A 113,979-nucleotide genomic window follows, 5' to 3' on the forward strand; every position below is an offset into this window, starting at 1 on the left:
TCCACAGGACTTTTCTACGCGCCGCAAAGTTTCGCCACGACCGCCGAAGTCGTGGCTGTCGCGCGCGAGGCGGCGATCCGCGGCGGGATCTACGACACTCACCAGCGCGATGAATCGAGCTACAGCATCGGCTTACTCGGATCGGTGAATGAAGCGATCGATATCGGCAAGCAGGCAGAAATGCCGGTGCATTTCGCACATCTGAAAGCTCTCGGGGTCGATGTCCACGGCCAGGCGGCCGCAGTAATCGCCGCAATCGATGCGGCGCGGGCCGCGGGCGTCGAGGTGACTGCCGACCAATATCCCTGGCTGGCGTCGGGATCGAACCTCGACGCATCGCTGTTGCCGCGCTGGGCGGTCGATGGCGGCGGCGAGGCATTGCTGAAACGGCTGGACGAACCCGCCACGCTGGCACGGATCCGTGCCGAGATGCAGGACAATATGCGGCGGCGCGGCGGCGCGGGCGCGTTGTTGCTGATCGCACAGGGCTTTCCGTGGACCGGCAAGACGCTGGCGCAAGTCGCGGACGAATGGAAACTGGATAGCCGCGACGCGGCGCTGCGCATCATCCGCCATAGCCTCGAGGCAAAAAGCCGCGGACAGAAAGGCGGCGGTACCGCGGTCGCGTCGTTCAACATGGCGCAGGCCGACGTCGACCTGTTGATGCAGCAGCCGTGGATGGTGACATCATCCGACGGGTCTGACGGCCATCCGCGCATGTTCGCGACCTTCCCCGAAAAATATCTGCGCTATGTCCGCGAACGCAAGGTCATCAGCCTGCGGACGTTCATTCGCCAATCCACCGGCCGCACCGCCGACATCTACAAACTCGACCGGCGCGGCTATTTGCGTCCAGGTTACTTCGCCGACGTGGTCGTTCTTGATCCAACTGGATATGCGCCGCGCGCCGATTATGTGCGCCCGCGCGAACTCAGCGTCGGGGTCCAGAGCCTGTTCATCAACGGAGCTCTCGCGCTCGATGACGGCCAAGCAACAGGTGTCATCGCAGGCCGCGCGCTATTGCGGCCGCGACCGGTAGGCTGTGCTGGAAAAGATTGACCTGGCTACGCATGCGAAGGCGCTCGTGGATTTACCAGCGCCGGCCGCCATCGCCACAAACAGCGCTACCGATCTGCCCAACTTCGGAGGAGGTGTGGACCTTTCGCTAACGACCGGTCGCTGGTTTCGTTTTCCTGAAACACCGGAAATCGACGACGATCGCTCGAAATCTGCAAACACTACGCCATCGCAGCCAAAATCTCCGAGATCGCGACGAAGGCAAAACACACCGAACTGTCGGCGACGCCATATGGCAGGAAGATATCGTCGCCGACCCTGATCGCGCCGCAAGTATACACAACATTGGGGACGTAACCTTCGCGGTCCTCGTCGGCCGCCGACAGGATCGGGTTGGCCGTGCGACCGAGCACCTTCGAGGGGTTGTCCTTGTCGAGCAAAGCCGCGCCGATCGCATATTTGCGCATCGCGCCGACCCCGTGGGTCAGTACCAGCCAGCCCTCATCAAGTTCGATCGGCGCGCCGCAATTTCCGATCTGGATCAGCTCCCAGGGAAACTGCGGCTCCAGCAGCAAGTCGCCGCCCGACCAGTGGTCGATGGTATCGGAGCGCAGCAGATAAAGATTCTTGCCGTCTTGGCGCCCGATCATGTGAAACTGACCGTCGATTTTGCGCGGGAACAGCGCCATGCCCTTGTTGCGCCCTGCGCCGCCCTTGATCGGCGTCAGCGTGAAATCCTTGAAATCACGCGTACGTAGCAATTCTGATTGGATGTCGCGGCCGCTGTAGGCGGTATAGGTTCCGATCCATTCGCTCTTGCCGCTGTCGCGCTTGAACTCGACGAGCCGCAAGTCCTCCAGCCCGTTGCGCTGTGCCTCGGTGATCGGAAAGATGACGGTGCCCGACAGGCTGCTGTCGGTCTGACGATAAAGCGAGACGACGTCGTCGGGCTTGTCTTCGGGTCCTGGCCCCGGCATCGCAGCAGTGGCAAAGGCGGGCTGCGGCAACAGCGTCATTTCGCGATTGTGGGTGATGATCCCTTCGCGAAACGCAATCGTCGAAATATGCCCCTCGCCGACCGCGCGCAGCGACAGCAGGATACGAATGCTGCCGTCAAGCATCCCGCTCTGGTCGGGGTGGCGCACGACGCTGGGGTTCATCAGCGCCGCGGCGGCATAGCTATATTCGTGGCAGAAGTACGCGCCTATTAACAGCCGCATTTCGCGCTTGAGCGGAACGCCGTCCAACCCGAGCTTGTTCTCGATCTCGTCGAACCGGTCCTCGAACACCTTCTCGATTTGCCAGTGACGGTCCGCGAAATCGCGCAACACGACGCCGAGTTCGGCGCGCACCGTGCGAGGGTTGAGCGCAACAATTTCGCGCGCCAGTCGGTGCACGCGTTCAAGATCTGGCCCCGACGCCTGCCACGCCAGATGAAACGGCCGCACAACGACGCGGGTCGGGTCGGCATGAAGCCGCAGTTCGTGCTGGACAAGGTGAGCCATGGACGTTCCTACTCGACTTTGGCGGCAAAGTCCCGGATTGCGTAAGTGGCGTGCTGATACGCCAGCACAGATTCGGCGCCCTCGTTGAGGTTGACCCCGCGGGGATTGATCCCGTCGCGGCTGGTACCGCTAACCGGATCGGCGACCGCGACGCTGCGGTCGTTGCCGCCAGCGAACCAGTCATAAGTGCGCCGGGCGTGGGCCAGCCAGATCGTGTCGCCGGTCACGTCGTAGGCCGCCGATGCGGCATCAATCATCGCCCAGATTTCGACCGGCTGCTGATCGAACGGCCGCGGCGATGCATAGGCCTGTCCAAAGCTGTCGGAACCCACCGGACGAAAATGGCCGCGCGGCGCGGTCTGGAGGTCATTGATCCAGCGAAGGGTGTCGATGCCGCACGCGGTGACATCGGCGCGTCCCAGCCGTACGCCCGCGCGCAACATCGCTTCGGGCAGTCGACCATTGTCATAAGCGAGGACATCTTCGAACCAGCACCAGTCGGGCCGCGCAATGGTGGCATAAAAAGCGAGCAACCGGTCGGCGCCGTGCACGACAATCTGCATCGCAAGCTCATGCTCCGCATCCGCGCCCAGCACATAATCGGCGCCCAGGACGGCAAAGGCAATCGCGCGCGGCGATTGAAACGCGAGCGTTGGAGGCGCGGTACGTTCGAACAATTCTCGCGCCCAAACACGCAATCCAATGTTCTGTGCGTCGCGTGCCGTCGCGCCAATAGCCCATAGCGCCCGGCCGCAGCTGTCTTCGGATCCAGCATCTTCGAGCCAGTTGCGCTCGAAACTCATGAAGTTGCGGAACGCTCCAGTGGCGGGATTCCAGGCATGCTGGACGAAGGACGAGAATATGGCGGGCAATCGCCTGCACTTGCTCAGAGCCTCGCCCTCAAGGCGGTTCATGAGCATCAGCGCGCGAGCATTATCGTCGATACAATAGCCGTGCGCGCGGTCGGGAATGCTGTGGATGCTGTGCTGCAATATGCCGGTATCGTCACAGATGCGCAGCAATCCTTCGATGCCGATCGCCGTGGGCACGCGGGCGAACACGGTTTTCAAACGGCTCTCCTCGATCAGGCGATGACTCCGTGCGGCGAAAACCGGCCAGATCATGTCGCGGCCGCGCGCATAGGCCCGCTGCTGCAGTGTCCTTTGCCGTTGGGGATCGCTCAGCAGATCGGCAACTGCGACACCTAGCGCCGCGCTATCGTGGAACGGTACCAGTACGCCATGATCGTCAGCGAGCAACTCGACCGCATGCACATAGGGCGTCGAAACCACCGCTTTGCCAAGCGCCATCGCATAGGACAGCGTCCCCGACGTCGACTGCTGGGCGCCGGTATAGGGCGTGACATAGACATCGGCTGCTCCGAGCAGGTCCAGCAGTTCGTCGGTTTCCATGAAGGCGTTGATCCAGCGGACATGGGCGGCCACGCCCAACGATTCCGCCTGCGCCTGGAGCCGCTCGCGATAGGCCTCGCCCTCACGCGCCAGAAGGTTGGGATGCGTCGCGCCAGCGATGCAATACAGCACGTCGGGATGCGCCGCGACGATCGCGGGCAGCGCGTCGATCACCGCGTCGATTCCCTTGCCGGGCGACAGCAAGCCGAAGGTCAGCACGACTTGCTTATCTACGAACCCGAATTGGGCTTTGAAAGGCGCCGACCGGCCGAACGGGCGGTCGGGTACGCCATGTGCGATCAGCGCAACCTGGTCAGCATCGGCCCCATATACGGTGTGCAACAAATGGCGCGAACGCTCGGACATTACCACCAATTTGCTGGCCCTTGCGATCAGCCGGGCCATCACGCGCCGCTGATCGGCGTCGGGCGCCGCCAGCACGGTATGCAGGGTGACGAACAACGGTGCGGCGATGCGATCGGTCAGCTCGAACAACATATCGCCCGCCACGCCGCCGAACAGCCCGAATTCATGTTGGAGCCACACAACATCTGCGCAGCTCGCCTCTATCTGTTCCGCGGCATGGATAAAACTGCTCGCGTCGCCCTCTTTCACGAAAGCGCGCACCAGCGGATTGGACTGATTGGGGGCGTTCGCTGGCGACATCGCGTAGACATCGATCGCAAGCTCGGGATAGGCTTCTTTCAGCGAATTATGGACATCGGTTGTGAACGTGGCGATCCCGCAACGTCGCGGCAGAAATCCGCCAACGAGCGCCAGCCGCATTGGCTCTTCGACATTGGGAAGTAGCACTTGGCCAGCTTCGATGCCTTCATCGAACAACATGCGGCGGGGGGCTTCATACACAAGCAGACACCTTCCAAAATGACGCAGTAGAAGGCCTCACCCAACGGAAATTCAATCATTGTTGGACGCAAATCGCGCTGTGCGGCGTCGGAAATAGAACCAGCCGGATGCCTTTTGGTTGCATATGCGGCGGCGCGGGCAGTTCTTACGCGCGCCTATTGCTTGCCATTGTCATCGATCAAAGGGCCGATAGCGTTCGAACTGTGGAGCCCCATCCCTTGAGCGGGTGTGGCCGATATTCCTCCATGGCTGCCGCATTGCATTCATAGGCGGGTGCGGCGAGCGTTCCTGACGACGCATGCAACCACGGATGGCGGGCCGTGGCCGGTGCCCGCCACTTGCTTTTGCGGCTGACGCTGGGAAGCGGCGAACCCAAGGCGCGGCTCTCCGCCGACAGGCTGTGGGCATCGACGGCCGCCAGAATACCCCATGTGGTGTCCAGCCGACCGATCTTCCTCTCGCCCGCACCAAGCAAACTTACGCAGCAAGCCGGTCATTTTTCGACGAATTTGATACGCTCGATCATCATGCGTTCGATCAATCTTATTCTTGGCCGCACCGAATATGCGGTTCGCGACGGCTCCAAATTGTAAAACCCTTGCTTCTAGTGAATTATTTACAGGTTCGAGGTGGCCGCTGTGATTTGCCGATCGTCGGCGCCACGACTTTCAAATCTTGCCAATTGGGCCTAGGCTCGAAGCCGGTGGGGAGGAAACGACATGTCGGGTCCGAGATATTGGGCGGCATTGTTGGCCATAGGGCTGGCGTCAATGTCCGGTCGTTCAGCCACTCCCCGATCGATCGCACAACCGGTCGCGGCGCTGGGAGAACCAGCTGCAAGCGAACAACCTACCATCAATCCCGACGGACTCCCCGTCTTCGGCCTGACCAGCAGGGAGACTTCTTCACCGCCGCAGCCCATCATTGATTTCGTTGCCTCGACGACGAACCGACCAAGCAAAAGCGAACAGCGCGCGCGGTTCGAGGAATTCTCCTTTCAGGTCAATCAGGACGAAGAGAATGCCGCACGGGTCGCGGCAGGTGAGTTTCCGGTTGTGCCGGTGGGGAACGGCGAGCCGATGCGGATCGAGCAGGTGCCGTTTCAGGTGCAGATCCGTTACGCCGACCGGGTCACCAACGCCCAGGCGCCGGGTATCGACAATGTGGCAGTGCCGCGCTGGCAGACGCGCCACATTTGCGGCGGGACGCTGATCGATCGCGAGTGGGTGCTGACCGCTGCACATTGCGTCGGTCCGACGCACGTCAAGGTGGGCATTGTCGCCCAAATTGGGGTCGCCGATATTTCCGGCGGCGACGGCGTGGCAGTGCCCATCGACCGCGTTGTCCGTCACGCGCGCTATGACCCGCGCAACATCTACGACCATGACATCGCCTTGCTCCACCTAGCGCAGCCCGGCCAGGTGCGCCGGAGCAAGACGGTCGCACTTGCCAGCCTCGGCGCGATGCCCGCCGATCCCTATGCTGGCGGTTTCCAGACGACCGGGTGGGGGGTGACGCAGGGGCGCGGCAATTTGCCAGTCGCCTATTTGCGGCGCGGCGAGATGACCCTGGTTCCGGCTGAAAAATGCGCTGCGTTGCCCGATTTTGGGCCAGCGCAACTGGCGAACGGAACTGCAACGCCGCGGGTTCATCGACGGATTTTTTGTGCCGGTGCGCGCGGCGTCCGCACCTGTCCCGGCGATAGCGGCGGGCCCGTCTTTTACCGCGCATTCGGCAAGCCCGTCAGCGTCGTCGGTGTGGTGTCATGGGCCAAACGCGACTGCGGCGTGCTGAGCGACAGCCGGCCTGCGGTCTATACGCGCGTCGACCAATATCTCGATTGGATCGCTCGGGCGAAAAAGGCACGGGGGACGACTGCGGAATAGTGGGGCAAGGAGGGAAAGGCGTGTGTCGGTTCACATGACGCTTATCTTGGCGGCTGCGATCGGTCCGATCGCGCCGGATGCTGCGACGTCGCAGCTTTCTTCTCCCGTGCAGGCATCGAACGACGCCTTGGACCCGCCGGAGGAGGAGGCCAGCGACGCGGAGAGGGAGCCCATGATCAATCCCGACGCGCTCGAGATTGTCGAGGTCGACGCCCGCGTGCCGATCATCGTCCATAATTCGGGGCGATTTCCTGCCGAAAGCGAGCGTGGCAGGCGCGAGGCATTCGAGCAGTTTTCGCGCGGAGTGAACGAGGCGATGACGGTCGAGCCGGGCGCGCCGAGTGTCATCGGCGGCGGCGGCTATCGCGTCGGGATCCAGCAGGCCCCGTTCCAGGTACAGATCCGCTATGCTGACTCGGTCACGAACGCCACGCTGCCGGGGATCGACGACCCCGCGATCCCACGTTGGCGGCTGCGTCATATCTGCGGCGGGACGCTGATCGATCATGACTGGGTTCTGACCGCCGCCCATTGCGTAAACCAGAGCTATGTCCGTGTCGGCATCGTCGCGCAGCTGGGGGTTGCCGACATCGCCGGCAATGAAGGAATGACTGTGCACATCGATCGCCTCGTCCGCCACGCCCGCTACAATCCGACGAACAAATATGATTACGACATCGCGCTGCTGCATCTTCGGCGTGACCCACGGCGACGCGATCCCGCCCGGATCAGCGTCGCAAAGCTCGCCGCTCTGCCGACGGCAGACCTTAACGGTCCGATCGGTGCGACGGGGTGGGGGGTGACCCAGGGTCTTGGGGGATTGCCGGTCGCGTTCTTGCGCAAGTTCGACCTCAAACTTTGGGATCAGTCCCGATGCGCCGCCGAGCCCGACTACAGGCCGATCCGCGCGGCCAACGGTGCGCTGATTGCGCGCATTCACGCGCGTGTTTTTTGCGCCGGGGCGCCGGGGATCAAGACCTGTCCCGGCGATAGCGGCGGTCCCGTCGCCTACGCACCACGCGGCAAACGCCCGATCGTAGTGGGCATTATTTCGTGGGCGAAGAAAGGGTGCGGCGACAAAAATGACGACCGTCCCGGGGTTTACACCCGAATTTCAGCATATAGCGACTGGATTGCGCGCGCCAAGACGTCGGCGGGCCCTACCGCCGACTGAATTGATAGGAAGCGTTACTTGCCAGAATCGACCGGCTTGATACCGCCGCCGCCGGTTTCGGTGTCGTCGCTGCCGTCGGTTGCTTCTGCTGCTGGCGCAGCCGCCGCGTCTGTGGCCGCTGCGTCGGCGGTCGCCGCGTCGGGGGCGGCCATCGCTTCGGGCGCAGCGGTTTCGGTTGCCGCAGGCTCAGCCGGCGCCTCTTCCTTCGGCGCCGAATTGCAGCCGGCAAGCAGTATCGATGCCGAAGTGAACGCCGTCAAAACTAGAAGTTTCTTCATGATTGGCCCCCTCATTCAAGAACCCCCTCAAGTTAATCGAAGCCCAGACCCTTTAGCAAATGAATAAAATCGGGGCGCTTTCGCAGCGGGTCGAACATTGGGTCGACCGCCAGCAAGGTCATGCCGCTATCGCCGATTGCGCGCGCCTGCTGCAACAAATCCATCGCAAGGTGTGCATCGCCCCATTGTGCCGCGATTTGAGCCTGTTGGTACGTCGCAGCGGCGCCGAGCGCCGTCTGCAATTTGGCCTGGGCTTCGCGCGCCGCCGCGACATCGCCCATCCGTTGCGACGCGACGGCCAACCCGGTTAGCCCAAGCAGCGCGCCGGGCTCTTTTTGATAAGCGGCGAGCGCCTCGGCAAACTTGCCCTGCTGGTACAGCGAGTCGCCGGTAATGCCATGGGCATCGTCGACATCGGCGTTAATCGCGATCGACTGCTGGCAGGCATCGATCGCGGACTCGAAATCGCGGCCGAAATACTGGACCCACCCGACCCCGCGATGCACGCCGGCATTCAGCGGGTCGAGCGATGCTGCGCGCTTAATCGCAGTCAATGCGTCTGCGGCACGGCCCATCTGCGTCTGGTAACCGGCGTAGAGCGTCAAGACCGTCGCGTCACCCTGACCGAGACGATTGGCCAGTTCGAACGGCCGCCGCGCCCCGCTCAGGTCGAAACGTGCCTGCACTAGCGAATAACCCAGTATCGCCTGGGCCATCGCGAGCCCGGGCGCCAGTTCGACGGCGCGCCGCGCCGATACGATGACATCGTCATATTGCGTCCTGAGTTCACCAGCTTTCGCGTAGCTGCTCGTCAGGATGAGGAGCACCAGCGCGCGTGCAGCATGCGCGCGGGCGAAACGGGGATCGGCGGCGATAGCGGCGCTATATTGGGTGAGCGCGGCGCGATAGGCCGCTTCGCCCGACCGCAATGCGTAATAGGCCTGACCACGCAGGAAGGCGTCATAGGCGGCGCCATTGCGTGTGCCGCCGACCTTGGCGGCATCGGCGAGTTTCGATCGCGCATCGCCGTCAGCGGCCTGCGCCGACATCGCGCCAGCGACTTTCCCCGCAATTTCGCTCTGGAGCGCAAAAATGTCCGCCAATTTGCGATCGAACACGTCGGCCCACAGGTTGGTCCCCAACCGTCCGTCGGTCAGCTCGGCGGTAATTCTGAGCGCTTCGCCCGACCGCCGCACGCTGCCGCCGAGCAGATAGGCAACCCCCAGCTTTTGGGCAATTTCCGACGGCCCCAGCTTGCTATCGCGAACACTGTTCGTCGACGTCGGCGCCAGCACCCGCAGCCTTGCGTTGCGCGACAGCGCCAGCCGGATTTCGTCGGTCAAACCCTCACTGAAATAATCCTGCCCGGGATCCTCGCTGAGGTTCTGGAGTGGTCGCACCGCGATGCTGTCGTCAGGTGTCGCCGGCCCCGACAGCCACCCGCTGCGCCAGACCGCGAGGCCGGTTCCGGCGGCGACAAGCAGCGCGCCGCCGCCGATCAAGGCGCGGCGATCGATCATTGCGTTCCGCCCGACCGGACGATCCGGCGCGCGCCCGACAAGGGCAGCTACCGCGTCGAGAACCGGCTGGAATTCGGGCGCGTCGGCCCGGCCGCGCCATCTGCTGACGTCGATAAGCTGAAATTGGCGGAACCCGAGCGGTGCCTGGCTGCCGTCGATCGCCAGCGGCACCAGGCAACCGCGCTCGCGCCCGCGCTGCGCTTCGTCGCGCACCCAATGGGAATCGACCGATGTCTTCGACCACAGCACGACCACGGCACGCGCCTGTTCGAGCGCCGCTTCGGTGGTCGGCAGGAAATTCTCGCCGCCGCGAAGCATGCCGTCCCACCATACCGTGAAGCCCGAAGTGATCAGTGCGTCGATGACCGGCCGCGCGCGCGCCTGATCGGCCCGGCTATAGCTCAGGAATACGGCGGGCGCGCCATCTTGGCCACTTGCGCCGCTCCTTGCTGTTTCAGCCGCTTGGTTCGACGCAGTCATGCGCGTTTGCCCCCGGCGGATCGCGCGGCGCCCCACGCGCCGCCTCTCCGCAACTTGCAAGACTTTACCATCAATCTGCAGCGATCAACAAGCGGCGCGCATCGGATTTGACGCAGTGGACCGGCTCAGTTACCCCGCCTGCTATGGCGGGTGGCAACAACAGAACACGCGGAGGAATTGCTTCCGGCTGCTGGCGTATCGACGGCTTCCGCTGGACCACGCGATTGCGATGAGCGCGCCGGATTCGCCCTGCTGCCCGTCGCCCCCCGAACGGAGGCTGCATCTCGGAGTGACCGGGCATCGCTTCAGCCATCCGGGGTTCGAAAACCATGTGGGCCGTATCGCGGCGACGCTGGACACCATCTTCGATCTCATCGATCAAGGGGTACGCGACTTGCCGCCGCAATCCGGTGCTGGCCCCATCGCAACGGCGCGCCTGCATAGCATGCTGGCCGACGGCACCGATGTTATCGCGGCGGAAATGGCGCTGGTACGCGGTTACGAGCTTGTCGCGCCGCTGCCTTTCGGTCGGCGGCTCAACAAGACGATTAACGCGCTGCCGCAAAACGCCGCCGATGTCCGTGCGCTGCTGGCTGGCGACGAGGCGCAGGATCCGGAAACGCAAGGCCATGCTGGTGCGATCCGTGCGATCAGCGATCGGGCACGGTTATTCTGTCTCGCCGATCAGGATGCGGCGATAGTCGACCTGCTGCTCGCGAAGTTCGACGATCCGGACGATAGCGCCAAGGCCCAGTTGCTCGCGGCCGAAGTATCGCGCCGGGTGGCGCTGGCAGGACGAATCCTCATCGAACAATCGGACATCTTGATTGGGGTGTGGGACGGCGTTTCGACAGCACATATCGGCGGCACCGGGCACACGATCGCGACCGCGCTGCAATATGGTACGCCAGTGATCTGGATCGACACGCGCACACCCGAGCAGTGGCGTGTTCTTATTGGTCCCGAAGCTTTGCTGGACGATCGCACCGCGAGTGGCGATCGCGAGGCCGAGTTGCAGCATCTCGTTCATGGCCTTCTCGTCGCCGACAGCAAGGCGGGGCACCCGGGCCTCGCAACCCTTTTTCACGAGCGCTGGCGGCCGCGCAGCAGTCGTTTCGCGCATATGTATCGGCGTGTCGAGGCGCTGTTCGGTGGCCGCTCCGAACAGCCGCGACTGCGCGGATTGACCGAACATTATTCCTTGCCGGACGACATGGATGCGATGGCCGCCGATCCGATGTTGGCTGCCGTGCGCGACCTGCCCGACGCCGGAGCCTCAATGGCGATCGCCATTATGGAGCAGGTCACTCGGCGTTTCCGCTGGCTTGACGGAATATCGTCTCGCCTGTCTGACGCATATCGCGGCGGGATGATCGTCAGCTTCATTCTCTCCAGCCTCGCGATCGTCGGCGGCACCGCCTATCTGCCGCTGGTCCCGCCCGCCGAAAAATGGGGCTTCGCCCTGTTCGAGCTGGTCTTGCTGTGTATCATTTTGGCGATCACATTTTTCGGGCAACGCAAACGGTGGCATGGTCGCTGGTTCGAGACGCGGCGCGCGGCAGAATATTTGCGACACGGGGCGATCCTTTTGGCGCTCGGTGGCGCTCGAGCAACCGGGCGATGGCCAAAGGGCACCGAGACCGACTGGCCCGAATTTTATGCGCGGCAGACGTTGCGCAGCGTTGGCTTGCCGCAGGCTTCGATCTCACAGGCCTATCTGCGCGGTGTGCTGGAGGGCTTGCTCGATCATCACGTCGTCGCGCAGCGTGATTATCATTTCGACAAGGCGCGCCGCCTGACCAACGTCCACCACAATCTGGACCATCTCTCAGAGCGGCTGTTCCAATGCGCGGTCGCGTCGGTGGCGCTGTATCTGCTGCTCGTTGCCGCCGGAGAATTGGGATTTGTCCCGATGGAGCCGGTCACCCATCTCGCAAAGCTCTTTACTGTGTTGGGCGTTCTGTTCCCGACATTCGGTGCCGGCATTGCCGGCATCCGCTATTTCGGGGACTTCGAGCGCTTTGCCTCGATTTCGGAAGTGACGGGCGAAAAGCTGGAAGCCATCCACGCCCGGATCCAACGTCTGGCTCGCGTACCCGATGCCGCTCTCGATTACGGAAGCATTTCCGAACTGGCGCATGCCGCCGACGAGGTCGTATTTGCAGAAATCGAGAATTGGCAGGCCGTGTTCGGCAGCAAGCAAGTCACCGTTCCGGTTTAGACGAAGCGGGTTCGCGGCGTCAGCGAATATCGGCCGCTCTTGATGATCGCTCCAACAGATCATTATCGACGTATGGCCGGGATCATCATGCTCTTCCGATTTGCTTATGGGCTGCCTTCCTCCTCAAATCCTCTCGAAAAGCGGCTTGGCGGCTATCGGCCAGAAGTTGTCGACCAGGCGTGACAATTAAAGCGCATCCAGCCGTGAAAAATTGATGGCTCGCCAAGAGCGTAAAATCAAATCCCTGCATGCCGAGTTGCCGCGACTCTTCCAGAAAGCGCGGCGAAATTTGGCAATCCAAGTGAAGGCAGAGACGCGCAAGCCTCTGCGAAAAGCGCGCGATTGCGCCCCTTAAGGCGCAACAGGGGCGCACCTGTCGGTTTATCGAAGATAGTGGAGGCCCGAGCCGGAATCGAACCGGCGTGCGCGGATTTGCAGTCCGCTGCGTCACCACTCCGCCATCGGGCCTCATGCCAAATTACCGCATCCGTGGGGGATGGGCCGGGTGTTGGACGGCGCCGCTAGTGAGGGGGTTTCGCTGCCTTGTCAAGGATTCGCCCGAACGTCCGCCTACGGGGTTGGCGGCACCGGTCTTGCCAGCTATGCGCGTCTATGCGGACAGAGGCTGTATTACTATTGCAATACAGTGTGAGTTGGGCTAGAGCTGCCCCGCAAAGGCTCAGGCCCCAGGGAATCGGAAAAGGCTGATGGCGACCAAGTTTAGCGAAATCTCTGCGGCGGACATGCGTTCTGCCATGATCGACAGCCAGCTTCGGACCAACGACGTCATCGACGCAGCGGTGGTCGGCGCGATGGCGGCGGTGCCGCGCGAGGCGCATGCGCCCGCTCACCTCGCGAGCGTCGCTTACATGGACCGCGCGATCCCGCTGGGGCATGGCCGCGCGCTCAACGCGCCGCTGGTCACCGGCCGCATGCTCGTCGCTGCCGCGATCCGTCCCGGCCAGCGGGTCCTGCTGATCGGCAGTGCGACCGGCTATACAGCGGCGGTGCTGTCGCGGCTCGGCGCCGAAGTCCATGCGGTCGAGGAACAGGCTGAGCTGATGGCGATCGCGCAGACCGCGACCGCCGACGCGAACATCCAATGGGTCACCGGATCGCTGATCTCCGGCGCTCCGGACGCCGCGCCTTTCGACCGCATCATCATTGAAGGCGCGATCGAAACGCTGCCCGACGCGCTCACCGCTCAACTGGCCGAGGGCGGTCGCTTGGTCGCGGCACGGCGCGAGGACGCAGTCACGCGGCTCGTCCAGGGGGTAAAGGCAGGCGGCGCGGTCGCACTGCGCAGCTTTGCCGACATGGACGTCGCGCCGCTGCCCGGCTTTGCAACCCCGGCAGGCTTCACATTCTAAAAGCCACATCCCTCCTTGTTTCAGGCTGACATGACGATGCTCGATACCGATAAGAAACGGCCTTTCTCCCGCGCCCGCTGGCTTGCCGGTCTTGCCCTCGGCGCCTTGATGCTGTCGTCGGCGGCGCACGCCGAAACGCTGCAGGAGGCGCTGGCGAAAGCCTATGAAAATAACCCTACGCTGACCGCGGCGCGTGCCGGACAGCGCGCCAATGACGAAAATGTCCCGATCCAGAAATCGGGCGGGCTGCCGAATGTCGGCGTCGGCGTCGATTATCAGGAAAATCTGGTGCTGCCCGGCAACAGTTTTTTCTCGCCCAAACGTTTCGTCAGCGTCGGCGGGCAAGTATCGGTGCCGATCTATCAGGGCGGCGCGGTACGCAACGCGGTGAAGGCCGCCAAATTTCGCGTCGAGGCGGGCCAAGCCGATCTTCGTGCGACCGAGGCGAGCATTTTTTCGCAGACCGTCGGCGCCTATATGGACGTCATCCGCGATCAGGCGATCGTCCAGCTGAACCAGAAAAACGTCGCCGTGCTGCGTACCAACTTGCAGGCGACGAGCGACCGTTTCGAAATCGGCGACCTCACCCGTACTGACGTTGCCCAGTCGGAGGCGCGGCTCGCGCTCGCCGAGGGCGATCTGCGCACCGCCGAAGCCAACCTGATCGCCAGCCGCGAATCTTATACCCGCCTGGTCGGCGAAGCGCCGGTCGATCTTGAGCAGCCGCCGCAACTGCCGAACCTGCCCGCCTCCCCCGACGACGCGGTCGCGATCGCGCTAACCAGCAATCCCGATATCGAGTCGGCGAACCAGATCGTCAACGCCAGCCGCGCGGACATCGGCGTCGCACGTGCGGGACGCCTGCCCAAGCTGTCGGCGGCGACCAGCGGCGGGTACAACAACAATCTGAGCTCGGTAAACGATCCCACTTCAGAAAATACCACGCGAAGCGCATCGGCCGGACTGTCGCTGACGATCCCGATCTTTCAAGGTGGACGCCCGTCAGCGCAGGTCCGCCAAGCACAATCGCGCACCAGCCAGGCGATCGAAAATTACGTCGAAGTCGAACGCAGCGTCGTCGCCCAGACCCGCGGCGCCTATGCCGCATGGCGCGCGAACGAACAGATCATCACCGCGACGCAGCAAGCGGTGAGCGCCAACGCCCTGTCGCTCGAAGGCGTGCGCGCCGAAAACAGCGTCGGGACGCGCTCGATCCTCGACATTTTGAACGCCGAGCAGGAATTTCTGAACACCCAGGTTCAGCTCGTGTCGGCGCAGCGCAACAGCTACGTCGCCGCCTTCTCGGTGCTCGCCGCGATGGGCAAGGCCGAAGCACGCGATCTGGGGATCGAGGGCGGCGCGCTCTATGATCCAGAGGTCAATTACCAGCGCGTCAAAGGCCAGATCTGGGACTGGGCCGACGATCCCGCGCCACAGCAACAGGCGACCGACACCCGCGCGGTCCCCGCAGCAACCGCCAGCGTTCCAATTGGGCCGCCCGCGTTGCCACGACAATAAGGCTTGGCAAAACACGCCCAAAATCGGTAAGAGTACAGTTAACCGTCCGGTAATCGGGGTGGTTTAGGGGGTTGGTTATGGGCGATATGTCGCGGGAACCGTCGATGGAAGATATCTTGTCGTCGATCAGGCGCGTCATTGCACGCGATGAAGCTCCCGGGGCGACGCGCGGCGCCAGCGCCCCCACAGCTGACGATATTCTCGACCTGAACGACGAAGAAGATGACGCTGTCGCCGAAGCTGCGCCTGCGGCTGAAGAGCTGGTCTCCGAAGCCAGCGCCGATGCGGCACGCCAATCGCTCGAGGCGTTAACCGCCGCTATCGCACCCGCAGTTGCCGCCGCAACCGTTGCGGCGCCTGCCGCTGCGGGCCGCACGATGGAGGACGTCGTCCTCGACGCCTTGCGCCCGATGCTGAAAGACTGGCTCGATACCCATTTGCCGTCGCTGGTCGAAGCGATGGTCGCCAAGGAAATCAGCCGCATCACCGGCAAACGCTTCTAGCCGCTGAGCTACGCACATCCTCGTTTGGCAATGCGAAGTGCGAACCGCCAGAACCCGATGAATGCGACGATCTGATAGCCAAAAACAATCCGGCTATCAGAAAATAGGATTGTCGGCAAAATGAGAAACAGCGCGGCAACTGAGCAATAGGCGACAAGGAAGAGCCAGCCCTTCAGGCAGCATGGTTTGTAAGAAAACCCAGCTTCTTCGAACCAATCTCTCGTCGCGTTTCGATCATCAACCCGCCCAATCCTCGAGCAAATAACGCGCGATCGCCAGTGTCGGCGGCGCCAAAAACGGCGCCCCCATGTCGCCCGCGAGCGCGGCGCGAACCTCGGCCTTATTGACCCACATCGCCGCCTCGATTTCGGTCGTATCGAGCGTCAGCGCCGGATCGGTCGCGACGGCGCGGCAGCCGATCATCAACGACGAAGGGAAAGGCCAGGGCTGGCTGGCCACATAGGTTACGTCCGAAACGCGAATCCCCGCTTCCTCGAACAATTCGCGCGCCACCGCTTCCTCAAGCGATTCGCCGGGCTCGACGAACCCTGCCAGCGCCGAGAAGAAGCCCGGTGGGAAACCGCCCTGCCGCCCAACCAGCACCCGCCCCTCGCATTCGGCGAGCATGATGACCACCGGATCAACGCGCGGGAAATGTTCGGCGTTACAACTGCCACAGCGGCGTCCCCAGCCACCGCGAAACACGTCGGTCGACGACCCGCACACTGCGCAGAAGCGATGCCGGGCGTGCCAGTCGACCAGGCTTCGCGCACCGCCGTACAGCGCCGCTTCCGGCCCCGACAGCAGCGGCAGCAAGCGCATGACGGTGCGCGAGCGCGCATCGATGCGCACCCCGGCGGGCGCTTCGCGGACAAAATGGGGGATACCAGCATCGTCGAGGCCGAGCAGGAGCAGCGCGCGCTCGTCGGCAGGGTCCAGCGCCTCCCAGCAAAGCCCCCCGCCCTCGCCTGGCACACAATCGATCCCGTCGAGCAGAAGGCAGCGTGCGCGCGGATCGGCAACCGCGGCGGCGAAGCCTTCGGCATTCGTCCGCAACTGATCGGCGCGGTCGAGCCACGCGCCGGTAAATCCGAGCGGCAACGGCATCAGGTCATCACATCCTTGAAAAAGGTCTCGCCGAACTTCTCCTGAAAAGGCAGCGCGCCCGAGGGCATATATTGCGCATAAGCCGCGGCGCGATAGCCTAGCCCGCGGTGGACGAAACCGATCGTGCCCGCGGCACCTGCCCAGCCAAAAATGCCCTCTCCCCCCGGCGAGGTTGGCAGCGATACACGCCCCCCCGCGCCAAAGCCCTGGCCATCGATGAACGTCCCTTTCCGGTTGACGCTATCGCTGATCAGGTTGGACATGGCGAGCCGCGCAGTCGCCGCGTTCATCACCCGTTGCCCGCCCGTCGCGCCTTCGCCGAGCAGCATCGCCAGGAAGCGGTCATAGTCGCGCGCGCTCGACACCAGCCCGCCGCCGCCGAACGGATAGGGTGGCGGGTCGAGATAGATCGAGCTGGTCGCGGGATCGAAAGGGATCAGCGCGCCGCCATAGGGTGCATAGTTGCTGGTAAAGCGCCCAACGTCCTTGGCACCGACCTGGAAACTCGTACTGGTCATGCCCAGTGGATCGAATAGCCGCGCTTTCAGGAAGGCATCGAATGGCTGCCCCGACGCGACCTCGATCACCCGCCCGAGCAGGTCGAGGCTGATCGAATAGCTCCACTGAGTGCCGGGCTCATAGATCAGCGGCAGCGCCGCGAGCCGGTCGGCCATCGCCGCCAGACTAGGTGCCGGCGTGACAGGCGCCATGCCGGGGATCGGCAAACGGCTCGCCGAGCCGCCGACGATACCGGCATCGTCATAGGCCTTTTTGATCGGCCCCTTCTGGATGATATTATAACCGAGTCCTGCGGTGTGGGTGAGCAGGTGGCGCACGGAGATCGCGGTTTTCACCGGACGCAGATCGGTGATCGACCCGTCAGGGATGTTTTGCACGCGCATCTTCGCAAATGCTGGCAGGAAGTCGGCAATCGGCTGGTCAAGCTTCATCTTGCCGTCTTCGACCAGCAGCATCGCGGCGATGCCGGTGACCGGCTTGGTCATGGAATAAAGCCGCCACAAGGTGTCGGGACCAACCGGAACGGCATCACCCAGCGACTGCACCCCGGCACCGAAAAATTCGGCCGCCTCCTGCCCCTTGCCGATCGCAGCGAGCGTACCGGCGAGTTCGCGGCGGTCCACGAAGCCTTTAATGAAGGCGTGGGTGGCTGGATAAAGCTGTGCCCCGCCTTCCTTCCACGCGAAAGCGGCGCGCGGCAGCAGCGCGGCACTGCCCCCCAGCGCCAGGCCACCGAGTAGCGCGCGGCGCGAAACCATCATGTTCATCCGTCTCTCTCCAGCATCTTGCTTATCAGCTTGCGATAGAGCGTCGGCAGCCCCGCCGCGTCAAGGTCCGAGATCGGCCACCATTCGCCTTCCGCTGCGGCATCGCGGGATTCGCGGTGCACGAGTTTCAGGGTCAGGTCGAAATGTGTGAAGCCATGATCGACCTCGGCGATGCCCGACTCGGTCGGACGCGCATCGGTCCAGTCGCCGCCCGGCAGCGCGCGCATCCCACCGAGCATGCCTTTGCCGGGACGCCGGACGAGCCATATCCGCGCGTCGCGCTCGATCCAGTGCGCCAGCCCGTGGCGGCGCGGTTTCGCCTTCTTCGGCGGCTTGAGCGGCAACCGCTCTATATCCGGTCGCCCCTGCGCACGGCAATCGGTCATCAGCGGGCATGTCGCACAGGCGGGGCCGCGCGGGCGACAGATGGTCGCGCCGAGATCCATCAGTGCCTGCGCAAAATCGCCCGGTCGGTCCTCCGGCACCAGCGGCGCCAATGCGGCGCGAATTTCGCGCTTGGCGAGTGGCAGCGGGGTTTCAATCAGCCGATAGCGTGCAATCACGCGCTCGATATTGGCGTCGATAACGACGGCGGAACGACCAAAGGCGATCGCCGCAACCGACGCCGCAGTGTAGTCGCCGATCCCTGGCAGCGCGCGAAGCTCGCCTTCGCTTTCGGGAAAGCGCCCGCCATGCTGCGCAACCACCACCCGCGCGCAGGCCAGTAAATTGCGGGCGCGGGCGTAATAGCCCAGCCCGCCCACGCCGCCATGACATCGGCATCCTCGGCCGCTGCCAGATCGACGACCGTCGGCCATCGCTCAGTAAAGCGCTCGAAATAGCCCGCCACCGCGGCGACGGTGGTCTGCTGCAACATGACCTCGGCCATCCAGATGCGATAGGGATCTGGAGCCGACGCGCTGCCCGGGGCGTTCCGCCATGGCAGAACCCGCGCCGCGCGATCATACCACGTCAGCAGGCGCGCCGCGAAGTCGCTGGCAATGTCCTCATCGATGTCGGAAGTCTGGACGCTCACCCCCTGCCTATGGCATGGCACCCACGATGACGAAAGATAGCGGCGATGGCCCGCCCGCCAATAAGGCGAAGGTGACGGCAGCGGTGAAAAAGCCCAAAGCGCCGGTGCGCGTCTATGAACGCCAGCGCGGCGGCGAGGCGCGCATGATTTCCGACCTTGTCCCCGAAATCGGCCGCGCCGCCTTTCGCAAATTCGGCTTCATCCAGAGTTCGGTGGTGAGCCGCTGGCGCGAGATCGTCGGTGACCGGCTCGCCGATGTCACCCAGCCCGCGATGATCCGTTTTCCCGTCGGTGCGAAAGCAGGCGGCACGCTCCACCTGACGATCAGCGGCGCGCATGCCCCGATGTTGCAGCATGTCGCGCCCGACATCGTCGCCGCGGTCAACCGCTTCTTTGGTTATGCCGCGGTCGCGCAGGTCCGCATGACGCATGGCCAGGTGACGCCCGCCGCGCCCGTTCAGCCACCGGCAATGCTCAAACCCGTACCCGCCGAGCTGGGGGATAGCCTGCGCGACATCGGCGATCCGGAACTGCGCACCGTGCTGGAACGCATGGCGTCGGGGCTGGCCGCCGCGCCCAAACTTCCTCGGATCAGTTGAAGAAAGACCCGCCGAAGATGGCCACATTTGACGATTTACCGCTCGATCGCCGCACCGCCGTGCTCGCGCTGTCGGGCGCTGCATTGACCCTGATCGCGGCAACACCGGCGAAACCCGCGCTCTGGTCGTCGAAGGTGACGACAAGTTCGATCGGCGCGCATGTCGTCGGCAACCCTGCGGCCAAGGTTAGGCTGGTCGAGTATTTCAGCTACACCTGCCACGTCTGCGCCGATTTTGCGAAGCTCGGCTCGACGCCGCTCAAGGCCCAATATATCGACCCTGGGCTGGTCCAGTTCGAATATCGCAACCTGGTGCGCGACCCGGTCGACATGACCGCGGCCCTGCTCGCACGCTGCGGCGGCCCGGCGGCGTTCGCGCGCAATCATCAGGCGATTTTTGCTGCTTTCGAAACCTGGATGGCCAAGGTGACAAAGGCCACCGACGCGCAGAAGACCAGCTGGTTCGAAGGCACCACTGCGCAGCGCGCGCGCAAGATCGCCGCCGACACCGGTCTCGCGGCGCTGATGCGCGCGCGCGGCTATCCGCAGACGCAGCTCGACGCCGCGCTCGACAGCGAAGTCGCGCAGGCCGAACTCACCGGGATGACCAATATCGGGCGCGGCGCCGACCGCGTCGGCGGCACCCCAACCTTTTTCGTCAACGGCCGCATCGCCGAAGTCACCGCCTGGCCCGCGCTCAAATCGAAACTCGACCAGGCGATCAAGGGATCGTAAAAGCCCCCCAATTTGTTTCCGGAGAACAGCACATCATGACCGCATCGCTTCGTATCGCCCTTCTCTCTTCGCTCGGCGCATTCGCGCTTGCCGGTTGCGGCGGCGGCGCCAGCGACCCCGCCAAGGAACAGGATGTCGTCGCCAAGGTTGCGGCGCCCGCGGGTAAAAGCTGGTCGCAGGTCGTCAGCTTCGACGGCGACGGGGTGGTGATGGGCAACCCCGCCGCGCCAATCAAACTTGAGGAATTCGGCGCCTTCACCTGCGGCCATTGCGCGCAATTCGCCAAAGATTCGCATGAAGAGCTGAAGCGCGACTTCGTAGATACCGGCCGCGTGTCGTACAAGCTGACCCCGTTCATGCTGCATCCGGTCGATGCGATCGCTGGCGCGATCGTCAAATGCACCGGCCCGGACCGCTTCTTCCCGCTCGCCGACGCGACCTTCCTTGAACACGAAGCCTTCATCGCCGGTGCGCAAAAGCCGCAGCCGGGGATCGAGGCGGCAATGCAGCTTCCCCCCGAACAGCGCTTCACCGCGCTCGCCAAGGGCTGGGGCATCGATCAATTTTACCAACAGCGCGGCGTTCCCGCCGCGACAATCCAGCAGTGCCTGAGCAAGGTCGACAATGTCTCGGCTATCGAAAAGGGCACCAACGCGGGGGTCGAAAAATATCAGATCACCGGCACCCCGACATTCGTGCTCAACGGCCAGGTCGTCGAAGGCATCAATACCTGGGGACTGCTGCGCGACCGCCTGCGCACGATGGGCGCGCGCTGATCCAATCAAGTTCCTCCCTGTCGCGCAGCGATGGGGAGGGGGGACCGTTCACGAACGAGTGGTGGAGGGGCGCGTCATTGCCCCTCCGTCAGCGCTTTGCGCTGCCACTTCCCCATGGCTTCGCCACAGGGAGGAACAATATCTGCCCCTTGCGACTCCCCCGTCTGCGCGGCATGACGGCTGCTTGGGGGGATATGTGACACCAAGGTTGCAACATCCGCGATTCGATCAACTGCACTGGACCATTCCGTGCAGATAAAACGCCTGCGCCTTACCGGTTTCAAATCCTTCGTCGAACCCACCGAGCTGCGCATCGAACCCGGGCTGACCGGCGTTGTCGGCCCCAATGGCTGCGGCAAATCGAACCTGCTCGAGGCGATCCGCTGGGTGATGGGCGAATCCAGCCCCAAATCGATGCGCGGCGGCGGCATGGAAGACGTTATCTTCGCGGGTACCGCGTCGCGCCCGGCGCGCGATTTCGCCGAGGTCGCGCTGCACTGCGACACCGAAGGCGCACTCGTTGCTGGCCTGTCGGATGGCGGCGACGGCGACGACCTGGAAGTCATCCGCCGCATCGAACGGGGTACAGGATCAGCCTATCGCGCCAATGGACGCGATGTGCGTGCCAAGGACGTCGCGCTGATCTTTGCCGATGCCGCAACCGGCGCGCATAGTCCGGCGCTGGTCAGCCAAGGCAAGATCGCGAATGTCATCGCGGCCAAACCGACCGAGCGCCGCGCCATGCTAGAGGAAGCCGCCGGGATCGCGGGGCTGCATGTGCGCCGCAAGGACGCCGAACAGAAATTGCGGGCGACCGAAACCAACCTCACGCGCCTGTCCGAAATTACCGCCGACATGGAAGTGCGCGCCAATGCGCTGCGGCGGCAAGCGCGCGCGGCGGAGAAATACAAGAAGCTGAGCGACGAGATCCGTATTGCCGAGGGGCGGCTGATCTATGCGCGCTGGCGCGATGCCGCCGCCGCCGCCGATCAGGCGCGCCGCGACAGTGATGCCGCCGAGGCCGCGGTCAAGACCGCGCAGCACGAGCTGGAAACCGTCTCTGCCGCGCAGACCGAGGTCGCGACGCGCGTCGCGGCGGCGCGTGGCGATGCCCAGGTGCAGCGCGATGCGCTTGCCGTGGCGACTGCGACCCAACTTCGCTTGCAGGGCGAAGAACGCGCCGCACGCCAGCGTCTTGAAGATCTTGCGGAGCAGCAGACGCGGATCGCCGACGACCGTGCGCGCGAAAGCGAATTTGCCCGCGACGCGCATGGCGCGCTGACCGCGCTCGATACCGAGACCAAATCGCTGTCGCAGGCCATCGCCGCGCACGATGCGGGAAAGACGGCGCTCGCCGACGCCAATCTGGCGGCGCAGGCCCAGCTGCGCGACGCCGAAGTAGCGTTGGCCCAAGCGCGCGCCAAGGCCGCCAGCGAAGCCGCCGACCGCCGCATCGCGGTTTCGGCCCGCGACAGCGCTGACGCTGCGGTGCGCCGGATCGCCGCCGACAAGGCGCGCGTCGATGCGGAAATCGCCGCGCTGGGCGACAGCGCAGCGTTGGCCGCAACCCATGCCGCCAGCGTGAAGGCCGCTGAAACTGCCGAAGCCGCGATCGCCGCCGCCGAAACCGCGCTACAAACTGCCGAGGCCGATCGCGAAGCGACCGCCGCGGAGCTTGCGGGGGCCGAAGCCGGGCTTGCCGAAGCGCGCACGGCGCTGGCTGCGCTGGACGGCGAGACGGCGACGCTTGAACGCGCACTGGCGGCCGGACGCCGTGATGACAGCCGCATCCTTGATCAGCTTCGCGTCGCGGCAGGTTTTGAAGCCGCGCTCGCCGCAGCGCTCGGCGACGATCTCGACGCCGGGACCGACAAGGCTGCGGCGCGCAGTTGGAGCGGCGCCGATCCGGCGAAGGAAGACCCCCCGCTGCCCGCTGGCACGCAGCCCCTCGCCGCATTTGTTACGGCACCCGCTGCGCTTGCGCGCCGCCTCGCGCAGGTCGCGGTCGCCGACAGTGACAGCGGGCAACCGCTTGCCGTGGGTCAACGGCTCGTCACCACCGACGGCGTGATGCGCCGCTGGGACGGCTTTGTCACACGCGGCGACGGCGCCACCGCGACCGAACGACTGCAACGCCAGAACCGCCTTGACGCGCTGGCGGCGCAGCGTCCGCAAGTCGAGCTTGGCGTCCAGGAGTTGCGCGACCGCCGCGATGCCGCGGCTACCAAAGCTGCCGAGCTAACCGAATTCGCCGCCGCCGCACGCAAATCACTGGCGCAGGCTGATGAGACCCGCCGCACCGCGCTGCGCGCCGCCGATCAGGCGCAAGCTGCGCTCGATCGTCACCGCGACGCCGCGGCGCTGTTCGACCGCCGCCTCACCGAAATTTCCGTCGTGGCCGAAGAAGCGGCGGAACAGTTGGCAGCGCAGCAAACGGTACTCGCCGCGCTGCCCGATGACAACATCGCGCGCGCCGCGCTCGACGCCGAGGAACAGACCGCCGAGCGCGCGCGAAGCGACGCCAGCAGCGCCCGCGAAATGCTCGCCACGCATGAGCGCAGTCTTGCGAGCCTGAGCGAACGACAGGCTGTCGTCACCGCCGAGATCAAAAGCTGGAAGGCGCGCGCGGGCGAAGCGGCGCGGCGCGTGAACGAAATGGACAAGCGCGCCGACGCGCTGACCGCCGAGACCGACAAGCTCGCCGACGCCCCTGCCAAGCTCGCCGAACAGCGCGTCGCCGCCGAAGGGCAGCAGGCCGCGCTCCGCGACAAGGTCGCGGCGGCCGAAGCACAGGAACGCGCCGCCGAAGCGGCGTTGCGTGAGGCCGAAACCGCACTCAATGCGATCCGTGAAAGCGTCGCCGCGGCACGCGAAACCCGCGCCGGTGCTATCGCGCGTTCCGAAAACGCCGAGCTGCGGCGCATCGAGATGGGCCGCCTGTCGGGCGAACGCTTCGAATGCCCACCGCCACTGCTGCCGCAAAAGGCGGGGTTCGACGGCGAGAGCGTGTCCGATACCGGACAGGAATCGGCGCAGCACGACCGGCTGATCGCCGATCGCGAACGGCTGGGCCCGGTCAATCTGGTCGCCGCCGACGAACTGGTCGAACTCGACGCCGAACGTGAAAAGAGCGCAGCCGAGATCGAGGAACTGACCCAGGCCGTCCACCGGCTGCGCGGATCGATCGGCAATCTCAACCGCGAAGGACGCGTCCGCCTGCTCGCCGCGTTCGAGACGGTGAACGGCCATTTCCAGCGGCTGTTCACGACCCTGTTCGACGGAGGGCAGGCGCATCTCGAACTCATCGATTCGGACGACCCGCTCGAGGCCGGGCTCGAAATCATGGCGCAGCCACCGGGCAAGCGCCTCGGCACCCTCACCCTGCTGTCGGGCGGCGAGCAGGCGCTGACCGCGGTCGCGCTGATCTTCGGCCTGTTCCTGACCAACCCGGCGCCGATCTGCGTCCTCGACGAAGTCGATGCGCCATTGGATGACGCCAATATCGAGCGTTTCTGCGACCTGCTCGACCGGATGACCCGCGAAACCAACACCCGCTATCTGATCGTGACCCACAATGCGGTGACGATGGCGCGCATGCACCGCCTGTTCGGGGTGACGATGATCGAAAAAGGCGTCAGCCGGTTGGTGTCGGTTGACCTTGGCGCTGCGGAGGAACTGCTCGCGGCGGAATGAGTTAGGGCGCCATCCCGACCACCAGCATCGCCGCAAACACCAGCAACCCGGCAAAACGATTGCTGCGAAATTTGGCGAGTGCATCCTCGCCATTCGCGGGATCGAGAGTGACAATCTGACCGACAAAATGCACGGCTGCGGGTAACAGTGCGACGAATACCAGCGGGTCCGGACGCGCTGTCCACAGTGCGCCGCCCCAGCCGGCGAGTGCAAAGCCATAGCAAAACCCAACCCCGCCCTTCACATGACGCCCCATTGCGCGCGCACTCGATTTGACGCCAATCAACATATCGTCCTCGATATCCTGGAGGGCATAGATAGTGTCGTACCCGATCACCCACGCGATGCAGCCGGCATAGAGCAAGGGCAGCGCCATCCCCTCGCCCCCGCCGACCGCGATCCAGGCGACGAGCGCACCCCAGCTGAACACCAGCCCCAACCACGCCTGCGGCCACCAGGTGATACGCTTCATGAAGGGATAGCCAGCGACGAGAACCAGGCTGGCCAGCGCAACGATTTGCGCGGGCCACGGCAACTGGAGCAGCACGAGCAGGCCGACGAGGGAAAGCAGCACGGCCCAAAGCGCGGCATTGCGCACCGACACCACCCCACTCGCGATCGGGCGCGATGCGGTGCGCGCCACCTGCGCGTCGAGGTCGCGGTCGACGATGTCGTTATAGACGCAGCCCGCGCCGCGCATCGCAATCGCGCCGAGCAGGAGCCACAGGAACAATGGCCAATGGCTGATCGCCCCGCCGCCAAGCGCCAGTGCCCAGGCGCAGGGCCAATAAAGCAGCCACCAGCCAATCGGCCGGTCGAACCGCGCGAGCAGCGCATAAGGCCGCGCCGCGGCGGGCAGCAGCGCGACAAAGCCACGCAACTGGCTGTCGGGAGGATGGGTAGAAGTCATTGGCAGCGGCGCATGTAGCAGCCGCAGTGCCAACGATAAATGGCTATCGGTTGATCGGTCCGGCGATTAGGTACAGCTGGAAACTGCAGCCGCCGGGGCAGGGTTATAGACTTGCGACAGATCGCGGCCTTCGCGGATGTTGAACGCCGCCGTCGACCTGATCCGCGGCGTGCCGAACCATGCAGCGCCGACCATCGGCTGATAGTCATAGAATATCTCGACAAACATCACTGCGGTGCCACTGGCTGCGGTCACTTCGCGCCCTGCGTCGCCCATGCCGGCGAAACCGGTTCCGGTCGCGCCGGTGCCTTGCGGACCATAGGCTGAATCGATGTCCAGATCGCCGTAACAACGCTGCCACTTGATCCATTGACCGCCGTCAGGGTTGCGTTCGAGGCTCGACAGGATGACGCGTCCGTTGGCGCGGAAATTCATCCCGCGCGCCTGTTCTTCAACGCCGGTGAAAACTTCGTTGATGTCGATCTCGCGCACACGCGGCAGCGACAAATTGCTGCCAAAGGCAATGCGCGACGCGTTGTCGGCGGCGCTCAGCCCGATCTGGCTGACGCGCGTATGCGCCATCGTCAGATTGGCGAGCTCGATGCCGGCAAAGCCCACGAGGGCGAGCAGCGGAATGCAGAAAGCCATTTCGATCATGACTACCGCACCGCTGTCGCGCGCCAGGCGAAGGATCTCGGCACGCATCCGTCGGCGCGCCCGTTGCAGAAGAGCGATCATGTGCAAATCACCTGTTTGGTCGATGTCGCCGCATTATAAGGCTGGTTGCGCAGCACCGTGGTTGCCGTCATCGAGCTCTGCTGCGACTGTCCCAGCATTCTCCATACTGGCAGGACGCGGTCGATTTCGAGCGTCGCTGTGTACAGGACAACGTCTTCGGCACCGCCATTGCCAGTCTGGCCGCGGTCGGCATCCCAGCTGGCATTGCCATTGACGTCCTCGAAACACTCGCCGCTGTCATACTGACCGTTGCTGTTCGAATCGGTGAAGGCTTCGGGATCGCCGACTTCGCTGTAGCTGTCATATGCCTTGCGAACGAAGGTGACATCGCCGTTTTTAAAGACGTTCAACACCTTTTGGCGGACCTTTGCATCAAGCGCCGCCTGATTGAGCGCATTGCCCTCGAGCGTGGCATCGCGGGCCGCCTTGCTGACGGCGCCCTGCAACACCTGCTTGCCATAGATCTGCCACGAAAAGTCGAAAATTCCCATCAGGATGAGCAGGAACAGCGGCGCGGTCAGCGCGAACTCGACGATCGCATTGCCGCTCTCGCTGCGGCGCAGGCGGCGGAGGAACGACCGGCGCATCACTGCGACAACCGCAGTTTCGAGATTTGCCGGGCGATCGCCTGGAAATTCTCGTTAAGCTGCGCCGCGTTATTCGCCTGATAGGCCTTGCCCGGCGTCGCACAGTTGGTGAGCGAGCTGTTCAGCGCGACGCCAAAGCTCACCACCCAGACGGTGATATTCTTGCCCTTCGCCTTCTCGCACAATTGCGCGAACCGGTTGTTGTGGCGCGTCGTCAGATCAGAGTCGCTCGTGCCGCCGACGCGTTTGAAAGTCCATTCATAACCCTGAAAACCCAGATTGCCCATGTTGGCCGACATGTCGCCGTCGGTCATGAAGACGATGTGACGGCTTATCGGGCGGTTATTTGGTGCAGTCGCGTTTTCGTCGGCAAACATGCCATCGGCGGACAGCAAGCGAACGCCCCACACCATGCCTGCGTCATGATAGGTACCACCGACGGGCTGGAGCGAATTGACATAGCTGTTAAAGCTCGACCGGTCGCTGGCCGTTTGCGTCGTCAGCTTCATCGCGGCTGCCGGACAAACGCCCCAACCGTTGCTCCAATATTTGGAATAACGCTGCCAGCTGCCGTTCGTGCTACTGTCTTTGGTCACGCTCGTATAATTCACAGTACGGGCGCTGGTCGTCGAAGACGGCGTGTTGCCTGGCCCGCTAGCGCGCGGGAACGATACCTCGGGGATCAGCAGCTTCCATTTGGTGTCGTCGTCGCTTGTCGGCGCCGTATCGACGTCCATGTCAAACGCGGCCGACGGGGCCGTCGCGTTCGCCGCAAAAGCGGTCGTCTTGCGCTCGATTACACAGCCCCCCCAGGTCGCCGAATAGGCTGCTCCGAAGTCGCCGGTCGCTGTCGCAAGTGCGCTCCCCGCCTTCACCGACGACACGTCAAATGTTTGGTCGTCATAGATGTAATTCTGCTGACGATCCTCAGTCACTGTCTGCGGCTGGGTGCGGATATATTCCATCGTCCGCTGTTGCTCACGACATGTGTTCGGGCTGGTTGTCCAGACATAGCGATACTGTGTGTACCGATAGGGCTGGTTCGAATTTCGGGTTGTGATGCGCTTGTCGTCGCCCACCGTCTGACCCGTCTGCACCGTGCTCGAGGAGCCAAAGCTGGCTGCGGATGTTGACGACTTCGTGGTTTGTGGACAGGTCGTGCTGTTTTTCCCCGAAACCGTCGAGCCGTTGTTCGCCCAATCGACGGCAACATAGGCCGTACCATTCGTGGCCGACCCGTTGTTCGTCGTGGAAGCGTTGATCCACGATGGCGGCTGGGCGGTACGCGACGGCAATTTGGTCGTATTGGAAAGCCACGCCGGATTCTTGGCATAGAGAATTTGCCCGACATTCGCCGACGAGCTATATGGCACGACGCCAAAGCGTAGCCGCCCATCGCCCATTTCTGCGCCCGTCAGCGTATCGAAAAAGTCCATCGTCGCATCTTTGAGCGCGGTGATGCGGTTGACCGAGTCGCCCGAATTGGTCGTTGCCATCGACCCGGTGACATCGAGCACCATCATCACGTCGGCGTTGGATATTTCCAGTTTCGCCGCGCAGCTGACCGTCAGGTCAAACTCTTCATAATCGAAAATCTGCATCAGCGCGGTTGGCAGGGTCGCGGTTGCGGTACCCGCAACGCTCGACGCGCCCTGCGCCACCGACGTGAACGTCACGTCGGTGCTGCCATAGGCGCCGTCTGCATAGTTAAAGTCGAACATCTTGTCGGCTTCGGCCTGCGCCGCGGTCGAGTAAGTGCTGCCCGCCATTGCGCGGCGCCCGGCCAGCACGCCGGCGTCGCACGCTTGTTGCAAGCGCAGCTGCGCCATATAGGCGCGCCCGATATCGACGCCCGATCCGACAAGTCCGATCACCGGCAGCGCGGCCGCCGCGGTCAGGAACATTGCGTTGCCGCGTTTGTCGCGCAACAGCCTCTTGGTACCCAGCCGCAGCCGGCTGAAAACGGTCCCTCGCATGGTCTAACCCCTCTTGGTCCAGACACGCGGCCCACTACAGATGCGTGGCTGGCACCTCGCACTAGGGCGGAACTGCTTACCAAACTCCTAATCGCCTGTTGCCCGATTTGCGCCACATGCGGCCATTTTGACCCGGATCGGGACACTATGGCGCCAGCACGCGGCGGGTGCGCAAAATATCCGCGTCTGCTATTGCTCCATCCCATGCCCGCGACTCCCGCCTGGCCGCCCGCCAGCACGCCCCGCCTGTTCATTGATATGCCGCTGGCGCCAGGCGCCGCGCCGACGATCGACGGCCCCGCCGCCCATTATCTGCTCAATGTTATGCGGCTGAAGGGCGGCGCGCCGATCCTGTTGTTTGATAACCGCAGCGGCGAGTGGCTGGCCAGTGTCGCCGATGTCGGCAAACGATCGCTAACCGTCCACATCGAACATCAGACCCGCCCGATCGAACAGGTTCCCGACCTATGGCTATGTTTCGCGCCGGTCAAAAAGGCGCGGCTCGACTGGATCATCGAAAAGGCGACCGAGCTTGGCGTCGCGCGGCTGCAACCCGTGATTACCGAACGCACGATTGTCGAACGCGTCAAGCGCGAGCGGATCGAGGCGCAGATCATCGAGGCATGCGAACAGTGCGGGCGCACCGCGCTGCCGGAACTCGGCGAACCCGTCAAACTGGCGCAGCTACTCGTGCACTGGCCCGCCGATCGAGCGTTGCTGTTCGCAGACGAAGCCGGCGGCGTGCCGCTTTCCGATGTCGTCGCGCCGGCGCCCGCTGCGATCCTCATAGGCCCCGAGGGTGGCTTTACGGCGCGCGAGCGCGACCTGCTGCTCGAGCATGCCGCGGTACGTCGCATCGCGCTCGGCCCGCGCATCCTGCGCGCCGAGACTGCCGCTATCGCCGCGATCAGCTTATGGATGGCGCAGCAGGGCGATTGGGTGGGCGGCGCCTGAAGGCGCGAAGCTGTTCCGTTACCGGACAGGTTTTGCGCCAAGCCCCCGATTTTAACCGCATATTAGCTATGCACGGGCATAGCGGTGCGATGCAACGGCAGGACCAGAGCCGATTTTGCTGGCGTGGGGGCCAGCACACGCAGCGTGTACGCGTCTTTTTGGCGCTCGTCTGGCTGGCGCTGACGCTCGCCGCGAATCCAGCGGCGGCGCAGACCGCGACGACGTACAGCAACACGACCGGTGGCACGATAAGCGAGACCGCAACCCCCTGTACCAGCCCGATGGTGCGCAATTTCACCGTCGCGGCCAACGCGCAGATCACCGATGTGAACATCGGGGTGCAATTCACTCATAGCTATCGCGGCGACATTCGCGCGACGTTGGTGTCGCCCACCGGCACGGTGGTCAATCTGATCACCAATGTCGGCACATCTGCCGACAATTTGAACGTCCTGTTCGACGACAGTGCCGCGACCAGCGTCACCACCCACACGGCGAACGACAACACCGCCGCCGCCCCGCCCTATCAACGCAATTTCCAGCCGCAGGGGACGCTCGCCGACTTCAATGGCGAAGGATCGGCGGGGTCTTGGCAGCTCACCATCTGCGACTCGCTGAACGGCGACAGCGGCAATTTCACCCGCAGCGACCTGACGCTGACGACAGTGCCGATTGCCCCGTCCGCCGACCTATCGCTGACCAAGTCGGTGAGCAACGCCGCGCCAGCCATTGGCGCCAGCATCAACTATATCCTGAGCGTGACCAACGCGAGCGGCTCGGCGCTGAGCGCGAGCGGGGTGACGGTGCAGGACACACTGCCCGCCGGCTTCGCTTTCGCCGGCGCATCAGGATTTGGGAGCTATAATAGCGCCACCGGCGTCTGGACGGTCGGCAGTATCCCGGCGGGGACGACGCGCACGCTTACGATCACCGGCACCGTCACCGCGACCGCGGGCGCGACGGTAACCAATGTCGCCGAAGTCAGCGCCTCGTCGGCGTTCGATTTCGATTCAACTCCGGGCAATGGCGCCGCGGGCGAGGATGATTATGATACCGCCAGCTTCACGGTATCCGGGACGCGCATTGCCGGGACTCCGCCGACGCTCGTCTGTCCGGTCGGCAGCACCGTCCACGACTGGGACGGCGTCAGCTGGGCCGCGGGTACCACCAGCGGCGGCTATGCGCTGACCGCGATCGGCACGATGAATTTCAATATCGCGATCAGCGGCGGCGTGTTCCTGAACAACGCGACCTATGGCGGCCAGTCGCCCACGCGCCAGAATGTTGTCACCGGCGGCCTGTCCCCGGCGCAATTTTCGATCTTTGAGATCGTCGACATGAATAGCCAAGCGGGAAGCGTCACCAGCACCTTTACATTGCCGACCGCGGTTCCGAGCGCACAATTCCGGCTGTTCGACATCGATTATGCCGCCGGACAGTTCGCCGATCGGGTGACCGTCACGGGCAGCTTCAACGGCTCGCCTGTGACCCCGGTACTGACCAACGGCGTCAGCAACTATGTCATCGGCAACAGCGCTTACGGCGACGGCACCTCCGCCGATGCAAGTGCGAACGGCAATGTCGTGGTGACCTTCAACGTGCCCGTCGACACGATCATCGTCGAATATGGCAACCACAGCCTTGCGCCGACCAACCCCGGGCAACAGGCAATTGCGATCCACGACGTCACATTCTGTCGCCCGACCGCCAATCTGACAATCGCCAAGACCAGCAACGTCGTCAGTGACCCGACCAACGGGACGACCGCCCCCAAGGCGATCCCCGGTGCGACGATGCGCTATTGCCTGCTCGTCACCAACAATGGCAGCGGCACCGCGACCGCGATCAACGTCGCCGACGCGCTGCCCGCGACGACCAGCTTTGTCCCCGGATCGCTGCGTAGCGGCGCAACCTGCGCGGGGGCGGCGACGGTCGAAGACGACAATGCCAGCGGCGCTGACGAAAGCGATCCGTTTGGCGCGTCGATCGCCGGCGCGACTGTGGCCGCCACCGCGTCCACGCTCGCTCCCGGAACTGCGCTCGCGATCAACTTCGATGTGACGATCAATTGATCCTGCCTGATCGCCAGTACCGGCGATGCGCCATGTTTGTGCTCGCCGCACTAGCCGCGACACCGCAGGCAGCGGCGCAACGCGTCATCGTCAACCCCTCGTTCGAAGCGAACGATCCGCAGGGACCGGGCGCCGCCAATTACGAAATCTACTCCAATGGCTCGGTTCCAGGGTGGGATTCGGCGTCGGGCGAAATCGAGCTGTGGGACAGCACTTTCAACGGCGTCCCGGCCTACGCGGGGTCGGTGTTTGCCGAAATGAACGCCAATGTTCCCGGCGCCTTTTACCAGAATATCTGCATGGTCAATGGCGAAGCGATCGGCTGGACCTTTGCCCATCGCGCCCGGTCGGGCGGCCCGGCGACGCAGACCGCCCGCTTTCAGGTCGCCAATATGTCGGGCGCGCTTATCCAAAATCTCGCGACCCAGGCATCGACGATCAACAATGTGTGGAACGTCAACAGTGGATCGGCGACCTACCTGGGTACATCGGGTGTGCAGCGCGTCCAATTCATCACCACTGATCCAGGCAGCTTCGGCAATTTCCTCGACGATATCCGGATCACGCTGAATCCGTTTGTCGAGCTGTCGACCGTCTCGGCTTCGGGGGTCGAATCGCTGGCAACGGCGAACCTGCCGACCCTGACCGTGAACGGAACCCTGTTCACCGCGCGGACGGTCAATGTCAGCGTCACCGGCGGCACCGCCGTGCGCGGCACCGACTATACGACCCCAGGCGGTGGAGCGAGCTTCACCGTTACCATTCCTGCGGGGACATATCAGAACACCGCAGTTCCGCTCGGCATCCAGATTATCGATGACGCCTTGACCGAAGGCAGCGAGACGATTCAGATCGCGCTAAACAGCGGCACTGGCTATACCGTTTCGAGCACGTCGAGCTGCGGGGGCGCGGCAACCACCGCGGGCACCTACACGATTACCGACAATGATTCGCCGGTTGTGCTGGCCAAGAACTGGGTCACCGGCATCGCGGGCGATGCGGTCAGCCTGGCCATTACCGGCGGCTCGGTGCCGACCGCAGGATCGTCGACCGTGGGCGGTACGTCAACCAACGCGACTGCAGTCGCAGTTCCCGGCAGCACCCTCACCCTGACCGAGGCCTATACGTCTGGCGCCGCGGCCAACTACAACAGCAGTATCGAATGCCGCCGCAACAGCGACAATGTTGTGGTTGCTAACGCGGGCAGCGGGCTCAGCCGCACCGTCGTGATGCCCTCGGGCACCTCGCTCACCTGCACCTGGACCAACAGCCGGCGCACGGCGACGCTGATGGTCCGCAAACAATGGGTCAATGCCCAGATCACCAACGCGGTAACCGTTCAGACCAGCGGCCTGATCAACAATGCCAGCCTGTCGTCGGTCGCCAACAGCGCGAATGAGACCGACACGAATGCGGCCGTCACCGTTTACGCCGCCGAAAGCGCTACGCTGAGCGAAAGTTTTACAGTTGGGAGCGCCATCAACTATAATCAGGCGCTCGCCTGCACCGGCAATGCCAGTCCGCTCGCGGGCAATCTGCTGACGGTGGGCGCCGCTGATACCGCGATCGTCTGCACCTTCACCAACAGCTATGTTGTGCCATTGGCGATTGCCAAAACATCCGTAGCCTACAGCGATCCGGTGAACGGGTTGATCAACCCCAAGCTGATTCCCGGCGGATTTGCCAATTACGCCCTGACCATTACCGCGCCCGCCAGCACCAGCCCGACGAACGACAGCATCATCGTCACCGATGCGCTCCCCGCAAACCTCAGCCTGTTCGTCGGCACCTACGCCCCCGGCCCCGGCCCGGTGCGCTTCGCTGCCGGCAGCAGCGGGTTGACATACAGCTTCTCCAGCCTGGCGAACGCCGCCGACGATCTGGAATTTTCGAACAATGGCGGTGCCAGCTGGACCTATGCGCCAACCGCCGACGCCAATGGCGTCGACGCGACAGTGACGCATATCCGCGTCCGCCCCAAAGGGTCGATGGTGCCGGGATCGAGCTTTACGATCAACCTGCGCGGGCTGGTCAAATAGCGCCAGCTCAACAGTCGATTGCATTCTGTACTGAACAGTCTAAATGCGCGATATGAGCACGCGCACCGCTTCGGACAGCCACGATCCCATCGTCGAACATCGCGACGAACTGGCCACCCCAATGATACAGGGCGAGAAGCCCAAGGACCGCTGGCGGATCGGTACCGAGCATGAGAAGTTCGTCTATCGCACCGACGATCATCGCGCGCCGAGCTATGACGAACCCGGCGGCATCCACGACCTGTTGATGGCGCTTACCCGTTTCGGCTGGGAACCTGTGATCGAAGGCGGCAAGGTCATCGCACTCGCTGGCAGCGATGGCACCGTCAGCCTCGAACCCGCGGGTCAGCTAGAACTCTCGGGCGCACCGCTCGAAAATCTCCACCAGACCTGCGCCGAAACCGGCCGTCATTTGAAACAGGTGAAAGAGGTTGGCGCCGAACTCGGGCTCGGTTTCCTCGGGGTTGGCATGTGGCCCGACAAGACCCGCGCCGAGCTGCCGATCATGCCCAAGGGGCGCTACAAGATCATGCTCGATCATATGCCGCGTGTCGGCAGCATGGGGCTCGACATGATGCTGCGCACCTGCACGATCCAGACCAACCTCGATTATTCGAGCGAAGCCGACATGGTGCAGAAATTCCGCGTCTCCTTGGCGCTGCAACCGATCGCCACCGCGCTGTTCGCCAGCTCGCCCTTCACCGAGGGCAAGCCGAACGGCTATATGTCGTACCGCAGTCATATCTGGACCGACACCGACCCCGCGCGCACCGGCATGCTGCCCTTCGTGTTCGAGCAGGGTTTCGGCTATGAACGCTATGTCGATTATATGCTCGACGTGCCGATGTACTTCGTCTTCCGCAACGGCAAATATATCGACGCCGCGGGGCAGAGCTTTCGCGATTTTCTGAAGGGTGAACTGCCTGCGCTGCCCGGCGAAAAGCCGCATATCTCCGACTGGAATGACCATCTGTCGACCGCCTTCCCCGAGGTACGTCTGAAAAGCTTCCTCGAAATGCGCGGCGCGGACGGCGGCCCGTGGAACCGCATCTGTGCGCTTCCGGCTTTGTGGGTCGGGCTGCTCTATGATCAGGGCGCGCTCGACGCGGCGTGGGATCTCGTCAAGGGCTGGAGCATCGAGGAGCAGCAGGTGCTGCGCGATGCGGTTCCCAGCGAGGGTCTCGATGCCCCGGCCCCCGGTGGCGGCACGGTCGGTGAGCTTGCCCATCGCGTCCTTGATATCGCCGCGGCGGGCCTCGCCGCGCGCGGCGAGGTCAATTCGATGGGCGACAATGAAGTCGGTTTCCTCGAACCGCTGCGCCGCATCGCCAAGAGCGGCAAATCGCCCGCGCACGACCTGCTCGATCGCTACGAGGGACCGTGGGGCGGCGATCTTTCGAAAATTTACGACGAACTCAGCTTTTAAGCGACCGGTCCGACCCGCTCGTCAGGTTCGAGCCGGATCAGCGGGCGTTCGCGCCCCGTCAGCCGCGCGAACAGGCGCGGGACAAGGGCGTTCGCCTGGGCCCAGTTCCAATAAGCTACATAAGCGGGATCGGCGAGGAGATGCTTCTCCTCCGTCTTGGCGCGCCAATAATAGACACCGCTGACCAGCGCGAGCAGCGCGACGTTGCGCGCGCCCTCGACCCAGCCGCCCGCGGCAGCCAGAAAGGGCAATGAGGCGATCCACCAGCTCAAATTCTTCGACACATAGGCCGGGTGCCGGGTGAAGGCGTACGGCCCATGCGTAATGATGCCGCGGTGCGTGAGATTTGAGAAGCGGATACCGAACGCCATCGTCGCCCAGCTGTAAATCGCGGTCAGCAGAGCCAGCACATTCGCCCAGACGATCAGCAACGTCTCATGCCCCGCCAGCCAATGCCCCCAGTCGGCGCCGTTCACCTGATAGTCGAGCGGGCCGCCGCTCATCAGGATGAAAGGCGGGTAACAGACGAGCGCCGCGACCCACGCCATGCCATAGGGATTGGCGGTCCGGATATGCGCATCGAGCGGTTTCAGGGTCAGGATATAGCCGACGGTGGCGATATGGACGTCGATCAGATACAGGAAGTTGAGCGTCCAGATCCCGGTCGTATAGGGGTTGGCGAGCACGTCGCGCATCGGCACGGTGACCAGCGCCGAAAAATTCCCCGGCACGATCGAGAGCATGAAGGCAGTGAAAAACCCCTTCACCGCCCAGGCGCGCAGATGATGACCGACCGCGCGCCCGTCGACCGGCTGGCCGGGTGCAATCAGCCAGCGGCCGAATTGATAACAGCCGTCGCGGGGCTCGACCATGCGGCGGTCGAGCCACAGCATATAGGGCACCGACACGAGCAGCAGCCACGGCGCCACCCGTTCGAGCAAATCCATCGAAAAGGCATAATTGCCCGTCCAATAATAGCGCATCGTCGCATAGATCAGCGCGATCAGCCCCCAGGTCGCCCACAGTCCGGCGAGCTTGGTCAGGCTGATGTCGACCGTCTCGCGCCACGGTCGCCGCTGCGCCCAGTCGATCCCGGTCGATGGATTGCGGTGTACCTTGTCGACCAAGACTGACCACAGCACCATCGGAATGCCGCACGCAAGTACGCTGGCGATTGCCGAGTTCGGGCCGCTCATCGGCCCGCGCGTATCCCAATGTATCCCCAGATAAGCGGCTATTTCGGGGGCGTAGCGTGCCAGCAGCAAATAGCCGACCAGTCCTGCCAGCCCCACAATGCCGACCGCGGCGCTGACCGCCGAACGCGGTCGGGCCGTGCTGCCCCGTTGCGGCTGCCCAAACGTATCAGCGGCGCCGGTCGGATCGGTTGTGACCATGGAATTCATCGGCTTGACCCTAGCAAAAATTGGTAAGTAAGCCGTCAATATTATTTACCGATTCGCGACGGATTTCCCGCCAAAATGGCCGCGTTCCCGCCCTTTGGCACCGTTCACCGCAGGTTGAGTTCGACTCGGCGCGAGTCGCCCTGCAAAGATTCGCGCCGCCGCAAACGGCCTGTTAAGGCGCCCATCAATCGGGGCGGAGGGCTCCTTATAACAAACAAGATGGGGTCGCCACTTGTCATCGAAATCCACGGGCCTGCGCCATTGGCGCCAGCGCTTTACTGCGCTGTTTCAGGACCATGAAATCTTCATCCGCACGCATGGTCATGTTCGATTCGTGCGGATCAGCGCCGTCTGGCAAAAGCGCGTTGCGCTAATTGCCGCTGTCGTCCTGCTCGCTTGGGCGGGCGCGACGCTAGCCGTGCTCGTCAACCAACTGCTCAGCTCGGGCGAGCGCGCCGCGGTCGCGCAGCAACAGGCCGCCGCTGCCGCTTCGGAAGCGCGGATCGCCAAATATCGCGACAATGTCGCCGAAACCGCTGCCGATCTCGAAGAACGGCAGGCGCTGCTCGAAGGCGTCGCCGAAACCCATTTCGGCATCGACACCGAAGCGATGGCGGCCCAGCCCGCACCGGCAGCGACCGATGCACCGGCCGCCGCCGAGCCGCTCAAGACCAGCGCGATTGACCCCAACCTGCCCCCCGAAGCACAGACGCTCGCCCGCCTCGAGGCCCGGCAGGAACGCTTTGCCAGTCGCCTGCTCACCGCGGTCAATATCCGCGCCGCCAATGCCGAAGAAGCCGTTGCCAAGCTTGGGCTCAACCCCACGGCGATCGTCCGCGGCGCGGCAGCCGGCCGCGGTGGTCCCTTCATTCCTTACAAGGGCCGCCTGGGCAAAGCCAAGGCGCTCGGTCCGTCCTTCGCCGCGCTCGAAGGCGCATTGTTCCGGATGGAAGTGCTCGAACGCACCCTTGTCGCCGTCCCGTCGGGCAATCCGGCCGACGTGTTGATGATGTCGTCGGGCTTTGGCTATCGCAGCGATCCGTTTACCGGCGCCGGCGCGATGCACGCCGGGCTCGATTTTCGCGGCCCGATTGGTACACCGATCCTCGCCGCCGCCCCTGGACGCATCAGCTTCGTCGGCCAGAAGTCCGGCTATGGCAACGTCGTCGAAGTCGATCATGGTCAGGGTATTTTAACCCGCTATGCCCACTTGTCGGGCTTTACGTCGAAGGTCGGGGCGCAGGTCGCCGCCGGTCAGCAAATCGCCAAAATGGGCTCGACCGGGCGTTCGACCGGCAGCCACCTGCATTTTGAAGTCCGTCTAAACGGCGTCGCGGTCAATCCGCGCCGCTTCCTGGAGGCCAAAGCCGATGTTCTCGAAGTCAAAGACGACGCAAGCCAACGAGTCGGTGCCATCGCTGCCCACGGTGCCCGCTAAGATGGCGACCGGCGCGCGTCACACGACCTTTTCGATCCTGGGATCGGACGTCGTCGTCACCGGCAATGTCGCCGCCAGCGTCGATCTGCACGTCGATGGCAAAATCGACGGCGATTTAAAGTGCGCCAATCTGGTCCAGGGCGAGGCGAGCGAGATCAAAGGCGCTGTCGTTGCCGAGACTGCAAAGATCGCCGGACTGGTCGATGGCTCGATCGAGGCCAAGACGCTGATCGTCCACGCCACCGCGCGGATCACCGGCGATGTCGTATACGAGAACATCACGATCGAAAATGGCGGCAAGATCGACGGCAAGCTGGCGCATCGTCGCCACGGTGCGGGCGCAACCAAAGCTCCGCCGCCGCTGGAAGTCGTCGAGAACAAGTCGGCGCTTGGTATCTGACTTCGCCACGCGCCGGGATCGCATGGCCGCGCACCAGTTCGAAATCGACTCCCACGTCCGCTGGACCTGGGGCCGCGGCGAAGCGCATGGCCGCATTGCCGAACGCTTCGAAACGCGCGCCGAGCGCATCATCAAGGGCGCGCGGATTGTCCGCAATGGATCCGCCACCAATCCCGCCTATCTGATCGAAATGATCGACGGCCGCGAAGTGCTGAAGCTGGGCAGCGAACTCAGCGGCGACTAACGCCGCTTATCTGCATCGTGACGGCGATCCGATCGCCGAGCCCTAACCCCTCGGCGCGCTGAACGGGGACCTTCATCTGCAGGACATCGGTGTCACCGCGGCGGAACAGCGAGGTGGTGAATTCGGTTTGCCCGATCTGCGCCGTCACCGGCACCATGCCCCAACCATAGCTCGCTTCGCGTGCGGCATAATGGACGTCACCGACCAGATGATCGGGCACCGCGGCGAATAGATAGGGCGGCTGGATAGGGCGGCAGGCCGCGCCATTCGATGATGTCGGCTTCAAAGCGTAACATCAGTTCCGCGGCGCCTGCCGCCGGGAGCTTAGCGCCGCGGCGATATGAATGGGCCCGACGTCCGCGGCCCCCGCGAGATCGGGGCCGGTGCGCAAGTGGACGAAAGTGGCATGCGGCGTGGCGGCACTTCGAAGTTTGACAACATACCAACTGGTCGGTATGTCATTCGGCATGAACCCGCATCAGCCCTCTTCCGACCCCGAGTCCTCCGCCGGTCACGCTATCGGCGTCGGAGCCGGCATCGCCGGGGTCCGCGCGCCGCGCGGCAGTGCGCGCGCGGCGTTGATTGCGGCGGCCCACACGACGGTGCGGCGCCAAGGCTATGCGGCGACGACAGTCGACCAGATTTGCGCTGCAGCGGGGGTGACCAAAGGCGCCTTTTTCCACCATTTCGCGTCGAAGGAAGCGCTCGCGGTTGCCGCCGCCGAGGCGTGGACCGAGCGCGCGCGGCCGATGTTCGAAATGCCGCCGCACACCCAATTGGACGACCCGCTGGCCCGGCTGATCGGCCATATCGATTTCCGCTTTGCGATGCTCGACGGCCCGGTCGAGGAGTTCACCTGCTTCGTCGGCACAATGGTGCAGGAGGCCTTTGCGACGAGCGATGCGATCCGCGCCGCGTGCGAGGCCAGCATCAACGCCTATTGCGAGGCGCTGACCCCCGATATCGAGGCGACGATGGCGCGTTACGGCGCCCCCCAAGCTGTCACCCCGCTCGGTCTGGCGCAGCATATACAGGCGGTGCTGCAGGGCAGCTTCATCCTGGCCAAAACGACGAACGATCCGGCGATTGCGCGGGAAAGCGTCACCCATCTGAAGCGTTATGTCCGCATGTTGTTTGAACCGCGAGGTGCGCAATGACGCAGCGGGTAATTGCCCACCTGGCGTCCCTGCGCTGACTTACCCCAAACTATCCCCCAAAGGAGAGAAACGATGCCCCAGATGATTTTCGTGAACCTGCCGGTGACCGACCTTGCACGGTCGCAGGCCTTTTATGAAGCGGTCGGCGCGGTCAACAACCCCGCCTTCACCGACGATACCGCCGCGTGCATGGTCGTCGCCGAAGGGTCGATCCACGTCATGCTGCTGACGCATGAAAAATGGGCGACCTTCACGTCCAAGGCGATCCCCGACGCGCATACCACGGCGCAGGTTCTGCTCTGCGTATCCGCCGACAGCCGCGCCGATGTCGACGCGCAGGTCGCCAAGGCGAGCGCCGCTGGCGGCAAGGCCGACCCGACACCGACGCAGGAATATGGCGACTTTATGTACGGCCGCAGCTTCGAGGATCCCGATGGCCATATCTGGGAAGTGATGTGGATGGATCCCGCCGCGATCCCCGCCGGTGAGCCCGCCGAGGCGGCCGCCTGACCGAGCAGCAGAGGGAAACGGACGGCCACCCTTGCACCGGTCGCCGTTCCCCTCCCGACGGGAGACAGATGATGAGTTTCCAAGCCTATCTGGACAATGTCGAGGCGAAGACCGGCAAGTCGGCTGACGACCTTAAAGCGCTGGCGATCGACAAGGGCCTGGCCCATGCCAACGGCCTCGCCCCCGGGGTCAAGCCCGGTGCGGTGATCGACTGGCTGAAGGCCGATTTCGACCTTGGCCACGGCCACGCGATGGCGATCGTCGCCTTCATCAAAGGGAAGAGGACGTAGATCATGCCCGTCGATTCCCACGCGACGATCGAAGTCACCGCTTATCAATGGGTGCCGCCCTTCGTCGAAGGCCGCATCAAGGATCTGCGTGTGCGCTGGGCGCTGGAAGAGATCGGCCGCCCCTATCGCGAGCATCTGATCGGCGGCATTTTCGAGGAAAAGCCCTCCGAATATCTGGCGGACCAGCCGTTCGGGCAGGTTCCCGTGTACAAGGAAGACGGGCTTACCCTGTTCGAATCGGGCGCCATCCTGCTCCACATCGGCGAGCAGGACGAACGCCTGTTGCCGCGCGACGCGACCCGCCGCGGGCAGGCGATCAGCTGGATGATCGCCGCGCTGAACAGCGTCGAGCCGACACTACAGACGCTGATCGTGCTGAGCGTCGCCGGCGCGGAGCAGGATTGGCAGGGTGCCGCAATGGACGCTGCCCGACCGTTCGCCGAAAAGCGGCTGGCGCAACTCGCGCGCGCACTCGGGGATCGCAAATGGCTGGGCGGGGCCTTCACCGTCGGCGACCTGGTCATGATCGACGTTCTGCGCGCCGTGCCGGCGCAGATGCTGGCCGCCCATCCCAACCTGACTGCCTATGTCGAACGCGGCACAAAGCGGCCCGCGTTCGAACGGGCACTCAAGGCCCAGCTTGCCGCCTACGCGAGCAATGCGCCGCGAGATGCGTGATTGCTGCCGTCCGATCGAAAGGAGAAGATAATGCCCGTCAATCCCAACGCCAGCATCGAAGTGACCGCGTTCGACTGGGTACCCGATTTTGCGCGCGGCTATGTCCGCGACCTACGCCCGCGCTGGGCGTGCGAGGAAATCGGGCTCGATTATGCCGAACATCTGATCAGCGCGATCAACCGCCCCGCCGACCATTTCCTGTTCCAGCCCTGGGGTCAGGTGCCGGTGCTCAACGACGGCGGCATCCGCCTGTTCGAAAGCGGCGCGATCCTGCTGTACCTCGCCGAAAAGGACACGCGCCTGATGCCCCGCGACGCGCAGGCGCGCGCCAACACGCTGGCGTGGCTGTTCGCCGCCTATAACAGCGTCGAGCCGATGTTGTTCGAGCTGGGCAATGTCGATATATTCGCGAAGGACGAGGAATGGGCGCAGCTGCGCCGTCCCGGCCTGATCGAATTCATTCAGGGCCGGCTGGGCCGGCTGAACGACGCGATCGGCAACAAAGATTATCTGACCGGCGAATTTTCCGTCGCCGACATCGCCATGGCGACCGTGCTGCGCGAAGCGGTCGAAGCGGGATTGATCGCCGAGCAGCCGCGACTGCAGGCCTATCTTGACCGCTGTCTGGCGCGTCCCGGGTTCCAGCGCGCGCTGTCGGCGCAGCTTGCCGCATTCAACGAAGAAGCGGGTCCACCCGCCTGAAACCATCCTGCCCCCGAAGGAGAGAAACGATGACTTATGTAGAAGGATTTGTGGTCGCAGTACCGACCGCCAACAAGGAAGCGTATCGCAAACATGCCGCCGATGCGGCGCCGCTGTTCAAGGAATTTGGCGTGAGCCGCATGGTCGAGGCGTGGGGCGACGATGTCCCCGACGGCAAGGTCAACGACTTCAAGGGCGCGGTCCAGGCGAAGCCCGAAGAGACCGTCGTGTTCAGCTGGTTTGAATATCCCGACAAGACGACGCGCGATGCCGCGGCTAAAAAGATGATGAGCGACCCGCGCATGGAGGCGATGGGCAGCACCATGCCATTCGACGGAACGCGGATGATCTATGCCGGGTTCGATGCGATCGTCGATGACCGCGCCGACGGCGCGATGGGCTATCTCGACGGTTTTCTGGTGCCGGTCCCCGACGCCAACAAGGACGCCTATCGCGCGATGGCCGAAAAGGCGTCTGAGGTGTTCCGCGATCATGGCGCGACGCGCGTCGTCGAGGCGTGGGGCGACGATGTTCCCGACGGCAAGGTCACCGATTATGCCCGCGCCGCGCACAAGCAGGACGGCGAAACCGTCGTGTTCAGCTGGGTCGAATGGCCGAGCAAGGAAGCGCGCGTTGCGGGCTGGAATAAAGTGATGGCCGACGAGCGGATGCAGCATGATCCGAACGATCAGACCTTTGATGGCAAGCGCATGATCTATGGCGGCTTTGCCCCGATCGTGGAGGCCTGAACTAATCCTCCCAGTGCGAAGCCATGGGGAGGGGACCGTTCGCCGCAGGCGAGCAGTGGAGGGGCCGCGACAGTAGCGCCAAAGCCGCTGCGTCAGCGCTTCGCGCTGCCACCTCCCCATCGCTACACGACAGGGATGATCGAGAGGAGAAAGACGATGACCAAGCCAGCCAATTTCATCTGGTACGAACTGATGACCCCCGATCCCGCCGGAGCCGCCGCCTTTTATGGTGCGGTGGTCGGCTGGACGATTGCCAGCCACGCCGACCCCGCGGCAGGGGGCATGGATTATCGTATGATCGCGCGCAGTGACGGCGGCAACGCGGGCGGAGTGTTGGCGCTGAATGCCGACATGCTCACCGGTGGCGCAAAGCCGATCTGGATCGGTTATCTTGAGGTGGATGACGTCGATGCCGCGATCGATGCGATCAAAGCCGATGGCGGTGCGGTGCAGATGCCCGCGACCGACCTGCCGGTCGGGCGCATCGCGATGGTCACCGACCCGCAGGGCGCCCCCTTCTATATCATGGACCCAATCCCGCCCGAGGGCGCGCCGGAGGGGGCAAGCGATGCCTTTTCGATGACCGCGCCGCAGCGCGTGCGCTGGAACGAGCTGGCGACATCGGACCCCGACGCGGCGATCGCTTTCTACACCAGGCATTTCGGCTGGGGACAGGCGGGCGAGATGGATATGGGCGAAATGGGCGCATACCGGTTCATCCAGCGCGGCGACGCCGGGATCGGCGCGGTCATGCCGCTTATGCCCGGCATGCCGGGATCGATGTGGTCCTATTACATCGGTGTCGACGACATCGACCGCGCCCACGCCGCAGTGGCCGCCAACGGCGGCACGATCACCAACGAACCGATGGAAATTCCGGGCGGCGAGTTCGCAATGAACGCGGTCGACCCGCAGGGTGCGGCGGTCGGGTTCGTTGGGCCGCGGAAGGCTTAAGCCGCCACCCCAATTCGAGATCCCGGCGAAGGCCGGGATCTCGACGGATCGGCGGCACGCGAGATTGAGACCCCGGCCTTCGCCGGGTGACGGAAAGGGAGAAGGATATGGCAGGACAGTCAAAGCAGGGCCCGTCGACGGGACTGACCCCGCATATCGCGATCGCCGACAAGCGCGCGAGCGAGGCGATCGATTTCTATATCAAGGCGTTCGGCGCGACCGAAAACATGCGGATACCCGCCGACGATGGGGTGCGGCTGATGCACGCGCACCTGACGATCAACGGCGCGTCGCTGACGATGCACGACGAGTTTCCCGAATATGTCAGCGAGCCGTCGGGGAAACCCGATGGCGTGACGCTGCACCTGCAGGTCGACGATGCCGACACCTGGTTCGACCGCGCAGTGGCCGCCGGCGCGACCGTCGTCATGCCGCTCGACAACATGTTCTGGGGGGATCGCTATGGTCAGATAAAGGATCCCTTCGGCCACCAATGGTCGATCGGATGCCCGGTGAAAGGAGAGACGAAATGACCGCCAATAAAAACCCCGTCAGCCTGTGCCTGTGGTTCGACAAGGACGCCGAAGAGGCCGCAAAATTCTATGCCGCGACCTTTCCCGACAGCAATGTCGGCGCCATCTATCATGCGCCGAGCGATTTTCCGGGCGGCAAGGAGGGCGACGCGCTGACGGTCGAGTTCAGCGTGCTCGGTACGTCCTGTATCGGCCTGAACGGCGGGCCGATCTTTCCGCAGAGCGAAGCCTTTTCCTTCCAGGTCCATACCGACACGCAGGAGGAAACCGACCGTTACTGGGACGCGATCGTCGGCAACGGCGGCAAGGAAAGCGCGTGCGGCTGGTGCAAGGATAGATGGGGTCTCAACTGGCAGATCACCCCGCGCGTGCTGACCGATGCGATGGCGAACCCCGATGCGGGGGTGCGCAAGCGCGCGTTCGAGGCGATGATGACGATGCACAAGATCGACGCCGCGGCGATCGAAGCGGCGGTGCGGGGCGAAGCAGTTGGCGCGGCGTAGTGCCGCGCGCTTCGCTTGGCTGCTCTGCGGCACGCTCGACATCGCCTATGCGGCGGTGGCGAGCGTCATGCAGGGCGGCACCATCTCCTCGATGCTCCATGCGGTCGCGAGCGGGCCGTTCGGCGACGTCGCGCGCGGGTGGGGCATCGGCGGCGATATCGCGGGGCTGGCAACGCATTATGCGATCATGGGGGCGATGGTCGCGGCCTGGTTCTTCGTCGCGCGGCGCTGGAGCGCGCTGTCGACATGGCCGTGGTGGCTCACCGGCACGCTCTACGGCCTGCTGCTCTATGTGATCATGAACGGCATCGTGCTGCCGCTGCGCTTTGGATCGCCCTTTCCGCCAGTCGATCTCGCCAAGGGCGCGATCGCGCTCTTTCCGCATATATTTTTTGTCGGCTGGCCGCTCGCCTGGCTGACTCGAAAAGGCTGACCGATGCTGATCCTTTATGCCCACCCCTTTTCATCCTACAGCTGGAAGGCGCAGATCGCGCTGGACGAAAAGGGCATCGATTTCGACTATCGCAACGTCGACCCCGAATTTCCCGAGCATAGCCAGCAATTGTACGCGCTTTGGCCGGTGGGCAAATTTCCGCTGCTCGTCGATGGCGAGCGGACGTTGTTCGAAACGTCGATCATCATCGAATATCTCGACCGCGTGCAGCCCGAACCGCGGCTGATTCCCGCAGACCCTGATGCCGCATTGCGGGTGCGGCAGATGGACCGCGTCTTTGACCTTCATGTGATGGCGGTGGTGCAGGACATCGTGAACGACCGTATTCGCGGACCCGCGGGGCATGCGCCAATGATCGTCGACAAGGCGCGGGCGGCGCTCGATACGATCTATGACTGGCTCGACACGCAATTGGCGGGCGGCGGCTGGGCAACGCCTGACGGGTTCACGCTGGCCGACTGCGCCGCCGCACCGTCGCTGTTCTATGCCGACTGGGTGCATGAAATTCCGGCGGATTGCGCGAATCTTCGCGCCTATCGCGCGCGGCTGCTCGCCCGCCCCTCGGTCGCACGCGCGGTCGACGGTGGCCGCGCCTATCGCCACTATTTCCCCGGCGGCGCCCCCGACCGCGACTGATTGTTCCAAGGAGACCGACATGACCGCAACTGCCGACAATGGATGGGCGCTGTCCATCACCCGCCACATCGCTGCGCCGCCCGAAAAAGTGTGGCAAATCCTGACCGAGCGACAGACCGAATGGTGGTGCCCGCTGCCATGGCGCGCCGAATTTCTGGTGCAGGAATGGCACGCCGGCGGGCGGACCAGCGTCGTCATGCACGGGCCCGACGGCGAGGAGCATCCGCACGAGGGGATTTTTCTGGAAGTGACCCCCGGGGTCCGCTTTGTCTCGACCGACGCCTTTGTGGTCGGCGCCGACGGGCAGTATATGCCGGCCGGCCCATTCATGATCGGGTGCTGGGAGATCACCGTCGAAGCGGGCGGCACCCGCTATACCGCAACTGCGCGCCACTGGGACGAGGATGCGGCACGGCGCCATAGCGAGATGGGCTTTGCAGACGGCTGGGGTGCGTGCGCCGACCAGCTGGTCGCGCTGTGTGAGCAAGATTAGACGTACCAAAACGGGGTTAATGGCGCGGTGACCGTGCCGCTTGACGCCTTGGTAGCCGCGCCTGCGCGAAAGCGGGGGCATGATGTCGTCGATCGCTCTCGTCCGCAGCCTGTTCGTCGCGCTTTGCGCGGCGGTACTGGCGTTCGCGCCGGCGCAGGCGCAGCAGGGCCTAACCGTCACCACGACGGTCAGCTGGACCTGGGATGAGGTCGCCGGCGATGACGACGGCGCGGCCTTCGACGAAGATGGCGCGTTGCTCGACGAGGACGCGCTTGGCGACGATGCTGATCTGGCAGCGACGCGACGTTATGCCCCGAGCGCGACGCTGGCGACGCTGGGCCGGGCTCAGGCGCAGTTCGGTCCCTTTGCGGTGGTCGATGCGGGCACCGTGCGCATGGCTGGCGACGTCAACTCGGCAACCCCGCGCCAGTTCGCGGCGATGCTGGCGGCATTTCCAGGGCTCAAACGGCTCGAAATGGTCGACTGCCCCGGCAGCCTCGACGAAGAAGCCAACCTGATTCTGGCGCGCGCGATTCGCCGCGCGGGGATGGAAACCGTCGTCCCAAGTGGCGGTTCGGTGCGGTCCGGTGCGGTCGAGCTGTGGCTCGCCGGCAGCACCCGCCGTGCCGCTGCGGATGCCGAATTCGGCGTCCATAGCTGGGCCGATGACACGGGGCGCGAGGCCAATGATTATGCCGCCAGCGACCCGGTGCACGCCGAATATATCGGCTATTACCGCGAGATGGGAATGGACGACGCCCACGCGCGCGCCTTTTACGCGCTGACCAACAGCACCCCGTTCGACGAAGTGCGCTATCTGACCCGCGAAGATATGGCGCGTTTCATCACGCTGCACTGACCGCTGGCCGCGGCGCAGGCTTGCGCCTGCGAAACGCCGCCCCCACATCGCCCGTGATGGTGAAACGCAGCCTTTACCAGCGATTGCGCTCGACCGCGCAGGTCCGGCTAACGCTGTTTGCCCTCGGCGTGCTGCTGATGGTGCTCGCGCCGATCGTCGGGGTGCTGCCCGGCCCAGGCTTCCTGATCCTGTTTCCCGTCGGGCTGATGCTGTGCCTCCAGAACAGCGCGTGGGCGAAGCGGATCTATGTTCGGTTCAAACGGCGGCATCCGCGCTATGCCGGGTGGACCGACCGCGTCATGCGGCGGACCAGCGCGGCGCGGCGGCGCGCGCGCGACGCGCTGATCGCTGCCGACGGCGAAGCGCTGGAAAACCGCCGCGATGCCAATTGACTGGCGAAAAAGCGCGGGGGCAATTGACTTTGCGCCGACTCTCGCTTATCCGCGCCTCCATCAGTGGCCGCCCACGTTTGGCGGCCCTTTTCTGTTAGAGCCTTGCAAGAGATTTAGGGACAACCGCGATGAAGCGTACCTTTCAACCGAGCAACCTCGTGCGCGCCCGTCGCCACGGTTTCCGCGCCCGCAAGGCGACGGTCGGCGGTCGCAAGATTCTCGCCAACCGCCGTGCCCAGGGCCGCAAGAAGCTGTCGGCCTGACCGCTGACGCTTCTGCGCCAGTAAAACTGGTGCGAACGCTTTCAAAACGTAGCGAATTTCTGGCCGCTAACCGCGGCCTTCGCTTTCCCATGCCCGGCTTTGTCCTGCTCGTCCGCCAGCGCGGCGATGCCGATGACGCGATGGGCATCGGCTACACCGTCAGCAAGAAGGTCGGCAATGCCGTCACCCGCAACCGGATGAAACGCCGGCTGCGCGAACTGTGCCGCGCGGCGCTGCCCGAATCGGGCGTAGCGGGCGCCGACCATGTGCTGATCGGGCGGCCCGGCGGCAATGACATCGTCTTTGCAGAGCTGGGCGAACAGCTCGATTCGGCGTTGCAGCGCGCGGCAAAGAAATTGGCCGCGAAGGCGACATGACCATCGCCCTTCCCCTCGCTCGCCACCCCGGACTTGATCCGGGGTCTATTGCCGCCGGCGCCGTATCGGCCCCGGATCAAGTCCGGGGTGACGAAATTGGGGTAATCGCGTGTGAAGTTGCGCAGTTTTCCGGGCGTTCGGCATGATCGCCCGCCTGCTCATCCTGATCGCGCGCGGCTGGCAGATCGGGCCGTCGCGCATCCTGCCGCCGACTTGCCGCTTTGCTCCGTCGTGCAGCGAATATGCGATCATCGCGCTAAAACGCCATGGTGCGATCAAGGGTGGCTGGCTCGCGACAAAGCGGCTATTGCGCTGCCATCCTTGGGGGGGCCACGGCCACGACCCGGTGCCTTAGGTTCCCACCGAAGCATCCTCCCCCAACATTTTGAGACGAAGAGAGACCCAACAGCGTGGACGACAAGCGTAACCTGATCGCGGCAATATTGTTGTCGGTGGCCATCCTGCTGGGCTGGAACTTCGTCTCGGCGCAGTTCTTCCCTACCCCCGCCAAGCCCGACGTGACCAAGACCGTCGCCGGCAACACCGGCACCTCCACCACCCCGGCGGCGCAGGGCCAGCCGAGCGCGCTGCCGACGGCGGGCACGCCCACGGCCCCAGCGACCGCGCAAGCGATCCGCCCGGTCGCGGCCGCGCTGGCCGAGGGCAACCGCGTGCAGATCGAAACCCCGGCGCTGACGGGATCGATCAACCTGGTCGGCGCCCGCATCGACGACATCACACTGAACAATTACAAGCAAACGATCGAGAAGGATTCGCCGCCGGTACGATTGTTCGCGCCGGGCGGAACCAAGGCCGCCTATTTCGCTAGCCTCGGCTGGTCAGCTCAGGGGATCGAGGTCCCGGGACCGAAAACGCTGTGGACCGCGAACGGCGGCGCGCTGACCCCCACCACCCCGGTGACGCTGAGCTGGGCCAATGGCGCCGGCCAGACCTTCCGGATCGAGTACAGCATAGACACCCATTATCTGATCACCGCGAAGCAAACGATCGCCAACACCAGTGCCGCGCCGGTCAGTGCGAGCAGCTTTGCACTGATCGACCGTCTTGGCAAACCCACCGATCCGCACGAACAGAGCAGCTGGACCATTCACATCGGCCCGACGGGCTATCTGGACGGCAAGTCGGTATTCGATGTCGATTATGACGATGTCGAGGACGCGCCCAACCGCGCCGTGCGCTACAATTCGGCGGGCTGGCTGGGCTTTACCGACAAATATTGGCTCGCGGCGATCATCCCGGCCAAGGGCGAACGCGTGACCGCGGCGATCAGCTCGCCGAGCGCCAATAGTTACCAGACGCTGTTTGCGCGCGACTTTGCGCAGGTCGCCCCGGGCCAACAGGTCACGACGACAAGCCGCATCTTTGCCGGTGCCAAGGAAGTCGAGATCCTGGAAAACTATCAGGACAAACTGGGCATCACCCGCTTGTCGAACGCGATCGATTGGGGTTGGTTCGAATTTTTCGCGGTGCCGATCTTCAAGCTGCTTCACTGGCTGTTCCTCCAGGTCGGCAATTTCGGCGTCGCGATCATGGCTCTGACCCTGATCATCCGCGGGCTGATGTTCCCGATCGCGCAGCGCCAGTTCGGATCGATGGCGCAGATGCGCCTGGTCCAACCGAAGATGAAGGCGCTGCAGGAGCGCTTCAAGGACGACAAGCCAAAGATGCAGCAGGAGCTGATGAAGCTCTATAAGGACGAGAAGATCAATCCGCTGGCGGGCTGTCTGCCGATCGTCATCCAGATCCCTATCTTTTACGCGCTGTACAAGGTGCTGATGCTGGCGATCGAAATGCGGCACCAGCCGTTCATCCTGTGGATCAAGGATTTGTCGGCGCCCGACCCGCTGCACATCCTGAACCTGTTCGGCCTGCTGCCCTTTACCCCGCCGTCGATCCTGTCGATCGGCATCCTCGCGGTGATCTTGGGCATCACGATGTTCCTGCAGTTCCGTCTCAACCCGCAGGCGACCGACCCCGTGCAGCAGCAGGTGTTCAAGATCATGCCATGGCTGTTCATGTTCATCATGGCGCCGTTTGCGGCCGGCCTGCTGCTCTACTGGATCACCAACAACCTGCTGTCGATTGCGCAGCAGCAGTGGATGTACCGCAAATTCCCGGCGCTGAGGGCGCAGGCGACGACGTGAGCGATAGTCAGGACTTCGAGCCGGGCGCCGACCCGGAACGCGCCGAGCGCGCACGCAAGCTGTTTTCTGGACCGATCACGTTCCTGAAATCGGCGCCGGCGCTCGAACATCTGCCGCCGCCGAGCATGCCCGAGATCGCCTTTGCGGGCCGCTCCAACGTCGGCAAATCGTCGCTGCTCAACGCGCTCACCAACCGCAACAGCCTCGCGCGCACCTCGGTGACGCCGGGGCGGACGCAGGAGCTCAACTATTTCGACGTCGGCGAGCCGCTGATTTTTCGTCTGGTCGATATGCCGGGGTACGGCTTTGCCAAGGCACCGAAGGATGTCGTCAAGAAGTGGCGCTATCTGATCAACGATTATCTGCGCGGCCGCGCGGTACTGAAACGCACGCTGGTGCTGATCGACAGCCGTCACGGGGTGAAGGAGGTCGACCGCGAATTTCTCGAAATGCTCGATGTCGCCGCGGTCAGCTATCGCATCGTGCTGACCAAGGCCGACAAGATCAAGGCAAGCGAACTGGCCGCGGTCCACGCCGCAACCCAGGCCGAAGCCCGCCAACACGCCGCCGCGCACCCAGAGGTGATTGTGACATCGTCCGAAAAGGGGCTGGGGATCGCCGAGCTGCGAACCGCGGTGCTGGAGGCGGTAGAGGTTTAGGCGTGAGCCTCCCCCTTGGGGGAGACGATAGTGGAGGTTGCGGATTTGTCCGCTACGGGAACTTTGTGAGGGGTATGGCCGCAAAGGTTGACACCCTTCGCCCAGCTTCGGCTAGGCAGCAAGTTGCCAAGCCTGCACAACCCTCTCCTCCAAGGGGAGAGGGGTTAGGGAGACCCCATGAAACTATTCATCGGCAACAAGGCCTATTCCAGCTGGAGCCTGCGCGGGTGGCTTGCCGCCAAGCATAGCGGCCTGCCCTTCGAGGAAGTCACTGTTCCGCTCTATGACGAGGAATGGAACCAGCGCCGCGAGGGCGACGAGTTCGCGCCTTCGGGCGGCAAGGTGCCCATCCTGTGGGACGGAGACGACATCGTCGTGTGGGACAGCCTGGCGATCATCGATTACCTCAACGAAAAGACCGGCGGCACGCGCGGATACTGGCCTGAAGATATGGCGGCGCGAGCGATGGCGCGATCGATGGCGGCCGAAATGCATTCAAGCTTTGCCGCGTTGCGCCGCAACCACAGCATGAACATCCGCCGCATCTATCCCGCCGCGCCGCTGCTGCCCGAAGTGCAGGCCGATGTCGTCCGCATCTTGCAGATCTGGGCCGAAGCGCGGGCGCGGTTCGGCGGCGAGGGCGATTATCTGTTCAGCGACTGGTCGGCGGCCGACATGATGTTCGCGCCGGTGGTCACCCGTTTCATCACCTATTCGATTCCGCTGCCGCCCTTTGCGATGGCCTATATGCAGGCGGTGGTGAGCCACCCGTGCATGCAGGACTGGATCGGCGGCGCGCAGGCCGAGGACTGGATCATCGAGAAGTTCGAGGGGCCGGTTGAGGGTTAGGTTTGTGGCGCTGCAGTCGCCGCGAACCAGATAGCCACGGCGACAATCATCAACGCGAGAATGCGTCGAATCAGCCGCGTCCGCGCAGGATCGGCGAGCCAGTTACCGATCCTGCTGCCCGCCAGCACGATGGCAAGGTGGACGGCCGTGGCGATGGCAATGCTGACCAATGCGAGCGTGAAGGCAAGCCCGAAGCTGGGAATCTGCCCGCCGTTGAACCGCGGAATGACGACGACATAGAAGAGCATCGCCTTTGGATTGAGCAGGTTGATCACCAGCCCGGACAGGAAATGGTGTCGTGCCCGTTCCGCATCGGCGGCGCGCGCGGGTGAATTCTCTCCGCCATCGCGCCAGCTTTCCCATGCCAGCCACAGCAGAAACGCGCCGCCGCCCCAGCGCAACAAATGCCAAAGCATCGGGCTGGCGGCGACGAGAAACGCGATCCCTAACGCTGCCGCCAAGGCGTTGACGAACAACCCGATCGCGACCCCGGCCGTCGCCGCCAGACCGGCACGCCGACCATCGCCCATCGATAACGCGGCCAGCCACGCCATGTTTGGACCGGGGGTCAATTCGATCAGCAGAACCGCCAGCGCGAAACCGAGCCAGTCGGCGGCGTTCATGGAATCCGCGATGTCGGGTACGGCGTGCCATCCTTGTGGAAATAGCCATCCGGCCCGAACAGCATGTCGATGTCCGAATAGCCGCCGCCGGTGTCGTATTTCTTGCCGCCGCCGAGTGCGACGAACACGCAGTCGGTGTCCGATTCGTTGATCAAGTGATGGCCGTTGGTGCTGCCCTTCGGCCACACCGCGATATCGCCGGGGCGCATCGGCCAGCGGCCGTCGTCCTCGATCAGCACCGCCTCGCCCGCAATCATCACCAGCATCTCGTCCTCGCCGTCGTGCCAGTGGCGCTGCGACGACCAGGCGCCAGGTTTGAGAACGACATGGCTGGCGGCGAAATCGCTGACGCCGGTGACGCGGGCGAGGCGGCGGTACCAGCGACCCTGAACGGGCGCATCATAGGGCGCCGGGTAACCGGTGGTGTTGGTTTGCGGGATGGTGTCGAGGTCGATTTTGGGCATGGCAAATATCTCCTGCCCTTTCTTCTGCCGCCCGCTGCGAGCGAAGTCGAGATGTCCATCGGTGCTGCGTTATGACGAATGGTGTCTCGACTTCGCTCGACACGAACGGATAAAGGGCGGCTATGACAAGCGAGATAGATCCCGTCGAACTGGCCCAGGCGCTGATCGCCGCGCCGAGCGTCACCCCCGCCATGGGCGCAGTGTTCGATGTGCTGGAGGCGGCGCTGATCCCGCTCGGTTTTACCGTCGAGCGCTTTATCGACGGGATCGAGCCCGACGGCCCGGTCGAGAATCTGCTCGCGGTGCGCAACGGCAGCGGCCCCGTCCATTTCGGCTTTGCGGGACATCTGGATGTCGTGCCGCCGGGCGTCGGCTGGACCGGCGACGCCTTCGCGCCTGAAGTCCGCGGCGAGTTGCTCTATGGCCGCGGCGCCGTCGACATGAAGGGATCGATCGCGGCGTTCGTCGCGGCGGCAGCGGCGACCTCGGTCGATGCCGGGACGATCAGCCTGATCATAACCGGTGACGAGGAAGGCCCCGCGATCTTCGGCACCCGCGCGCTGATGGAGCATATGGCGGGACGCGGGGTTGTGCCCGACATGATCGTCGTCGGCGAGCCGACCTCGGTAAACCGGCTGGGCGACATGGTGAAGATCGGCCGCCGCGGCTCCGTCAATATCTGGATCGACGTGCCGGGAACGCAGGGCCACGTCGCCTATCCGCACCTCGCCGACAATCCGATCCCCAAGCTGGTCAAGATTTTGGCGGCGATCGACGCGGTGGTGCTCGACACCGGCAACGACTGGTTCCAGCCGTCGAACATCGAATTCACCGACATCGAGGTCGGCAATGGCGCGACCAACGTGATCCCGGCGTCGGCGCGCGCGCGGCTGTCGATCCGCTTCAACGACCAGCACAAGGGCGCCGATCTGGTCGCGATGATCGAAAGCATCGCGCATGACATCGAGCCCGCCGCCAAGGTGCTGGGCAAGATCTCTGGCGAGGCGTTTCTGACCCCGCCGGGCGATTTGTCGGGGCTGGTTGCCGAGGCGATCCATGCCGAGACCGATGTGGCCGCCGAAATGTCAACGACGGGCGGCACATCGGACGCGCGCTTCCTGCACGCGCTGTGTCCGGTGGTCGAATTCGGGCTGACCAACGCGACGATGCACAAGCTCGATGAAGCGGTGGCGGTGGCGGATTTGCACAAGCTGACGGCGATCTATCGCGGGATATTGATGCGCGCCTTCCTCTAATCCTCGCGCGATCGGCGCAGTATCACATAAACCGCGCCCGCGCCGCCGTGGCTGATATGCGCCGGGCGCAGCGCGACGACCTGGTCAGCATATGGCGAGTAAGCGAGCCAGTCGGGCAGCGAGGCGCGGATGGCGCCGCGCGGGCGAGGGTCGCCGTGCATCTGCGGCAGGCGGTCGGCGCCCGGGCGAAGGCGCCCGGCGACGACGAGCAACACGCGCGCGCCGCGGATCAGCGCGCGGCCGATCGCGTCGTCGAGCAGCGCCTGTGCCGAGATCAGGCTATGCCCGTGCAGGTCGATGCTGAGATCGGGGCGGACCAGCCCCTTGCGCAACCGCCGGTCCCAATGGCCATCGAGCGTCGCGGCGCTGTGGGTGCGGCGCGGCGGCGGTAGGGGCGTGGGGGGACGCGATGGCGCAGCAGCGCGCGGCGCGGTGCTGCGCGGGGTCGGTTGCGGCGGGCGGATCGTCGGCGGCGCGGTGGGAGCAAGCGGCGATTTCACTTTCGCCAGTGGCTTGACCGTCGCCGCGACCTTTTTCCACAGCGCGTTTTCGTCGGGATCGAGCCGCCGCGCCATCGCGGCGTCAGCCTGCCGCGATCAGCCGCGCGATGCTGGCGCGCGGGAGCAAGATCAGCGCCGATCCGCGCGCCGCCATGCCGCCAGCGATCGCGCGCGCCTCGTCCCCTGCGCCCCAGAAGCTGTCGAAGCGGTTGGCGCCCTTGATCGCGCCGCCGGTGTCCTGCGCGATCCACAGCCCATTGGGTTCAGCGCGGTCGAGCGAGAGGAAGACGGGGGCGCCGAGCGGCACAAAATTGGGATCGGCGGCAACGCTGGCGCGGCCGGTGACGGGGACGCCAAGCGCACCGAGCGGGCCGGGGCCGGTGATTTCGCGGAAGAACACCCAGCTGGGGTTCTCGTTCATCACCGCGGCGCCGCGTACTGGATCGGCGCGCAGATAATCGAGGATGCCCTGCATCGACGCCTGCCCGCGCTGAAGCTCGCCGCGATCGAGCAGCAGCTTCCCGATGCCGACATAGCCGCGGCCGTTCTGGGTATCATATCCGATCCGCATGATACCGCCGTCGGGCAGGCGCAGGCGCCCCGACCCCTGCACTTGCAGGAAGAAGAACTCGGCGGCGTCGGCAGCATAAGCGATTTCGAGAGCGCGGCCTTCGAGCGCGCCGCTTTCGATCGTGGCGCGGTCGTAATATTGCACCAGATTGCTACCCTCGACGCGGCCGCGGATCTTCTTGCCCTTTAGCTCGTCGGAGAATTGGCCGAGATCGACATCGACCAGGTCGGCAGGGCGGCGATAGATGGGGATGTCATACCCAGCCCGCTTCGTGCGCGACCCGGCGATTTCGGGTTCGTAATAGCCGGTGACAAACGCTGTGCCCGCGCCGATCTGCACGGTGCCGAAATACCGGGTGAAGAAGGCCGCAGCATCGCTGTCATTCCAGTTTTTCGCCGCGTCGCAGCTTTCTGTCCAGTCGGCGCCCTGCGTCAGGCCACTGACGTCAGCGCGGCGCTGGATCGATGGACAGCTGATGCGGAAGGCCGCAAGTGCCGCAGCGGCTTGTTCAGCGGCTACGCCAAGCTTGGCAAAATCGGGACCGGCGATGACGCCACTGGTCGTAGCGGTCGCGGCGTCGGTTGACACGATAGGTGCAGGCAACGGCGGGCGGGGGGTGGCGGGAATCGGCTTGGCAGCGATACCGCCGCCTTCGGAGGGGCGAGGCTGATAAGGGCGCGGCGCAGCGCCGGGCCGCGTCGGGGCAGGTGCGGTGGTCGCCGGACGGTTGCCCGAATCGGGAATCACCGACGTGCAACCCGAAAGCATCGGTAGGACGACGAGCAGGCTGAATCCAAAAGCGCGCGTCCGGCGTTGCCCGGACGAGATGATCGCGCGCACCGGGGTCAGGCTGCTTCGATTTCGTCGAGCAGCCAGTTGGGATCATTGCTGCCGATCGCGCGGCGGAACGTCCACAGATCGTCAGTCCGCGAAGCGTCGCTCATCGACCCGGCGATCATCTTGCCATCGGCGTCGCGAGTGATCGCACTGATGTCAGCCTGGTAGCGCACGGTGACGCGTGCTTCGTTGCGGTTCATGTCGACCGCGGTGATCTTGGCCGATTCGATGCCTACCAGCCGGTTTTCGAGTTTTTCACCGCGGGCGTCGCGCGCTTCGATCGCCTCGACAAAGGCTTCGTAGCTGTCGTCGTCGCACAGGTCGCGTAGCGTGTCGCGATCGCCCGACCAAAAGGCTTCGAGGATCATCCGATACGCCGATTCGGCGCCTTCCATGAAGCGACCGGCGTCGAAGCTGCGGTCGGTCGCGAGCAGTTGGCGCAGGCCGATTTCGGCGGCGGGTTCGTAAACGAGGCCCGAGGTGTCCGCGCTCGATGCGGTCGGCGCCGATGGCGTTTCGCTTTCGTCGAGGCGGACCGGAGACGGCCCTGTCCGCTCGTCACGGCGCGGCAGAACAGGTTCCTGTTCATGCCCGGTGCGCTTGCCGAGCACCGAGTACAGCCGCATGCCGAGGAAGGCGGCAATCATGGCGAGCAAGACGATCGAAAAAGCAGTCACGGGCAAAAGTCCAATGCGGGCAATGGAAACATACGGACCAATACATAGGCGATGCACGGCCAAGTTTCAAACGCCATGGCCGCAGCCGCGCGGCAGGTCAACGATTCACCCCGGCCAAACCCTTGCCGCGCGACCATTGTGCTGGCTGGCGCGCGCTGCTAAGCGCCGCCGCAACCGTCTGCCGCGGACCCGACACGGCCCGTAGCGCGGAACCTGTTTCATCTTTTCGAGCGAAAGCAATGCATCATGGCTGACGAGACCAGCGCCGACATCAACAATCCCGCCCTGCAGCCCAATGGCGAAGATACGAGCCCGGCAATCGGGCTGATCTCGCAATATGTCAAAGACCTGTCGTTCGAAAATCCGAACGCGCCGGCGGTATATCAGTGGCAGGACGCGCCGCAGATCGACGTCCAGTTCAACATCGCCGCCGAGGGTGTCGGCGACAGCCTGTTCGAAGTGGCGCTGAAAATCGACGTCACGTCGAAAACCGACGCGGGAACGATGTTTGTGATCGACCTGAAATACGCCGGCTTGTTCGGCGTCCGCAACGTCCCCGAGGATCAGTTGCAGCCGTTTTTCCTGGCCGAAGCCCCGCGCATCCTGTTCCCCTTTGCCCGACGCGTCGTCGCCGATGCGGTCCGCGATGGTGGTTTCGCGCCGCTGCTGCTCGAACCGATCGATTTCCACGGCCTGTTCATGCAGCAGGTTCAGCAGGTCGACGCCGAACAGGCAGGCGCCGTCGCGCCGGTTGGCCAGGCATAACCACCATCGACGGGGCGGGCTGACGGGGTGAGCAGCCTGATCAAAAATGTCGGGACGATCGGCGGGCTGACGATGGTGAGCCGCGTTTTCGGTTTCGCGCGCGACATGCTGCTCGCGCGGGTGCTGGGCGCCGGCCTGGCCGCCGATGCGTTTCAGCTTGCTTTCACTTTGCCCAACACCTTTCGCCGCTTGTTCGCCGAAGGGGCGTTTTCGGTGGCCTTTGTGCCGATGTACAGCCGCGCGCTGCACGGCGAGGGCGGCGAAGACGCCGCGGCGAAATTCGCCGACGATGTGCTGTCGGTTTTTCTGTGGGTGCTGCTCGCCTTCTCGGGTGTCATGATGATCGCGATGCCCGGAATCGTATGGCTGCTCGCCCGCGATTTCCAGGACGTACCGGGCAAGTTCGAGCTTGCGGTGCTCCTCAGCCGGGTGACCTTTCCCTATCTCGCACTGATCAGCCTTGTCGCCATGCTGTCGGGATTGCTCAATGCGCGGTCGCGCTTTGCGCCCGGTGCGTTCGCGCCCGTCTTGCTCAACATCGTATTGATCGGCGGGATCAGCGCGGGCTGGTGGCTGCGCGGCGATAGCGGCGATGATCGCATCGTCGCCACCGCACTGGCGATTTCAGTCAGCCTCGCCGGTGTGGCGCAGCTTGCCTATCTGTGGTGGGCGGTTCGGCGCGCGGGTCTGAAACTCCGCTGGCGCCTGCCCAAAATGACGCCGCAGGTCCGCAAATTGGGGATGTTGATCCTGCCCGCGACCTTTGGCGCCGGGATTTACCAGATCAGCCAGTTCGTAGATACTTTCTTTGCCACCTCGCTGCCGCAAGGGTCACTGACCCTGCTCAAGCTCGCCGATCGGCTTAACCAGATGCCGCTCGGCATCGTCGGGATCGCGCTGGGCACCGCAATCCTGCCGATGCTGTCGCGCCATATCCACAGCGGCGACGCGCGCGAAGCGCAGCGGTTGCAGGCCAATGCGTTCGAGATTGCGACCCTGCTGACGCTGCCCGCCGCCGCCGCGCTGGCGATCTGCGCGCCCGCATTTGTCACCGCATTTTTTGTCGGCGGTAAGTTTACCGATGCCGATGGCGAGATCATGGCGCAGATCGTCGCGGCGCTCGTTGCCGGCTTGCCCGCCTATGTCATCATCAAGATATTGAACCCGGGCTTTTTCGCGCGCGAGGACATGCGCACGCCGGTGTGGACCGCGCTAGCGGCACTGACGGTCAACATCGCGATCAACCTGTACGTCGTACAGCGCTATGGCATCGTCGGACTGGCGGCGGCGACGGCGGTGTCGGCGTCATTCAACTGCGTGCTGCTCTACATCATGCTCCACCGCCGCGGCTGGTTTCATTTCACCACCAAGCTGGCCGGACGGATCGCGCGGCAGATCCTTGCCGTCGCGGCGATGTCAGCGCTGCTGTGGTGGATGATGCCGCTGCTCGCACCCTTTTATGGCGGCGGGATTCTCGACCGCGTCTGGTCGCTGACCGCGCTGGTCGGCGCCGGTGGCGCAGTGTTTTTCGCGGCCGCCTTCCTCGTCGGTGCGCTTGACAAGGATCTGGTCGCCATGTTGACGCGGCGGCGCGCCAAACCTGCACCACAAGAGGAGTAAGACATGCGGACGCTATCGGGCATCCAGCCCACCGGAAATTTGCATCTGGGCAATTATCTGGGCGCGATCCGCAACTGGGTGCGGATGCAGGACGAAATGCCGGGCGAGAAGCTGTATTTCCTCGCCGACCTGCACGCGATCACGGTTCATAACGACCCCGCCGAGCTCACCGCGAACACGCGCGAGATGGCGGCGGCGCTGATGGCGGCGGGGATCGACCCGACCAAGGCGATATTGTTCAACCAGGCGCGCGTTCCCGCGCATGCCGAACTTGGCTGGCTGTTGTTCTGCACTGCGCGCATCGGTTGGTTGAACCGGATGACCCAGTTCAAGGAAAAATCGGGCAAGAACCGCGAGGGTGCGAGCGTCGGGCTTTATGCCTATCCGGTGCTGCAGGCGGCTGACGTGCTGCTCTATCAGACGACGCACGTCCCGGTCGGCGACGACCAGAAACAGCATCTCGAGCTGGCGCGCGACATTGCGACCAAGTTCAACCTCGACACCGGCACCGAAACCTTCACCCTGCCCGAACCGACGATTCCGCCGACCGCGGCGCGGATCATGAGCCTGCGCGACGGCAATGCCAAAATGTCGAAATCGGACCCGAGCGATGCCAGCCGCATCAATATGGTCGACGATGCCGACACGATCATGGCTAAGATCCGCAAGGCGAAGACCGACGCAGAGCCGCTGCCTTCGGAGGCCGCGGGACTGGAAGAGCGTGCCGAGGCACGGAATCTCGTCTCGATATTTGCCGCGATGGCAGACGAAAGCGTCGACGAAGTGCTCGCGCGTTTTGCCGGACAAGGTTTCGGCGCGTTCAAGCCCGCGCTCGGCGAGCTGCTCGTCGAAAGCCTGCGCCCGATCGCGACGCGGCTCACCGCGCTCAAGGGCGATCCCGCGGCGATCGATGCCGCGCTGGAGGATGGCGCGGCGCGCGCGACGGCGCTGGCGCGGCCGACGATCGACGCGGCTTATGCAGCGCTGGGGCTGTGCCGCTAATATCCTGACGGGGCTTGCTTATTGGCCGGGGCACCCGATATCTTGTTTTGGAACCAAGCTGCGGTAAGCCGGGTTCAACCAAGGTTAAGCCGTTGCGGTTCAGTCTATGGTATAAGGGCGCAACCTTTGGGCGCCGACAAGATTACGGAGCCACCATGATGAGCAAGTTCAACCTTCGCCAACTGGGCCTCGCCGCCATCACAGGCGCGGCGCTGGCGCTCGCCGGTTGCGCGACGCCGTTCAAGGCCGATGTCGCCCGCTTTCAGACGCAGCTTCCGACGCCGCAAGGCCAGAGCTTTGTCGTCGAGGCGAACAACCCGGCGCTCGCGGGCGGGATCGAGTTCAGCCAATATGCCAGTCTGGTGGCGGGCGAACTCACCCGCTACGGCTATCGTCCCGCAGCGCCCGGCGAAAGCGCCGATCTAGTCGTCCGCATGGACTATGGCGTCGACAAGGGACGCGAGCGCGTCGTGTCGAGCCCCGGCTTTGGCGACCCTTGGTATGGTGGCTATGGCGGCTATTATGGCCGCGGTTTCTATCGTCCGGTGATCGTCAGCGGCCGCGGCGGGCGCCGCTATGTCTATGGCTATCGCGACCCGTTCCTGTGGGGCGGTTTCGGTCCCGGCTGGGGCGGCACCGACGTCAGCAGCTACACCGTCTATACCAGCGGGCTGAACCTGCAGATCAACCGCGCCGGCGACGGATCGCGCCTGTTCGAAGGCCATGCCGAGGCGCAGTCGCGCGACAATAATTTGCAAACGATCGTCCCTAATCTGGTCGAAGCGATGTTCACCGGCTTCCCCGGCAATTCTGGCGAGCGGGTAAGGATTACGGTGGCACCTCCTGAAAAGGGGTGAGCTGCTCGGAACCAAACAAAAGGCCCGCCTTTCGAATGAAAGGCGGGCCTTTTTCGTTGGCGGCGGCAAATGATTGCTTGCGACCAGAAGTTGCCGTTGATCCCCCCTGTGGCGAAGCCATGGGGAGTGAAGCGCTGACGGGTGGCTTTTGCACACCCGTCGCTGCCTCCCACCCCCCCAAAGCCGACATCTGCGCAAAAAGGACAGATCAGGCCGTTTTCACCCCTTCGGCGCCGGGGTCTTCGGCTTGAACCGGCACAAGTCAACCACTGGGCAGCGCCAGCATTCGGGCGTCCGCGCCTTGCAGACGTAGCGACCGTGGAGGATCAGCCAGTGGTGGGCGCCGACGCGGAACGGAGCGGGAGTGCCTTTTTCCAGCGCCTTTTCGACCGCGAGCACGGTCTTGCCGGGCGCGAGACCGGTGCGGTTGCCGACGCGGAAGATGTGGGTGTCGACCGCAAAGGTTTCGGCGCCGAAGGCGCAGTTCATGACCACGTTGGCGGTCTTGCGCCCGACCCCCGGCAATGCGACGAGCGTCTCGCGGTCGGAAGGGACTTCGCCGCCAAAATCGCGGACGAGAATTTCGGAGAGCGCGATGACATTCTTCGCCTTGCCGTTGAACAGCCCGATCGTCTTGATATGGTCTTTCAGACCCTCTTCGCCCAAATCGACCATCTGCTGCGGGGTCGTCACCTTGGCAAACAGCCGCCGCGTCGCCTTGTTCACCCCGACGTCGGTCGCCTGCGCCGACAGGACGACGGCAACGAGCAATTGATAGGTGTTACCGAACTGAAGCTCGGTTTCGGGACTCGGGTTCAGTTCAGCGAGCCGCCGGTAGAATTCGAAAATATCGGCCTTTTTCATTTCGACGGATGCGCCGCTTTCCAATTCATAGCGGCGCGCACGCGCCGTTCGACCGAGGGATGCGAATAGAAGATGAACTCCTCGACTGCGTTCGGACGCGGGCTGCGATATTCGGCGGTCTTGACCAGCGCGCTCGCCAGCGCATCGGGCAGGTTCGCCGTGCGGAGGGAATAGGCGTCGGCCTCGGTCTCACCCGTGCGGACGAGAAAATTCTGCACCGGCAAGGCCGCAACGGCGAACATCGACAGCAGAAGCATCATCACCGGGAAACCGCGCGGATCGTCGATCGTCGCGCTGCTGCCGAACAGGCGCGCCAGCCGCGGGAAAAGCCGGTCGGCGAGGAAAAACAGCGCCATCGCAAGCAACGCGAAGACGATTATCATGCGCCAGATATGGCCGAGTACATAATGCCCGATCTCGTGCCCCGTCACCGCTTTCACCTCGTCGAGCGACGCGCCCTTCAGCGCGACGTCCGAAATCGCGATACGTGCCGAATGGCCGATGCCCGACACATTGGCGGTGAAATTGTTCGACTGGCGCGAGCCGTCGAACATATAGATACGGTCGGGCGCGATGCCCGCTTCCTTCGCCTCGACGAGGAGCGCGTCACGCACCGGGCCCGCGGGCACGGGCTTATAGTCGTTGAATAGCGGCTCGATCAGGATCGGCGAGACGAGCAGTACTGCCGTGATGGCCAGTGCGGCGAGCCCTCCCGACCAGATCCACCAGCGCTTTCCGGCCCGACGGATCAGCGCATAGATGCCGAGGAAGAACAACCCACCGAGCAGCGCCATCAGCAGCAGCGAGATCGCATATTGGCCGAGATAGTCGCCGATCGGTTGGCTGGTGCGAGTATAGGCCGTCTCGCGCCACCAGCCAGTGTAGATATCCCACGGCAGCGTCAGCAGCGCCGAGAGCAACAGGAAGGCGGCGCATATCAGAAAGGTGCGGAGCGCCCAGCCGCGGCGTTCGAGCCGGACGGCCAGCCGGTCGAGAATCCCGAACCGGACGAAGACGACGGTGACGATCGCCGATACGACCACGCCCCACAGCAACAGCCATTCGCTGCCCCGCGTATAATCGGCCGCCTTGGCCAGCGCTTCGGGGCCGAGGGCATCGATATAGGCGGCGGTTGCTGCGGCGGGGTCGAAAGCCATGGTCATCTCCCTAACTGTCTTATATTTATAATACAGACAGTCCCGTCCGGCGCAAGCGCGCTTACGACAGCCCCAGCACCTGCGGCATGGTGTAGCGGCCCGGCACCTGCCCGGTCAGCCACAGCGCCGCGCGGACGGCGCCGCGCGCGAAGATCATGCGGTCTTCGGCGCGATGCGACAGGGTGATCATTTCTTCCGGTCCGGCAAAGATCACGTCGTGATCGCCCGCGACGGTGCCGCCGCGCACGGAGGCGAAACCGATGTTACCGTGCCCGCGCGCGCCCGTGACGCCGTCGCGGCCGCGTTCGGAGAAGGTGGCGAGGTCGATGCCGCGGCCTTCGGCGGCGGCCTGCCCGAGCAGCAACGCGGTACCGCTGGGCGCGTCGACCTTCATTCGGTGGTGCATTTCGACCACTTCGATATCCCAGTCGGCGTCAAGCCGTGCCGCGGCCTCGCGCACCAGATGCGCGAGCAGGGTGACGCCGAGCGAGGTATTGCCGGTTTGCAGCACCGCGATGTCACGCGCGGCGTCGTCGATCAGATAGTGATGGCGTTCCTCGAGCCCGGTGGTGCCAATGACGATGGGAGTTTTTGCGGCGACGCAGGCGTCGAGGGTCGCCTCGAGCGCGGCGGGGGAGGAAAAATCGACGAGGACATCGCTTTCGCTGGCAAGTTTGAGGATGTTGCCGCCCTTGTCGGCGCCGCGATGCTGCTGCCCCGCCTCAGATATGGCGGCGGCCAGTGCGACGCCCATGCGTCCTTCGCTGCCGATAATGCCGATGCTGATCATGACCCTAAATCCCCGTTCGGCCTGAGCTTGTCGAAGCGCCGTACTTGTTCTGTCACCGCCATAAGAGGAAGGATGGTCCTTCGACAAGCTTAGGACGAACGGAAGACAGGTCAGCTCCATCCCTACGAAGAGAGTCAGCAATGGAGGGTTTCAAGAATGGGTGTCTCGACTTCGCTCGATGCGAACGGATAGAAAGGGGGGATGAAGGATATTCACAACATCGTCATCCTGACTGGCGCCGGGGTGTCAGCCGAAAGCGGCATCGACACCTTTCGCGACGGCGGCGGATTGTGGGAACAGCACCGCGTCGAGGACGTCGCGACCCCCGAAGCGTTCGCACGCGACCCCGATCTGGTGCTGCGCTTTTACGACATGCGGCGCGAGGCAATTCAGACCAAGGTGCCGAATGCCGCGCATGCGGCGCTGGCGCGGCTCGATGCGGCATGGCCCGGCGAACTGCTGATCGTGACGCAGAACGTCGATGACCTGCACGAGCGCGCCGGCGCGCGGCGGTTGATCCATATGCATGGCGAGCATCTCAACGCCTGGTGCACAGCGTGCGATGCGCGCCTGCGATGGAGCGGGCCGCTGCTCGATCGTCCGGTCTGTCCGGTATGCGGTGCGGCAAGAGCGCTGCGCCCCGACATCGTGTGGTTCGGCGAAATGCCGTACCGGATGGACGAGATATACACGGCGCTGAACCGCGCCGACCTGTTCGTGTCGATCGGGACGTCGGGCGCGGTTTATCCTGCCGCGGGGTTTGTCCGAGAAGCGCGCCAGTCGGGGGCGCGGACGCTGGAGCTAAATATGGAGCCGAGCCAAGGGTCGCACTGGTTCGGCGAGGCGCGACATGGTCCTGCCGGGGTGCTGGTGCCGGAATGGGTGGGGGAGGTTTTGAGTTCCTAAACCTAACGCCGCGCCGCGAAAAAATCCTTGAGCAGCCCGCCCGCCTCCCCCGCGCCGATCCCGTCGTAAACCTCGGGCCGGTGGTGCACCGTCGGTTGCGTGAAGACGCGTGGGCCGTGGATGACGGCACCGCCCTTCGGATCGTCAGCGCCGTAGTAAAGCCGCGCGATGCGGGCGTGGGCAATCGCGCCGGCGCACATCGCGCAGGGTTCGAGCGTCACATAAAGATCGCAGCCATCGAGGCGTTCATTGCCGAGCCTTGCCGCGGCGGCGCGAATCGCGACGATTTCAGCGTGGGCGGTGGGATCGTGCGATTCGCGGGGGGCGTTATGACCCTCGCCGATAATCGCGCCGTCCTTGACGACGACCGCGCCGACCGGCACTTCGCCCCGGTCCGCCGCGGTTTTGGCGAGGTCGAGCGCGCGGCGCATCGGGTCGGGGAGCGGAAAGTGCGGCATCGCTTTTCCCGCTAGTCGCTTGACGAATCTGCAGCAAGCCGATAAGCGCGCGCCTTTCCCGGCTCACTCCGGTCCTATGTTCCCCGTTTTTCGGGAAGCGTCCGGACGCCGAACCGAAATTTTTGTACGAGGACAAACATCATGTCGCGCATCTGCGAACTGACCGGCAAGGGTCGTATGGTCGGCAACAACGTCAGCCACGCCAACAACAAGACCAAGCGCACCTTTCTGCCCAATCTGCAGAATGTGACTTTGCTGTCGGACGCGCTCGGCAAGGGCGTCAAGATGCGCGTGTCGACCCACGGTCTGCGCACCGTCGAGCATAATGGCGGCCTCGACAACTGGCTGCTGAAGGCCGGCGACGATCAGCTGTCCGATTCGGCGCGCAAGGTGAAGAAGGAAGTCGCAAAGAAGTTGGCCGAAAAGGCCGCCTGAGCGCTTTTGCATCGCTGACAGCAATCAGGCCGCCGGTTTCCGCGCGGCCTTTTTGCTGGCTGTGGCCTTTTTGGGCGGCAGGTCCGTCAACTCGAACTGGAGCAGCAGGCTGCGCTGCCATGTGTTGAAATTATGGTCGGCGACGAGCCAGAGCCAGGTCCGCCCCTGCTCGACCGAAATCGCGGCGCCTTCGTAGTTTTCGGCGAGGGCGCGGGGCACGGTTCCGATCGTCCGCGAGCGCAATATGGTGTTTGGCCTGACCTCGTCCGGGTCGGCGACCGAGAGGTTCGTCGTGAACACCGGATTCCAGCCTACTTTGCGATGCACGATGAGAATCCGGCCATCGGGAAGCGGCGCGGCATCGCTGACCGCGCCCTTGTCCTGCGAATCATAAAAGAAGCGCGTCGGCGGTGCGGACAGGGCACCCGGGTATCCCGCGAGCATCACGCCACGATTGCGGCGCGGATCGTCGCGGCCACCCTCAGCCAGGATGATGATTCGCCCATCGGCGAGCCTTGCCATCGCCTCTGGCCCGCGACCCTTTGGCCAGTCGCGCAGGACGACAGGGGCATGGCGAGCCTCAAGGCGGGTCAGGGCATCGTCGAAGCGCCAGAGCTGGTTGATGCGTTCCAGACCGACCCACGCTGTCCCCTGCGCGCGATCGACAAACAGCGATTCGCTGTCGAGCATCGATTTGCGGTCGGGCCAGCCCGGCGGCGCCGGCAAGGGCGCAACGTGAAAAGCGGACAGCCGGCCATCGTGATCGAAGGCGAGCCGCGTAGCATAGCCATTATCGCCGATCAGCAGGAACCGGTCGGGAGCGATTCGTGCAATCCCTGACAAACCGCCGAAGCGGCTGTGCGGGCTGACGAGGTTCCAGCCGCGCACGAAGCGCAGCGTGCCGCTCGTCTGCGGCGCCAAGACCAGCGGGCGCGCGCTGGCGCCCTGAGTCCAGTCGTCGATCGGGAAGCGCTGCACCGTCCCCGGCACCGGGCCGAGCGCGACAAAGATCAGGGCGGCGAAAAACAGGCGGCGCATCGGCGCGGGTTAGGGCGGCGCCGCGCGAAAGGGAAGCGTGGCGGGGCGCGAAGCTGAACGCCAGCCAACAAGCGCGTTCAGGGTTCACTCAATGCGGATCGCTCATAACCCCTTCATCGACCACCGCCCAGACGGGCAGCCCCAAGGGGCCAAACGACGAAAGAAGGAGAACGACGATGAAAAAGATGGTGACCCTCTCGATCGCCGCCCTGATGTCCACTGCGACGCTGGGCATGGCGGCTCCTGCTGCGGCACAGAACGGCTATTACGACCGCGACGGCTATTCGAGCTATAATGTCGGCTATGACCGCGACGACCGCCGTTACGATCGCCGTTACGATCGCCGCGCCGACCGCCGTGATTATCGCCAGGACCGTCGCTATAACCAGCAGCGGTACAACCAGCGCAATTATCGCCAGTGCGACAACGGCACCGGCGGAACGATCATCGGCGCAATCGCCGGTGGCCTCGCCGGCCATGAAATCGCCGGCCGCGGTGACCGCGCCGTCGGCACGATCATCGGTGGCGCAGTCGGCGCAATCGCCGGCCGCGCGATCGACAAGGGGAATGACGGCTGCCGTTAAGGGCAGTCCCGACCTCCAATAAGTTGCAGTCCCCCCTCATGCCCCGCCCGGCCACCGCCGGGCGGGGTTTTCTTTATGCCGCGCGCCCCACACGGGAGACGGGGTTGCCTAAAAGACCGGCAAAGCCTAGGTTCTGGCCCAAGTGCACATCCGCGATTGGCGGATGCGTGAGAGAGACAGGTAATACTAGCCATGCGGCAAATGGCAGCGCCATCAGGGCGACCGCCGCGGCCCGGGCCGACGGCAAAGGCGCGAACCAAGGCGGAACCCGCCACGCGTCCAACGAATTTCGTGCGGCCGCGCAGCTATGCCGCGATCGACCTTGGCACCAACAACTGCCGGTTGCTGATCGCCCGCCCGCAGGATGGCGAACTGGTCGTGATCGACGCCTTTTCGCGCATTGTCCGGCTGGGCGAGGGTCTGCACGGCAGCGGCCGGATCAGCGATGCGGCGATGGACCGCACTGTCGCAGCGCTGGCGATCTGCGCCGACAAGCTGCGCCGCCGCCATGTGTCGCTGTCGCGCGCGGTGGCGACCGAAGCGTGCCGCCGCGCCGCCAATGGCGTCGAACTCGCCGAGCGCGTGCGGCGCGAGACCGGTATCGTGCTCGACATCATCTCCGCCGCCGAAGAAGCGCGACTCGCGGTGCTCGGCTGCCACAATCTGATGGAGCCCGGCGAAGGCCCCGCTCTTATTTTCGACATCGGCGGCGGTTCGACCGAGCTGATGCACGTCGACGTGTCGGACCATGATGTGACGATCCGCGACTGGATCAGCGTGCCGTGGGGCGTCGTGTCGCTGACCGAACATGCGCCGCTGCCCGAAGACAGCCTTGCGGGACGTCAGGCGGCCTATACGCATATGCGCGAAGTGACGCGCGATGCCTTTGCTGCCTTTGCCGGACGCGCCGAACAGTTCGCCGGCCAGAAGCTGCGTCTGCTCGGCACCAGCGGTACGGTGACGACGCTGGCCAGCGTGTTCCTGAACCTGCCCCGATACGACCGCCGCGCGGTCGACGGGCTGGTCGTGCCGAGCGATGCGATGCGCGACATCAGCCGCCGCCTGGCCGACGCCAGCATCGCCGACCGCGCCGAGATTGCATGCATCGGCCGCGAGCGCGCCGATCTGGTCGTCGCGGGCTGCGCGATTCTGGAAAGCATCATCGACCTGTGGCCCGCGGCGCGCGTCGGGGTCGCCGACCGCGGCATTCGCGAGGGCATTTTGCGCACCCTGGCGATGCAGGGCCGCGACATCCCCGTCACCCGCCGCGAGTATCGTAAATGAGCGCGGCGAGCGGGAAAGGCGGCGGTAGCGGCCGCGGTGGCCTGCACGTGCGGGTCAAGACCGCGAAGAAGCGGAGCGTGTCGTCGACGCGCTGGCTGCAACGCCAGCTCAACGATCCCTATGTCCGCCGTGCGCAGGCCGAAGGTTATCGATCGCGCGCCGCATACAAGTTGCTCGAGCTCGACGACAAGTTCGGCTTCATCAAAAAGGCGCGCGCGGTCGTCGATCTGGGTATCACGCCGGGCGGCTGGTCGCAGGTCGTACGCAAGAATAATCCGCGCGCGCGCGTCGCGGGCATCGACCTGCTGGCATGCGAGCCGATCGAAGGCGTGGCGATCCTCGAGATGGATTTTATGGACGATACCGCGCCCGATGCACTGATTGAAGCGCTGGGCAGCGCCCCCGATCTGGTGATTTCGGACATGGCGGCGAACACCGTCGGCCATCAGCAGACCGACCATCTGCGCACGATCGGCCTTGCCGAAACTGCCGCCGATTTTGCGGTGCAGACGCTGCAACCCGGCGGCGCCTTTGTCGCCAAAGTGTTTGCCGGCGGCGCCGACCACACGCTGCTAACGCTGCTCAAGAAACATTTCACCACGGTCAAGCACGCCAAGCCGCCGGCGAGCCGCAAGGGGTCGCCCGAGCTCTATGTGATCGCGCAGGGGTTCAAGGGGCGTAGCAACGGCGGCGAACAGGACCGCTGAGCACGCCTTGTTCCAAGTTCATTGCCGGGCCATTTAATCGCGCATACATAAGGTGATGACTACCGTATCTTCCGGGATCCGGTGGGGTCGCACATCATTTCCCAAGGACAGTCCATGACGCATCGGTCGCGCAAATCCATCGCCCTGCTCACCCTTTCGGCCTTTGCGCTGGCGTCGTGCGGGGGCGGGGGCGGTTCGAGCACGGGCGGCAATGGCGGGCCGGTGACCGTCACTCCGACCCCGTCGCCCACCCCAACTGCGGGCTGCGGCCTCGCCGCGCGGCAGGGTTTTGCGAAGGCGGTGATCGACGAGTGGTATCTGTTCCCCAACGACGTCGCGAGTGGAGTCAATCCGGCGAGTTTCAGCAGCGTCGATGCCTATATTGACGCGCTGGTCGCGCCGGCACGCGCGCTCGGCAAGGACCGGTACTTCACCTACCTCACCTCGATTGCCGAGGAGAATGCGTTTTTCGCGAGCGGGTCGAGCGCGGGGTTCGGCATCCGCCTGACCTATGACGCCGCAGCAAGCCAGGTCGTCATCGCCGAAGCCTATGAAGGCGCTCCTGCGATTGCGGCAGGAATCGACCGCAGCACCCGCATCCTCGCGATCGGCACCACCGCCAGCAATATGCGCACGATCGCCGCGATCGTCGCCGCCGAAGGCACCCAGGGGATCACCAATGCGCTCGGCCCCAGCGACCCCGGTGTGACCCGCATCTTGCGCATTCAGGATAGCGCCGGCACCCGCGACGTCACCGTCAGCAAAGCCGATTATTCGCTCGACCCGATTTCGGACCGCTACGGCGCCAAGATCATCACCGAGGGCGGCCGAAATTACGGTTACCTCAACCTGCGCAGCTTCATCTCGTCGGCGAACCCGCAGCTGCGCGCGGCATTCCTGAACTTCCGCAATCAGGGGGTGACCGATGTGATCATCGATTTCCGCTATAATGGCGGCGGGCTGGTTTCGACCGCCGAATTGATGGGCGATCTGATGGGCGAGGGTCGCAGCGGCGCAGTGTTTTCGCAGACCGTGTTTCGCGCGTCGAAATCGGTGGAAAATGACCAGCATCGCTTTGCCCCGACCGCCGAATCGATCGCGCCGACGCGCATCGCCTTTATCGGCACCAGCTCGACCGCATCGGCGAGCGAGCTGGTGATCAATTCGATGCTGCCTTATCTGGGCACCAACATGACGCTGGTCGGCAGCAACACTTATGGCAAACCGGTTGGCCAGATCGCGCTCGACAAGGCCGAATGCGACGACCGGATGCGCGTCGTCGCCTTTGCGACCGCCAATTCGACCGGCGCGGGCGATTATTACGATGGCCTGGCGCCGAAGATTGCCAACAGCTGCGCCGCGGGCGACGATCTGAGCCTGCCGCTGGGCGACGCGCGCGAAGCGTCGGTGCGCGCGGCGATCGACTTTCTCGCCAACGGCAGCTGTACGACGCGGATCGCCGAAGCCAGCGTCGGTCCGGCGGCGCAGCGTAGCAATAGTCGCGTGCTCGCCGAACCCGAAATGCTGGTTCCCGACCGCCCGACCGCGGCGCAGCGCGAGCTGCCGGGGCTGTTCTGACCGGCGCGCTCCGGCGGGAGCGCCGCGCATGCCCGCGTTGATGCTGCAGGGCACCGGGTCCGACGTCGGCAAGTCGGTGCTGGTCGCTGGGCTGTGCCGCGCCTTTACCAACCGCGGGCTGACGGTTCGCCCGTTCAAGCCGCAGAATATGTCAAATAACGCCGCGGTGACGATCGACGGCGGCGAGATCGGGCGGGCGCAGGCGTTGCAGGCGATCGCATGCCGCACCCCGCCGCACAGCGACATGAACCCGGTGCTGCTGAAGCCGCAGGCCGATCGCACCTCGCAGCTGATCGTCCACGGCCGGGTGCGCGGGACGCTGGGCAGCGGCAATTTCCGCGAAGCGCGCGGCGCATTGTTGACCGAAGTGATGCAAAGCTATCACCGACTGTCGGCACAGTGCGACATCGTCATGGTCGAGGGGGCGGGATCGCCCGCCGAGATCAACCTGCGCGCGGGCGACATCGCCAACATGGGTTTTGCGCGCCCCGCAAATGTCCCTGTCATACTGGTCGGTGACATCGACCGCGGCGGTGTGATCGCGGCGATCGTCGGCACCCGCGCTGTCATCGATCCCGAAGACGCGGCAATGATCCGCGGGTTCCTGATCAACAAGTTTCGCGGCGATCCGGCGCTGTTCGACGACGGGTATCGCGAGATTGAAGAACGCAGCGGCTGGCCGGGCTTTGGGGTCATCCCGTGGCTGCATGCCGCGGCGCGGCTGCCAAGCGAGGATGCGGTAATCCTTGAACGCCCTGCCGACCCGCGCGAGGGGCGCCGGATGATCGCCTGCCCGATCCTGCCGCGCATTTCCAATTTCGATGATCTCGATCCGTTCAAGCTCGAACCCGGGGTCGAGCTGGTGATGGTGCCGCCGGGGCAACCGATCCCCGCCGAGGCGGCGATCATCGTGCTGCCGGGGTCGAAGGCGACGATTGCCGATCTGGGCGCGTTGCGCGCCCAGGGCTGGGACATCGACATATTGGCCCACCATCGGCGCGGCGGGATGATCGTCGGGCTGTGCGGCGGTTATCAGATGCTCGGCCGCCGGGTCGCCGACCCGCTGGGGATCGAGGGGGTAGCGGATGACGTCGAGGGGCTCGGACTCCTCAACGTCGAAACGACACTTTCGCTCGTCAAGACGCTGCGTCCGGTCAGCGGATCGGCGCTTGGCGCGGCCCTTGCAGGCTATGAGATGCACATGGGCGAAACGCGCGGTCCCGGCACGGCGCGGCCCTTTGCAACACTGACCGATGGCGCCAGCGATGGTGCGATCAGCGGTGACGGCCGCGTGATCGGCTCGTACCTCCACGGCCTATTCGCCTCGGCCGAGCTGCGCCGTGCGGTGCTGGCGCGCCTCGGGGTGGCGGGTAGCGGGCGCGACTATGTCGCCGATATCGACGCGGCGCTCGACGCCATTGCGGCCGAACTCGAGGTCCACGTCGACCTCGATGCGCTGCTCGCGATCGCCGGGGTGGGGTAACGGGTCGGGCCGAGCGACGCCAGCTTGCTCTCGATGTCCTCTGATTCCCCGCAATCTCGGGCTTGGCGAAGGGTGCATCATGCGTCTATGGCAGCGCATTGGCCGGGAATCGCCCGACCGAAACCAGGAGAGAATTTATGAATCACGCCGAACTGTCGGACGCCGTCGCCGCGTCGCTGGACCTCAGCAAAGCCGACGGACGCAAGGCCGTCGATGCCGTCTTCGCCGCAATCGGTGATGCCGCCGCCAAGGGCGACGAAGTTTCGGTCAACGGCTTTGGCAAGTTCAAGGTCAAGGCGACCCCCGCCCGCGAAGGCCGCAATCCTTCGACCGGCGCGACGATCCAGATCAAGGCCGCCAAGAAGCTGACCTTTGGTCCGGCCAAGGCCGTCAAGGATCGCCTGAACGGCTGATTATCCTGCGCAGGGTTTCGCCGGTGCGCCGGCGGAACCCTCGCACCTTTATTGCGGCGTCAGCGCCGCCGCGGCTTTGGTGGGCAATTTCTGCAGCGCGATATCGCCGACATAGTCGTTCGCCGCCGCGGTCTTCAGATGCGCTTCGAGCAGGTCGAAAATCACCGGATCCTTGTTTATGGCGAATTTGCGCGCGAACAGGTCGGGGCTGAGCGTCAGGCGCAGCGCATCGGCGGCACCGAAAACCCGGGGGCACAGCTGGTTCTTGCCATAGGGTATCCAATCGACCGTTCGCAGATCGTCATTGATCACCTCGCCCTGATTGAGGCTGTTCATTATCAGCGTCTGAAAAAAACCCTCGTCAGGTATGAAGCTGCGCCGATAAAAGGCCTTGAAACGCTCGGCGGTCGGGTGATGGACCGCAAACTGGCAGAAGCTGCGGGACACCGCCTTCCACTGGGTACCGATGAAGGGCGTCGCACCTTTCAGGAAGGGGCGCGGCACACCGGTCCGGAACATCCGCCCCAGTGCCTCGACCCACACGTGGTTGACGCGGTTTAACGTGTCGGGGCGGGCCGTTCGCTGGTCGCGCGCGCGGATAAACTGGCGGCGCGGGTTCGCACGCAGGAAGTCGCGGATATATGTCTGTGACTTGAGCGGAAAATCCTGGCCGCTGAGATTGATGTAATGCGTCCAGCTGCTGCTCATCGCGAGCAGTTTCGCCATGCCGCGGAGTTCGGCATCGACGAGACTGTAGCCGCCCCACAGCGCCTTTTTCGATTCGATGATCGCGGCGCCCTGATAGGGTTTGAGGAATTCGGCGATGTCGGCGGCGAATTTCGCGCCCGACCCCTTGTCGACATGGATCACATAGCAGTTGCCGGGCGCGTAAATGGCGCGGAACATCCGTTTGAACTGTTCGGGAAAGCGGTGAAGGAGGATGAAATAGCCGATCATTCGGGCATGCCTTTCGGACCGCCCAACCGGTCTGTCAGCCCACCGGATGCGCGATCATTTTCCTGTCCCGGAAAACCCAACCAAAGCCAATTTGATCGATAGGAGACAATGCCCGACAGATGGCCCGCCGCGTTACGGCGCGGCGTGGTCCAGTGACATCGCTTCCATATGGGGGGTGGCGGCAGTTTTGTAAGACCGCGGGCGGCCTGACTGCGGCGGTTATGCGCTCAGTCGATGCTGATCGGGTTCCGCCACCATGCCGGCGATGAAGACATGCACCGCGTCGGCATCGATCGGGCGACTGAGCAGATAGCCCTGAATCTGGTGGCAGCCCTCCTGCCGCAGAATTTCGGCCTGGGCCTCGTCCTCAACTCCTTCGGCGAGCGTTTCCATGCCCAGCGCGTCGGCGAGCGTCGTGATCGCCCGGATGACGGCATTGGCGTTGCCGCCCTGCGCTAGGTCGCGCACGAAACTCTGGTCGATCTTGAGTTTGTCGAAGGGGAAGGAGCGCAGATAGCTCAGCGAGGAATAGCCGGTGCCGAAATCGTCGAGCGCAATGCGAACGCCGAGCGCGCGCAGACTGTGGAGCGTTTCGAGCGTCTTTTCGACATTGGCGATAAAGATGCTTTCGGTGATTTCGAGTTCGAGCCGGTTCGCCGGCAGCCCCGACGACGCCAGCGCCGACAGGACGATGTTGGCCAGCCCCGGGGTCAAGAACTGCTTGGGCGAAATATTGACCGCGACCGACAACTCGCCGTCCCACGTCGCGGCCTGGCGGCACGCTTCGCGGATAACCCACTCGCCGATCTGGACGATCAGCCCGGTTTCCTCGGCCAGCGGGATGAAATCGACCGGGCTGATCATGCCCTGGTCGGGATGCGGCCAGCGGATCAGTGCCTCGAACGCCTTCAGCCGTTCTTCGTGCATGCTGTAGAGCGGCTGGAAATAAAGCTCGAACCCGCCGTCGCGGATCGCGAGGCGCAGATCGAGTTCCATCTGGCGGCGGTGGCGCGCCTGCTCGTCGAGCGATTGTTCGAAGAAATGATGCGTCGCCTTGCCGTCGCGCTTGGCGCGATAGAGCGCAAGGTCGGCGTTCTTCATCAGCGTGATACCGTCGAGCCCGTCGTCGGGCGCGACCGCGATCCCCATGCTGGCCGAGGCGTCGGCCTGTTGCCCGTCGATCAGGATCGGGCGGTCGAAACAGCCCTGTAGTTTGTCGGCGAGCGCGGCAAGATTTTCGTTCGCCGGCAGGTCGCTGAACAGGATGGCGAATTCGTCGCCGCCGAGCCGGGCAACGATCGCATCACCGAGCACGCCCTGGAGATGCGCCGCGACATTTCGGAGCAGCGCGTCGCCCGCAGGATGGCCGAGTGTGTCGTTGACGACCTTGAAATCGTCGAGATCGACATAGACGACCATCAGCCGCGCTGCATCGCGGCGGCGAGCGAGCGCTTGGTCGAGTTGCTCGACGAACAATTTGCGATTGGGCAGGTTGGTCAGTCCGTCATGCAACGCGACATGCGTGATCTGGCGCTCGCGCTCGGCAATCGCCGCCACCATCACATTGAAGCTTGCGCCAAGGCGGCCGATTTCGTCGTCCGAGGTCACCGCGACCGCGGCATCCTTGCCTTCGCCGAGCCGCCGCGTCGCTTCGTCGAGCGCGCTCAGCGGGCGGGTGATCGTGCGCGCGATGCGCCAGCTGAGCACGATGACGAGGGTCAACCCCGCCACCGCGAGCGCGACGAGCAGCCATTGCAGCCCCGAATATTGGCCGAGCGCCTTGCTGAGCGAGTGGTCCAGCACAAGCCGCGGCAGAATGCCCTCCTGCAAGCTTGGCAAGGCGGTCACATGGTGGAGGATGCGATCGCGATCGCCGCTTTCGACGACCTGCCCCGAGCGCGCAGCGGCGAGCGCGGCGGGCAGCTGCGACGCCGGCACCACCCTCGCGTCGATATCGACCGCGGCGAGCTTGGCGAGGCCGCGCATTTCGGCGGCGTCGAGCGGCTGCGCTAGCACGAGCCAGCCGATCGTGTCGGGAACCTCGATCGGCGATGCTGCGGCCAGCGCCAGCTTGTCGCCTATCCGAATCATGCCATGGTCCCGCCCGCCGTCGAGCGCGTCCCACAGATCATCAGCTGTTGGCAACGCCGCGGTCGCCGATCCGGTCATCGTGCCGTCGAGCCCGACGACGAACGCCGCGTCGCTGCGCGAGCGCTCGCGCAGGCTGACCAGCGCACTTTCGATCGTTGCCTGATCACCGGTCGCGACGGCTTCGCGAAAACCGAAGTCGCGCGACAATATGTCGGCCGACCCGCGCATCTGCTGCGCGCGCAGATCGATGATCTCGTCGAACACGCGCGCATTGGCGGCCAGATCGCGCGAAGCGCTGTCTTCGCCGAAGCGCGCGATGCCGTTGCCCGCGAGCAGCAGGATCGCCGCGAGGATCGCCGTCGACAGCGCGGCGTAAGCAACAGCAATCCGCAGCTTGAGCGAGCGGAAGCGAAAACGCACCGGAAAGGCCGGGAGCGTCGTCATCGCAGTTTCAATGCAATCTTCTGGCTGTTCGACCCGGCACTGACCGTAAGCGCGCGCTTCAGCTCGCCCCCCGGGGTGCGTGCGCGCGCGTGCCAGACGGTCAGCTGATGCCCACCCGCCGCCATGCCTGACAGGCGGACGATGCCATTCTGGTCGGTCTTGCCCGCAAAGGGCGTGTCGACGACGCGAATATAGCCTCGCATCTGATCGTGGATGTTGCAACCGAGCGCCACGGTGCCAGCGATCGGAAAGGCTTGCGAGCGCGTCTGGTCGCGGCCGTACAGGTCGATTTCAAACCGCGCCGCTTTAGAGAAACTGTAAACGCTGTGACGAACGCTATCGAGATTGGGAAAGGCGACCGAACTGCCACGGGCGACAATCAAAGTGCCCGGAACAAAAGCGACGCTTTTCTGCGCCATCGCCGGTTTCCAGGCAAAGCGGATCGCGCCGCCGCGCCAACCGCCATTGGGCGCCAGTTCGACCACCGCATCGCGGACGGGCAAGCCGCGTTCGTCGACCACCTGCACCTGCACGGCGGCGGGCGCGGCGGCCCAGACGGCAGCCAGCGGCACGGCGAGCGCAAACGCCATCGAGAGGAGAAGTGGTCCCTTCACAGCGCCCGACTAGCCGCCAGAGCTTAACATTCCCTCAAATTATCAGAGGTATAGTTAACCCAATTTTTGCCGTTTGCTGCGATTGCAACATCATGGACCAATCTCTTTTTCGCTCGCTGGCGGCGCTTTCGCTCGCGCTGTTTTGCGTCACCGCTCCGGCCGCGGCGCAGGAGGCATCGCTGGTGGACGGTGCCAAATTGCTGCTCACCAACGGCGTAACAACGATCGAAGGAACCAGCGGCGGCGGGGTCGCCACCTGGTCGACGATTGCCGGGCGCGAAACCGATCGCGGTATCGGCCTGTCGGGACATGTCACGCTGATCGAACTGCCCGATTATGGCTGGCAGAGCCACGGCGTTGCGGTCGGGATCGCCAACCGCATTGAGCTCAGCTATGCGCGGCAGAATTTTGACACCCGCGATGTCGGCACCGCGCTTGGGCTTGGCCGCGGTTACACGTTGAATCAGGATGTTTTCGCCGCCAAGCTGCGCCTTGCGGGCGACGTGGTTTACGGCGAGCCGCTGCTGCCGCAGATCAGCCTCGGCGTCGAACACAAGCGCAATCGCGACGCCCCGGTCGCCCGCGCGGTCGGCGCGGCGCACGGCAGCGGCACCGACGTGACGCTGAGCGCGACCAAGCTGTTCCTCTCGCACAGCGTGCTGGTCAATGCGACCGCGCGGCTAACGAAGGCGAACCAGGCCGGGCTGCTCGGTTTTGGCAGCGAAGGCGGCGACCAGCACCGGCTCCAGTTCGAAGGATCGGTCGCCTATCAACTGTCGCGCCGCGCGGTGATCGGCGCCGAATATCGGACCAAGCCCGACAATCTGGCGATCGCGCGTGAGGAGGACTGGTGGGATCTGTTCGCCGCCTATGCGCTGACCGACCATCTGACCGTGACCGCCGCCTATGTCGATCTCGGTTCGATCGCCACCTTCGACCAGCAGCGCGGCGGTTTCCTCTCCGCCCAAATTGCCTTTTAAAAGGATCGCCCGATGTTCCTGCTCGCCGCTGCCCTGCTGATGCAACCTGCCACCGATCCGCCGGTCGATTGGGACAAAGAGTTCGGCGTCGAGGAAAAGGTCCGCGACCCGGTGACCGGCGAACTGCCCGTCGATTCCTATGTTCAGGCCAACGGCAATGCCGGCGCGGCGCCCTTTGCCGGCAGCGCGATGGCGACCGCGTTCGGCGGACAGGACGGTATCCGGCGCATCGCGAACCGCACCGTCGAATTGTCCGAAGCCGACCCGCGCCTTGCCGCAATCTTTCAAGCGCACGACATGGTACGGCTGAAACGCACGTTGTTCGAGCAATTCTGCTACATTTTGAACGCCGGATGCGATTACAGCGGCCGCGACATGGCCAGTTCGCACAAGGACATGGGGGTGCGGATGCGCGACATGAACGCGCTGGTCGAAAATCTGCAGGCCGCGATGCGCGAGGGAAAGATCGGCTTTGCGGCGCAAAACCGCTTCCTCGGCAAGCTCGCGCCGATGTCGGGCCACGTCATCACGCGCTAGACTGCGACATCGCGTACCCAAAAGGGCGCGCTCATTGTGAAAGTAGGGAAACTGGAGCGGGTGAAGGGAATCGAACCCTCGTCACTTGCTTGGGAAGCAAAAGCTCTACCATTGAGCTACACCCGCTTGCGGCTGCGCGATTGGCACAGCTGCGGGCGGTGGTCAATATTCGTGTCAGCGCGTCGTTTCGCTGATCGTTTCCATCGCGACAAAGGTCGAAGTGCTGGCAACGTGCGGCAAGCTGGAAATCTTCTCGCCCAGCACGATGCGATAGCGGCGGATGTCGATGGTGCGAACCTTGAGCAGATAGTCGAAGCTGCTCGCGATCATGTGGCATTCCTCGACCTCGGGAATCGCACGCACCGCCGCATTGAATTGCTTTAGCGCCGCCTCGCGCGTGTCGGACAGTTTCACCTCGGCAAAGGCGACATGGTCGAGCCCGACCTTCGCCGGATCGATGATCGCCGCAAATCCCGTGATCACCCCCCTTTGGACCAGTCGCCGGACGCGTTGCTGGCAGGGCGTCTTGGACAGGCCAACGCGCTGCGCCAGATCGGTGAAGGTGATGCGGCCGTCTTGGCGCAGAACGGCAAGGATTTTCCGGTCGAAATCGTCCAGATCGACTGCGAAGGGAGGATCATTCATGGTATTTGCCTAAAACTGATCCGATAATAGGTCAAAAATTAAATCTACCGGCTCATAATTGGTCGGATCGCCGCGCCATCCTGCGATATGCTGTCAGCATGACCCAACCCAACGACCGCGCCGCCATCCGCGCCCTCGCCCGCCGCAGCGAAACCGACATCGTCGCCGACCTGCGTAGTGCTCTTGCCACCTCATCCGCCAGCGGCGAAGCCGTAACGCGGCGCGGGCTCGACCTGATCCGCAAGGCGAAGGCGGAAGGCGACCGCGAAACGCTCGTCGCGCAGCTGATGAACCGTTACCGACTGTCGACCGAGGAAGGCGTGGTGCTGATGTGCCTCGCCGAAGCGCTGCTGCGCGTCCCCGATAGCGCGACCGCCAACGCGCTGATCCGCGACAAGATCGCCGGGCGCCATTGGAAGGAAGGCGACGACGAGGATAGCCCGCTGATCGTGGCGCTATCGGCGCGCGGTCTGTCACTCGGGTCGGCGACGCTGATGCTCGATGCGATGGGGAGCAAGGCGAACCCGCTGACCTTGCTCAAATCGATGGTCCGCCGCTCGGGCGAGCCGGTGATCCGCCAGGCGGCGCTTGCGGCGATGAAAATGCTTGGCCAGCAATTCGTTATGGGCGAGACGATCGACGCCGCGGTCAAGCGCGCCGACAAGCAGAAATCGGAACTCGCGAGCTTCGATATGCTCGGCGAAGCGGCGCGGACGGCAGAGGATGCGGCGCGCTATTATGATAGCTACTCCGACGCGATTACCCGCATCGGCCGCGATGCCAAGTCAGGCGATCCGCACGTTAATCACGGCATCTCGATCAAGCTGTCGGCGCTCCACCCGCGCTACGAATGTCTCCAGCGGGGGCGGGTGATCGGCGAACTGGTGCCACGGGTGATCGAACTCGCGAAAGCGGCGCGCGCGGTGAACATCCCGCTGATGATCGACGCCGAGGAAAGCGACCGGCTAGAGCCGCATATGGATGTGTTTGCAGCATTGATCGATGCGGGGATCGCCGACGGCTGGACCGGGCTGGGGATCGTCATCCAGGCGTATCAGAAGCGCGCGCCTGCGGTGATCGACTGGCTGGCGGAGCGCGCCCGCACGCGGGGGGTCAAGCTGTCGATGCGGCTGGTCAAGGGCGCCTATTGGGACACCGAGATCAAGCGCGCGCAGACGCTGGGCTTAAGCGATTTTCCGGTGTTCACCGCCAAGCTCCACACCGACCTCAACTATATGCGCTGCGCCCAGTTGCTGCGCGATTGCCAGGATTGCATCTATCCGGCGTTCGCCAGCCACAATGCGATGACGCTGGCGTTCATCGCCGAATTGTTCGCGGGAACCGATTATGAGCTGCAGCGGCTCCACGGGATGGGCGAGGGTGCGCATGACGCGCTCGTCGCGCTGTTCCCGCCGCCGCGCCCGGTGCGCGTCTATGCCCCCGTCGGCACGCACCGCGACCTGCTTGCTTATCTCGTCCGCCGCTTGCTCGAGAATGGCGCGAACTCCAGCTTCGTACACCAGTTTTCGGACCCCGACGTCAGCGCCGAACAGCTCGCGGTCGATCCACGCAGCGTAGCGAGCACCGCGACGTCAAAGATTGCGACCGGGCTTGACCTGTTTGATCCGGCGCGCCGCAATTCGCGTGGCTATGACCTTGGCGAACCCGGTGTGCCTGAAGCGCTAGTCGCCGCGATCGGTGCGGCTCGGCGCAGCGACCGAGTCGCGGCGCCGCTCGTCGGCGGCGCAGCGCGCGGCGGCGCCGGTGTACCCGTGTACAACCCCGCAACGGGCATCATCGTCGGGCAGGTGATCGAGGCTGATCGTGCCGCGGTCGCCGATGCCGTCGCCGCGGCGCGCAAGGCGCAGGACAATTGGAGCCTCGCGGGGGGCGCCTTCCGCGCCGAACGGCTCGAACGCGCGGCCGACCTGCTCGAAGAGCATGACGCGCTGTTCCTGGGGCTCGCGATCGACGAAGCGGGCAAGACGCTGATCGACGCGATCGCCGAAGTGCGCGAAGCGGTCGATTTCCTACGCTACTATGCGGCGCAAGCGCGCGCCGAATTTACCTATCCGGTGGCGCTGCCGGGCCCAACGGGCGAGCGCAACGAGCTGATGCTCGAGGGCAAGGGCGTGTTCGTGTGCATCAGTCCGTGGAACTTCCCGCTCGCGATCTTCCTCGGGCAGGTCGCGGCAGCGCTCGCGGCGGGCAATAGCGTGCTCGCCAAGCCAGCCGAACAGACACCGCTGATCGCGCATGCCGCGGTTGAGCTGTTGCTCGAAGCAGGGATCCCCGGTGATGTGCTCCACTACCTCCCCGGCCGCGGCGAAACGGTCGGCGCGGCATTGACGGACAACCCCGATATCATCGGCGTCGCCTTCACTGGGTCGACCGAAGTCGCGCGCGCGATCAACCGCGGCCTCGCGATGCGCGACGGTCCGATCGCGACGCTGATCGCGGAAACCGGCGGCGCCAATGCGATGATCGTCGATTCGACGGCGCTCCCCGAGCAGGTTGCGCGCGATGCCGTCGCCTCGGCCTTCCAGTCGGCAGGCCAGCGCTGCTCGGCACTGCGTCTCCTCTGTGTGCAGGAAGATGTTGCCGACACGATGATAGAGATGGTGGCTGGCGCGATGGCCGAACTCAACGTCGGCGATCCGTCGATCCTCGCCACCGACGTCGGTCCGATCATCGACGACGAGGCACAGGCGAACATTGCTGCCTATATTGCCGAAGCGCGCGCCGCGGGCCGGGTAATCGCTGAAGCGGGGCGTACCAACCTGCCTGTTGATGGTCACTTCGTTCCGCCAGTCCTGATCCGGCTAGACCATGTCACCGATCTGAAGCGCGAGATTTTCGGGCCGGTGCTGCATGTCGCGACGTGGAAGGGGGGCGAACTTGACCAGCTCATCGATGCGATCAACGCCTCGGGCTATGGCCTGACGCTCGGCGTTCACACGCGCATCGACGGCGTCGCGGCACATATCGCGGCGCGGGCGCAAGTCGGCAATGTCTATGTCAACCGCAACCAGATCGGCGCGATCGTCGGCTCGCAGCCCTTCGGCGGGCGCGGCCTGTCGGGGACTGGTCCCAAAGCCGGTGGCCCGCATTATCTGCACCGATTTGCCGAGGAAAAGACGATTAGTACCGACATTACTGCGGCGGGCGGCAATGCGGCGCTGATGGCGGGTTAGACGAGTCTCGCACGAAGACACGAAGACTATCCGCTCTCCATTCGCCCTGAGCATGTCGAAGGGCTGATCTTCCTTTTCACTTCGGAAGAAAGAACGGTGCTTCGACAAGCTCGGCACGATCGGGTTGCGACCCTCTTCGTGCTTTCGTGCGAACAGAGTTTATTCTACGCCCCTGGCACACCTAGCAATTGCGCCTGCGCCTTCAACCGCCCCGTAGCCGCGGGGTTCGCCGCTATGCCGTCCTTCAGCGCCTGCGCCGCTTTGGCGGTTTCGCCCAGTGTTATCCGGCTGCGCATGAGCATGATCCAGCGGTCGACGTCGGCGGGGTTGGCTTTCAGTTTCGCCTCCAGCCCGCTCACCATCCCCTCGATCATCTGGTCCTGTTGCCCCTTGGGCAGTTGCGACGCCGCCTCCATGTCGGACCGGCTCGGCCCCGGAATCGCCCGCGCGGCGACGGGCATTTCGTCGGCGGCCAGCGGGCGCGCTTGCGTGCGCGCGAGGCGGCTGGTGACGTCGATCTTGTGGATCTGTCCGACCTGTTCAATCGTGCGGCGCAGGTCCGCCTCCCACGGCGCGCCCTGCGGCGTGTCGGCGAGCAGCGCGAACCAGTCGTTGATCGCGCCGTGATGGTCACCGCCGATGTCCTTCTTGACCGCGAGGAAATAGCGCGCGCGCGGGTCTTTGGCATCGAGCGCGATGGCCTTATCGAACGCGGCGAGCGCGGCGGCGGGCATCGGGTCGCTGTCGCTGCCCATCACCCGCGCCTCGCCCAGCGCCGACCATAGCCCCGCCGACTCGGGCGAAAGCACGGTCGCTTTCTCATAGGCCGCGGCGGCGCCGGCAAAATTGCTGAGGTCGAAGCGCGCCGCGCCTAGCGCTGTCCACGCCTCGGCACTGTTCGGCTCGCTCTTGGTGCGCGCCTCGAGAGCCGCAAGCTGGTCGGAGGGCCCGGCGGCGTTTTGCGCCGCCGGAATGGCACCCGAAGGCGCAGAATCGCGCCAGATCGCGTAGCCGATCGCCGCCGCAAGCAGCACGAAGGCGGCTATCAAGATCGCGCGGTTGGTGCCGGTCATGCCGCCGATCATGCTCTTGGTGTCGCTCATTTTTGCCCCTTGGTGCGGCCTGTGAAAAAATGCCGCCTATGCGCGCTGTCATATTGCCTTTGCTTGGCGATGGTGTAGCCTTTGACATACAAGGTCGGTCAACGATTAAAATCGTCGGGGTCGCACCGGCTTTCCCAGTCATACCAGGGGAGGGGTGCATGGCAGTTTCGGATCACGTCGATTTTTCGACGTTCATGGAAGGCGTAAAGAAGCGTAACCCGGGGCAGCCCGAGTTCGTGCAGGCAGTTCAGGAAGTATCGGAAGATATTTTCGATTTCATCGCCGACAAGGAAGAATATCACGCGCAGCAGATATTGCGGCGCATTGCCGAACCCGACCGCGTCGTGTCGTTCCGCGTCTGCTGGGAAGACGATAATGGCAATATTCGCGTCCAGCGCGGCTGGCGTGTCCAGAACAACAATGCCATCGGCCCGTACAAGGGCGGCATCCGTTTCCACCCGTCGGTCACCGAATCGGTGCTCAAATTCTTGGCGTTCGAACAGACGTTCAAGAATGCGCTGACCGGGCTGCCGATGGGCGGCGGCAAGGGCGGGTCGAACTTCAACCCCAAAGGCAAGAGCGTGCGCGAGATCATGCGCTTTTGCCAAAGCTTCATGACCGAATTGTATCGCCACATCGGCGCCGACATCGACGTGCCCGCGGGCGATATCGGGGTCGGCGGTCGCGAAATCGGCTTTATGTTCGGCCAGTATAAGCGGATCACCAACGAATTTACCGGGGTGCTGACCGGCAAAGGTCTCGAATGGGGCGGTTCGCTGATCCGCACCGAAGCGACCGGCTATGGCGCGGTTTATTTCCTCGCCAACATGCTCGCGGCGAAGGGGCAGGATCTGGTCGGAAAGACCGCGGTGATTTCGGGATCGGGCAATGTCGCGACGCATGCCGCGGAAAAGATTGTCCAGCTCGGCGGCAAGGTGCTGACCCTGTCCGATTCGGGCGGCTTCATCCACGATCCCGACGGCATCGATCAGGAAAAGATCAATTGGGTCAAGACGCACAAGACCCATCGCCGCGGCCGGATCGAGGAATATTGCGACGAGTTCAAGAGCGCGAGCTTCACCGCGGGCAAGACGCCGTGGGGGGTCAAATGCGACGTCGCTTTGCCGTGCGCGACGCAGAACGAGCTGCTCGGCGACGATGCGCGCGAACTGGTCAAGAACGGCTGCATCGCGGTCAGCGAGGGTGCGAACATGCCGACGAACCTGGAAGGCGTGCATGTCTTCAAGGATGCGAAGATCATGTTCGCGCCGGGCAAGGCCGCCAACGCAGGCGGCGTCGCGGTGTCGGGTCTCGAAATGAGCCAGAACAGCGGACGCCGCAGCTGGAGCGAGCCCGAACTGCAACAGATGCTGAAAGACATCATGGACGGCATCCACAAAAGCTGCATCACTTATGGTGATCAGGGTGGCGGCTATATCGACTATGTGAAGGGCGCGAACATCGGCGGCTTCAAGAAAGTGGCTGACGCGATGCTGGCGTTCGGGGTGGTTTAGGCGCAAAAGCGTCCAGCCGGGAAATAAGGGGACTCTGGGCATGACGACCGACGCGATTTCGGGGCGCGGCGCGCGACCGTGGGCGGCCATCACGGCGTTCGCGGCGCTGCTGCTTGCGCTCGCGATCGCGGCGTTTGTCGTTGCTCCGCCTGCTCGCTCGCAGGGCGAGCCCGGCGCGCGTTATACCGGCGTTGCCTCGTGCGCCGGATCGACCTGCCACGGCCGGATGGAGGGCGACGGGACCGTCGTGCGCCAGGACGAGTTGATGAAATGGCAGGAGCCCTCGACCCCCGGCGGCGCGCACAGCCGCGCGTGGGCGGTGCTCAGCAACAACCGCAGCCAGTTTATCGCGCGCAATCTGGGGCTCGGTGATCCCGCTACCGCACAGATGTGCATCGGTTGCCACGCAACTGCCGGGGCGGTCGCCGCCAAGGGCGCGATGCGTGGCAGCGTGCCGACCGAAGACGGCGTCGGCTGCGAATCATGCCATGGCCCCGCGGGCGGCTGGATCGCCAGCCACTACGCCGGGGTCGGCACCAACGCGAATCCCGACGCCGAAATGCGCGACAAGCATCTCGCCAACCTGTCGGCAGGCCTGAAAAAGCTCGAGGATCCAGTGGTGCGCGCCGGCGTATGCGTCGATTGCCATTTCGGGTCGGCCAGCGACGGTCAGTTCGTCACCCACCGCATCATGGCCGCGGGCCATCCGCGCATCGCCTTCGAACTCGACCTCTTCTCCTCGCTCCAGGCGCATCATCAGGAGGACGCCGATTACGGCTGGCGCAAATTCGGTTCGGCGACCGGTCGCACCGACCATGTCCAGATGTGGGCGGTCGGGCAGGCAACCGCGATCGAACGCAGCCTGGCGCTGTTCCAGTCGCGGCGCGGGACCGAGGGGATGTTCCCCGAATTCTATTTCCTCGATTGCCACAGCTGCCACCGCCGCATCTTCGACCAGGCGAAGCCTGTGAAGACGAGCATGGACAATCCGGGGCGCGACATCCCCGAGGGCATGCCGCCGTATAATGACGAAAATCTGATTATGCTCGCCGCCGCCGCGCGGCTTGCCGCCCCCGCGCTCGCCGATCAGCTCGCAGCGCGCACGGCAACCTTCCACAGGGCGATGGCGACCGATCGTCCCAGCGCGGCGGCAGCCGCGGCGCAGCTGGGGCAGACCGTCGCGGCGCTCAAGAACGCGTTCGCGGCGCGCAGTTTTTCGGGCACCGACGCCTTTGCGATGGTCGACGCGATCTCGGCGAAGGCGATCGGTGATCGCTTCACCGACTATTCGGGATCGCAGCAGGCGGTGATGGGGGTCGATACCCTGCTCAACGCGATGGTGTCGTCGGGGCGCGTCACCGTCGGCGCCGCCGCGGGCATCCGCGGCGACATCGACCGCGCTTATGCCGCGGTGAAGGATCCCAACGCCTATAAGCCTGCCGAATTTCAGGCCTCGTTCGGCAGTGCGGTGCGCGCGATCCGGGCGCTGCGGTAAGATCATGCGAAACAAACCTCATCTGTTCCGCTCGGCGGCCTTTGCCGCGATGGGGGGGCTGCTGCTTGCATCATGCGGCGGCGGTGGCGGCGGTACCCCGACGCCCAGCCCCACCCCGACCCCCGCACCGACCCCAACCCCGACGGGCGGGCTCTATACGCCGCCTGCTGCCGAAGCGCTGACCACCAGCGACGTCGAGCGCGTCCTCGCCCAGGCCATCGCGGAAGCGCAGGCGCGCAGCCTGCCGTCGGTGATCGCGGTGACCGACCGCGTCGGCAACGTGCTCGGCGTCTTCCGCATGACCGGCGCGGGCGCCACCGCAACGACGTCCGCGGCGCCGAACGGCGTGAATATCGACGCGCAGAACGTCACCTTCCCTGCCGAGGGCGGCGCGATCGCCAAGGCGGTGACGGGGGCGTATCTGTCGAGCGGCGGCAATGCCTTTTCGACCCGCACCGCCAGCCAGATCGTCCAGGAGCATTTCCCGCCCGCGCCGACCACCGTTGGGCTGGAGAGCGGACCCTTGTTCGGGGTGCAGTTCAGCCAGTTGCCGTGCAGCGACCTGTCGGCGCGCTTCGGCGCCGCGGGCGGCGCGGCGCTGATCGGCCCGAAACGCTCGCCGCTCGGCCTCGCTGCCGATCCGGGCGGGCTGCCGCTCTACAAAAATGGCGTCCTCGTCGGCGGCATCGGGGTGATGGGCGACGGCATTTATGGCAGCGACCCCAATATCCTCGACGTCGACAACGACCCCGAAGAGTTCATCGCGCTTGCGGGCACGCGCGGGTTCGAGGCACCCCCGACGATCACCGCTGACAAGATCACCGTCGATGGAACGAGCTTGCGCTTTTCGGATGCGACCTTTGCCGGGGTGATGACCAGCGGCAGCGCCAGCTTTGCCAGTCTCAACGGCAGCGCGGGCAGCCTTGTAGCGGTGATCGGCTATGCCAATGCCGCGATCACCGCGGGGACCGCCTATGGCAGCGAAGCGTCCGGCATCCGCGCTTCGACCGCCGCCGAATTCTCGAACCGCGATGCCTTTGTCCTGACCGACGGTAGCGGTGCGAACCGCTATCCACTGCGCGCCGGAACCGACGGCGCGACCAACAGCGCGCCGCTGACGCAGGCCGAGGCGCGCGCGGTGCTCGAAGAGGCGTTCACGGTGATGAGCCGGGCGCGCGCGCAGATCCGCCGCCCGCTCGACAGCCGCGCGCAGGTGACGATCAGCATCGTCGACACACACGGATCGGTGCTGGGTATCGTGCGGTCGCCCGATGCACCGATCTTCGGCACCGACGTCAGCCTGCAAAAGGCGCGCACAGCAGCCTTTTTCTCGGGCGCGCAGGCGGGGACCGAGCTCACCGCCAATGCCAGCGCCGACATTCGCCAGTTTGTCCCCGCGACGCGCACCTTCCTGAACAATCCCGCCGCGCTCACTGGCACGATCGCTTTCTCCGACCGCGCCAATGGCAACCTTTCGCGCCCCTATTTCCCCGATGGCGAGGTCGGGCGTCCGCAGGGGCCGCTGTCGCGCCCGATCGCGCAGTTCAATCCCTTCTCGACCGGGCTGCAATCGGCGCTGATCATCGGCAATCTCGGTTCGCATCTGGGTTTTGTGTCGGGCGCCAGTCCCACCGATACGGCCGCGCGTTGCACGACGCTGCCCGACGTCGCGGCGGGCCAGAACCGGCTGCAGAACGGCATCCAGATTTTTCCGGGCTCGGTCCCCATCTATCGCGGCAATCAACTGGTCGGCGCAATCGGCGTTTCGGGGGATGGGATCGATCAGGACGACATGATCAGCTTCCTCGGTGCGCACAACGGCGGAGCGCGCGTCGGCGGTATCGGCAATGCGCCCAAGGGGATCCGCGCCGACAATGTTGTCGTCACGCTCGCCGATAATCGCACCGTGCGACTGCGTTACATCAGCTGCCCCTTCGCGCCGTTCCTCGACACGTCGACCCAAAATGTCTGCGACGGGCTGTAGGCGATGATGGGGGGGGGCAGTCTTTGGCCAATCATCGCAAGCCTGGCGGCGCAGGGCACGCCGGGGGGTGAGGTGCCTCCGCCGCCGCCCGCGCCTGACGAGCCCCCGATCGCAGGGGATATCGCCGCCGCCGAGCAGCCTGGCGACGAGCTCATCCCGCCGCCGCCGCCGGTCGACTGGCAGGATGTACTGAAGGACGATCTGGTCACCCAGATCATCGATGGCCGTCGCCGTCCCGGCTATCGCCCCGACCTGCCCGACCAGCTCAGTCAGGACAATGTCGGCGCGCTGCGTCCACCCCCGCCGCAGGCGTTCCCGGGGATGGAGGACCAGTTGCCGGTTCCTGACCGCTGGCGGCTGATCGAGAGCCTGGGGGTGGTCAAGGAACGCTGGTTCGATCCCTACCACCAGAACACCTACAAGGGCGACCGCGCGATCGACCGCAGCAAGGTGCCATGGTTACCGATCAAGGGTGACGACTGGTTTGTCGTCGCCAACGCGGTGTCCGACACCGTGTTCGAACCGCGCACCTTCCCGATCCCGGTCGGAGTCCAGACGACCGAGCGCCCGGGCAGTCTCGACGTGTTCGGCAAGGACCGCAGTTTTGTGTTCGCCCAGACCTTCATCGTCGGCGCGGCGTTGATCAAGGGCTCGACCGCGTTCAAGCCGCCTGACATCGAATATCGCGTCACCCTTGCCTATCAGGCCAATTATGTCGGCGTCCCCGAACGGCGCGTCCTCGACGTGCGCCCGTCGAAGGCGAGTCATCGCTATGACTCGTTCCTCGGCGTGCAGGAACTGTTCGTCGACAAGCATCTCGGCAACACGTCCGACCGCTTTGACTTCTATTCGGTGCGGCTCGGCATCCAGCCATTCCAGAGCGATTTTCGCGGCTTCCTGTTCAACGACAGCCAGCTCGGCATCCGGCTGTTCGGCAACCGCGACAACAACCGTTTCCAGTATAATCTCGCGGCCTTCTGGCGGCTCGAGAAGGACACCAATTCGGGTCTGAACGATATTACCCAGACCCCGCGCGACGATTTCATCCTCACTGCCAACCTCTATCGCCAGGATTTCCCGGTCGTCGGGCTGACCAGCCAGGTCAGCGTGACCTATAATATGAACCGCGAAAAGAACGACGTGCAGATCGACCATAACGGCTTTCCGGTGCGCCCGGCGCTGCTCGGCGACCTGCGCGGGCGCGAATATGACGTGGTTTATCTGGGCTACAGCGCCGACGGGCGGATCGGACGGATCAACCTGACCGCGAGCTTCTATGCGGCGCTCGGTGAGGATCGGAACAGCTTTTTCACCAGCAAACCCGCCCAGATTCGCGCGGGCTTCGGCGCGGTGGAACTGAGCTATGACCATGACTGGATGCGCTTTCGCCTCTCCGGCCTCTACGCGACCGGCGACGGCGACCCATATAATAACACCGAAGGCGGCTTCGACGCGATCTTTGAAAACCCGATCTTCGGCGGCGCCGACACCAGTTACTGGATCCGCCAGACGATCCCCTTTGCCGGCGGCGGCCGCGCGGTCGCCATCAACGGCCGCAACGGCATCCTGAACTCGCTGCGCTCGTCGAAAGAAGAGGGACAGTCGAACTTCAACAATCCGGGCACCGTCTTCGTCGGTGTCGGGGCCGATTTCGACCTGAGCCCCGAATTTCGTGTCAGCGCCAACGCCAATCATCTGTGGTTCGAGAATACCTCGAGCCTGCAGGTGCTGCGCAGCGAAGGATCGATCCCCAAGGATATCGGCTTCGACCTGTCGGTCGCGACGATCTGGCGGCCGAAGGCGACGCAGAACATCGTCGGTCGGCTCAGCGGCGCGGTACTGCTGCCCGGCAAAGGCTTCAAAGACCTGTTCGATAACAAGCAGAAGAACGACGCCTATGTGTCGATCCTCGCCAATATGATTTTGAGTTTTTGATGATGATGCGCAAACTCTTCGCCCTGCTTGCCTTCCTCACGATGTGCGCCGCCTTTGGCGCCAGCGTCGGGCGCGCCGCCGAGGAAGAAAAGCCGCTCAAGATCACCTATCGCTTCACACCCCCCGCCCCGCGCGAGCAGAGCGAGGCCGACGTCAGCGCCAAGTCCGAAGGCTGTTACAGCTGCCACACGCGTACCGACCAGCCGTCGATGCACGCGACCCCCGCGGTACGGCTTGGGTGCACCGACTGTCATGGCGGCGACGCGAGCCAGGTCGGCACCCCCAGCCTCGGCTACCAGCATCCGACGAACAAGGCTGTTATGGCGCTCGCGCATCCGCAGCCGACCTTGCCCGGCGCGTGGCACGACAGCTCAGCGAACCCGCAGCGCAGCTACACCTTGCTCAACAAGGAATCGCCCGAATTCATCCGTTTCGTGAACCCCAGCGATTACCGCGTCGCGCGCGAGGCGTGCGGGGCGTGCCACCTTGAGGTGATCGAGGCAACCGAACGCTCGCTGATGTCAACCTCGGCGATGCTGTGGGGCGGGGCGGCGTATAACAATGGCATTGTGCCGTATAAAAATTACGTGTTTGGAGAGGCTTATACGCGCACCGGCGAACCGGCGTGCATCCTCTCCCCGTCGTCGCGGCTCACCGCCAAGGAATATAAGGAAGCGTGCAAGCCGAGCTTCGGGTTCGACAAGATTTTGACCGACGACGAGAAAAAGCGCGGGGCGCTCGCCAAAATGTATCCGCTGCCGCGCTGGAGCGTGATCCCGCCGGGCGACGTGTTCCGCGTCTTCGAGCGCGGCGGGCGCAACATCGCCACGCAATTTCCCGAAATCGGCCTGCCCAACCCGACCGGCAGCATCCAGCGCCTCGAGGAGCCCGGGCGTCCCGACCTCAAACAGTCGAACCGCGGTCCCGGCACGGGGTTGCGCGTCGCGATCCCGGTGCTCAACATCCATAAGACACGCCTCAACGATCCGCTGATGTGGTTCATGGGGACCAACGACCAGCCGGGCGATTATCGCCATTCGGGCTGTTCGGGCTGCCACGTCGTCTATGCCAACGACCGCGAGCCGCGCCACAGTCTGACCTATGCCAAGTTCGGCCGCGACGGTGAGACCGACACCGTCGATCCGACGATCCGCGAGAAATTGCGGGCGGGCGGCGACAGCCATGGGGCAGAGAAAAGGCCGGCGGGCGGCGATCATTTGGAGACGTCGCATATGGCGCCCGACGACGGCTTTGTTGGCGGGACCGGACATGGCGGGTTGATCGATCCGGCAGCCGCGACCGCCGGGGCGCCGCAACGCGAGCCGCGTCCGCGCCGCGAATCGGGGCATCCGATCAGCCACGCCTTCACCCGTGCGATCCCGACGTCGCAGTGCATGACGTGCCATATGCACCAGCCGAACATCTTCCTGAACTCGTACTTGGGCTACACGATGTGGGACTATGAATCGGACGCGCCGCAGTTGTGGCCCGGTCCCGATAATAGCGCGCCTCGACCGTCGGGGATGAGCGATGAGGAGTATCAGAAGACATACAAGCAGCAGCGCTATCCAACCGCTGCCGAGGTCCATCAGGTGCTCGAACGCAATCCCGAAGGCGCGGCACCGCGCGGGCTATGGGCCGATGTCGAGTTCCTGCGCGACGTGTATGACGTCAACGACAGCAACAAGGACACACAGTTCGCCGATTATCACGGCCATGGCTGGAACTTCCGCGGCATCTTCAAGCGCGACCGCGAAGGCAATCTGCTGAACGCCGACGGCAATATGTCGACCTATGGCACGGATACCGCGAACATCGTCAACCCGAAGGATCCCGAAAAATGGCGCAAAAGCTGTAGCCACTACAGTGAGCCGAAGGAGCGTGACCTCTGCCTGGCGAGCGCCGATCCGGACAAGCCCGGGGTCGAGGGCAAATTCGTGCCGCCCGGCATCAACCCCGGCAAGGCGGTCCATATGATGGACATCCACGCCGAAAAGGGCATGCAATGCGCCGATTGTCATTTCGCCCAGGACGCGCATGGCAATGGCTATATACAAGGCGAAGTCGCGAACGCGGTCGAGATAAGCTGCAAGGATTGCCACGGCACCGCCGATGCCTTCCCGAACCTGCTCACGTCGAATGTCGCGGCACGGCCGCAGGGCAATAATCTGGCGCTGCTGCGCAATCCCGACGGGCGCCGCCGTTTCGAATTCCAGTATAACGACGATGCCGAAGTCATCGGGCTGATCCAGCGCTCGATCGTTGATCCCAAACTCGAATGGCAGGTCAGTCTGGTCAAGCAGGCTGTGACCCCGGGGCCGCATTTCAACGCCAAGGCGGCGCGCGCGAAGCTGATGGCGCGCGCCAGCAGCGATGACGGCAAGTTCGAATGGGGCCCGGGGGTCGCGACGGAAGACCGCGCGCACGGCGACGACAAGATGACCTGCTTCACCTGTCACTTGTCGTGGACGACGAGCTGCGGCGGTTGCCATTTGCCAATCGAGGCGAACTGGAAAACCAAGATGCACCATTTTGAGGGGGAAGAGACGCGCAATTTCGCGACCTACAACCCGCAGGTGGCGCGCGACGAGATGTTCCAGCTTGGCCGCCACCAGCTCACCAAGCCCGGCGAACCCGGTCCAAACGGCGAGGCTCGCGGCATCATTACCCCCGTCCGCTCGACCTCGGCGCTGATCCTTTCGTCGACGAACATCAACCGAGAGCGCATCTATGTACAGCAGCCCCCAATTTCTTCGGCGGGCTTTTCGAGTCAGGCGTTCGCGCCGCATTTCCCGCACACCGTGCGCCGTTCGGAAACCAAACAGTGCAGCGACTGCCATCTCTCCGCCGCCGACGATAATAATGCGATCATGGCGCAGCTGAATCTGCTCGGCACCAATTTCGTCAACTTCGTCGGCCTCAACGTCTGGTCGGGGATGGAGGATGGCTTTCAGGCGACGCGCGTCACCGAATGGGACGAGCCGCAGGCGGTGATCGGCAGCTATCTTCAGAAATATGCCTATCCCGATTTTTGGAAGTTGCACGTCGAGCAGAACGGGCGCGAGCTGAAGAATTGGGTGCGCGGCAAGACCTTCGACAAAAAAGGATCGGGCGAAACCCATGCGCTCGAAGAGTTCGCCAATATCGTCCAGGACACCAGCGGGCGGGTGAACTGCCTGCAGCAGCGCGGTGAATATATGTTCGTCGCCGAGGGCCGCGGCGGTTTCCGTGTCTATGACGTCGCCTCGATCGGCAACAAGGGCTTTTCCGAACGCATCATCCGCGCGCCCTTCTCGGCGCTCGGACACGACACGCATGTGAAGACCAGGAACGCGACCTGCATGGCGATTGCGACGACCCAGCCGATCAGCGTCAGCCGCAACGAGAATATCGTGAAGAATTTCCCCGAGAACCACGAACAGGTGATGCACGACATCTACCGTTATGCGGTGATCACGGACAGCGTCGAGGGGCTGGTGCTCGTCGACATCGACACGATGGCCGACGCCGAATTCCGCAACAACAAGCTGACGCGCGCGCTGACCTGGAACGAGGGCAATGTGCTGGCGGGGGCGCGGCATGTGACGCTGGCAGGCAGCATGGCCTATATCACCACCGATGCCGGGCTTGTCGTGCTCGACTTGTCGACGCCGCTCCAGCCCAAGGTGACGGCGCAGCTGCCGCTGACCGACGCGCGCGCCAGCGCGGTGCAGTTCCGTTATCTTTGGGTCACCGATGCCGAGGGGGTGAAGCTGTTCGATGTCACCAATCTCGCGCAGCCGGTCGCGGTACCCGAGGGGACCGTTCGGCTGGCCAATGCGCGCAAAATCTATCTTGCGCGGACCTACATGTATGTCGCGGCCAAGTCCGACGGGCTGGTCATCGTCGATGTGACGCGCCCCGCGGCGCCGATCGTCTGGCCGGGCCTGACCTTTGGCGGTGCGATGACCGATGCCGAGGACGTCATCGTCGCATCGACCAATGCGTCGCTGTTCGGTTACGTCGCCGACGGGCGCGGCGGCATCAAGGTGCTCCAGCTGACCAGTCCCGACAATCCCGGCCTCTATGGCTTCTCGCCCAAACCGACTCCCGAACTGATCGCCTGGGCCAAGACCCCGTCGCCGGCGCTGGCGCTGTCGAAGGGTCTCGACCGCGACCGCGGTGTCGACGAGACCGGCGGGCAGATGGCGGTGTTCGGGCGTCTGGGCTCGCGGCCGTTCACCCGGCCCGAGATGGAGAAGCTGTTCCTGAACAGCAAGGGGCTCGTGTACAAGGTCCGCGATGAAGTCGATCAGAGCGGCTGGCGGCCGCCGCTGCTGTACGCTAATTGATGGCTAAGGCGGCTGACGACCATATGCGGGCCTCCACGGTCGTCATCCCGGATTTGATCCGGGATCAATCCGCTCACTCAGTATAAGCCAGTGCAAGGGATCGTCGGCTCCGGATCAAGTCCGGGGTGACGAGAACACGAGAGCAGTGATCCGCCCCAGGGCGGACGCCGCTGTCCCGCCTAGAGCCGCTCGGCCTGGACCACGGTGTCCGAAGCGCGCAGCGCCGACAAAATCCGCATCACATGATGGACGTCGCGCACTTCAACGACGACGTCATAGGTGTGAAACCCGCCCTCGCGGTTCGACAGCCGCAAATTGGTGATATTCGCCGAATTGGCGGCCAAAATGCCTGACATTTCGGCAAGCGTACCGGGTTCGTTCAAGATGACGATGCACAGCCGCGCATTGCCGCCCTCGCTGTCCTCCTGCCACCTCAGGTCGATCCAGTCGGCATCGACCCCGTCGGCCAGGCTGGGGCAGTCGATGACATGCACTTCGATGCCCTCGCTCGGCCGCGCCAGCCCGACGATGCGGTCGCCGGGGACGGGGTGGCAGCAATCGGCGAGCTGGTATGCGACGCCGGGGGTCAGTCCGGCGATCGACACCGCAGCGCCTTGTCCCAACTTGCCAGGCTTGGCCTTCATTTCGGCAGTGATCCCGGGCACTAAGGCTTCGAGCACCATATTGTCGGTGAGCCGCTGCTTGGCGATCGCGACATAAAGCGCGGCGTCGCTGTCGAGCTTGAGGCGGGTCAGCGCCGCCGCGCGCGCCTTGTCGCCGATCTTGTTCGGCAGACGCAGCGCGATTTCGTCGTACATCTTGCGGCCCAGCGCAGCGAGTTCGACCTTTTCCTTGGACCGCACATGGCGGCGGATCGCGGCGCGCGCCTTGCCGGTGACCGCAAAGCCCAGCCATGCTGGCTGCGGGGTCTGTTTGTCGGATGACAGGATCTCGACGGTATCGCCGTTGCTCAGCTGGGTGCGCAGCGGCACCAGTCGTCCGTTGACCTTTGCCCCGACGGTGCGGTCGCCCAGCCCAGTGTGCACGGCATAGGCAAAATCGACCGGGGTCGCACCTTTGGGCAGCTGGTGCAGGCTGCCCTTGGGGGTGAAGGCAAAGATACGATCCTGGTACATCGCGATGCGTGTGTTTTCGAGGAACTCCTCGGGATCGTTCGTCTGCTCCAGAATTTCGATGAGGTCGCGGATCCACCCCGCTTGGCCGTCGGGGGGCGGTGCCGCCCTGCTTATATGCCCAATGCGCCGCGAAGCCGAATTCGGACTGCTGGTGCATGCCCAGGCTGCGGATCTGAATTTCGATCCGCATATTCTGCTGGTGCATGATCGTGGTGTGCAGTGATTTATAACCGTTGCGTTTGGGGGTCGAAATATAATCCTTGAAACGTCCTGGGACCATTTTCCATTTGCGGTGGATCAACCCGAGCGCGGCGTAGCAATCGGCGTCGGTCGGGGTGACGATACGAAACGCGATGATGTCGGTGACCTGTTCGAAACTGACATGGCGCTCCTGCATCTTGCGCCAGATCGAATAAGGATGTTTTTCCCGCCCCGACACATCGGCCTCGATGCCGTTTTTGGCGAGCAGCTCCTTGAAATCGCGGCTGATCCCCGCAACCTTGTCCTTACCGCCTGCGGTCAGCTTGGCAAGGCGGCCGGTGATTGTGGCATAGGCTTCGGGCTCGAGCTCACTGAACGCGAGTAACTGCATCTCGCGCATATATTCATACATGCCAATCCGCTCAGCAAGCGGGGCATAGATATCCATCGTCTCCTTGGCGATGCGCCGCCGTTTTTCGGGGTTCTGGATAAAATGCAGCGTCCGCATATTGTGCAATCGGTCGGCAAGCTTGACCAGCAGCACGCGAATGTCGTCGGACATGGCGAGCAGGAATTTGCGCAGATTTTCAGCGGCGCGTTCATTCTCGGTCTGCGCTTCGATCTTCGATAGCTTGGTCACCCCGTCGACCAGCCGACCGACGTCGGCGCCGAACAGCCGCTCGATCTCCTCAGGCGTGGTCAGCGTGTCCTCTAGCGTGTCATGGAGCAGCGCGGTGACGATGGTTTCGCAGTCGAGGTGCAAGTCGGTCAAAATCCCCGCAACCTCGACCGGATGGCTGAAATAGGGATCGCCCGAAGCGCGTTTCTGGCTGCCATGTTTCTGGACGGTGAACACATAGGCGCGGTTGAGCAGCGCCTCGTCGCAATCGGGATCATAAGCGCGCACGCGCTCGACAAGTTCATATTGGCGCAGCATCGCGTCCAATGTCGTTCATGTCGGCGCAATTGCAATGCGAAATTTGATTGCGCGGTGGCCCGAGCATTTAGCAATTTTGGGAAAGGCGATGGGAAGCATCGTTCGCCGGCGCGCCACGGCGTCGAGCCGGAAATCTCGCGCGCGATTCGAAGGCGCCTTTTTGGGTAATCTCGCGCCGCAAGCGTGCGCCAATCTATCGCGTTGCGAAATGCAACGAAGACCCTATATTTTTTTGGCGCAGGGGTCGATTTTACGTTAGGGCATGGGTCATGGGAAAATTACGCGAAGTCTTGAACGATATCGATGGGGGCAATTGCGCCCTGCCGTTGGCGCTGGAAGCGATGGGCGAACGCTGGTCGTTCATGATCCTGCGCGCCGCCTTTAATGGCGTCCATCATTTCGAGGAATTTCAGCAGGAATTGAACATCGCGCGCAACATCCTGTCCAACCGGCTGTCGCGGCTGGTCGATCACGGCATCATGGCGCGCGAAGTGATGGTCGAAGACCGCCGCAAGGTTCGCTATCAGCTGACCCAAAAAGGCATAGAATTGCTCCCGGCGATGATCGCGCTGCGCCAATGGGGCGAAAAATGGGGCGCGGGCGTGCCGTCGACCCCGGTGCTGGTCGATGCGCGCGACGAACAGCCGATCGGGCCGGTGACGCTGACCGCGCACGATGGCCGCGTGATCAATTACAAGGAATTGCTGTGGAAGCATCGCGCCGAACTCCAGCCGCTCGGCCAGGCGCGCGTGCGCGCCGACGGGGCAATGGCGCCAGTGGCTGCCGAATGATCGGCCCCGCTGGTTTGCGGTTCCGCGCACGCGGCCGCTGACCATCGCTACCCTCCGGACCCCCATGCCGCTGTTTCGTCTGTCTTCGCCGGGACCCTTTTTCGACAACAAGGTCCGTGCGTTCTGGAATCTCCAGATATTGGGCTGGGCCGCATGGCTCGGCCTGCGCGGCGTTTCGGGGCTCGCCAACGGTCAACCCCTCACCTTTCTGATCCCGCAGACGATTTCGGCGATCACCGGCTTCTCGCTCTCGCTCATCCTTGCAGTGTGCTACCGCGCGCTGATCAGCCGCCGACCGTTGTTGATGTGGGGGGTCAGTTTTGGGCTGTCGGGCATCGCGACCGCCTTGTGGGCGTTCATCGACGCCTGGGTCGCGCAGATCCAGAATCCGAACAGCGAAGCGGGGTTCACCAGCCTGCTGCTTGGCGCGGTCTATATCGACGCGACCTCGCTTGCCGCCTGGTCGGCGCTCTATTTCGCGATCAACTATTTTCTGCAGCTTGAGGAACAGAATGACCGCGTCATCCGGCTGGAGGCGCAGGCGGCGTCGGCGCAGCTCGCGATGCTGCGCTACCAGCTCAATCCGCATTTCCTGTTCAACACGCTGAACAGCATTTCGACGCTGGTGCTGCTCAAACAGACCGAGCCGGCGAATGCAATGCTGTCGCGGCTGTCAGCGTTCCTGCGCTACACGCTCGCCAACGAGCCGACGGCGCAAGTGACGCTGGCGCAGGAGATCGAGACTCTGAAACTCTATCTCGACATCGAAAAGATGCGCTTCGAGGAACGATTGCGCCCGCATTTTGCGATCGACCCGGTTGTGGCGCGCGCCCGATTGCCCTCGCTTTTGCTGCAACCCTTGGTCGAAAACGCGATCAAATATGCGGTCACGCCGCAGGAAGACGGCGCCGACATCACGATTTCCGCACAGCTGGCCGGTCAAAATGTCCGGATCACCGTGTCCGACACTGGGGCGGGATTGCCAGCCGACGGCGCCGACCCCACCACTGGCCTTGCAACGGAATCGACCGGCGTGGGTTTAGCCAACATCAGGGACCGACTGGCGCAGGCTTTCGGCGACCAGCACCGGTTCGATACCCAAAGGGGTGCTGACGGCGGATTCACGGTGATTATCGAGTTTCCGTTTCAGCCCGATGGGCAAATGACGATTGGAACCGAACGGACATGACGATCAGAACCATTCTGGTGGATGATGAGAAACTGGCCACCCAAGGCCTGCAGCTGCGGCTCGAGGCGCATGCAGACGTCGAGATTGTCGATACGGCGCAAAATGGCCGCGAGGCGATCCGAAAGATCAAGACGCACAAGCCCGACCTCGTTTTCCTCGATATCCAGATGCCCGGATTTGATGGCTTTTCGGTGATCCAGGGGCTGATGGAAGTCGAACCGCCACTCGTCGTGTTCGTCACCGCCTATTCGGATCACGCGATCCGCGCTTTTGAGGCGCAGGCAGTCGACTATCTGGTCAAACCGGTCGAGCCGGAACGGCTAGCCGATGCACTCGACCGCGTACGGCAGCGCCTCACCGAAAAGCGCGGCGTGGCGGAGGTCGAAAGACTGAAAACCGTCCTGGCCGAGGTAGCGCCCGATGCGGCCGACGATTATGGCAGCGAAAATGCCCCCGACGCGCACGCCGCCGATCGCTATGAAAAGATGATCAACATCAAGGACCGGGGCCAGATCTTCCGCGTCGACGTGGACAGCATCGAACGCATCGACGCGGCGGGTGACTATATGTGCATCTACACCGCCGACAACAGCCTGATCCTGCGCGAAACGATGAAGGATCTGGAAAAACGGCTCGATCCGCGCAACTTCCAGCGCGTCCATCGCTCGACGATCGTCAACCTGTCACAGGTCAAACAGGTCAAGCCGCACACCAACGGCGAATGTTTCCTGGTGCTCGGATCGGGCGCGCAGGTGAAGGTGAGCCGCAGCTATCGCGATGTGGTGGCGCGGTTCGTGCATTAATTAGGTTCGCACGAAGACCCGAAGACCGAAAAAGAGTCGTTTGGGCCGAAAGGCCCGTTACTCGGCCAAACGGTGGATCAGACCCTATCGCTGGCGTGGGAAGTCGTTTCGCGGCAGGATGTTGGATCTTCGTGTCGTTGTGCGAACCACATCATTTCCGCCCGCGCAGCTATAATTGGTGGCCGGTCCGGTCGCGCTTCGTCGCGAGATATTGCTCGTTAAACTTGTTCGTCGGTAGCGCGAGCGGCAGGCGTTCGACGACGGCAACGCCCTCTTTTTCCAGTCGCGCGACCTTTTCAGGGTTGTTTGTCATCAGCCGAATGCGCGGAATGTTCAGCAATTCCAGCATCCTTCCGGCAATCGCAAAATCGCGCGCTTCGACCGGGAAACCGAGCCGCAGATTGGCATCGACCGTGTCGTAACCCTGATCTTGCAGCGCATAGGCGCGCAGCTTGTTGACGAGTCCGATGCCGCGCCCTTCCTGCCGTAGATACAGCAGAACCCCCCACGGCGCGTCGGCCATCGCGTGGAGCGCTGCATGAAGCTGCGGCCCGCAATCGCATTTCAGACTGCCGAGCACATCGCCGGTCAGGCATTCGCTGTGCAAGCGCACGACCGGCGGATTGCCGTCGCGTTTTCCGATCACCAGCGCGACGTGATCCGACGCCTCCTCGGGTGAACGAAAGGCGATGATTTCGGCGACTTCGCTGGCCGCGACGGGCAGGCGCGCGCGCGCGGCAATGGCGAGTCGCGCCGGATCAAGCAGCGCCGCCACATCCTTTGCAGCACATTCGGTTTCAGCCGTACCGCTGGCCTCACGCACGAAAAACGCCGGCAGCAGGCCGGCATGGCGCGTCATCGTCATCGCCGCGGCCGCGGCCGCGTTGCCGCCGGTCGCAACGGTGCGGAACGGGCCTTTGAGCGGAGCCGAGAGGTCGAGAGCGGGGTCGGCGATCGCCAGCGCTGCCGCGACGTTATCGGCAGCGTTTGCCAGGCGCACCGATCCGGGCGCCGCGGCGGCGCGCTGGTTGGTCAGTTTCAGAGTCACCGCGCGTTCGCCCGACAGCAGGATGTCGGTCGCGCCGAATTCGGCCAACGCGTCGTCGCGCGCGCTTTCGACCGCCAGCAGGTCAAGCGCACCATCCGCGCCGACGATGCGCAGCGGCCAGCCGCGCCGCAGCGCGTCGATCGCGCGCGCCGCCTGGCGGGCACCGCGATCGATCGCGCTATCGGTCAAAAGGCAAATTCCGTCACCAGCGGAATATGATCCGACGGCCGCTCCCAACTGCGCGCCGGCTGGACGATGCGGTGCGACACCGCTTTCGCCAAGAGGTCGGGGGTCACCCACATATGGTCAAGGCGGCGACCGCGATTCGACAGCTCCCAATCCTTGGCGCGGTAACTCCACCAGGTAAACAGCGGCGCCGGTGCGGCGATGAAATGGCGGCCGAGATCGACCCAGTTCGACGCCGCCTGCAGCCGCGCGAGCGTTTCGACCTCGAGCGGGGTGTGGCTGACGACATCGAGCAGCGCCTTGTGGTTCCACACGTCGCTTTCCAGCGGTGCGACGTTGAAATCGCCGGTCAGGACGGTGGGCGTGCCGTTCAGCGCGCCGGACCATTCGGTCATGCGACCAAAGAAATCGAGCTTCTGACCGAATTTAGGGTTGAGTTCGCGATCAGGAATGTCGCCGCCCGCGGGAACATAGACATTGTCGAGCCGGACCCCCGACGGCAGCGTCACCCCAACGTGGCGCGCCTCTCCATTCGCCTGCCAGTCATATTTGCGCACGTCGGACAGCGGCACCTTACTGACGATCGCGACGCCGTGGTGCATGCGCTGGCCCTGGGTGACGATATGGGTGTAACCCAGCGACTGAAACATGTCCTTGGGGAAGGTGCCGCATTCGACCTTGGTTTCCTGCAGGCAAAGCATGTCCGGCGCTTCCTCACGCAGGAATTTTTCGACGATGCCGATGCGGGCGCGGACGCTGTTGATATTCCACGAAGCGATGCTGGTGCGAGTCATGCGGTGGCTCTATCGGCGCGGCGCGCGCGGCGCAACGAGGATGCAGAGGGTTGTTGGATCGGGGAATCATAAACCCCCGTCCCAGGGGCGGTGGAACGGGGGTTCAAGGTCAGCGTTCGTCACGCTCTTGAATGAAGACACCGGGCAATCCGGGTGGGGCAACAGGGGGAAACCCAAATCCGGGGCCGTGTTGGCGTCTTCGAGAGCTGAAATAGCCCCGCCTCCCTGTCGCCAAGCTGAACGAAAAACGGCGGCGCAGCGCCGATTTTGCAGTTCGTCGATGCTGGGCGACGGTTCGGCGGAAAATGGCCGAGGATCTCCGGTAAAAAAATCCCCGGCCCGATTTTTTGTTCAGCTTCGTTCAGCGACCGCGTTTGTTCGGCCGCGGATCGGTCCAACGGAACGCCGAATCGGCGACCGCGATGTTGAATTTCTGGTTACTGAGGTCGATGCGCGTCCGGTTGTTTTGCGAATCGAGCGCGACCCAACCGCGTAAGCGCAGGCCACCGGGGGCACCGCCATCGCGCACGAACACCATGGTGATCGTACCGTACTCGGGGCGCTTCGAATCCTTGACCTCGACGCTCAGCACATCGTTGCTGCCAGTGGGGACAACCTTGGCATATTTTGTGAGGTCGCGATCGGGATCGAGCAGCGCGCCGAGCGGCGAATTCTTCACCGGCCAGCGCTGCACCTGCCGCACCTCATAATCGATCACCGTCAGCGAACTGCCGTCGCCGACGATCAGCAGTGGGACGTCCTTTTGGTATTGGAACCGGATCTTGCCGGGGCGCTTCAGGGTCAGCTTGCCCGAAAGGCGCTGACCGTTGCGATCGGTCTGGACAAAATCGGCGGTCATCGACCCGGTCGATTTCAGGTGCGATTGGACCGACGCCAGCGTGCTGGACGACTGGGCAATGGCGGGAACGCCGATCGCGAGGCCTACCGCCGTCACGGGGACAAGTGTCCAGGCGGTGAGGCGGGTGAGGGGATTCTTCAAGGTCATGGGACTCTCATTCTGTATTATGGTCGCTCGGCTCATCGCAGGCGGGCATTGAACCCGCCGTGAACCTGCTCGTCAGACGCCGTTCAAACCGCGAGTCCGGCAAAAGTTCCTTACCGCTGCTGGCCATATTGATCTGTCAGCACGTCGCGGCGACCGACATGGTTGGGCGGACTGACCAGCCCTTCCTCCTCCATCCGCTCGATCAGCCGCGCGGCGCTGTTGTATCCAATGCGCAGCTGACGTTGCAGCCAGCTGGTCGACGCCTTCTGGCTTTCGACGACGATCTGGCAGGCCTTGGCGTACATGCGGTCCTCGGCGCTGTCGCCGCCTGCGGGGGCGCCCTCCATCGCGAAACCGCCATCCTCGGGGTCTTCGGTGACGCTCTCGACATAGTCGGGGCGGCCCTGCCCGCGCCAGTGGTCGGCGACTGCGCGCACCTCGTCGTCGGACACGAACGGGCCATGGATGCGCGTGATCTGCTTGCCGCCGGGGACGTACAGCATGTCGCCCTTGCCGAGCAGCTGTTCGGCGCCCGCTTCGCCCAAGATCGTGCGGCTGTCGATCTTTGACGTGACGTTAAAGCTGATACGCGTCGGCAGGTTCGCCTTGATCACACCGGTGATGACGTCGACCGACGGGCGTTGCGTCGCGAGGATCAGGTGGATACCCGCCGCGCGCGCCTTTTGCGCAAGGCGCTGGATCAGGAACTCGACCTCCTTGCCCGCGGTCATCATCAAATCGGCAAGCTCGTCGACGACGATGACGATCTGCGGCAGCGGCGCATAATCGAGCGCCTCTTCCTCATAAACCGGCTGGCCGGTGTCGGGATCGTAACCCGTCTGGACGCGGCGGCCCAAGGATTTGCCCTTGGCGAGCGCGCCGCGCACCTTATCGTTGTAGCTCGCGAGGTTGCGCACCGACAGCGACGACATCATCCGGTAGCGATCCTCCATCTGCTCGACCGCCCATTTCAAGGCCCGGATTGCCTTCTTGGGTTCGGTGACCACGGGGGCAAGGAGGTGCGGGATATCGTCATAGACGCTGAGTTCCAGCATCTTGGGATCGATCATGATCATCTTCACCTGATCGGGGCCGAGACGATAGAGCAATGACAATATCATCGCATTGAGCCCGACCGACTTACCCGACCCCGTCGTACCCGCGATCAGCAGGTGCGGCATCGGGGCGAGGTCGGCGATCATCGGGTCGCCGCTGATATTTTTTCCGAGGATGATCGGCAGCGCCCCGGTCTGATCCTGAAACAGCGCGCTGCCGATGATTTCGTGCAGCACGACGGCTTCGCGGTGCGCGTTGGGCAATTCGATGCCGATGACAGTGCGCCCGGGGATCGGCGCAATACGCGCCGATAGTGCCGACATGTTGCGCGCAATGTCATCGGCGAGGTTCGACACTCGGCTCGCCTTCGTCCCCGGCGCGGGTTCGAGTTCGTACATGGTGACGACCGGGCCGGGGCGAACCGCGGTGACGACGCCCTTGACCTGGAAGTCCTCGAGCACCGATTCGAGCAGGCGCGCGTTGCGCTCCAGCCCCGCCTTGTCGATCTGCCCGGTCGGCCCCGGTGGCGGCGGAGCGAGCAAGTCGATCGAGGGGAGCTGGTAGTTGGTGAACAGCTCGGTCTGTGGCTTCGGTCGGGGTTTCGACGGCGCGGTTCGTTGCGCGGGGTCGGCGATTTCGGGCGGTGCGCGGTCGCTCGGTTCGGCGATCGCGCGCGGGCGCACCACGCGCTCCATCAAATTGGGCGCCCGGGCGCCGTCGTCAGCGGCGCGCGCCGGTTCTGCGATGCGGCTGCGCTCGGCGGCGGGTAGATGGAAGCGCGACGCCCACCCCTTTTCCAGCCGCAGCGCACGCCACGCGAGCCACAGCCCGGCGATAACGAGCGCCAGGATGGTGGCAAAGCGGATCAGCGCCGCCGCAGGTTCGCCCGCTGCGGCGAACAGCGGCGTGATCGCGCCGCCGATCAGCAGCGCGATGATGCCGCCCCAGCCCGCAGGCATAGGCGCGCTGGTCGCGGGCGACCAGAGTTCGGCCCCCAGCCCGACGAGCAGAATACCAACGAAGCTGTAGGCAAGCTGGCGCGGCCAATAGGGCTGTGCTTCGCCCAGCCACAACCGCCACGCGAGCAGCCCGAGCAGCGGCAGCAGCAGCGCAATCCCCACCCCGCCGATCGACAGCCCCAGATCGGCGAACCACGCGCCGACGCCGCCCATCCAATTGGCTGCGGTGCCGGCAGCGGCGGTGTTGAGCGCCGCGTCGGTGCTGTCATAGGTGGCGAGCGCGAGCGCCAGAAACAGCGTGAACAGCCCGAGCGCCGCCGCCGCGCCGATCACGAGCGATCGCGCGATGCTTTGGCGAAAAACGGTGCGCCAATCGGCCTTGACCGGTGCGCCCTTGCGGCTAGCCATGCTGTTTACCGTCTCCATCGATTAACCACGGCGATATGCACATGCGGCGGACTCGCCGTCAAGCGCGGGGCGGGCCGCGTCCATAGCCTTTCCAACCGTCCCGCCGCGCGCTAGAGCCGGGCCATGAGTGAGACCCTGCGCAGCGATGTCCTGATTTCGGGTGGTGGCCTGGTCGGCCAGGCGCTCGCCCTTGCCCTGTCGCACCACGGCCTGTCGGTCCAGATCGTCGATCCCGCCGATCCGGTGGCGACGATTGCGCCGGGCTTTGACGGCCGCGCGTCGGCGATCGCCAGCGCGACCTGGCAGATGTTCGAGGTGCTGGGGATCGCTCAGCGACTCGCCGGTCACGGCTGCCCGATCCGCGCCATCCAGGTCGCCGATGGTGCCCCCGACAGCGGCCGCGGCGGCAATCTCGATTTCGTCACCGCCGACGGCGACCCGCCGCTTGGCACGATGATCGAGAACCGCCAGCTGCGTCTCGCGCTCGCCGCCGCGCTCGCCAATGCGCCGCTGGTCCGGCTGCATATGCCCGCCGCCGTCACCGCGCGCGATATCGATAGCCATGGCGTAACGCTGACCCTCGCGGATGGGACTAAGCTCGCGGCGGCGCTACTGATCGTCGCCGAAGGTCGCCGCTCGCCCACGCGCGACGCGGCGGGGTTCAGCATCGCGAACTGGTCGTACCATCACCACGCGATGATTGGCGCGGTTGCGCACAAAAAGCCGCACGGCAATGTGGCGCACGAAATCTTCTACTCTTCGGGCCCCTTCGCGCTGCTGCCGCTGGTCGATGACGCCGAGGGGCGGCACCGTTCGGCATTTGTGTGGACGGTCGCCGAAAAAGACGGGCCGGGTTTCGCCAAGCTCGGCGATCGCGGCTTCATCGCCGAACTGCAAAAACGCGCCGGAGGGGTGCTCGGCGCGATGGACCTTGTCGCGCCGCGGATGACTTATCCGCTCGGCTTCCACCACAGCGCATCGATCGTCGCCGAGCGCGTCGCGCTGGTCGGCGACGCGGCGCATGGCATCCATCCCATCGCCGGGCAGGGGTTGAACCTCGGCCTGCGCGATGTCGCGGCGCTGACCGAGGTGCTGGTCGAGGGGGCGCGGCTCGGGCTTGACCTCGGCGATGCGGCCTTGCTCGCGCGCTACCAGCGTTGGCGCGGACTTGACAATATGATGGTCAGCCTCGCCACCGACGGGCTGACCCGCCTGTTCGGCATCCCCGGCCGCACCGCTGCCGCGGTGCGCCGCACTGGGCTCGGCGCGGTGCAGCGCATGCCGCTGCTCAAGCGCTTCTTCATGGACGAAGCGCGCGGAGAGGCGGGCGATTTGCCGCGGTTGCTGGCGGGGGCCGAGGTCTAGACGCAACCGTCAGTCCGTTCGTGTCGAGCGAAGTCGAGACACCCTGCGGCCTTGCGCGCTGCTGATGGCTATCTCGACTGCAGCCAATGGCCGAAGTTTATTCTGTGCGCCCGCCCTGCGGGCTGTCGGAGGGCTCGCTGCGAACAGGTTTAGACGTGTTTCTACCTATTCCCTCATCAGCTCCCCGCTCATCATCTTTCCCTAACCCGAAGACCGCGGCACCCACGCCGCGGCACGATGGGATGGACCATGTCGGCAAAAAGTGACGCGCGCGAAGCAGCGGTGACAGGCGATACCCAGGCGGCCCCGCGCTCGGCGCGGCGCCGGGCGCGCGGCCACGGGTGCTCGCCGAGCGGGCGTTCGCACGGCTTGCACCCGCGGCGGCACCGCGCATCTGCTATTTCAACCGCAGCTACGGTTTGAGCGACGGCGCCGACGACTGGCTGATCGATCCCGCCGCCGAAGGGACGACCGAGGCCGCGGCGGGCGATAGTCTTCCAGCAATAAGGCGCGCCGCGCCGCCAAAAAGGCGCTGGTCCGCGACCAGCTGCGGGTCAATGAAACCGCGGATCGGCGGCGCGCAAGCGATCGCCATATCGTGCGCCGCGCGCTGACCGACATCACGCGCCCCGCGGCGACCCGCAAATTGAACTGAGCGCCCGCCTATTGCAGCGTGGCGCGGCCGTCATCGCTGTCGTAGCGGCCGAAAAACTGCATCAGCTGGACGACCAGCTCGGCGCGCGCGTCGATCGGGGTCGCTTCCAGCAGCGCCTGTTTCGCGGCGGCATCGAAGGGCGCCACCTGCGCGATGCCATTAACCAGCGTTGCATCGTCGAGCTGGCCGACCGAGTCCCAATCGACGACATAGCCTTGCCGCGCCGCAAAGCGCTTCGCCTCGCGCTCTAGGCTGGCGCGCTCGATACTCGACAGCACCGCGTCGTCCTCGATCTCAGTTTCGATCTCTGCTTCGACCTGGCGAAACGGGGTGATGACGTCGAGTTCACGGCGGACGCGAAAGCGCGCCACGCCTTCGAGCACCAGGTTGAACCGCCCTTCGTCGAGCGCTTCCACATCGACGATCCGCCCGACGCAGCCGACGTCGTAAAGCGCAGGCGGCTCGCGGCTCTCGTCGCCGGGCAGGACGCGTGGCTGGATCATCCCGATCTGGCGGTCGCGCGCCAGCACCTCCTGCACCATCGCCGAATAGCGCGGCTCGAAAATATGCAGCGGCAGGTGCAGCCCGGGAAACAGCACCGCGCCGGGGAGCGGAAAAATCGCGATCCGCTGAATGGTCAGAGGCGCGGTGTCGCCCATCAGCCGAACAGGATCAGCGACAGGCGGCGACGCTGCGCCGCGACCCACGGATCTTCCAGTCCGACCGCTTCGAACAGCGACAGCAGCTTGGCGCGCGCCGCATCTTCCTGCCATTCGCGGTCGGCGGCGACGATATGCAGCAGATTGTCGGCGGCGGCATCGCGCTGGCCCGCGCCGATCTGCGCGCTGGCCAGGTCGAACCGCGCCTGATGATCATCGGGACGGGCGACGACGGCGGCTTCGAACGCAGCAAGTTCGCCCGCGTCGGGGGCGTCGGCGGCGAGCGCGAGCGCGCTTTTCGCCTGCGCGATCGCGGGATCGTCCGCAATCTCGGTCGGCACCCTGTCGAGCACCCCCTGCGCGCTCATCAGGTCACCGGCGAGCACAAAGGCGCGGATCAATCCGCTATGCGCCGCGGCATTGTCGGGCGCTATCTCGAGGATCTGCCCGAAAATGCCGGCAGCCCGTTCACCGTCGCCCTCGGCGAGTACCGTTTCGCCCATATCGATCAACGGCGCGATCTCGACCGCTCGCGCCGTCGCTTCGCTTTCGATCGGCAGCTGCGCGAGCAGTTGGTCGAGCATCGTCTTCAACTGGCTTTCGGTGCGCGCGTTGGTCAGGTTGGCGACCGGCTGTCCCTGAAAAATCGCATAGACGGTCGGGATCGACTGGACCTGGAACTGACTGGCGATAAAGCGGTTCGCATCGACGTCGATCTTGGCGAGCAGCACGCCCTTGTCGGCGTAGTCGGCGGCAACCTTTTCCAGAATTGGCGTGAGCTGCTTGCACGGCCCGCACCATTCGGCCCAGAAATCGAGGATGACCAGCTGGGTCATCGACGGTTCGACGACGTCGCGGCGGAAGGCTTCGACGGCTTCCTTCTCGGTGGGGTTAAGACCCAAAGTCGCCACGCTTCATGCTCCTGCTCAAAATGTCTGACCTTCTATGTGGGAATTGCCGCGAATATGCCAACCCTTCGCCCGCGATCAGGCGCGAAAAGCGTGAAGGGGGGTTGCCGACTCAAAAACCCGATGCTAAGCGCCCGCCTCACCCGCTGGAACCGACCGGTTTCAGCCGCCAGAGCGGGCGTAGCTCAGGGGTAGAGCACAACCTTGCCAAGGTTGGGGTCGGGCGTTCGAATCGCCTCACCCGCTCCATTTTTCTTTCATATTTTCAAGTGCGTATAGCCGGTAGGCGCCAATCAAGGGCGCGGGGGCGCGCCCATTCCGCCGCCAGCGAATACCGAATGATCACGCAAATGGTTGTTCCGGCTAATTGTCGGAACGATCCTGTTACTGCTGTCTCGTGTTCTGTTATGCCAAATTTTGTTGTTCTGATTTCCGCAGGTTTCGGCGTCCAGCGCTGGCTCCACCAATGGCGTAATTCGGGGCCTTGGGACCTTATCGACCGCTACCCTTTGCAAGACCTTCACATGGCAGGTGTGAAGCTCCCTTCTGCCAAAGAACAGTCGACCGGCTCTCGATGAAAATCAAAGAACTAAGGTCTCAACTGCGCCGTCCGGTAAACGGATGCGCATTGCGCTACAGAAGGGATCTATCGAAAGACCAAGTCCAGCGGGCTTTTCTGCTTCAACAACTCAGAGTCCAGTTGGCGGTCCTGCGGTGCCAGTGATGCAAGCGTAGGGCGATCAGGTTCAATCACGGCCGCCTGTATCGCATAGGGGCCTCGGTAGCCGCGTTCGGTCAGATCCTGCGCCATGGCAAGGATGTCGTCCTCGTCCAACAGGCCGGTGTGGACTGTGGTTCGCACTTCGACAGGAATCCTGTTTTGCGCACACAAAATGTCGAGGGTGGAGGAGAAGCGCGGCCAGGCTGTGACCCCTGTCACGTCTCGGAACTTTGCCGGTGGTGCCTTATAATCGAGCGCGATCCTGTCAACGAGCTGCCCTTCAAGCAGCCGGGAGACAACATCGGGGCGTAATCCGTTGGTATCGAGCTTGATGGCAAAACCCATCGCCTTCACCCTTTCGGCAAAACCGACCAGGCCGGGCCAGGTGGTCGCCTCCCCGCCTGACAGCACCACGCCGTCTAGCAATCCCCGCCGCCGGGCGAGAAAAGTCATGACTTCATCCTGACCGATTGTGCCTTTGCCCAGAACGATCTGCGGATTGTGACAATATCCGCAGCGCATGTTGCATCCAGCTATCCAGACAATGCAGGCAGCGCAGTCCGGGAAATCCAGCATCGTGAACGGGGTGAGGGCATGGAAGGGGTGGCGGCGCGGTTCTGACCGCGCCGCCTGTCCCGAGCAAGAGTTGCAGCGGTTGCCATATCAGCGCGGCGGCGCGAACAGGTCACCCACCATGGCCGCGTCTTCGGTAAAGTGCCGACGCTGGCGATGTTCGCCCTGCTTGCCTTTGTTGAAGCTGTCGACCGGGCGGAAATAGCCCATGACCCGGGTCCACACCTTGGTCCGTTCACCGCATGTCGGACATTCGGGTTGTTCGCCATCAAGATAGCCATGTGTATCGCAGACTGAGAACACTGGAGTCAGCGTGACGTAGGGGAGGCGGTAATTGGTCAGCACCTTTTCAGGAAGTTGCGTGCCGCATCGGCGCCCGACAGTTTCTCGCTCATATAGAGGTGCAGCACGGTGCCGCCGGTATATTTGCATTGCAGCTCGTTCTGCAGTTCGAGCGCTTCGAACGGGTCGTCGGTATGGTCGACCGGGATCTGCGAGGAATTGGTGTAATAGATGTTTTCCTCGCTTCCGGCCTGCAGGATGTCGGGGAAGCGCTTCTTGTCTTCCTTGGCAAACCGGTAGGTGGTGCCTTCCGCAGGGGTTGCCTCCAGATTATACAGGTTTCCACTCTGCTCCTGATAGGCCACCAGCTTCGCCCGCATATGGTCGAGAATGCCCAGCGCCATAGCGATCCCGTCCTCTTCGGTCAGATCAGAGGCATCGCCGGTGAAGTTGCGCACCATTTCGTTGATGCCATTCACGCCGATGGTCGAGAAATGGTTGCGCAAGAACGGCAGGTACCGGGCAGTGAACGGATAAAGCCCGCGATCATACATCTTCTGCACGAAGGCGCGCTTCTTCTCGAGCGTCGATTTTGAAATGTCCATCAACCGATCGAGCTCGGCCATCAGGCCGGGCAGATCGTCTTTGAAGCGGTAGCCCAGCGCGGCCATGTTGATGGTGACGACACCCAGCGACCCGGTCATCTCCGCCGATCCAAACAGGCCGTTGCCGCGCTTCAGCAGCTCGCGCAGATCAAGCTGCAACCGGCAGCACATCGAGCGAACGGCACCAGGCGAATAGGCTTCCGGGTTGGGTCGCCGCTCGCCCGTTTCCGGATCGCGGATATACTGACTGCCGATGAAATTCTGAAAGTAGGATGAGCCGACCTTGGCCGCATTCTCGAAAATTGCCGTCGCGACCTTGGTGTCCCAGTTGAAATCTTCGGTGATATTGACCGTGGGGATCGGGAAGGTGAAGGGCTGGCCGGTGGCATCGCCCTCGGTCATCACTTCGTAATAGGCGAGGTTGATCAGTTCCATCTCGGGTTCGAAATGGGCAAAGCTCATATCCGCCAGGCTGCGCAGGCCGATATCGCGCGCCTGTGCCCGGTCGAGCAGAGCCTGATTTTCGATACCCTTGAACAGATGTTCGTCGCGGTAAGTCGGATAGAGGTTGCGAAGGTCATCCGGCACCACGATATCGAGTGTGATGTTTGTGAAGGGCGACTGGCCCCAACGCGCGGGAACGTTGAGATTGTAGACGAATTGACGGATCGCCTTCTTGACTTCGGCGAAGCTCAAATTGTCGTAGAAGACGTAAGGCGCAAGATAGGTGTCGAAGCTGGAGAAGGCCTGCGCGCCCGCCCATTCCGATTGCAGGATACCGAGAAAGTTGCTCATCTGGCCAAGCGCTTCGCGGAAATGACGCGGTGGGCGGGACGAAACTCTGCCTGCCACCCCGTTGAAGCCATCATTGAGCAACGCCCGCAAGGACCAGCCTGCGCAATAGCCGGTCAGGCAGTCGAGATCGTGGATGTGGATGTCGCCGTGCCGGTGGGCCAGCCCCTCTTCCGGGGCATAGATCTCGTCGAGCCAGAAATTGGCGATCACCTTGCCTGCGACATTGCTGATTAGGCCGGCGTGCGAATAGCCGACATTGGCGTTGGCCTTGATCCGCCAGTCTGCGCCAGAGATATATTCACCGACAGTGTCTGAGCAATCGATGCTGCTGCCCGCCCAAAGCGCACCCGATGCTGGCTTGGCAGTGTCAGATTGACCGATTGCTGCAATTGTTTCGCCATGGTCTTCGCCTCGCAGTTCTAGTGCCATAACCCCTAATCCTCCGAAAGTGGCTAGCGATACGATATCGCGCCAAGCCACAAGATGTTGTGTAGAAAGGAGGTGGTTAGGCACAATATGACCATCATCATTTGATAAATGTCAAACGAATGAAAAAATCTGACAATCCGTCCCGAGGACAGACCTCTGGATCGCTCCAGCGATTCACCAAGGCGTTGCGCGATAACCCGGCCCTCAGGGACGCGCAATAACGCCAACCGGCGACCCATAAGCGCAACTAGTCGGTTTGCGGCTTCGCCTGATCGATATTGCAAGATGAGTAATCGATGAAGAACATCGGATTGTTGCGACTGTCGCTGTTCTCGCTTAGTCAGCAAACATGAGCGATTGTTCAACATGCGTCGTCCGGAACCGCGCGATTTGCGCCAGCCTCGAACCTGATGAATTGCAGGTGCTGAGCAAGCTTGGCCGCAAACGGAAGATCAAGCGCGGCGAGACTCTCTTGTGGGAGGGCGATCCGGCTCCGGTTGTCGCCAATATCATCGATGGCGTGCTTAAACTTTCGATGAACCTGCACGACGGGCGCGAGCAGATCGTCAGCGTTATGTACGCATCAGACTTTGTCGGCCGGCCGTTTGGCAAGGAAAGCCCTTACCGAGTGAGCGCAATGACCGACGCGGAGGTCTGCGTTTTCACAAGATCTTCCTTTGACAGTTTTGCGAAGGAACATCCCGACTTGCAGAATAAATTGCTCCATCGGTCGCTCGATGAGCTCGACCGCGCGCGCGAATGGATGACCTTACTGGGCAAGAAATCGGCAACCGAACGTATTGCTACTTTGTTGATCGAACTATCGGATCGCCTGAGTGTGGATGGCTGTAGTCCGACCTCCCGTTACCTCGATCGTTTCGAGCTGCCGATGGACCGGCAACAGATCGCAGATATATTGGGCCTGACGATCGAGACTGTAAGCCGGCAATTCACCCGTATCCGGAAACAAGGGATAATTGATCTGCCTGACCGGCGGACGGTTATCATAAACGAGCGTAGCCTACTGAAAGCGGTCGCAGGAGTAGCCTGACCCAAGGCCTGCAGGAAGTTCAGGCTCCGGAATCATATCGCCCCATTTGCCTCGTATTTTTCGGTAAAGCGTCTTTGATCAAGATCAAAGCATATTGAGCTCACCCGATTACCACGCTTCTAATGTGGCCTTATCATCCAGAATTGCTGGCAAAACCCGTGCCCCGCTATACCAGCTATCCGACCGCACTAGAGTTTCATAGCGGCTGCGGAACCGACAAGTATATTCAGGCGCTGAGCGACATGCCGCCGGGCACGCCGCTGTCTCTTTATGTCCATATTCCCTATTGCCAATCAATTTGTTGGTATTGTGGATGCAATACCGGGGCAGCGAACAA

Annotated in this window: 102 protein-coding genes, 3 tRNA genes and 4 pseudogenes (2 of these 109 only partly in view); 69 read left to right on the top strand and 40 right to left on the bottom strand. The window is 64.0% G+C overall.

All coding sequences use genetic code 11. The annotated features are described in order from the left end of the window. Nucleotides 1-1,059 carry the 3' portion of an amidohydrolase family protein gene (locus IPF76_RS03305; protein ID WP_293839597.1) on the top strand. The gene continues 588 nt to the left of window position 1, outside the view, so only the last 1,059 of its 1,647 coding nucleotides appear in the window; its start codon lies off the left edge, out of view; the stop codon is at nt 1,057-1,059. A gap of 179 nt (nt 1,060-1,238) precedes the next feature. Here the strand turns inward: IPF76_RS03305 and IPF76_RS03310 are convergent, their stop codons facing one another. Together IPF76_RS03310 and IPF76_RS03315 are read right to left on the bottom strand one after the other, a co-directional pair. Next, nucleotides 1,239-2,522 (bottom strand): glycoside hydrolase family 130 protein, encoded by a 1,284-nt coding sequence (locus IPF76_RS03310; protein WP_293839600.1) that lies wholly within the window; start codon nt 2,520-2,522, stop codon nt 1,239-1,241. An 8-nt stretch (nt 2,523-2,530) separates the two neighbouring features. Next, nucleotides 2,531-4,801: a glycosyltransferase family 4 protein gene (locus IPF76_RS03315; RefSeq protein ID WP_293839602.1), complete on the bottom strand. Its 2,271-nt coding sequence runs from the start codon at nt 4,799-4,801 to the stop codon at nt 2,531-2,533. 320 nt (nt 4,802-5,121) lie between these two features. Here IPF76_RS03315 and IPF76_RS03320 point away from each other — a divergent pair, with 320 nt between their 5' ends. From IPF76_RS03320 to IPF76_RS03330, 3 genes are all read left to right on the top strand, one after another. Then, nucleotides 5,122-5,394, top strand: coding sequence for a hypothetical protein (locus IPF76_RS03320; protein WP_293839605.1), 273 nt, complete (start codon nt 5,122-5,124; stop codon nt 5,392-5,394). Between the two features lie 177 nt (nt 5,395-5,571). Next, the gene (locus tag IPF76_RS03325) at nt 5,572-6,687 is read left to right on the top strand and encodes a serine protease (protein ID WP_293839608.1); all 1,116 of its coding nucleotides are present in this window, start codon (nt 5,572-5,574) and stop codon (nt 6,685-6,687) included. A gap of 172 nt (nt 6,688-6,859) precedes the next feature. Further along, complete coding sequence (locus IPF76_RS03330) at nt 6,860-7,861, top strand: serine protease (protein ID WP_293839611.1); 1,002 nt, start codon at nt 6,860-6,862, stop codon at nt 7,859-7,861. 14 nt (nt 7,862-7,875) lie between these two features. On the opposite strand, the gene IPF76_RS03335 is transcribed toward IPF76_RS03330, so the two are convergent. Both IPF76_RS03335 and IPF76_RS03340 read right to left on the bottom strand, forming a co-directional pair. Then, entirely contained in the window at nt 7,876-8,139 is a 264-nt protein-coding gene (locus IPF76_RS03335) for a hypothetical protein (RefSeq protein WP_293839614.1), read from the bottom strand. Between the two features lie 32 nt (nt 8,140-8,171). Next, nucleotides 8,172-10,139 (bottom strand): TIR domain-containing protein, encoded by a 1,968-nt coding sequence (locus IPF76_RS03340; protein ID WP_293839617.1) that lies wholly within the window; start codon nt 10,137-10,139, stop codon nt 8,172-8,174. 289 nt (nt 10,140-10,428) lie between these two features. On the opposite strand from IPF76_RS03340, the gene IPF76_RS03345 reads away from it, so the two are divergent. After that, nucleotides 10,429-12,360: a hypothetical protein gene (locus tag IPF76_RS03345; RefSeq protein ID WP_293839620.1), complete on the top strand. Its 1,932-nt coding sequence runs from the start codon at nt 10,429-10,431 to the stop codon at nt 12,358-12,360. A 394-nt stretch (nt 12,361-12,754) separates the two neighbouring features. Here IPF76_RS03345 and IPF76_RS03350 read toward each other — a convergent pair. Further along, nucleotides 12,755-12,828, bottom strand: a tRNA-Cys gene (locus IPF76_RS03350). Between the two features lie 239 nt (nt 12,829-13,067). On the opposite strand from IPF76_RS03350, the gene IPF76_RS03355 reads away from it, so the two are divergent. The 3 genes from IPF76_RS03355 (at nt 13,068) to IPF76_RS03365 (ending at nt 15,751) form a co-directional block, all read left to right on the top strand. After that, complete coding sequence (locus IPF76_RS03355; protein WP_293839623.1) at nt 13,068-13,730, top strand: protein-L-isoaspartate O-methyltransferase; 663 nt, start codon at nt 13,068-13,070, stop codon at nt 13,728-13,730. A gap of 36 nt (nt 13,731-13,766) precedes the next feature. Beyond that, a complete protein-coding gene (locus tag IPF76_RS03360; protein ID WP_293839626.1) occupies nt 13,767-15,248 on the top strand; it encodes a TolC family outer membrane protein in 1,482 nt (493 codons plus the stop codon). 77 nt (nt 15,249-15,325) lie between these two features. Then, complete coding sequence (locus IPF76_RS03365) at nt 15,326-15,751, top strand: DUF2497 domain-containing protein (protein WP_293839629.1); 426 nt, start codon at nt 15,326-15,328, stop codon at nt 15,749-15,751. 237 nt (nt 15,752-15,988) lie between these two features. Here the strand turns inward: IPF76_RS03365 and nudC are convergent, their stop codons facing one another. From nudC to IPF76_RS03380, 3 genes and pseudogenes are all read right to left on the bottom strand, one after another. Further along, nucleotides 15,989-16,858: an NAD(+) diphosphatase gene (nudC, locus tag IPF76_RS03370; protein ID WP_293839632.1), complete on the bottom strand. Its 870-nt coding sequence runs from the start codon at nt 16,856-16,858 to the stop codon at nt 15,989-15,991. After that, entirely contained in the window at nt 16,858-18,144 is a 1,287-nt protein-coding gene (locus IPF76_RS03375; RefSeq protein ID WP_293839635.1) for a serine hydrolase domain-containing protein, read from the bottom strand. Before IPF76_RS03375 ends, nudC begins: the two co-directional genes overlap by 1 nt. Then, nucleotides 18,141-19,159: pseudogene (locus IPF76_RS03380) on the bottom strand (A/G-specific adenine glycosylase). The gene IPF76_RS03375 and the pseudogene IPF76_RS03380 overlap by 4 nt, the downstream one beginning before the upstream one ends. 47 nt (nt 19,160-19,206) lie before the next feature. Between IPF76_RS03380 and IPF76_RS03385 the strand changes: the two are divergent. The 4 genes from IPF76_RS03385 (at nt 19,207) to smc (ending at nt 24,982) form a co-directional block, all read left to right on the top strand. Beyond that, the gene (locus IPF76_RS03385; protein WP_293839638.1) at nt 19,207-19,779 is read left to right on the top strand and encodes a DciA family protein; all 573 of its coding nucleotides are present in this window, start codon (nt 19,207-19,209) and stop codon (nt 19,777-19,779) included. A 17-nt stretch (nt 19,780-19,796) separates the two neighbouring features. After that, nucleotides 19,797-20,513 (top strand): thioredoxin domain-containing protein, encoded by a 717-nt coding sequence (locus IPF76_RS03390; RefSeq protein WP_293839641.1) that lies wholly within the window; start codon nt 19,797-19,799, stop codon nt 20,511-20,513. Between the two features lie 35 nt (nt 20,514-20,548). Next, the gene (locus IPF76_RS03395) at nt 20,549-21,289 is read left to right on the top strand and encodes a thioredoxin domain-containing protein (protein ID WP_293839644.1); all 741 of its coding nucleotides are present in this window, start codon (nt 20,549-20,551) and stop codon (nt 21,287-21,289) included. Between the two features lie 249 nt (nt 21,290-21,538). Then, entirely contained in the window at nt 21,539-24,982 is a 3,444-nt protein-coding gene (smc, locus tag IPF76_RS03400; RefSeq protein WP_293839647.1) for a chromosome segregation protein SMC, read from the top strand. A 1-nt stretch (nt 24,983) separates the two neighbouring features. Here the strand turns inward: smc and ubiA are convergent, their stop codons facing one another. The 4 genes from ubiA to IPF76_RS03420 all read right to left on the bottom strand — a co-directional run bounded on the left by ubiA (nt 24,984) and on the right by IPF76_RS03420 (nt 29,193). Then, on the bottom strand, nt 24,984-25,892 hold the full coding sequence (gene ubiA / locus IPF76_RS03405; RefSeq protein ID WP_293839650.1) for a 4-hydroxybenzoate octaprenyltransferase: 909 nt from the start codon (nt 25,890-25,892) through the stop codon (nt 24,984-24,986). A gap of 66 nt (nt 25,893-25,958) precedes the next feature. Then, entirely contained in the window at nt 25,959-26,597 is a 639-nt protein-coding gene (locus IPF76_RS03410) for a hypothetical protein (RefSeq protein ID WP_293839653.1), read from the bottom strand. Nucleotides 26,598-26,626: 29 nt separating this feature from the next. Continuing rightward, nucleotides 26,627-27,217, bottom strand: a complete 591-nt coding sequence (locus IPF76_RS03415; RefSeq protein WP_293839656.1) for a TadE/TadG family type IV pilus assembly protein — start codon at nt 27,215-27,217, stop codon at nt 26,627-26,629. Beyond that, nucleotides 27,217-29,193, bottom strand: coding sequence for a TadE/TadG family type IV pilus assembly protein (locus tag IPF76_RS03420; RefSeq protein WP_293839659.1), 1,977 nt, complete (start codon nt 29,191-29,193; stop codon nt 27,217-27,219). The genes IPF76_RS03415 and IPF76_RS03420 overlap by 1 nt, the downstream gene beginning before the upstream one ends. A 204-nt stretch (nt 29,194-29,397) precedes the next feature. Between IPF76_RS03420 and IPF76_RS03425 the strand changes: the two genes are divergently transcribed. The 4 genes from IPF76_RS03425 to IPF76_RS03440 all read left to right on the top strand — a co-directional run bounded on the left by IPF76_RS03425 (nt 29,398) and on the right by IPF76_RS03440 (nt 35,684). Beyond that, on the top strand, nt 29,398-30,147 hold the full coding sequence (locus IPF76_RS03425) for a 16S rRNA (uracil(1498)-N(3))-methyltransferase (RefSeq protein WP_293839662.1): 750 nt from the start codon (nt 29,398-29,400) through the stop codon (nt 30,145-30,147). Nucleotides 30,148-30,305: 158 nt separating this feature from the next. Then, on the top strand, nt 30,306-32,219 hold the full coding sequence (locus IPF76_RS03430) for a proprotein convertase P-domain-containing protein (RefSeq protein ID WP_293839665.1): 1,914 nt from the start codon (nt 30,306-30,308) through the stop codon (nt 32,217-32,219). A gap of 32 nt (nt 32,220-32,251) precedes the next feature. Further along, entirely contained in the window at nt 32,252-34,258 is a 2,007-nt protein-coding gene (locus IPF76_RS03435) for a hypothetical protein (RefSeq protein ID WP_293839668.1), read from the top strand. A gap of 52 nt (nt 34,259-34,310) precedes the next feature. Further along, on the top strand, nt 34,311-35,684 hold the full coding sequence (locus tag IPF76_RS03440; protein WP_293839671.1) for a glutamate--cysteine ligase: 1,374 nt from the start codon (nt 34,311-34,313) through the stop codon (nt 35,682-35,684). On the opposite strand, the gene IPF76_RS03445 is transcribed toward IPF76_RS03440, so the two are convergent. Beyond that, on the bottom strand, nt 35,681-37,087 hold the full coding sequence (locus tag IPF76_RS03445; RefSeq protein WP_293839673.1) for an isoprenylcysteine carboxylmethyltransferase family protein: 1,407 nt from the start codon (nt 37,085-37,087) through the stop codon (nt 35,681-35,683). The genes IPF76_RS03440 and IPF76_RS03445 overlap by 4 nt on opposite strands. Before the next feature lie 232 nt (nt 37,088-37,319). On the opposite strand from IPF76_RS03445, the gene IPF76_RS03450 reads away from it, so the two are divergent. From IPF76_RS03450 to IPF76_RS03460, 3 genes are read left to right on the top strand one after another with little or no spacing between them, the layout of a single operon-like run. Continuing rightward, entirely contained in the window at nt 37,320-38,525 is a 1,206-nt protein-coding gene (locus IPF76_RS03450) for a M23 family metallopeptidase (RefSeq protein WP_293839676.1), read from the top strand. 1 nt (nt 38,526) lies between these two features. Further along, entirely contained in the window at nt 38,527-38,925 is a 399-nt protein-coding gene (locus IPF76_RS03455) for a polymer-forming cytoskeletal protein (RefSeq protein ID WP_293841896.1), read from the top strand. A 22-nt stretch (nt 38,926-38,947) separates the two neighbouring features. After that, complete coding sequence (locus IPF76_RS03460) at nt 38,948-39,169, top strand: DUF2945 domain-containing protein (protein ID WP_293839679.1); 222 nt, start codon at nt 38,948-38,950, stop codon at nt 39,167-39,169. Here IPF76_RS03460 and IPF76_RS03465 read toward each other — a convergent pair. Continuing rightward, nucleotides 39,156-39,455, bottom strand: a complete 300-nt coding sequence (locus tag IPF76_RS03465) for a DUF1905 domain-containing protein (protein ID WP_293839682.1) — start codon at nt 39,453-39,455, stop codon at nt 39,156-39,158. The two genes, IPF76_RS03460 and IPF76_RS03465, sit on opposite strands and share 14 nt — an antisense overlap. A 181-nt stretch (nt 39,456-39,636) precedes the next feature. Here IPF76_RS03465 and IPF76_RS03470 point away from each other — a divergent pair, with 181 nt between their 5' ends. The 21 genes and pseudogenes from IPF76_RS03470 to IPF76_RS03570 all read left to right on the top strand — a co-directional run bounded on the left by IPF76_RS03470 (nt 39,637) and on the right by IPF76_RS03570 (nt 52,392). Then, nucleotides 39,637-40,326 (top strand): TetR/AcrR family transcriptional regulator, encoded by a 690-nt coding sequence (locus IPF76_RS03470; protein ID WP_293839684.1) that lies wholly within the window; start codon nt 39,637-39,639, stop codon nt 40,324-40,326. A 72-nt stretch (nt 40,327-40,398) separates the two neighbouring features. Next, complete coding sequence (locus IPF76_RS03475) at nt 40,399-40,836, top strand: VOC family protein (protein ID WP_293839687.1); 438 nt, start codon at nt 40,399-40,401, stop codon at nt 40,834-40,836. Nucleotides 40,837-40,904: 68 nt separating this feature from the next. Next, a complete protein-coding gene (locus IPF76_RS03480; protein ID WP_293839690.1) occupies nt 40,905-41,126 on the top strand; it encodes a DUF4287 domain-containing protein in 222 nt (73 codons plus the stop codon). A 3-nt stretch (nt 41,127-41,129) separates the two neighbouring features. Continuing rightward, complete coding sequence (locus IPF76_RS03485; protein WP_293839693.1) at nt 41,130-41,804, top strand: glutathione S-transferase family protein; 675 nt, start codon at nt 41,130-41,132, stop codon at nt 41,802-41,804. 30 nt (nt 41,805-41,834) lie between these two features. After that, the gene (locus IPF76_RS03490; RefSeq protein ID WP_293839696.1) at nt 41,835-42,506 is read left to right on the top strand and encodes a glutathione S-transferase family protein; all 672 of its coding nucleotides are present in this window, start codon (nt 41,835-41,837) and stop codon (nt 42,504-42,506) included. Between the two features lie 29 nt (nt 42,507-42,535). Further along, nucleotides 42,536-42,868 (top strand): annotated as a pseudogene (locus tag IPF76_RS03495) (DUF1428 domain-containing protein); the annotation flags it as partial. Nucleotides 42,869-42,901: 33 nt separating this feature from the next. After that, nucleotides 42,902-43,255 carry a DUF1428 domain-containing protein gene (locus IPF76_RS03500; protein WP_293841899.1) on the top strand — a complete coding sequence of 118 codons (354 nt, stop codon included), beginning with the start codon at nt 42,902-42,904 and terminating at the stop codon, nt 43,253-43,255. 156 nt (nt 43,256-43,411) lie between these two features. Further along, nucleotides 43,412-44,209 carry a VOC family protein gene (locus IPF76_RS03505; protein WP_293839698.1) on the top strand — a complete coding sequence of 266 codons (798 nt, stop codon included), beginning with the start codon at nt 43,412-43,414 and terminating at the stop codon, nt 44,207-44,209. Nucleotides 44,210-44,316: 107 nt separating this feature from the next. Beyond that, nucleotides 44,317-44,742: a VOC family protein gene (locus tag IPF76_RS03510; protein WP_293839701.1), complete on the top strand. Its 426-nt coding sequence runs from the start codon at nt 44,317-44,319 to the stop codon at nt 44,740-44,742. Beyond that, nucleotides 44,739-45,245: a VOC family protein gene (locus tag IPF76_RS03515; RefSeq protein WP_293839704.1), complete on the top strand. Its 507-nt coding sequence runs from the start codon at nt 44,739-44,741 to the stop codon at nt 45,243-45,245. Before IPF76_RS03510 ends, IPF76_RS03515 begins: the two co-directional genes overlap by 4 nt. Next, nucleotides 45,232-45,678, top strand: coding sequence for a hypothetical protein (locus IPF76_RS03520; RefSeq protein ID WP_293839707.1), 447 nt, complete (start codon nt 45,232-45,234; stop codon nt 45,676-45,678). Before IPF76_RS03515 ends, IPF76_RS03520 begins: the two co-directional genes overlap by 14 nt. Before the next feature lie 3 nt (nt 45,679-45,681). Continuing rightward, a complete protein-coding gene (locus IPF76_RS03525) occupies nt 45,682-46,335 on the top strand; it encodes a glutathione S-transferase family protein (protein ID WP_293839709.1) in 654 nt (217 codons plus the stop codon). A gap of 19 nt (nt 46,336-46,354) precedes the next feature. Then, complete coding sequence (locus tag IPF76_RS03530; protein ID WP_293839712.1) at nt 46,355-46,828, top strand: SRPBCC domain-containing protein; 474 nt, start codon at nt 46,355-46,357, stop codon at nt 46,826-46,828. 79 nt (nt 46,829-46,907) lie between these two features. Then, nucleotides 46,908-47,687, top strand: coding sequence for an alpha/beta hydrolase (locus IPF76_RS03535; protein ID WP_293839715.1), 780 nt, complete (start codon nt 46,908-46,910; stop codon nt 47,685-47,687). Nucleotides 47,688-47,743: 56 nt separating this feature from the next. Continuing rightward, entirely contained in the window at nt 47,744-48,079 is a 336-nt protein-coding gene (locus IPF76_RS03540; protein ID WP_293839718.1) for a hypothetical protein, read from the top strand. Between the two features lie 128 nt (nt 48,080-48,207). Beyond that, nucleotides 48,208-48,342: a 50S ribosomal protein L34 gene (rpmH, locus tag IPF76_RS03545; protein WP_039570342.1), complete on the top strand. Its 135-nt coding sequence runs from the start codon at nt 48,208-48,210 to the stop codon at nt 48,340-48,342. A gap of 29 nt (nt 48,343-48,371) precedes the next feature. Continuing rightward, nucleotides 48,372-48,719 carry a ribonuclease P protein component gene (gene rnpA, locus IPF76_RS03550; RefSeq protein WP_293839721.1) on the top strand — a complete coding sequence of 116 codons (348 nt, stop codon included), beginning with the start codon at nt 48,372-48,374 and terminating at the stop codon, nt 48,717-48,719. Between the two features lie 142 nt (nt 48,720-48,861). Beyond that, complete coding sequence (yidD, locus tag IPF76_RS03555; protein ID WP_293839724.1) at nt 48,862-49,074, top strand: membrane protein insertion efficiency factor YidD; 213 nt, start codon at nt 48,862-48,864, stop codon at nt 49,072-49,074. Nucleotides 49,075-49,129: 55 nt separating this feature from the next. Next, the gene (yidC, locus tag IPF76_RS03560; RefSeq protein WP_293839726.1) at nt 49,130-50,884 is read left to right on the top strand and encodes a membrane protein insertase YidC; all 1,755 of its coding nucleotides are present in this window, start codon (nt 49,130-49,132) and stop codon (nt 50,882-50,884) included. Next, nucleotides 50,881-51,543 (top strand): ribosome biogenesis GTP-binding protein YihA/YsxC, encoded by a 663-nt coding sequence (yihA, locus tag IPF76_RS03565; RefSeq protein ID WP_293839729.1) that lies wholly within the window; start codon nt 50,881-50,883, stop codon nt 51,541-51,543. Before yidC ends, yihA begins: the two co-directional genes overlap by 4 nt. 177 nt (nt 51,544-51,720) lie before the next feature. Next, the gene (locus IPF76_RS03570; protein WP_293839732.1) at nt 51,721-52,392 is read left to right on the top strand and encodes a glutathione S-transferase family protein; all 672 of its coding nucleotides are present in this window, start codon (nt 51,721-51,723) and stop codon (nt 52,390-52,392) included. Here the strand turns inward: IPF76_RS03570 and IPF76_RS03575 are convergent. Both IPF76_RS03575 and IPF76_RS03580 read right to left on the bottom strand, forming a co-directional pair. Next, a complete protein-coding gene (locus IPF76_RS03575) occupies nt 52,389-53,015 on the bottom strand; it encodes a LysE family translocator (protein WP_293839734.1) in 627 nt (208 codons plus the stop codon). The two genes, IPF76_RS03570 and IPF76_RS03575, sit on opposite strands and share 4 nt — an antisense overlap. Then, nucleotides 53,012-53,479 carry a cupin domain-containing protein gene (locus IPF76_RS03580; protein WP_293839737.1) on the bottom strand — a complete coding sequence of 156 codons (468 nt, stop codon included), beginning with the start codon at nt 53,477-53,479 and terminating at the stop codon, nt 53,012-53,014. Before IPF76_RS03580 ends, IPF76_RS03575 begins: the two co-directional genes overlap by 4 nt. A gap of 122 nt (nt 53,480-53,601) precedes the next feature. Between IPF76_RS03580 and dapE the strand changes: the two genes are divergently transcribed. Beyond that, nucleotides 53,602-54,735, top strand: coding sequence for a succinyl-diaminopimelate desuccinylase (dapE, locus tag IPF76_RS03585; protein ID WP_293839740.1), 1,134 nt, complete (start codon nt 53,602-53,604; stop codon nt 54,733-54,735). Here the strand turns inward: dapE and IPF76_RS03590 are convergent. The 3 genes from IPF76_RS03590 to IPF76_RS03600 all read right to left on the bottom strand — a co-directional run bounded on the left by IPF76_RS03590 (nt 54,732) and on the right by IPF76_RS03600 (nt 57,320). Next, nucleotides 54,732-55,310, bottom strand: coding sequence for a Smr/MutS family protein (locus IPF76_RS03590; RefSeq protein WP_293839743.1), 579 nt, complete (start codon nt 55,308-55,310; stop codon nt 54,732-54,734). The genes dapE and IPF76_RS03590 overlap by 4 nt on opposite strands. Before the next feature lie 7 nt (nt 55,311-55,317). Next, nucleotides 55,318-56,574, bottom strand: coding sequence for an MltA domain-containing protein (locus IPF76_RS03595; protein WP_293841902.1), 1,257 nt, complete (start codon nt 56,572-56,574; stop codon nt 55,318-55,320). A 77-nt stretch (nt 56,575-56,651) separates the two neighbouring features. Further along, the gene (locus tag IPF76_RS03600) at nt 56,652-57,320 is read right to left on the bottom strand and encodes a Tim44/TimA family putative adaptor protein (protein WP_293839746.1); all 669 of its coding nucleotides are present in this window, start codon (nt 57,318-57,320) and stop codon (nt 56,652-56,654) included. A gap of 246 nt (nt 57,321-57,566) precedes the next feature. On the opposite strand from IPF76_RS03600, the gene secB reads away from it, so the two are divergent. The 4 genes from secB (at nt 57,567) to IPF76_RS03620 (ending at nt 61,564) form a co-directional block, all read left to right on the top strand. Further along, the gene (gene secB / locus IPF76_RS03605; protein WP_293839749.1) at nt 57,567-58,085 is read left to right on the top strand and encodes a protein-export chaperone SecB; all 519 of its coding nucleotides are present in this window, start codon (nt 57,567-57,569) and stop codon (nt 58,083-58,085) included. Between the two features lie 27 nt (nt 58,086-58,112). Then, nucleotides 58,113-59,705: a murein biosynthesis integral membrane protein MurJ gene (gene murJ / locus IPF76_RS03610; RefSeq protein WP_293839752.1), complete on the top strand. Its 1,593-nt coding sequence runs from the start codon at nt 58,113-58,115 to the stop codon at nt 59,703-59,705. Between the two features lie 3 nt (nt 59,706-59,708). Beyond that, nucleotides 59,709-60,707 (top strand): tryptophan--tRNA ligase, encoded by a 999-nt coding sequence (trpS, locus tag IPF76_RS03615; RefSeq protein ID WP_293839755.1) that lies wholly within the window; start codon nt 59,709-59,711, stop codon nt 60,705-60,707. A gap of 158 nt (nt 60,708-60,865) precedes the next feature. Further along, the gene (locus IPF76_RS03620; protein WP_293841904.1) at nt 60,866-61,564 is read left to right on the top strand and encodes a DUF4136 domain-containing protein; all 699 of its coding nucleotides are present in this window, start codon (nt 60,866-60,868) and stop codon (nt 61,562-61,564) included. Between the two features lie 219 nt (nt 61,565-61,783). Here the strand turns inward: IPF76_RS03620 and nth are convergent, their stop codons facing one another. From nth to dapB, 3 genes are all read right to left on the bottom strand, one after another. Continuing rightward, nucleotides 61,784-62,428: an endonuclease III gene (gene nth, locus IPF76_RS03625; protein WP_293839758.1), complete on the bottom strand. Its 645-nt coding sequence runs from the start codon at nt 62,426-62,428 to the stop codon at nt 61,784-61,786. After that, complete coding sequence (locus tag IPF76_RS03630) at nt 62,425-63,585, bottom strand: M48 family metalloprotease (protein WP_293839761.1); 1,161 nt, start codon at nt 63,583-63,585, stop codon at nt 62,425-62,427. The genes nth and IPF76_RS03630 overlap by 4 nt, the downstream gene beginning before the upstream one ends. 61 nt (nt 63,586-63,646) lie before the next feature. Beyond that, nucleotides 63,647-64,375 (bottom strand): 4-hydroxy-tetrahydrodipicolinate reductase, encoded by a 729-nt coding sequence (gene dapB / locus IPF76_RS03635; RefSeq protein ID WP_293839764.1) that lies wholly within the window; start codon nt 64,373-64,375, stop codon nt 63,647-63,649. Nucleotides 64,376-64,576: 201 nt separating this feature from the next. Here dapB and IPF76_RS03640 point away from each other — a divergent pair, with 201 nt between their 5' ends. Then, nucleotides 64,577-65,281, top strand: a complete 705-nt coding sequence (locus IPF76_RS03640) for an NAD-dependent deacylase (protein ID WP_293839767.1) — start codon at nt 64,577-64,579, stop codon at nt 65,279-65,281. 2 nt (nt 65,282-65,283) lie between these two features. On the opposite strand, the gene tadA is transcribed toward IPF76_RS03640, so the two are convergent. Next, nucleotides 65,284-65,739: a tRNA adenosine(34) deaminase TadA gene (gene tadA, locus IPF76_RS03645; RefSeq protein WP_293839770.1), complete on the bottom strand. Its 456-nt coding sequence runs from the start codon at nt 65,737-65,739 to the stop codon at nt 65,284-65,286. A 141-nt stretch (nt 65,740-65,880) separates the two neighbouring features. On the opposite strand from tadA, the gene rpmB reads away from it, so the two are divergent. Continuing rightward, complete coding sequence (gene rpmB, locus IPF76_RS03650) at nt 65,881-66,174, top strand: 50S ribosomal protein L28 (RefSeq protein WP_088440092.1); 294 nt, start codon at nt 65,881-65,883, stop codon at nt 66,172-66,174. Between the two features lie 24 nt (nt 66,175-66,198). Here rpmB and IPF76_RS03655 read toward each other — a convergent pair whose 3' ends face one another. Beyond that, complete coding sequence (locus IPF76_RS03655; protein ID WP_293839773.1) at nt 66,199-67,212, bottom strand: esterase-like activity of phytase family protein; 1,014 nt, start codon at nt 67,210-67,212, stop codon at nt 66,199-66,201. A gap of 176 nt (nt 67,213-67,388) precedes the next feature. On the opposite strand from IPF76_RS03655, the gene IPF76_RS03660 reads away from it, so the two are divergent. From IPF76_RS03660 to IPF76_RS03685, 6 genes are all read left to right on the top strand, one after another. After that, nucleotides 67,389-67,796 (top strand): glycine zipper 2TM domain-containing protein, encoded by a 408-nt coding sequence (locus tag IPF76_RS03660; RefSeq protein ID WP_293839776.1) that lies wholly within the window; start codon nt 67,389-67,391, stop codon nt 67,794-67,796. A 192-nt stretch (nt 67,797-67,988) separates the two neighbouring features. After that, on the top strand, nt 67,989-69,080 hold the full coding sequence (locus IPF76_RS03665) for a Ppx/GppA phosphatase family protein (protein ID WP_293839779.1): 1,092 nt from the start codon (nt 67,989-67,991) through the stop codon (nt 69,078-69,080). Further along, nucleotides 69,077-69,787: an RlmE family RNA methyltransferase gene (locus IPF76_RS03670; RefSeq protein WP_293839782.1), complete on the top strand. Its 711-nt coding sequence runs from the start codon at nt 69,077-69,079 to the stop codon at nt 69,785-69,787. The genes IPF76_RS03665 and IPF76_RS03670 overlap by 4 nt, the downstream gene beginning before the upstream one ends. Nucleotides 69,788-69,901: 114 nt before the next feature. Continuing rightward, nucleotides 69,902-71,365 (top strand): S41 family peptidase, encoded by a 1,464-nt coding sequence (locus tag IPF76_RS03675; RefSeq protein WP_293839785.1) that lies wholly within the window; start codon nt 69,902-69,904, stop codon nt 71,363-71,365. A 28-nt stretch (nt 71,366-71,393) separates the two neighbouring features. Continuing rightward, a complete protein-coding gene (locus tag IPF76_RS03680; protein WP_293839788.1) occupies nt 71,394-72,848 on the top strand; it encodes a cobyric acid synthase in 1,455 nt (484 codons plus the stop codon). A gap of 137 nt (nt 72,849-72,985) precedes the next feature. Further along, nucleotides 72,986-73,261, top strand: a complete 276-nt coding sequence (locus IPF76_RS03685) for an HU family DNA-binding protein (protein WP_137752732.1) — start codon at nt 72,986-72,988, stop codon at nt 73,259-73,261. Nucleotides 73,262-73,309: 48 nt separating this feature from the next. On the opposite strand, the gene IPF76_RS03690 is transcribed toward IPF76_RS03685, so the two are convergent. From IPF76_RS03690 to IPF76_RS03700, 3 genes are all read right to left on the bottom strand, one after another. Further along, the gene (locus IPF76_RS03690) at nt 73,310-74,218 is read right to left on the bottom strand and encodes a beta-1,6-N-acetylglucosaminyltransferase (protein WP_293839793.1); all 909 of its coding nucleotides are present in this window, start codon (nt 74,216-74,218) and stop codon (nt 73,310-73,312) included. A 219-nt stretch (nt 74,219-74,437) separates the two neighbouring features. After that, nucleotides 74,438-76,753 (bottom strand): EAL domain-containing protein, encoded by a 2,316-nt coding sequence (locus IPF76_RS03695; protein ID WP_293839795.1) that lies wholly within the window; start codon nt 76,751-76,753, stop codon nt 74,438-74,440. After that, a complete protein-coding gene (locus IPF76_RS03700; protein ID WP_293839797.1) occupies nt 76,750-77,367 on the bottom strand; it encodes a methylamine utilization protein in 618 nt (205 codons plus the stop codon). The genes IPF76_RS03695 and IPF76_RS03700 overlap by 4 nt, the downstream gene beginning before the upstream one ends. A gap of 92 nt (nt 77,368-77,459) precedes the next feature. Between IPF76_RS03700 and IPF76_RS03705 the strand changes: the two genes are divergently transcribed. Both IPF76_RS03705 and IPF76_RS03710 read left to right on the top strand, forming a co-directional pair. After that, entirely contained in the window at nt 77,460-78,347 is an 888-nt protein-coding gene (locus IPF76_RS03705) for a DUF3034 family protein (RefSeq protein ID WP_293839800.1), read from the top strand. Between the two features lie 12 nt (nt 78,348-78,359). Next, entirely contained in the window at nt 78,360-78,884 is a 525-nt protein-coding gene (locus tag IPF76_RS03710) for a group 1 truncated hemoglobin (RefSeq protein ID WP_293839802.1), read from the top strand. Between the two features lie 52 nt (nt 78,885-78,936). On the opposite strand, the gene IPF76_RS03715 is transcribed toward IPF76_RS03710, so the two are convergent. Together IPF76_RS03715 and IPF76_RS03720 are read right to left on the bottom strand one after the other, a co-directional pair. After that, nucleotides 78,937-79,010, bottom strand: a tRNA-Gly gene (locus tag IPF76_RS03715). Nucleotides 79,011-79,058: 48 nt separating this feature from the next. Beyond that, entirely contained in the window at nt 79,059-79,529 is a 471-nt protein-coding gene (locus tag IPF76_RS03720; RefSeq protein WP_293839804.1) for an Lrp/AsnC family transcriptional regulator, read from the bottom strand. A 98-nt stretch (nt 79,530-79,627) separates the two neighbouring features. On the opposite strand from IPF76_RS03720, the gene putA reads away from it, so the two are divergent. Then, nucleotides 79,628-82,723: a bifunctional proline dehydrogenase/L-glutamate gamma-semialdehyde dehydrogenase PutA gene (gene putA, locus IPF76_RS03725; protein ID WP_293839806.1), complete on the top strand. Its 3,096-nt coding sequence runs from the start codon at nt 79,628-79,630 to the stop codon at nt 82,721-82,723. A 164-nt stretch (nt 82,724-82,887) separates the two neighbouring features. Here the strand turns inward: putA and IPF76_RS03730 are convergent, their stop codons facing one another. Continuing rightward, nucleotides 82,888-83,826 (bottom strand): hypothetical protein, encoded by a 939-nt coding sequence (locus IPF76_RS03730; protein ID WP_293839808.1) that lies wholly within the window; start codon nt 83,824-83,826, stop codon nt 82,888-82,890. Nucleotides 83,827-83,984: 158 nt separating this feature from the next. On the opposite strand from IPF76_RS03730, the gene gdhA reads away from it, so the two are divergent. The 5 genes from gdhA to IPF76_RS03755 are packed head-to-tail and all read left to right on the top strand — an operon-like array spanning nt 83,985 to nt 95,085. After that, entirely contained in the window at nt 83,985-85,340 is a 1,356-nt protein-coding gene (gene gdhA, locus IPF76_RS03735) for an NADP-specific glutamate dehydrogenase (RefSeq protein ID WP_293839810.1), read from the top strand. 40 nt (nt 85,341-85,380) lie between these two features. Then, nucleotides 85,381-86,835, top strand: a complete 1,455-nt coding sequence (locus tag IPF76_RS03740; RefSeq protein WP_293839813.1) for a multiheme c-type cytochrome — start codon at nt 85,381-85,383, stop codon at nt 86,833-86,835. A 4-nt stretch (nt 86,836-86,839) separates the two neighbouring features. Then, nucleotides 86,840-88,819: a heme-binding protein gene (locus IPF76_RS03745; RefSeq protein WP_293839816.1), complete on the top strand. Its 1,980-nt coding sequence runs from the start codon at nt 86,840-86,842 to the stop codon at nt 88,817-88,819. A 3-nt stretch (nt 88,820-88,822) separates the two neighbouring features. After that, on the top strand, nt 88,823-90,754 hold the full coding sequence (locus IPF76_RS03750) for a hypothetical protein (protein ID WP_293839819.1): 1,932 nt from the start codon (nt 88,823-88,825) through the stop codon (nt 90,752-90,754). Nucleotides 90,755-90,795: 41 nt separating this feature from the next. Continuing rightward, a complete protein-coding gene (locus IPF76_RS03755) occupies nt 90,796-95,085 on the top strand; it encodes a hypothetical protein (protein WP_293841906.1) in 4,290 nt (1,429 codons plus the stop codon). 179 nt (nt 95,086-95,264) lie between these two features. On the opposite strand, the pseudogene IPF76_RS03760 reads toward IPF76_RS03755, so the two are convergent. Continuing rightward, a pseudogene (locus IPF76_RS03760) lies at nt 95,265-97,359 on the bottom strand (bifunctional (p)ppGpp synthetase/guanosine-3',5'-bis(diphosphate) 3'-pyrophosphohydrolase). 269 nt (nt 97,360-97,628) lie between these two features. Here IPF76_RS03760 and IPF76_RS03765 point away from each other — a divergent pair. The 3 genes from IPF76_RS03765 (at nt 97,629) to IPF76_RS03775 (ending at nt 100,142) form a co-directional block, all read left to right on the top strand. Beyond that, a complete protein-coding gene (locus tag IPF76_RS03765) occupies nt 97,629-98,150 on the top strand; it encodes a helix-turn-helix domain-containing protein (RefSeq protein ID WP_293839822.1) in 522 nt (173 codons plus the stop codon). 64 nt (nt 98,151-98,214) lie between these two features. Beyond that, complete coding sequence (locus IPF76_RS03770) at nt 98,215-99,339, top strand: histidine kinase (protein WP_293839825.1); 1,125 nt, start codon at nt 98,215-98,217, stop codon at nt 99,337-99,339. After that, a complete protein-coding gene (locus tag IPF76_RS03775) occupies nt 99,336-100,142 on the top strand; it encodes a LytTR family DNA-binding domain-containing protein (protein ID WP_293839828.1) in 807 nt (268 codons plus the stop codon). Before IPF76_RS03770 ends, IPF76_RS03775 begins: the two co-directional genes overlap by 4 nt. A 169-nt stretch (nt 100,143-100,311) precedes the next feature. On the opposite strand, the gene ribA is transcribed toward IPF76_RS03775, so the two are convergent. From ribA to IPF76_RS03795, 4 genes are all read right to left on the bottom strand, one after another. After that, the gene (gene ribA, locus IPF76_RS03780) at nt 100,312-101,379 is read right to left on the bottom strand and encodes a GTP cyclohydrolase II (protein WP_293839831.1); all 1,068 of its coding nucleotides are present in this window, start codon (nt 101,377-101,379) and stop codon (nt 100,312-100,314) included. Next, complete coding sequence (locus IPF76_RS03785; protein WP_293839834.1) at nt 101,376-102,170, bottom strand: exodeoxyribonuclease III; 795 nt, start codon at nt 102,168-102,170, stop codon at nt 101,376-101,378. Before IPF76_RS03785 ends, ribA begins: the two co-directional genes overlap by 4 nt. 361 nt (nt 102,171-102,531) lie before the next feature. Beyond that, entirely contained in the window at nt 102,532-103,176 is a 645-nt protein-coding gene (locus IPF76_RS03790; protein ID WP_293839837.1) for an outer membrane lipoprotein carrier protein LolA, read from the bottom strand. A 110-nt stretch (nt 103,177-103,286) separates the two neighbouring features. After that, the gene (locus tag IPF76_RS03795; protein WP_293839840.1) at nt 103,287-105,599 is read right to left on the bottom strand and encodes a DNA translocase FtsK 4TM domain-containing protein; all 2,313 of its coding nucleotides are present in this window, start codon (nt 105,597-105,599) and stop codon (nt 103,287-103,289) included. A gap of 123 nt (nt 105,600-105,722) precedes the next feature. Here IPF76_RS03795 and IPF76_RS03800 point away from each other — a divergent pair, with 123 nt between their 5' ends. Together IPF76_RS03800 and IPF76_RS03805 are read left to right on the top strand one after the other, a co-directional pair. After that, complete coding sequence (locus IPF76_RS03800; protein ID WP_293839842.1) at nt 105,723-106,964, top strand: FAD-dependent monooxygenase; 1,242 nt, start codon at nt 105,723-105,725, stop codon at nt 106,962-106,964. Nucleotides 106,965-107,305: 341 nt separating this feature from the next. After that, the gene (locus IPF76_RS03805; RefSeq protein ID WP_293839845.1) at nt 107,306-107,578 is read left to right on the top strand and encodes a hypothetical protein; all 273 of its coding nucleotides are present in this window, start codon (nt 107,306-107,308) and stop codon (nt 107,576-107,578) included. Nucleotides 107,579-107,627: 49 nt separating this feature from the next. Here the strand turns inward: IPF76_RS03805 and IPF76_RS03810 are convergent, their stop codons facing one another. Together IPF76_RS03810 and IPF76_RS03815 are read right to left on the bottom strand one after the other, a co-directional pair. Next, nucleotides 107,628-108,278, bottom strand: coding sequence for an LON peptidase substrate-binding domain-containing protein (locus IPF76_RS03810; protein ID WP_293839848.1), 651 nt, complete (start codon nt 108,276-108,278; stop codon nt 107,628-107,630). Then, on the bottom strand, nt 108,278-109,189 hold the full coding sequence (locus tag IPF76_RS03815; RefSeq protein ID WP_293839851.1) for a tetratricopeptide repeat protein: 912 nt from the start codon (nt 109,187-109,189) through the stop codon (nt 108,278-108,280). The genes IPF76_RS03810 and IPF76_RS03815 overlap by 1 nt, the downstream gene beginning before the upstream one ends. 171 nt (nt 109,190-109,360) lie before the next feature. Between IPF76_RS03815 and IPF76_RS03820 the strand changes: the two genes are divergently transcribed. Continuing rightward, nucleotides 109,361-109,435 (top strand) — tRNA-Gly (locus IPF76_RS03820). A 397-nt stretch (nt 109,436-109,832) separates the two neighbouring features. Here IPF76_RS03820 and IPF76_RS03825 read toward each other — a convergent pair. The 3 genes and pseudogenes from IPF76_RS03825 to IPF76_RS03835 form a co-directional block, all read right to left on the bottom strand. Then, nucleotides 109,833-110,492, bottom strand: a pseudogene (locus tag IPF76_RS03825) (anaerobic ribonucleoside-triphosphate reductase activating protein); the annotation flags it as partial. Between the two features lie 78 nt (nt 110,493-110,570). After that, nucleotides 110,571-110,825 (bottom strand): anaerobic ribonucleoside-triphosphate reductase, encoded by a 255-nt coding sequence (gene nrdD, locus IPF76_RS03830; RefSeq protein ID WP_293839854.1) that lies wholly within the window; start codon nt 110,823-110,825, stop codon nt 110,571-110,573. Then, the gene (locus tag IPF76_RS03835; RefSeq protein ID WP_293839857.1) at nt 110,819-112,591 is read right to left on the bottom strand and encodes a ribonucleoside triphosphate reductase; all 1,773 of its coding nucleotides are present in this window, start codon (nt 112,589-112,591) and stop codon (nt 110,819-110,821) included. Before IPF76_RS03835 ends, nrdD begins: the two co-directional genes overlap by 7 nt. A gap of 349 nt (nt 112,592-112,940) precedes the next feature. Here IPF76_RS03835 and IPF76_RS03840 point away from each other — a divergent pair, with 349 nt between their 5' ends. Together IPF76_RS03840 and IPF76_RS20705 are read left to right on the top strand one after the other, a co-directional pair. After that, complete coding sequence (locus IPF76_RS03840; protein ID WP_293839860.1) at nt 112,941-113,642, top strand: Crp/Fnr family transcriptional regulator; 702 nt, start codon at nt 112,941-112,943, stop codon at nt 113,640-113,642. A gap of 122 nt (nt 113,643-113,764) precedes the next feature. Then, on the top strand, nt 113,765-113,979 hold the start of the coding sequence (locus IPF76_RS20705) for a hypothetical protein (RefSeq protein WP_366499053.1). 244 nt of this gene lie beyond the right edge of the window; 215 of the gene's 459 nt are visible here — the first part of the coding sequence; the start codon lies at nt 113,765-113,767; the stop codon falls past the right edge of the window.

The organism is Sphingopyxis sp., from assembly GCF_016704835.1.
GTDB lineage: Bacteria > Pseudomonadota > Alphaproteobacteria > Sphingomonadales > Sphingomonadaceae > Sphingopyxis.

Bases quoted from the DNA above. Each gene is read 5' to 3' on its own strand.
- IPF76_RS03310 (WP_293839600.1), bottom strand. From the start codon at position 2,522: ATGGCTCACCTTGTCCAGCACGAACTGCGGCTTCATGCCGACCCGACC.
- IPF76_RS03365 (WP_293839629.1), top strand. From the start codon at position 15,326: ATGGGCGATATGTCGCGGGAACCGTCGATGGAAGATATCTTGTCGTCG.
- yidD (WP_293839724.1), top strand. From the start codon at position 48,862: ATGATCGCCCGCCTGCTCATCCTGATCGCGCGCGGCTGGCAGATCGGG.
- IPF76_RS03510 (WP_293839701.1), top strand. From the start codon at position 44,317: ATGGCAGGACAGTCAAAGCAGGGCCCGTCGACGGGACTGACCCCGCAT.
- IPF76_RS03415 (WP_293839656.1), bottom strand. From the start codon at position 27,217: ATGCGCCGGTCGTTCCTCCGCCGCCTGCGCCGCAGCGAGAGCGGCAAT.
- IPF76_RS03330 (WP_293839611.1), top strand. From the start codon at position 6,860: ATGATCAATCCCGACGCGCTCGAGATTGTCGAGGTCGACGCCCGCGTG.
- IPF76_RS03710 (WP_293839802.1), top strand. From the start codon at position 78,360: ATGTTCCTGCTCGCCGCTGCCCTGCTGATGCAACCTGCCACCGATCCG.
- IPF76_RS03460 (WP_293839679.1), top strand. From the start codon at position 38,948: ATGGCCGCGCACCAGTTCGAAATCGACTCCCACGTCCGCTGGACCTGG.
- IPF76_RS03740 (WP_293839813.1), top strand. From the start codon at position 85,381: ATGACGACCGACGCGATTTCGGGGCGCGGCGCGCGACCGTGGGCGGCC.
- secB (WP_293839749.1), top strand. From the start codon at position 57,567: ATGGCTGACGAGACCAGCGCCGACATCAACAATCCCGCCCTGCAGCCC.
- IPF76_RS03785 (WP_293839834.1), bottom strand. From the start codon at position 102,170: ATGACTCGCACCAGCATCGCTTCGTGGAATATCAACAGCGTCCGCGCC.
- IPF76_RS03775 (WP_293839828.1), top strand. From the start codon at position 99,336: ATGACGATCAGAACCATTCTGGTGGATGATGAGAAACTGGCCACCCAA.
- IPF76_RS03580 (WP_293839737.1), bottom strand. From the start codon at position 53,479: ATGCCCAAAATCGACCTCGACACCATCCCGCAAACCAACACCACCGGT.
- IPF76_RS03595 (WP_293841902.1), bottom strand. From the start codon at position 56,574: ATGCTTTCGGGTTGCACGTCGGTGATTCCCGATTCGGGCAACCGTCCG.
- IPF76_RS03395 (WP_293839644.1), top strand. From the start codon at position 20,549: ATGACCGCATCGCTTCGTATCGCCCTTCTCTCTTCGCTCGGCGCATTC.
- trpS (WP_293839755.1), top strand. From the start codon at position 59,709: ATGCGGACGCTATCGGGCATCCAGCCCACCGGAAATTTGCATCTGGGC.
- IPF76_RS03475 (WP_293839687.1), top strand. From the start codon at position 40,399: ATGCCCCAGATGATTTTCGTGAACCTGCCGGTGACCGACCTTGCACGG.
- IPF76_RS03790 (WP_293839837.1), bottom strand. From the start codon at position 103,176: ATGACCTTGAAGAATCCCCTCACCCGCCTCACCGCCTGGACACTTGTC.
- rpmB (WP_088440092.1), top strand. From the start codon at position 65,881: ATGTCGCGCATCTGCGAACTGACCGGCAAGGGTCGTATGGTCGGCAAC.
- rpmH (WP_039570342.1), top strand. From the start codon at position 48,208: ATGAAGCGTACCTTTCAACCGAGCAACCTCGTGCGCGCCCGTCGCCAC.
- IPF76_RS03490 (WP_293839696.1), top strand. From the start codon at position 41,835: ATGCCCGTCAATCCCAACGCCAGCATCGAAGTGACCGCGTTCGACTGG.
- IPF76_RS03535 (WP_293839715.1), top strand. From the start codon at position 46,908: ATGATGTCGTCGATCGCTCTCGTCCGCAGCCTGTTCGTCGCGCTTTGC.
- IPF76_RS03445 (WP_293839673.1), bottom strand. From the start codon at position 37,087: ATGAATTCCATGGTCACAACCGATCCGACCGGCGCCGCTGATACGTTT.
- IPF76_RS03840 (WP_293839860.1), top strand. From the start codon at position 112,941: ATGAGCGATTGTTCAACATGCGTCGTCCGGAACCGCGCGATTTGCGCC.
- IPF76_RS03570 (WP_293839732.1), top strand. From the start codon at position 51,721: ATGAAACTATTCATCGGCAACAAGGCCTATTCCAGCTGGAGCCTGCGC.
- gdhA (WP_293839810.1), top strand. From the start codon at position 83,985: ATGGCAGTTTCGGATCACGTCGATTTTTCGACGTTCATGGAAGGCGTA.
- IPF76_RS03630 (WP_293839761.1), bottom strand. From the start codon at position 63,585: ATGGCTTTCGACCCCGCCGCAGCAACCGCCGCCTATATCGATGCCCTC.
- IPF76_RS03505 (WP_293839698.1), top strand. From the start codon at position 43,412: ATGACCAAGCCAGCCAATTTCATCTGGTACGAACTGATGACCCCCGAT.
- IPF76_RS03730 (WP_293839808.1), bottom strand. From the start codon at position 83,826: ATGAGCGACACCAAGAGCATGATCGGCGGCATGACCGGCACCAACCGC.
- IPF76_RS03795 (WP_293839840.1), bottom strand. From the start codon at position 105,599: ATGGCTAGCCGCAAGGGCGCACCGGTCAAGGCCGATTGGCGCACCGTT.
- dapE (WP_293839740.1), top strand. From the start codon at position 53,602: ATGACAAGCGAGATAGATCCCGTCGAACTGGCCCAGGCGCTGATCGCC.
- IPF76_RS03385 (WP_293839638.1), top strand. From the start codon at position 19,207: ATGACGAAAGATAGCGGCGATGGCCCGCCCGCCAATAAGGCGAAGGTG.
- IPF76_RS03480 (WP_293839690.1), top strand. From the start codon at position 40,905: ATGATGAGTTTCCAAGCCTATCTGGACAATGTCGAGGCGAAGACCGGC.
- IPF76_RS03440 (WP_293839671.1), top strand. From the start codon at position 34,311: ATGAGCACGCGCACCGCTTCGGACAGCCACGATCCCATCGTCGAACAT.
- IPF76_RS03755 (WP_293841906.1), top strand. From the start codon at position 90,796: ATGTGCGCCGCCTTTGGCGCCAGCGTCGGGCGCGCCGCCGAGGAAGAA.
- IPF76_RS03515 (WP_293839704.1), top strand. From the start codon at position 44,739: ATGACCGCCAATAAAAACCCCGTCAGCCTGTGCCTGTGGTTCGACAAG.
- IPF76_RS03425 (WP_293839662.1), top strand. From the start codon at position 29,398: ATGCCCGCGACTCCCGCCTGGCCGCCCGCCAGCACGCCCCGCCTGTTC.
- IPF76_RS03665 (WP_293839779.1), top strand. From the start codon at position 67,989: ATGCGGCAAATGGCAGCGCCATCAGGGCGACCGCCGCGGCCCGGGCCG.
- nth (WP_293839758.1), bottom strand. From the start codon at position 62,428: ATGAAAAAGGCCGATATTTTCGAATTCTACCGGCGGCTCGCTGAACTG.
- IPF76_RS03675 (WP_293839785.1), top strand. From the start codon at position 69,902: ATGACGCATCGGTCGCGCAAATCCATCGCCCTGCTCACCCTTTCGGCC.
- IPF76_RS03355 (WP_293839623.1), top strand. From the start codon at position 13,068: ATGGCGACCAAGTTTAGCGAAATCTCTGCGGCGGACATGCGTTCTGCC.
- IPF76_RS03325 (WP_293839608.1), top strand. From the start codon at position 5,572: ATGTCCGGTCGTTCAGCCACTCCCCGATCGATCGCACAACCGGTCGCG.
- putA (WP_293839806.1), top strand. From the start codon at position 79,628: ATGACCCAACCCAACGACCGCGCCGCCATCCGCGCCCTCGCCCGCCGC.
- IPF76_RS03390 (WP_293839641.1), top strand. From the start codon at position 19,797: ATGGCCACATTTGACGATTTACCGCTCGATCGCCGCACCGCCGTGCTC.
- IPF76_RS03335 (WP_293839614.1), bottom strand. From the start codon at position 8,139: ATGAAGAAACTTCTAGTTTTGACGGCGTTCACTTCGGCATCGATACTG.
- IPF76_RS03695 (WP_293839795.1), bottom strand. From the start codon at position 76,753: ATGACGACGCTCCCGGCCTTTCCGGTGCGTTTTCGCTTCCGCTCGCTC.
- IPF76_RS03620 (WP_293841904.1), top strand. From the start codon at position 60,866: ATGAGCAAGTTCAACCTTCGCCAACTGGGCCTCGCCGCCATCACAGGC.
- tadA (WP_293839770.1), bottom strand. From the start codon at position 65,739: ATGCCGCACTTTCCGCTCCCCGACCCGATGCGCCGCGCGCTCGACCTC.
- IPF76_RS03770 (WP_293839825.1), top strand. From the start codon at position 98,215: ATGCCGCTGTTTCGTCTGTCTTCGCCGGGACCCTTTTTCGACAACAAG.
- IPF76_RS03640 (WP_293839767.1), top strand. From the start codon at position 64,577: ATGAAGGATATTCACAACATCGTCATCCTGACTGGCGCCGGGGTGTCA.
- IPF76_RS03655 (WP_293839773.1), bottom strand. From the start codon at position 67,212: ATGCGCCGCCTGTTTTTCGCCGCCCTGATCTTTGTCGCGCTCGGCCCG.
- IPF76_RS03470 (WP_293839684.1), top strand. From the start codon at position 39,637: ATGAACCCGCATCAGCCCTCTTCCGACCCCGAGTCCTCCGCCGGTCAC.
- IPF76_RS03660 (WP_293839776.1), top strand. From the start codon at position 67,389: ATGAAAAAGATGGTGACCCTCTCGATCGCCGCCCTGATGTCCACTGCG.
- ubiA (WP_293839650.1), bottom strand. From the start codon at position 25,892: ATGACTTCTACCCATCCTCCCGACAGCCAGTTGCGTGGCTTTGTCGCG.
- IPF76_RS03340 (WP_293839617.1), bottom strand. From the start codon at position 10,139: ATGACTGCGTCGAACCAAGCGGCTGAAACAGCAAGGAGCGGCGCAAGT.
- IPF76_RS03590 (WP_293839743.1), bottom strand. From the start codon at position 55,310: ATGGCGCGGCGGCTCGATCCCGACGAAAACGCGCTGTGGAAAAAGGTC.
- nudC (WP_293839632.1), bottom strand. From the start codon at position 16,858: ATGCCGTTGCCGCTCGGATTTACCGGCGCGTGGCTCGACCGCGCCGAT.
- IPF76_RS03375 (WP_293839635.1), bottom strand. From the start codon at position 18,144: ATGAACATGATGGTTTCGCGCCGCGCGCTACTCGGTGGCCTGGCGCTG.
- IPF76_RS03690 (WP_293839793.1), bottom strand. From the start codon at position 74,218: ATGATCGGCTATTTCATCCTCCTTCACCGCTTTCCCGAACAGTTCAAA.
- dapB (WP_293839764.1), bottom strand. From the start codon at position 64,375: ATGATCAGCATCGGCATTATCGGCAGCGAAGGACGCATGGGCGTCGCA.
- IPF76_RS03360 (WP_293839626.1), top strand. From the start codon at position 13,767: ATGCTCGATACCGATAAGAAACGGCCTTTCTCCCGCGCCCGCTGGCTT.
- IPF76_RS03455 (WP_293841896.1), top strand. From the start codon at position 38,527: ATGGCGACCGGCGCGCGTCACACGACCTTTTCGATCCTGGGATCGGAC.
- IPF76_RS03500 (WP_293841899.1), top strand. From the start codon at position 42,902: ATGGGCTATCTCGACGGTTTTCTGGTGCCGGTCCCCGACGCCAACAAG.
- IPF76_RS03680 (WP_293839788.1), top strand. From the start codon at position 71,394: ATGCCCGCGTTGATGCTGCAGGGCACCGGGTCCGACGTCGGCAAGTCG.
- IPF76_RS03685 (WP_137752732.1), top strand. From the start codon at position 72,986: ATGAATCACGCCGAACTGTCGGACGCCGTCGCCGCGTCGCTGGACCTC.
- IPF76_RS03410 (WP_293839653.1), bottom strand. From the start codon at position 26,597: ATGCGTGCCGAGATCCTTCGCCTGGCGCGCGACAGCGGTGCGGTAGTC.
- IPF76_RS03810 (WP_293839848.1), bottom strand. From the start codon at position 108,278: ATGGGCGACACCGCGCCTCTGACCATTCAGCGGATCGCGATTTTTCCG.
- IPF76_RS03720 (WP_293839804.1), bottom strand. From the start codon at position 79,529: ATGAATGATCCTCCCTTCGCAGTCGATCTGGACGATTTCGACCGGAAA.
- IPF76_RS03750 (WP_293839819.1), top strand. From the start codon at position 88,823: ATGATGGGGGGGGGCAGTCTTTGGCCAATCATCGCAAGCCTGGCGGCG.
- IPF76_RS03800 (WP_293839842.1), top strand. From the start codon at position 105,723: ATGAGTGAGACCCTGCGCAGCGATGTCCTGATTTCGGGTGGTGGCCTG.
- IPF76_RS03540 (WP_293839718.1), top strand. From the start codon at position 47,744: ATGGTGAAACGCAGCCTTTACCAGCGATTGCGCTCGACCGCGCAGGTC.
- IPF76_RS03530 (WP_293839712.1), top strand. From the start codon at position 46,355: ATGACCGCAACTGCCGACAATGGATGGGCGCTGTCCATCACCCGCCAC.
- IPF76_RS03835 (WP_293839857.1), bottom strand. From the start codon at position 112,591: ATGGCACTAGAACTGCGAGGCGAAGACCATGGCGAAACAATTGCAGCA.
- IPF76_RS03765 (WP_293839822.1), top strand. From the start codon at position 97,629: ATGGGAAAATTACGCGAAGTCTTGAACGATATCGATGGGGGCAATTGC.
- IPF76_RS03420 (WP_293839659.1), bottom strand. From the start codon at position 29,193: ATGCGAGGGACCGTTTTCAGCCGGCTGCGGCTGGGTACCAAGAGGCTG.
- IPF76_RS03705 (WP_293839800.1), top strand. From the start codon at position 77,460: ATGGACCAATCTCTTTTTCGCTCGCTGGCGGCGCTTTCGCTCGCGCTG.
- IPF76_RS03670 (WP_293839782.1), top strand. From the start codon at position 69,077: ATGAGCGCGGCGAGCGGGAAAGGCGGCGGTAGCGGCCGCGGTGGCCTG.
- IPF76_RS03525 (WP_293839709.1), top strand. From the start codon at position 45,682: ATGCTGATCCTTTATGCCCACCCCTTTTCATCCTACAGCTGGAAGGCG.
- IPF76_RS03485 (WP_293839693.1), top strand. From the start codon at position 41,130: ATGCCCGTCGATTCCCACGCGACGATCGAAGTCACCGCTTATCAATGG.
- IPF76_RS03435 (WP_293839668.1), top strand. From the start codon at position 32,252: ATGTTTGTGCTCGCCGCACTAGCCGCGACACCGCAGGCAGCGGCGCAA.
- IPF76_RS03575 (WP_293839734.1), bottom strand. From the start codon at position 53,015: ATGAACGCCGCCGACTGGCTCGGTTTCGCGCTGGCGGTTCTGCTGATC.
- IPF76_RS03745 (WP_293839816.1), top strand. From the start codon at position 86,840: ATGCGAAACAAACCTCATCTGTTCCGCTCGGCGGCCTTTGCCGCGATG.